The following is a 115,343-nucleotide window of genomic DNA, read 5'->3' on the forward strand; positions in this document are numbered from 1 at the left end:
ATATAATCAATAGTAAGCAGACCTTTTCGTTCATTATCAATGTATTGCAAAACCAGCAATTAGCGGAACGGAGGGGAGTACATTAATCCACCGTTTGTATACATATCATTTATTCCGCGCTCTAATCCGAAAACTGAACCTAAATTACGTTCGAAAATCTCACCGTAATTTCCTACTTCTTTAATTACTTTGTAAGCAAAATCATTGTCAAGATTTAACTGCTGTCCTAAATTATTTTCACCTGCACCTAATAGACGTTGTATTTCTGGGTTATTACTATTAAGCATTTCATCAACATTTTCAGAAGTAACACCTAATTCTTCAGCACGCATCGTTGCAAATGTGACCCACTTTACAATATCAAACCACGTATCATCACCACCGATTACAGCAGGAGCTAACGGTTCTTTTGATAAAGTCTCATCTATAATGATGTGTTCGTCAGGATTTGCCATGTTTGCTTGTCGTGCGATTAATCCGGATTTATCAGTAGTGTATGCGTCAGCAGTTCCTTCCTCGTATGCTTGGACAGCTGCATCTTGCGTATCGAAAACGATTGACTCGTATTCAATTCCATTTGCATCTAACACATCTGCTAAGTTTAGCTCAGTAGTCGTTCCTTGTTCCACGGAAATACGAGCACCTTGTAAATCTTCTAAACTTTTAATTCCACTATCTTTACGAACGATAATACCTTGACCATCGTAAAATGTTACTGGAGCAAAGTTTAATCCAACCTCTGAATCACGGTTTGTCGTCCAAGTTGTATTACGAACTAATACATCAACTTCACCTGTTTGGACAGCTGTGAAACGTTCCTCTGATGTTAATGGGCGAAATTCAATCGCGTTTGCATCCCCTAAAACTGCTACAGCAATTGCTTTAGCAAAGTCAACATCAAAGCCTGAATATTGACCATCAGTACCTACAAACCCAAATCCAGGTAACTCTCCGTTAACCCCGGCAACTAATTTTCCTCTGTCTTTTACTGTATCAAGTATTGATTTTGATTCTTCACTTGATGCATCGTCCGAGCACCCAGCAATAATTCCAACTACTAATAAAAGAAACACTGTGAAGATACCAAATCTTTTTTTCATTTTTTTCCCCCTTATGTATCTTTTTTCAACAATATTAACTAGTTCAATCGTATTAATTAACCGAAAATATTGAATAGTAATAAAGTTGATAATCTTAATATAATATAATTTTTATTATATTTCAATATTTTCAGAAACTTTTATAGTTATTAAGAGTAATGCTGTTTAATAATAGGAAGGATGTATATTTAATTAGGTAGAAAATAACAGATGGATTTTTCATTAAGAAGGTGGTGTGAAGAATTTACTTATAGAATAAGAAAAAGTTATATAGGTGACAGTGTTAAATAATACGAGTTGAAAATAATTATACTAGGAGAAGAAAATAAATACATTTCTGTATAAAGGTATCTTGAGATATTTTCTATTTATCCTTATAAAATTCCTGTAATCAAACATTTTGAATAGTATATAACAATAATTTAACGAATAAGCTAACAGTAGCTAAAGGGGCGAAAATCATAAATATCATTTGTGAAATACTCCCAATAAGTATAGTTCAATGATATAAAATATCCCCCTTAGCGACTTATACCAGCTAATTAATCTGTACCATAACTGACATCTTCTGTTGGGTGCATGAAAGGTGCACCATTTGGCTTCTTTTTTTCTTCAATTAATTCTCTATTTTCTGGTGTATTCCATCCTATATCATTAGTAGGATGTACCCAGTCATCGCCTGCCATTATGGCAGGGTCGATATCGTCAGTCCATTGATTTAATGGTGAGTTTGGAGAATTATACAGGCTATCCCCAATAACTACACCATTCTTATTAACAAATGGTTCTTGCAATTTTTCGCCAGTTCCTTTGAAGTTTGGAGCATTTATTTGATGAGGCATAGTTTCATCAAATATTGATGATGATTCCTTTTCATTTTTCTTAGTCATTTATGTTAACACCTCACTAAGTCACTAAACTTTGAATTAATGTTTTTTATGTGCTTTTGTGCTTCATATGCATTTTATTCCAATTACTTGAAATGAAGCTTCAAAATATGGTCTAGTTTTCTTGAAAGAGTATACTCCTTTAGAGCTATTATGAGCGAACAATTCAATTATCATGCATACCTTTTGGTCGTTCGAACAAGATAAAAGGTGAAGCATATCATTTAAAGAGTACAGGTAGGTGAAAATATGAAGGATGAGACTTTTGCGATTGCTCAACTTGACAGTGAAGATTTAACGAAGGTTCAGCAAGTAGAAAAAGAGCTTAGAGCTGAAAAAGGCGAAGAAATCGTTTTAATTGCATATAAAAATATCATCAACATGAAGTAATAAAAGCAGTTCAATCTTTGCGTATATGTGGAGGAATAGTTATGAAACGAAAAGTAAAATATAATGCAGCAAGAAATAATAATTTTACACCAAAGGAAAGTCTACCTGATACTGAGTTTTCAGCTGAAGCTGACTATGAGGAACCAATAAAAGGGGCCAATAGAAACTCTAAAAAAGGTTATCAGCAAAGACAAGAGGAGGAGTAAAGTTCCATGGGAAAAAGAATGCAAAAAAAACAGCACGCTGGTGATCAAAACCATAAGATGTCTAAAGATTTATTACGTGAAGAGTTTGGTGGGGAGCTAGGGGATTATAATGCAATGAAGCCCTATGAAGGGGAACTTGAGTCGAAAAACAAGAACTGTGACAAAGAGTAGCAACTTGTTATTCAAAGGTGGAGGGACATCTCCACCTTATGTTAAATTATTTGGTGTTAGTTATATTATCTATTGTTGATGTAAAGTAACTTGTCTTGTTTGTCGATGGATCAAAATATACTAATAACAATGTTTGCTCATGAACAATTTTTTCTGATAACAAATAGTGTGAAAGATTAAAACTAAGCTCTTCAATGAAGGTGTGCTTGTGTATATCTTTTTCACTAAGTTGTAAATGTGTAAATTGACGTCCGAAAACGTGAGGGTTGTTAACAATATCACGATAATATGCTGCTCTAGTTGGTTTTTCTAATGAATCATTCCACCACGGTTTACGCGGTTTATGCTTTTGCTTACGTAAGTAATCGTATTTCATTAATCCTGAAATGATGTCCAAATCTTTTACATTTGTTTCGTGCAAAAATTGATATAACCTTTTAAATAAATCTTCCAATTGATGTCCAATTCTTATCCAACCTTGTTCATCCCAATACGTACCGAATAATTGAAAGAAGTCAAATGGAGTTGGATAGCTATTAGATACAAGGAATTCAATCGTTTGATCCATTCTATGGTCATTCCAATATTTTTCTAACACGTCTTCAACTTGTTTAATACGCATAATGTCGTCGAAAGGTAAGATATCATTCTCCAGAATTTCATATGGTGAAGTGTCCATATATTTATATCCGTGGTCCTTTGCTGTTAGTCGAAGACCTGTTCCTCGTAGCATTTTCAAAAAGCCAAGTTGTAGTTCTTCAGGTCGCATAGCAAAAACATCATTAAAAGTCTTACGGAATGATCCATAGTTTTCTTCTGGTAGGCCGGCAATTAGATCAAGGTGCTGGTCAATCTTACCACCCTCCTTAACCATCGTCACAGTACGTGTCAGTTTTTCGAAATTTTGCTTGCGCATGACAAGCTCGTTTGTTGCATCATTTGTTGACTGAACACCTATTTCGAATCTGAACAATCCAGGTGGTGCTTCTTGATTCAAAAACTCAATGACTTCAGGACGCATAATGTCAGCAGTAATCTCAAATTGGAACACGGTACCTGGCTTATGCTCATCAATTAAAAACCTGAACATCTCCATCGCATAACTTCTACTTATATTAAAGGTTCGATCGACAAACTTTATTGTTCTAGCACCGTTATCCATTAAATAACGAATATCATCTTTTACCTTTTCCCGATCAAAATAACGTACCCCAACTTCTATTGATGAGAGACAAAATTGGCAACTAAAAGGGCAGCCACGGCTTGTTTCAATATAGGTTACACGCTTGGATAAACTTAGCCTGTCTTCATCGAAACGAAAAGGTGAGGGCAATAACTTTAGGTCAAGCTTTTTTTGTGGACGCTTTATAACTTTTTGTTTTTCTTGTCGGTAAGCAATCCCATCAATTTTATCGAAATTATTGTCATAATTAAGTTCGTCAAGCAATTGCTTAAACGTTTCTTCACCTTCGCCGATGACGATAAAATCAACTTCAGGAATTTTATCTAACCATTCACTTACATCATATGTCACTTCGGGACCACCTAACACGATCGTAAGCTTTGGGTTTATTTTTCTTAGCATTTTTATCACTTTAATTGTTTCTTCTATATTCCATATATAACAACTGAAACCAACTACATCTGGTTTTTTTCTGTATATATCAGTCACGATATTCATTACTGGGTCTTTAATAGTATATTCTGCAAGCTGTACATCATACTCTGGTTCAGCATATGCCTTTAAATATCTAATTGATAGGCTTGTGTGAATATATTTTGCATTTAATGTACTTAAAACTACATTCATTAGATTTTTTATCTCCTTTTACTTTCGCTATAGCAATAACACGTCGATTTATTCTATCATAATTTTAGCCGAAAATTGCATTCTAAAAACAAGCAGTTTATGTTATATATATTTTTTTCTTTTTCTAATGCACATATCGTATCAATTGTTGCAACACTAACCAATATTTAACGGTGTTATATGTTGTACTTTAAAGAGGAAAAAAAACAAACATTCAATTCACATACAGTCTTATAATTTTTCTATTATAATAGAAATAAAAGTTTAGGAGATGAGAGAATGCATAGAAAGATTAGATGGGGAATACTAAGTACTGCAAATATAGCTCAAACAGCCATTATTCCAGCGATTCACAAAGCAACTAATGCTGAAGTAGTTGCTATTGCTAGCGCAAATGAGCAAGTGAAAAGTGTTGCTGAATCATTATCCATACCTAATGTATATAAAAGCTATCAGGATTTATTATTAGATTCTAATGTTGATGCTGTTTACATACCTCTACCTAATGGTTTACATGCAGAATGGGTAAAGGAGGCTGCTACACACGGTAAACATATTTTATGTGAAAAACCAGCAGCACTGAATTCTTCGGAGATGAAGGATATCATCCAAGCATGTCTGAAGAATAATGTCATTTTTATGGAAGCATTTATGTATCAATTTCATCCACAACATAAAAGAGTAAAAGAAATTATAGCATCTGGTGAAATTGGTGACATTAAACTAATGCGTTCAAGCTTCTCATTTACATTAAATGATCTTGAAGGTAATATCCGTATGGTGCCTAAATTGGGAGGGGGGAGCTTGTATGATGTTGGTAGCTACTGCATCAATACAATTCAGTACATATTAGATTCGGAACCTATTGAAGTTTTTGCTCAGGCTCATATACACGAAGAATATCATGTAGATATGTCAACATATGCTCTATTAAAATTACAAAACGATGTGATGGTTTCTTTTGATTGTAGTTTTGAAAGGTCTTTTAGCGCATATTATGAAATGGTAGGTACGAAAGGCAAACTGGTTTTACCGAGGGCATTTACACCTAACTTATATAATAACGTAGGCAAAATAATCGTATCAAATGAGCAAGAAGAGTCTAGAGTAGAGTACTATGAAGCAGACCAATATGTTCTGCAAATAGAACATTTCTCTAATTGTATATTGAACAAATCGCAACCTATGTATACCGGTGAGCAAAGCCTAAAAAACATGAAAGTCATCGATGCATGTTTTCAATCTATAACAGCGGGTGAAAAGGTAAACATAAGCTGAATTTTATGAACTCGAGCAAATTTATAGGTCAAATTTACATGTTTATGGGTCAAATTGAAAGTTTATCAGTAAAATTTCCTGTGTTTACGGGTCAAATTATTAGTTTTATCGGTCAATTTCCTATATTTATTTGTCAAATTAAGTTCTTTCTAAAAATCTAAAAGGAAAAGCTGTCTCAAATTTGAGACAGCTTGCTTCATGTTATTTAGTTGGTTCAACCATGCGTCGAACAATTTTAGGAATAAGTTTGCGAGGTCCAAATCTAACAGATGTCGCCATAATACGGTTCATTAAACCAGGTATGATTACCGTCTTGCCCTTCTGTAAACCTTCATATCCTGCTATTGCTACTGACTTAACATCCATCACTTTGCCACCAGTGAAATTTTTCGAGTGATCCATGTCGGCAGCAGATTGAAAGCCAGTTTCAGTTGGTCCAGGGCAAAGAACACTAACTGATACGCCAGTACCTTCTACTTCATTTGCAATGGCCTCAGAAAGAGATAATACATATGCTTTTGATGCCGAATAGTTAGATAAATATGGTCCAGGCTGAAAAGATGCTGTTGATGCTACATTTAATATTTTCCCAGATTTTCTATTGACCATTTGAGGTAAGAACAGTTTAGTTAAATAAGTAAGTGCTGTGATGTTCACTTGAATTAATTCCAATTCTTTGTTGATATCCGTTTCAGCAAAGAACCCAAAACTTCCAAATCCAGCGTTGTTTACAAGGACTTCAACATCAATCTTTTCATTTTCACAATAATCGAAAATTTGCTGTGGCGATTCAGGATTTGATAAGTCTTTTGAAAGTACCTTTGCTTTAATATTGTAGGTTTTCATTAAGTCGTTTGCTAAATCATTTAACTTTTGCTCATTTCGCGCGATAAGTAGAACGTTATGATTATCTTTAGCAAATAGATGGGCTAATTCAAAGCCAATTCCACCAGAAGCTCCAGTAATTAATACAAAGTTATTAGACATATAATAGCACCTTCCTAATTTACAAGAATTTTTATTTTAATATTTTTTTTGCAAGCTTTAGTCCATTTTTTATATTTGGGTAACGTAATGGTATGTCAAATTTAGTCGTTTGTTTTAGAACACTTTTGTAATGGGAGAACGTATCAAAACTATGTTTACCATGATATGCACCTACACCACTAGTTCCAACGCCCCCGAATGGAAGGTGTGGAGAAGCTAGATGATAGAGCGTATCGTTTATACATCCACCACCGTAAGAGATGTTGTTAATGATGTGCTCTTGAGCTTGTTTATTGCTAGAAAACAAATATAGGGCTAATGGTTTCGGTCGGTCGTTTACCATGTTAATCACTTCACTCGCATCACTATATTCAATGACAGGTAGTATTGGGCCGAATATTTCATCTTGCATTATTGAATCGTCCCATGTAATATGATCTAAAATGGTAGGTTCAATCGCATGCAATTCTTCATCTATATTTCCACCAACGATAATATTACCGTCACTTAAATATTTTACTAACCGTTGAAAATGGCGTTCATTGACTATATGAGTATATTCTTCATTAGTAAGAGCATTATCAGTATAAAACTCATTGATTATTTTCCTCATATTATTAATGAGCTCGTCTTTTACACTATGGTGAACGAGCATGTAGTCTGGAGCAACACAAGTTTGCCCAGCATTAAAGAATTTACCCCATACAATTCGTTTTGCTGCAAGTTTTAAGTCAGCCGTTTCATCAACAATAACTGGACTTTTGCCACCAAGTTCTAAAGTTACTGGAGTTAAGTTTTTTGATGCAGCTTCCATCACAATTTTGCCAACTGGGACGCTACCTGTGAAGAAGATATAATCAACAGGTTCATTTAAAAGTTGTGTACTTTCTTCTACTCCGCCCTCAACTACAGCTATATACTCTTCATCAAAGGTTGAAGACAACAGTTCTTTTAAAATTGCTGAAACAGTCGGTGTTAACTCTGAAGGTTTTAAAATTACAGTATTTCCACCAGCAATTGCACCAAGGATAGGAGTGAGTGCTAGTTGGAATGGGTAATTCCACGGAGCAATAGTAAGGGTAACACCGTAAGGCTCAGCATATCGATAACTTGATGCGCCAAAGTGAGAAATAGGAGTTTTAACTCTTTTTGGTTTAACCCATGACCTCAAGCCTTTTTGAATAACTGAAATCTCAGATAATACTAAGCCGATTTCAGACATATAAGTATCAGCTTCAGATTTGTTTAAATCAGTCTTTAATGCGGTAGTTATCCCACGTTCATTTTCAAGAATTGCCTTTTTCAACTTGCTAAGGGCGTTCAATCTGAAAGTAACATCTTTCGTTTCACCTGTGAAAAAAAACTTTTTTTGTTTTTTTACTAAATCGCTAATTTCAGTCATGTAAAATTCCCCCTATACTTTTTATTTCAATTCACAGTTGTTTTCCAGTAATGAAATAAGATGCTTCATATGCTCTACAGCTTGAAGAAGGGTTAAGTAGTAATAATTACCTGTGCCGTGTTGTCTAACATCAACAAGACCAGCTTGTTTTAAATTTTTTAAATGGTGCGAAATTGCTGGTCTGGATAATGGGAGCTTTTCAGCTATTTCATTTACATTAAGCCCTGTTTCTTCATGTTCATCTAACAAAAGTATGATATCTTGTCGTGTTTTATCTGAAAGGACTTGAAAGGCAGGGATCGCTTCACGGAATACTGCTAAAATATCTTGAGGTTCTGCTTTATGTTGCTTCATGACGACACCTCGTTCTTTCGTTTAAACTTTTAAACCAAATGTATAACATTATTAACAATATGTCAATGTATTCGAATCAATTGTAGTCTATAGTTGAAAAAATATTAAACTATCATTAATATAAATAGACGTGAGCAAGATAATTCTATAATTTATGAGAACTGGATGGTGTCAACATGATTCGTACAATCGTATGGTTTATCTATTTTTGGCTACATTTACTATTTACTGTCCCCGCCTTACTAAAAGCGAGACAGCTAGATAAAAGAGAATTGCACTCAGAAAGAGACCAAATCGTTTTAAGAGAAACAAGACGGTGGTCTAGAACATTAGTCAATCTTACAGGCTCAACGATCAATGTGAAAGGTAAGGAAAACATTCCAGATCATCAGCCTGTTCTTTTCGTAAGTAATCACCAAGGGAATTTTGATATTCCTATTATATTAGGTTTTCTAGACAAAAAAATGGGGTTTATTTCTAAATTGGAAATTAAAAAATATCCTATTATTTCTCATTGGATGTTATTGATGAGATGTGTGTTTATGGATCGTAAAAATATTCGTCAATCAGTTAAGGCAATCAATTTAGGGATTAACAATTTAAAAGAAGGACATTCACTTGTTATTTTTCCTGAAGGAACTCGAAGCAAAGGAAATGCTATAGGTGAATTTAAACCAGGTAGCTTTAAGTTAGCGACTAAATCAGGCGTGCCAATTGTCCCAATTACGATCAATGGCTCATATAAAATCATGGAAGCTAACAAGAATATTCTTAAAGGAGCGAATGTTGAAGTAATTATTTCTAAACCTATTTCAAAAGAAGAGTACGATGGTATGACGATCAATGACCTTGCAACAAATGTACAAAATAGTATTGAAAAAGAATTAGTTTGAGCCCATATTGTTACCAGATGCATCATATTTACATTAAAAAATATCTAGCCATAATAGAAGAGTCTGAAGATAAGAACAGGCTCTTTTGTTACTTTAGTGAAGTTGCATTACAAATATATTTCACTCCGTAAGTATGCTGAGCATCCATCCGATCGTTGAAAGCTGCTTGAAAGAATCAGTCCGAAAGCTTGTTTTTGCATTGATGGTTGTTATTCGTTTTAAGAAATAAACACGTACACAGCTAAAGCTCGTGACACCTTTTCTACAACGATAACTAACAATGTAAACTACTTTTTTGGTACTAATTTGATAACAATAGCAACAAAGTTTGCGAAAAGAGCATTACGATATGAATTTAAAAAATATAAATTGTAAGCAAGCTTACAGAAAAAAATCGAAGGTGGATATAGAATAAAAACATAGTGTTAGGAAAATCATATTGTTAGTTCTTTAGAAAGTCCTAACCTATTGATGATACTTGTTATCATTAAAGTGAATTTATTAAAAGGAGTGAGTATATTGACAACGTTGGCAGAACAACTAAAGGCATACAACGAAAATGCAGTAAAAAAAATGCCTGAAGAGGTTTTAAATAAAATGGTTCAGGCTACTACAGACCTTGCTCAATCAGATATTGCAAAAGGATTAGAAATAGGTGATCATGCTCCAGAGTTTACTTTATCTGACCCGACAGGAAAAGAACTGAATCTTTATGAGCAACTACAAAAGGGGCCGGTTATATTAACTTTTTATAGAGGTGAGTGGTGTCCTTATTGCAATCTGGAACTTAGGGCATATCAGCAAGCATTACCGGAAATAAATGCTCTAGGTGCGCAATTGATTGCTATTAGTCCTCAAACACCAGATCATTCATTGTCAATGAAGGAAAAAAATGAACTTGCATACCCAGTTCTAAGTGATGTGGGTTCTCACGTAATTAAGGAATATAATTTATTATTTGAATTACCAACATATTTAGTTGAAGTGTACAAAGGTTTCGGTATTAACTTAGAAGAATTTAACGATAGTGACTGGTCATTACCTGTTCCAGCAACATTTATAATCGATCAGAATGGGAAAATTAGATTAGCTTCTGTTAACCCTGATTATACGAAACGAATGGAACCATCAGAAGTAATTAACGAACTAAAGTCTTTATAATTTTTTAAGGGTCTAAGCTCTATTTGAGTTAGACCCTCTTATTTTGTTGTTTTTCATTGACTGAAATTCATCTTACTAAGAATTTAATAACTTATAAATTTAGCATTCGAGGTCTTTTCTACTTTGGCTATCTTCGCATTCCTCATTGCTAATTACGTTAAGCCCAAGTGTTCATGGTATCTTTTCTCATTATAAATATGGTCAATTTCATAAGTTCATTTGTTGCTGTCCTAAATTAGTCTCAATAACAACAAGTTTGTGAAAAGAGCTTATATTAAGTTAGTTATTATTTTGTACTTCATCATGTGAATGGTTGTCTGCAGTGTTAGTCTCTATATTTGTTGTTTCAATATTTAAGTGTGCTTTTAAATCCTGTCTTATTATTTCGAATGCATCATAATCAACGATATAGTCGTATTGTTCGTTTGAATAACCAGGCACTGTGTACGTTTCTATCGTTACATCTCCCGTTGCATAATCATAGAAGGATAACATTTCATCAAATGTCAAATTTGTAATAATATTATCTCCAATTGCGTCAATTACATTGCCGTATTTTGTTATAGAACCAAGTGATGCAGCTTTTTTCACTATAGCTTCTAAAATCAACTGTTGTCGTTTCCCTCTCTCCACATCGGTATCAATTTTCCTTGTTCTTGCTAAGGCGAGAGCTTCTTCTCCGTTTAGTGTTTGTAATCCTTTTTCAAGGTGGATAGCTTTTGAACGGTCTTGACTATCCTGCTCTGTAAATGTAACAGGTACATCAACTTCTATCCCGTTGAGGGAATCTACTATATCCATGAAAGAGTTGAAGTTAACAGTAGCATAATAATCAACAGGTATATCAAATAATTCTTCTAATGTTTGCACAGCGCCATCTGCTAAACCAAAATGATATGCGCTATTAATTCGATGCTTTTCTCCATCATAAAATTGTAAAGGAACATAAGAATCTCTAGGGATGTGCACAAGTTTAACTGATTTCTTGTTCTCGTTAAACGTAGCTAGTAACAATGCATCAGTTCGTGGTCCTTCGCCTAATCTGTCTCCAATATTTCTAGTTTCACTGTCGTCAACGCCCATTAATAAGATAGAAATATTGTCTGATTTAGGATTCACCCCATCAGTACGTCTTTCTGATTGCTCGCCTCTGTCAAGCTCTTTATGTGCTTTTTCAGCAGTTGTTTGTGCTTTATTAAATAGAACGGATGCGTATACCCCACCAGCTAATATGAGGAACAACAAAGGAATTGTCACGTATATGAGTAGTTTTCGATGTTTTTTATTTTTTAGCATTAGTTTCCTCCAAATTAATTCTACTATTCGTAAATAATAACATAAGCAAAAAACATAAAAGTTACAAGTAAGTAACAAAGAGAATACAAAATGCTAGTTTTTAATACAAAATCTGCATATAAGGAGCAATTTTCTTTTTTTTTCGCAGGTAGTTCTCTGATAACTTGTTGTTTTTCCTAGCTAATAAATAACCACGTATATAACTAGACAACACAATATCATTTTCTATAAAACGTCATGTTTAAATCCTAGTTTAGGAATGGTAGCAACAAAGTTTACGAAAAGAGTCTATTCTCAAGGTTTCTTTCGTAAACTTTGTTGCTTTTTTCATTTATATTTGTGTGTATTATATAAATTTATATTGCAAAACATGCCCCGAACTTTGTTACAAGCGTGTTTAGCTCTTATTACGAAAAGAAACAATAAATGCGAAAACAGCCTTTCACAATAAATAAGTTATCAAATTATATGAGATTTGTATGAAAAAAAATAAAAATTTTAGTGAAGAAACTCCAACTGTATTATTACAGAAAATAAACTGTTACATATTATGTTAGCGTTTACAAATGTTAAAAATTCAGCAATTGCTTAAAAAGATAAAAATTGTATTACAAAAAATAAATAAATGTTTGACTTTTGTCACAGTCAAAAACCATATAAAAAACTACAATTAGATATAGGGGAATACATTAACAAAGATTAGGGGTGATGTAATGTCAATACTACCAAAGAAAAATGAACTTGGTTTTTATGAAATTAGATTAGAATCAATAGGAGGTCTTGGGGCTAATTTAGCTGGAAAAATGCTAGCAGAAGCAGGTGTGCTAGGGCTTGGATTGAACGGTTCCAACTTTTCCTCGTACGGCTCAGAAAAAAAAGGTTCGCCTGTAAAAGGATTCGTTCGTTTTTGTGATCCAGATACAGAAATTAGAGCACATAGTCCGATCGAACAGCCGCATGTCATCGGAGTTTTTCATGAAGCATTATATAAAATGGTCGATGTGGTCAGTGGATTGGCTTCGGATGGAATCGTATTAGTTAATTCAGTTCGAGAGTTTGATGCTGTTAAAGGTGATTTACAACTTAAATATGGAACATTGGCGATTGTTGATGCTCTTGGAATAGCAGTTGAAGAAAAAACAAAGGTCAATACTGCTATGCTTGGTGCATTGTTTAGAATATGCGATTTCTTAGATGCAGACGCTATGCGTGACGTTATTCGAAAGACATTTGAAAATAAATATCCACATTTAGTAGAACCGAATATTCGAACATTTAATCGTGGATATGCGCAAGTACAGTTTAAGACCTACGATGTCCCAGGCGAAGTAGTTGAAAAACAGTTTACTAGATTAGAAGCAAAACTAGGGTATGATACACAAACTTCCGGAGGAATAATTACCGCTAATGCAAATAGTATTTTTAAAGATCTAAGTGGTTCTCGACAAGGTTTCTTACCTCAATTTGACCAAGATAAATGTATAAATTGTGCTGCTTGTGATACAGTTTGTCCAGATTTTTGCTTTGTATGGGAAAAAGGTGAAGACAAACGTGGTCGAGAGCAAATGTTTCTTAAAGGAATTGATTATCAATATTGTAAGGGGTGCCTTAAATGTGTCGAAGCTTGTCCTACTTCTGCATTAGCAGATTTGAGAGAAGAGATTGGTTTCGCTGAAAAGAATCAAGTAAAGCATAAATTCCCATTAGTATCAGGAGGTGTTTTATAGTGGCAATGATTGAAGAAAAAGTAAATGAAGCTAATAGAGCTGAGCAAGTCGTCACGTTTGAATCAGGAAATGAAATGGCCGCAATGGCTGCTGCACAAATTAACTATCATATAATGGGGTATTTCCCAATAACGCCGTCAACAGAAGTTGCTCAATATTTAGATCAAATGAGATCAAGGGGAGAACATGACATCCAGCTAATACCTGCTGATGGTGAGCATGGTTCAGCAGGAATATGTTATGGGGCAGCTGTTGCTGGAGCCAGAGTTTTTAATGCAACGAGCGCCAATGGATTATTATATATGATTGAACAATTACCAGTACAATCTGGAACTCGTTTCCCTATGGTTATGAATCTCGTAACACGTTCTGTAAGTGGCCCGCTTGATATTAGAGGCGACCATTCTGACTTATATTATGCCTTAAACACAGGGTGGGTTATATTAACGGCTAGAAGTCCTCAGGCAGTGTACGACATGAATATGATCGCGCTGAAAATTGCCGAGCATGCTGATGTTAGGTTGCCTGTAATTGTTGCATATGATGGTTTCTTTACTTCTCACCAAAAAAGAAAGGTAGAGTATTTTAAAGATAGGAATGTTGTGCAAGAGTTTGTTGGAGAATGTCCTACTGATTATCCACGAGCAGTTGATTTACATAACCCAGTTACAATTGGTGCACATATGAATGGTGATGACTTAATAAATAATAACTACCAGCAATCAGAAGCGCTTTATAACTCATCAGAAGTATATAAACAAATTACTTGTGAGTATGCAAAGTTATCAGGGAGAGAATACCCTATACTAGACTTATATAAAATGGAAGATGCAGAAGTGGCATTATTTCTATTAAATTCTGCTGCTGAAACAGCAAAGGATACAGTGGATAAGCTTCGTAGTAAAGGTGTTAAAGCTGGGGTAATTAGTCCAAATATGATTCGGCCGTTTCCTACAGAAGAGGTTAAGCATGCATTGAGAGGTGTAAAAGCGCTTTTAGTAGGTGAACGAGCTGATTCTTACGGAGCTAATGGACCAAATATCACGCATGAGGTGAAATCAGCCCTCCAAGAAGATAGGGATAATGACACGATTGTACTGAGTCGTGTTTTTGGAGTTGGTGGGAAGGATTTTTTTGTTGACGATGCAGAGGCTTTCTTTAATGAGGCAATTTCTGCGGTAGAAAAAGGATATGCCGATAAAGTATTCGATTACTACGGACATATAAAAGGATATCCAGAAGACTCACTTAAGCAAGCGATAAAACCAATGCACGGTGAAACGTTTAAATCAGGACTGATTAAAGTAACTGAAGATGCAGAAACGAATAAATTAAAAGTTAAAATCCCACCATTAAGAGCATTAACAAGTAAGCCTAAACGTATAGCATCAGGGCATGGTGCATGTCCAGGTTGTGGGATTTTTTCTGGATTAGAGTTGTTCTTTAAAGGCATTGAAGGCGACATTGTTGTCTTATTTCAAACCGGTTGTGCGTATGTAGTAACTACGGCATACCCTTATAGCTCACATAAGCAAACAATGATTCATAATTTATTCCAAAATGGCCCAGCAACTCTATCAGGTACAGCAGAAGCCTTCTTCGAAATGAAAAGACGTGGAGAGATCGATGTTGCAGATGATGTAACATTCGTAATGGTTACAGGTGATGGAGGTATGGATATTGGAATGGGCTCTGCAATAGGGACCGCTCTACGTAACCATAAAATAATTATGCTGGAATATGATAATGAAGGGTATATGAATACAGGATCACAAATGTCCTATTCAACACCTTTGGGTCATATGACGAGTACTACAGGTGTAGGTAAAATACAAAGTGGTAAAGCATTTCATCATAAGGATACCGCTCAAATAATGGCTGCTACTAATATTCCATATGTCTTCACTGGTACAGAAGCATTTCCGCAAGATTTGGTAAAAAAGGCTGCAAAAGCACAATGGTATGCACAAAATGTTGGCACAGTTTATGGGAAGATTTTAATCACATGTCCTCTAAATTGGAAGTCTGAGGATCGTTTCGGTCAGAAAATTATGGAAGCAGCTGTTCACTCTTGCTTTTTCCCGCTTTATGAAATTGAACGTGGAGAAACAACAATAACATATAATCCAGATACGAAGAAAAAGCGAATTCCATTAACAGATTGGTTGAAATTTATGGGTAAAACTAAGCATCTATTAAAGGAAGAAAATAGTGAGATGCTTAGCGAGTTTGAAGATGAGGTAGAAAGAAGATGGCAACGTTTAAAAGCATTTAATGACAGTCCATATTTGTAAATAAACAGGAGACTAACTCACGAGAAGAGCATTGTTTGCTCGATATAGTCCATTGATGATATTGACTATATCGAGTGACTATACTTTAAGAGTTAGTCTTTTGTTTTGTTCTATAGTGAATAGGCAAAGAAGTGTAAGGTATAGTTAGTGATACAAAATATTTACATTAATACAAACTTTAACTATGATATAATATATTATATTAAAAATTCGACAATTTTGAATAATTCTACATTATTCAACATGATTGTTACTTGCCACATTTTGATTAAGCCCATAAACGGTGTATCCTACATAAGAAAAGCTCTATGCAATATTATGCTACTACAATCTTTTTAAAGTAGGGAAGGGGCTAAGAAGCGTTTTTTCTTATGATGAAAAAACGACTAATTGAGACAGTATTTGTTTTAAAGGGGAGGGTTAATGAACTTGAACGAAACAACTAATGATAACGAAGTTGAAAAGTTAAAAAAATACATATCACAGCTTGAAAAGAATAATAAGCAGCTTCAACAACAACTACTTGACATTCGTACATACTATAAGAAAGCAAATGAAGCTATCGTTGTATTTGATAATAAAGGTAATTTTGTGAAAGTAAATGAGATGGCATGCGAAATGTTTGAACTTCCCGAAGAACAATTACTTACTAAGAACATGAGAGATTTTTTAACTGTTGTTCCAAAAGAAACTATGATTAAGAGGTTGACCATTTTTGAATCAAATAAGCAAGTAACTAATGAATTTCCGATAAGATTGAATAATGGAACATTAAAATATATAGAATATGGAACAAACATAAATGTAATTGGAGATTATTGCGTTTCGCTATTTAGAGATGTCACAAAACGTAAAAAAATAGAACAAGAACATTCTATAAATGAACAAATGTTACTAGAATTGTTTGACCATACTGTAGATGGTATACTCATTTTCGACAAAGAAGGTCAATTTATTGACATGAATGAACCTATGAGAACATATTTAAATATAAGAGAAAGTCAAATACGTTCTTTTAATATTTTTCAATTTGTACATATGAATGATCAGCAATACATAAAAATTGTGCTAAAGAATCTTGTCATAAATCGTAGAAAGAAGGGTGTACTGCATGTTGTACTCCTTGATGGTAAAGAGATATACGTAGAATACTCAGTTGCAGCAAATGTAAATAGTGGATCTAGGATAGCTATCATACGTGATATCACTCAAAAACGAGATATGGAAATAGAGCTTGAAAAAAGTGAAGAAAGGTTCCGAGCGATTTTTGAGCACGCCCATGAAGCGATTATGTTGTATGATGACAGTTTTCAAATAAAAAAAGCAAACCATGCTGCAAGTCGTACTTTTGAATTACCTCTTGATATTCTTATTTCAAAAAAATTGTCCGATTTTGTTGACAATAAACATCCTAAAATGAAGGATTTATTGGAGAAATTCCGTGATAATATCGAGATTAGAGATGATTTAGTATTTTATATGCCTAATGGTGAGAAGAAATATCTTGAATTTACAACTAAGAAGGGAATTATAGATGGCTTAAACGTAGTTGTCTTCAGAAATATTAGTAAACGTATTGAGATTGAACATCAACTTAGAGAAAGTGATCAGAGGTTTAGAAATACATTTAATTGGGCGTTGGATGGCATAGTTTTTTGGGATCATCAATTCAATATCGTTGATGTAAATCCAGCAGCATGTGACATATACGGTTTAAGTCAAGAAGAATTAACTAACTCGAATTTATCCGATTTTATTGATAACCTAGAATGTGAAAATGGAGGTTTAGTAAACTTTAACGAAGAAGGCGAATCAAAGGGTAGATTAAAGATAAGGGATAGTAGGAAACAACTTAAGTATCTTGAATTTGCTGCAAAGCAAAATGTTGTAGAAGGGCTTAATATCACAATTGTCAGAGACGTTTCTGAACGTATCGGTATGGAGGAGCATATTAGAAAATCAGACACACTTAGTGTTGTAGGTCAACTTGCTGCAGGAATTGCTCATGAAATTAGAAATCCAGTTACCGCATTAAAAGGTTTTATACAATTACTAGAAAGTAGTATTAAAGAAAATTATCAAATGTATTTTGATGTCATTACTTCTGAAATCAATCGTATAGAAACGATCATAACTGATTTTTTGATGTTGGCAAAACCTAAGCATGAATTATTTGTACATAAGGATGTATCAACAATTGTCAAAGAAACAATTGACTTATTATCCGCACAGGCATTGCTTCATAATATAGAATTTGTCACAGTTTTTAAGGATGGTTTACCTTTTATGTATTGTGAACCAAATCGACTGAAGCAAGTATTTATTAATATTATAAAAAATGGCATTGAAGTGATGAGTAACGGTGGAACGATTACTGTTAAAACGGAAATGAGAAACCAAAGTGAACTGATGATTACAATTCGAGATGAAGGTAACGGCATGCCAAAAGAAATGTTATCAAGATTAGGTGAGCCATTTTTTACGACAAAAGAGTCTGGAACAGGTTTAGGGCTGATGGTTAGTTATCAGATTATCGAAGAACACAAGGGCAGTATACATGTTGAAAGTGAGCAAGGACAGGGTACAACTTTCTATATTACATTACCAGTCGAGAAATGATCGACTCCAATTCGCATTCATTGTTATTTTGAACTTAGCATGTAACATGTGCATAAACTTTTATCTTTTGAGGATGACTTTAGCATTTAAGCAACTGTAGATTCAATTAAAAGGATGTATAAGAGTTGTTTGTTGCTTTTTGTACTAAGAAGTAAATACGTATAAATCAAGCTTTCGAGGAATTTTTCTTATTTATAATAAAGTCAATTTTGCCTAATTTAATCACAATAGCTACATAGTTTACGAAATGAGCTTATTTTATTTAACATTTGTATATACCTTGTCATATAATTAACTAAAGTAAAAAATGTTGGTCTAGGTAAAAAGGGGGTTATATACATGAAAATCAAACAAAAGATTGGTTTTTATACACTACTTTGCTCAAAAATGAGTATCATTTCAAAAGCGGAACAAGAAGAAATCATTACAAAAATAAATAACAACAAAAAAATTTAATATTGATAGATGCTATAAAGCAAAAAAGCTAGGTGAATAATATAGGTTCACCTAGCTTTTTTGTTGTTAATATGCCATTTATTGAGCATAGAAATATAATCTTTATTAAGAGATTTTGTCTAATTTTGCGAATCTATTTACAAGAAAAGAATATTTTGTAATAATTCACAAGTACTCATTTTTTTTGTATGTTTAGAAAACGACATTTAGAGTGAAGCAGATCATTTCATACAATTTTGTGACAACTTCGTCTAAAGATCGCATTTGAGGGGAGAATGGTGGAGAAATTTATGAATAATCTTAATAGTCTTCAATTAAAGATTGATAAAAAAAGAAAAGAAATGTTAACGTTAGCTTCAGAAAGAAATTACTCAAGTGAAGAGGTTGTTAAGTGCAGTCAAGAATTGGATAAGCTAATTTATAAGTACCAACAACTAACGTTGAAGAAACAAGAGCGTCTATCTTATCAAGTATTTTTCTTTTGGGACAAGCCTATGAAGAAAGGTAAAGTGAAATCTGGAACTAAAACAGGGTGATTGCGTCTAGTTGAAGAAGATAAGATTGGATTTACTACTTTACAAACGGTAGAAAAATACTTAAAATAAGTTTATATAATATTAATTATTTTAATGTTTATAATAATTTAAATATTCACCAAACTCCAACTAATACAATAATAATTTCACCTCCTAATTTATATTTATATATGATGTATTGTGATGAACGTCACAGACTATCTTGCGAAGATTTGGTCAAATAAAGATTGAGATAACGCTTACATTATTCGACATCATATACAGCATGTTAGAGACTCTCCAAAGAAACTCATCTAGATAAAGTTAAAACCGCCGTAGAACACTCAATATTCTTATACCGATAAATAAATCTTAATGGACACCTGAATAACCCTGTCAACAAGCAGAAACTATATGCCGTTTTCCTGTTTGACTAGAATTAGGTCTTTTATTTGGTTTTTATAAGGCTCTTTTCGTAAACTTTGTTCTATATTTTCCTAGATTAGAACAGCTAATAGTGACTTTGAGGCTATGCTCATCGTATAACATAATGTCTCGAATACTATAGTACGTAAAAAAGCCTTTTTTATAGACATTATTGTGAAAATAATAACAAAATGTTTTGGAGCATTCGTTTGAGAAACGTCAGGTTGGTTAATCAGCAGCATTATTGCTAATTGTTATTCATTACACTATGTCTCAAATATTATAGCAAGATTTAGACGTACAACTGAATGATGTAATAGAGCTTATTCAAAAAGTGCAATAGCTTTTCGAATGAACTCATTTATAAATTTTTTAGAGGAGTGAGGGTAACGAATGCACATCGTAGTTTGCGTTAAACAAGTACCAGACACAAAGATTATTAAAATTAATCCTAAAACCAATACGTTAGACCGCCGGAGTGCTCCCGCTATTTTGAACCCGTATGATGCTCATGCTGTTCAAGAAGCAGTCCGCTTAAAAAAGCTAGTAGGTGGGAAAATTACTGTATTATCAATGGGTCCACCACAAGCAGATGCCGTAATTAAAAAATGTATTGAAATTGGCGCAGATCAAGGATACTTAATCTCTGATCGGGCGTTTGCTGGAGCTGATACATTAGCAACTAGCTATGCCTTGTCGAAAGCGCTAGAGAAAATTAAGAAAGAACAACCAATAGATTTGGTGTTATGTGGAAAGCATGCAATAGATGGTGATACAGGGCAAACAGGACCAGGAATAGCAAGAAGGTTAGATATACCTCCAATTACCAATGTCATTGAAGTGGTGGAAATTAATCAGCCAGAAAAAACGATGTTAGTTAAAAGGAAATTATCTAATGGATATGAACTTATTCAAACAACTATCCCATCACTCTTAACAGTTGAAAAAGAAATAAATGACATTGAATATGCACCATTACCTAACATGATAATGGCTGCGCGTTATTCTCCTATAGTTTGGACTGTTAATGATCTTGAAAATGTAGATCGAAAGCAGCTAGGGCTAAAAGGTTCTCCGACGATAGTTGGCAAAATGTTTACCCCGCCTAAGCCAGAAGGTGGGAAAATAATTGAAGGAACAGTCGATGAACAAGTCAATCAAATTATTAATCTACTCTTGGAAAAGAAAGAGTTATTTGAAGAAAAAGTTGAAGGCTGAAGAAAGCTGCTTGAACTATGAGATAACCTCTAATAACGACTACTTTTCAAAGAATGAATAGGGGGAAGCTATATGGAAGAAAACAGAGGTGTTTGGGTTTTTATAGAGCAAAATGATGGAAAAATAGAAGGAGTTTCATTGGAACTGCTAGGAGCAGGTAGAAAGCTAGCAGATAAACTAGATGTTTCTTTGGCAGGAATTTTACTCGGAGATGGTGTGAAGGAGCTGAGCTCAGATATATTTGCATTTGGTGCAGATGAGGTTTATGTCATTGATGATCCAATTTTGAAAGATTATCGTACTGAAACTTACATGGCAGGGGTTGTGAAAGTTAGTGAGAAATATAAACCAGAGATTTTTTTATATGGTGCAACTCCGAATGGGAAGGACCTTGCAAGTGCTGTAGCAACAGATTTAAGTACTGGGTTAACGGCAGACACAACGATGCTAGACGTAAATGTCGAAAAGCGATTATTAGAAGCTAGTCGTCCAGCTTTTGGTGGAAATATTATGGCAACGATTTTGTGTAAGAAGCATCGACCACAAATGGCTACTGTGCGTCCGAAGGTAATGAAAGCGCTATTACCAGATTACGGTCGTACAGGTAACATGATCGAAGAAACAATTGATTTACAGGAAGATCAATTGCGTACTAAGGTATTGCAAATAGTGAAAGATGTTGACAAGAAGGCAGCACTAGCTGAAGCGCATGTTATTGTAGCTGGTGGGAAAGGTTTGGGTGATGAGAAAGGGTTTCAACTCATTCATGAATTAGCAGATGTCATTGGGGGAACAGTTGGGGGTACTCGTGATGTAGTAGAAGCTGGATGGCTACCACACGAAAATCAAGTTGGACAGACTGGAGAAACAGTAACTCCTAAAATATATTTTGCTATAGGAATATCAGGTGCAATTCAACATGTTGTTGGAATGAAAAACTCTGAATATATCATTGCCATTAATAAGGATGAAAACGCACCTATATTTGATGTGTCAACATATGGAATTGTAGGAGATGCGCTTGAAATCGTTCCAAAACTAATCGAACAATTCAAGAAGGTACGTACTCAGAAGGACGGTGAAGTTAGCTATGTCTGAAAAATTTGATGTTATAGTCGTAGGAGCAGGACCAGCAGGTACTTCTTGTGCATATACTTGTGCAAAAAATGGTTTAAATGTACTTCTTATTGAACGTGGAGAATACCCTGGCAGTAAAAACGTCATGGGTGGCGTGTTATATAGAAAGCAAATGGAAGAGATCATTCCAGAGTTTTGGAAAGAGGCTCCTTTAGAAAGGCCGGTTATTGAACAACGCTTTTGGATGATGGATAAAGAATCCATGGTTTCCTTTGGATATAAGGGTCTTGAATGGGGAAAAGAGCCTTATAATAACTTTACGGTTTTACGCGCTAAATTTGATCAATGGTTTGCTCAAAAAGCAGTAGAAGCTGGAGCTCTATTAATTAATGAAACCGTTGTGAAAGAATGTATCGTAGAAAATGGTAAAGTTATCGGTGTAAGGACTGATCGACCGGATGGAGATGTATACGCAGATGTTGTTGTTTTAGCCGACGGAGTTAATTCTTTATTAGGAAAACAATTAGGATTTCATAAAGAATTTAAGCCTGATGAGGTAGCGTTAACCGTCATGGAGGTGATTAACCTCCCGAAGGCTAAAATTAATGAAAGATTTAATCTCGAAGATAATCAAGGCTGTACAGTTGAAATCTTTGGAGACTCAACTAAAGGAAATTTAGGTACAGCCTTTTTGTATACAAATAAAGATAGTCTAAATTTAGGGGTAGGGACTACACTATCGAGTATGATTAAAGCAAAGATGAAGCCATATGATTTACTCGATTATGTAAAGTCACATCCGATGGTCAAACCTTATGTTGATGGCGGAGAATCGGTAGAATATTTGGCGCATCTTATTCCTGAGGGCGGATATCATTCTATACCAAAAATCGTTGGTGACGGTGTTCTCGTTGCGGGTGATGCAGCACAATTCGTAAATGCAATTCATCGAGAGGGATCAAATATGGCAATGTCATCTGGACGACTTGCAGCAGAAGCGATTCTGTACGCAAAAGAAAGAGATAGCTACTCTGAAGCTACATTGAATGTGTATCGTGAGAATATTTATAACAGTTTTATTGGAAAAGATTTAAAGAAATATAAAGATGCAACTCATACATTCGAAAATAATCCACAATATTTTAAGGAATATTTACCAATGATGAATAAAGCTGCAAGTAAGTTTTTCACAGTTGATGGAACACCTAAGAAAGATAAACAAAAGGAAATTATTCGAACAATTAGAGGTGAAAAAGGTACATTTAAACTCATGTCTGATATGTATCGTGCGTGGAAGGCGGTGAAATAATGTCAAATACAATAGAAGATAAACAGTATTTAGTACGGTTTAAAGCAGATACAGAGTCCCACTTAACAGTTTTAGACCACGATGTATGTATCGAAAAGTGTCCAGATAAGTTGTGTACCGTATTCTGTCCAGCGGAAGTTTACAAATGGGAGGATATACGGATGCATGTAGGGTACGAAGGTTGTCATGAATGTGGAAGTTGCCGTATTGGTTGCCCATACCAAAATATCAAATGGGAATATCCTAAAGGTGGGCACGGTGTAGTATTTAGACTAGCATAATAAGTGAAAAATGATCGTTCGTGATTATGATAGTTACCATGTTTGTGACCATGGAAAGTATACTTCGTAACTTGCGATATGATTACAAATTAAGTCGGCTTAGTGCCGGCTTTTTACATACTCCTATAATCGTCGTTATCAATTATATTTGGGATCGATGGATTGACATTATAAACAAGGTATTAAAGGATTAGTAGGGGAAAATTCAGATCATTGATGTTATGTTAATACTGTTCGACAAAGAAGTTAACGAACCGGGAATCAATACGCTAGGTACTTCACTTGACAATGGTGGAAGGCAATTCGAATAGAGGCATTTAGACAGGTGTGTACAAGACGGCAAGTGGTTACAATTTTGATTGGACATTGGCGAATAAGAGTTAGGAGCGCGGGTGATACTACGTTAGATAGCTGTTAAACCTATTCTTTTCAAGTCCTCTGAGAAATCCCCGTTCTTTATTGGGCGGGGCAATTTCTTTTTATTCAACTTTATGTCAAGCGGTTCATTACCGAACACTTGAAAACCTACTTCCAAAGCATTGAACTCAACAATTGCAGAGCCGATTGGGTTGACATTCGTTATATTCATATTTAAATTACCACTAAAATCGGTTAATCGAGCCAAGTACCCCATTCTGTTACCTTCAGAAGATTTCTACTCCCTAGTAGTACAGACTTCCTAATGATATTTGCCGACGCTGAAAGACGTCACGATTTCAGTCGGGTAAGCATCATGGATTTTTATACCAATAGCGGACACTTGCGTTCTAAAGTAACGTCTGATTCAAGGGTTTCTACCAGACTTGATTCCACCGGGTTAACTTTCCAATAATTTCGTCAAACTCACCACTGATCTTGATAACTGCTCCTAATATAATACCGAACCAACCCATCACTTTTATAAAGTCCCTCCTCAATATCCACGCCAACTTCATACATACCGAATCAATAAATTTACGTTATCTTTTTCGGCTTGCTCTTCGACTGCTTCCACAGTTATCTCTTTTCTAGCGGTTTCAGTCGTAATCTCAACCCTAACTTCAGTAGGATTATCAGTTGCTACTTTCGCTTCATCCTTGGTTCGTAACATGGGCGAGTTTTTCCTCGGCATCATTTGCCACATCGGTAGGTAATCACTTTACTGAAACGGTAGCAATAACGGAATAGGTCTTAGTATCGATAAATAAAACCGTTCCATTAGGAGTATTGTTTACAATTTGCAAGTACCATTTAGTAACTTGACATTTTTTTCGTATAGGTCAGTGTAAGTAATTTCAGTCGAGAGGATTTAAAAGCCCCGTTGTTAAATGTCCCTGGGAAACTGTTAGTTTAAGTCAGGGGGAGTATAATTGCCGAAAATCTATATTGTATTTGTCGCCCACCTTAAAACGTATCGCAATAAATTATTAACGTGGGATGATATACTAGGACATTTAAACTAATCGAAAGTTAACTGTGAAGAATTAAGTTAATTATAAGTCAAAGGTAATAGTGAATGAAAAAGAATAATAAAATACTAAATTAAGATAGGATGAAATACTCTGAAAAACAAGATGAGAATTACGATAATTAATATAGGAGGGCATGAAAGGTATACAAAATCTGTTCAAAGAAATTGTTATGCCAGGGAAACTTTATGCAACTAGGATAAAGAGTGGAATAGTATTGAAAAAATGTTAACTAATATATTACCGTATAATTTGAATTTGTAATGTTTGGATATAAGGAAGGAGTAATCATATGAATGACGTAAATATAGATATAATGTTGCTTTGTGATGGTGATCGTCGAGCAAAAGAAGAAATACATTCTGATGTAGAGCTGACGGTTGGAGATTGTTTGGAAATTATTTCTGATTTGAGAGATTGAATAGGACATTGGTGGTAAGGTATATTTAGTAAGTTTACTACAAGTACAAACGATAGGGAATTAATACTATCTTTTCCGATCCTCCGCAAAAAAACCCCGTTCGTAAAGAGCGGGGTAAATTGTTTTATATGAGTTGTTTATCCTAATTCGATAAACAACATTCAATTCGTAAACATCCACTTGTTAAGAAGTGAATAAGGTATGTAAATCAGTTATGTGTTAGTTTTCACATAATTGAATAAAAAGAGTAAAGCATATAAATTAACCGACTTGTTTATTTGAGTAGTTAATTAAAAGGCAATCAGATTTTATATGTGTTTCTAGCTCTTTCGCTAACTCAAAAGCCTTATGCATGGAATGAATAGATTTGATAAGAACCTGAGGATTTCGGTAATAAAACATTCCATCAACGTATGCAGGGAACACTATAACTTTCCATATATATATTTCTGAATTGTTGTCTATAGGTTCACCTTCTAAAGCTATTAGCCAATGAGTAGCCATATTCGTATGATCTACTTGTTCTTTAATTTGTTCAACAAATTTATTACGATCACTCTCGCCCATACAAATACATGATTTTTGATAAAACTCTCGATAATTAGGATGTGTATTCATTTCGCCACTCCTTTCTATCTAAAAAAAATCTACATGATTAAAAGGCTGTGACTATATTATATGACAAAAAATACAATTTTCATATCATATTTTTTAAATTTTCAGAAAAAGTTCACATTTATTATTATTTTGTAACTTAAACAAGTCATTTAAAATACTTTTCTTGTATATTCTTTGCAATTCTTGAAGTTTGATTTGAGACTTGTGGAATTGAATATCCAACAAACAACGGTGATGTAGTAAACCGTGGAATGACTTTAGCGTAAATCTCATTTTCTACATAATAGAAAAAAAGATTATAACTATTACAGTTTTTGTGAAAATGATTTAATACATAATGGGTTGCAATTTGGATATAATCAGCCATCACTAAATGTTTCTCAAAAGATGGTAGCTTGATATTTAATTCAACAAAGCCCATTCGGGGAAAGGATGAAATGTTGAACAAAACACCATCTTTTGAAGCAATATGAATGCCTTCGAAATCCCTTATTGAAACATTTTGTGAGTAATCAACATAATTAAGGCCTACAATTTGCATATGTGGGTGTCTTAACGATCCGCCCGAATATGGGCCATGGTTTTTAAAAAATATAACTGACTGGTATTCATTTGTATTCATTAATTTTATCCAATGATTTAAGCTAAAGGATAAGAGTCGATACAAATGATCTTTTGAATAAGTCGAAAGTTCTGAGTGACAATCATCAGTTTCAATTATTACAGTTTGATATGCGTCTTTTAGAACTGGATATTTATTCTTTAGTAGAATGATTGCTCTGTCTTCGTCTATAATATTTTCCAAGCTATCACGATCACAGAATGGACATGATGCATTTTTATTTATTATATTTTCTGGTTTATTTGCACCTATAAGCATATTGAATTCTAGGTGTGTATTAGACACAACAATTTCACCTACTTTCTTTCTTTTGAGATTCTGCTAGGTTATAGCAAGGATAGCTATTTCTTAGATGTACATAATGGGAATAAAATCTCAACGGTTGTTCCTTTGTTTTCAATACTATGAATCTTTATATGTCCGTTATACATATTAACGATCCTTTTACATACGACAAGGCCAAGACCAGTGCCTTTATCCTTCATTGTAAAAAATGGTGTGAATACTTTCGATAATACCTCTTCCGTCATACCTTTTCCATTATCTGTAATCTCAAGTCTACAGAATTTATCTCTTGTACATAATTGTATCTTAATTCGTCCATCATTTTTTATCGATTCAAGAGCATTTTTTGTTAGATTTAATATGACTTGTTTAATATGATCTTTTGAAAGGCGAACATAAACTTTATGTGTTGGCGTAATAACATCTAACTCTACATTATATAAATTTGCTTCTGAGCGCAGAATAGGGTCAAGTTCATCTAAAATATCTACTAGGCAATACTTTTCGTTTTTTTGAATGGTAGGTTTACCAAGAACTAAAAATTCACTTGAAATTTCATTAATTCTATTAATTTCTGTTTGGATAACAGAGAAATAATATTGATCTTCTTGGTTTTTATATTTTTCACTTAACAGTTGAATGAGCCCTTTTATACCAGTTAAAGGGTTGCGAATCTCATGTGCAGTACTTGCTGCTAATGCTCCCACTAACTCAAGCTTTTGTGCATCATTCTGTAGGCGTTCAACTTTGGCTTTTCTTTTAAGTAAAACATATTCTCCAAATAAAAAAAGGATATTAGTAAAAAAGAACGTAAGCCCTATAATTAACAAACTTGTTTGAATGAGCTCTTTTTTCTCCAAAGCTAAAGGTTGAGCTTCTATTACCCAAGGTACTTCATTAAATTGTTCCTTAATTGGGAAAGGTTCGTTAATATTTTTAGCTTGCTTCGTTCCAAATAAAAATGGCTGATTGGAATCAGAAACTTTAATAATCATATTCGGGGTTAACTGATTCATGACATTTTCCATATAATTAAGGCGTAAACTCGCTAATAAATAACCTTTTATTTCATCGTTATTTTGAGTAATAGGTGTGATAACTACTATGACTTCATCACCACTAACTCTACTAAAAAGGGATTTTGAGATTGTTGTTTTTTTAGTTTTTTGTGCCTCTAGAAAATACTCTCGATCGTAGATTGGAACATTCTCAAGCATAGCAGTCGAACCTACTGTGATAACTCCACTTTTATTCACAAAATACAATCCATCAAATCGAGGATCTTTTTGTTGTGTATTTTGTAAAATTTGAGTTAAATTACTTTCGCTCTCATCTAATATGTTATAGACTAATGCGAGCGTTTCTAGACTAACTTTTGCCTCACCGATAAAACTGTCTATATGATTTTCATGAAATTTGACAATCTCTTTCGTTTCATCATACAAATCTTTTTTTAAATCATCTACAACATAGTTAATTACTACCGTAATAATTAATATTGATGGAATGATTACTAATAAAATGTAAAAAGAAATGTGTTTATATAATCCATGTTTTTTCTTCAAGATATACCTGCTCCTTGTTATAAACATACGTATAGTATTATATCAAATCTTAAAGAAAAAGCTATAAAATGGAATAATAAAGTGGGTGGAAACATTTTTGTTTCCACCCACATGTATTTTCATCCTCATCCTAGACGTTTTCCTCATTATCAGGATTACCAGCCTCGTCGTCAATAATACCCTCATCATCAGGATTACCAGCCTCGTCGTCAACAACACCCTCATCATCGGGATTGCCAGCCTCGTCGTCAACAACACCCTCATCATCGGGATTGCCAGCCTCATCGTCAACAATACCCTCATCATCAGGAATACCCTCATCATCAGGATTGCCAGTCTCATCATCGACGTTACCTTCATCATCAGGATTGCCAGTCTCGTCATCGACGTTACCTTCATCATCAGGATTGCCAGCCTCGTCATCGATATTACCTTCATCATCAGGGTTACCAGTCTCGTCGTCGACAATACCCTCATCGTCTGGATTAGCTTCACCAATCGTATCATCATCTACATCTTCATCTAATTGAAAAGTTCTGAACAAAAATAGAGCGAATTGTGAACGTTTTACTTCGGAATGTGGTGAAAATGTTGATTCAGTCGTTCCTTTGGTTATACCGTTATTGAATAAAATTCCAATCATATCATCGTGACCACTATCTGTTATATCTGTAAATGGTGTTGTTTTATCTCCTTCTAAATCAAATGCTCTAACCAAAACAGTAGCGGCTTGACCCCGTGTGAAAGTAGCAGTTGGATTAAAATTCTCCGCCTTTATGAATAATCCAGCTTCAACAGCAGCTGCAATTTCTTTGTAATACAAATCATCAGGGGTTACATCTTCAAACCCTGGGTCCTCAACATCAGTTGTGTCCAAATCCATCATTCTAACAAACATTACTGCTGCATGCTGCCTTGAAATATCTTCCCAAGGTTGGAATGTGCCATCTTCATATCCTGTGATGACACCCATATCTACTAAATCGTTAATAGCTGAAACAGTTTCTTCATCCATGTTTTCGAGAGAAACATCTGAAAAATCACTTTCAAGTGCCTCTTCAGTCTCTTCTTCTGCTTCAGCTGCTTCAGCTTGATTTCCTCCTCCAATTATACCTAAGGCTGGGCTAACTGCAAAAGATGTAACAAGCATTGAACCAACAACGACTTTAACAGTAGCTTTTTTTAGGTTTGGAAATCTCTTTTTGACATAGTTCTGTACACTTTCTTCTAAATCATTTTTATCATCATTTTGTTTAGAATCAAATTCTGTTGCAAATTCTGTTTGGTTCTCATTTACATAAACTGTAATTGTTGTGTTATTTTCATTTGTTTCAACTTCATGTCGTAAGATTTGTACCATAAAAAAATCACCTCGTATTGGAGTTAAATAACTACTAAATAGTTTGTAATACGAGGTGATTTTTATACACAATGATAATTAGTTTTTATGATTAGCTCTTTTCATAAACCTTGTTGCTATAGTTCCTAAAATAGAAGATATAAATGTCATTTTATTCAACAGTCATCGTTTTATAGAAGAGAAGACACTTCTAAGCCTAGTTGTATGTATATTTTTAGTTCGAAAAACAATAATCTATTCGAAAACAGCCTTATACTTATAGCTACATTTTTTACAACAGCTTTGCATTACTGTGATGTGATTTATATTTATGTTTATCGAGTAAAGTTTTATAGAGCTGTGTTATTTTTCTTCTAGCTTGACCAGTTCGTTTGTAATCGTTTCTTGTACTGCTGTCTTAATCTCGGCTGAAATAATGTCTTCTTTTTCAAGTCTACTAATGGCTTCATGCTCCACATATAGAATGTGTTTTTTTAAAGCTGCCATTTGGTTTTCCTTTAATTCAGGGTGTTCCTTAAATAATTGGTTAAGGTCGTTCTGTATATTTTCTATATGTGCGTCATAAGTAGCTAATAACTCCTTGTAAACTAGATGAGGGATATATAGTTTAGATTTAACATTATATAGCTCATCCTTTGATGCTTGATATCGGTATAGTTGAGCTAAATATCTTTCATAATCATCAGAACCTTTTCTAGTAGAAATAACGCCTAGTTTTTTTATAAGAGGCTTTATTGTTAAACCTTGGAATACAAGGGAAAATAGTACAACACTGAATGCTAGAATTAAGATATCTTCTCGTCCCGTAAAGTCACGCGGTAAGCTTAATACGAGTGCAATGGATAGCGACCCTTTTAACCCTCCCCAATTCAGTACATGTTTCCAATTTAATGGGAAATTTTTGACGATTGACAAGCTAGTATAGACCGCAATGCTTCGACCGATTAATACGATGAGCAACGCTAATCCAATCATGCCCCATTTGTCAGTTAGGTCTATTCTTGTTATTTCTAATCCAACCATTAAAAAGACAAGTGAATTGGCAAGTAATGCAGCGACGTCCCAAAAATTATTGATATTTAGTTTTGTAGTTGGGCTCATCCCAATTTTTGATCCATAATTACCGAAGATAAGTGAAGCTACAACTACTGCGATAACTCCTGAAGCATGTACGCTTTCGGCTAATAAAAACGATCCGTAAAATAAAATAATACTAAAAATAATTTCGAGGGGATAATCATCAAAATATTTAGTTAATAGTGAGAATGCATATCCTAATGAACCACCAATAATGAGTCCTAGTGAGATTACCTTTATAAATTCCCAAGCACCTAGGCCGGCGCCTACCCAACCTTGATCAATATAAGAGAGTAAATAAAATGCAGAAATATTAAATAGAACAACTGCTAAGCCATCATTAAAAAGAGACTCACCCTCAATTACAGTAGCAAGGCGTTTTTTAACACCAACACTTTTAAATATTGATAATACACTTACAGGGTCTGTAGCACTCATTAATGCGGCGAATACGAAGGCTGCAGGTATAGATAAATTTAACAGGTAATGGGATGAAAAACCAATGATAAGGAAAGATAAAAAGGTTCCTCCAAATGCTAATGCAATAATTGGCTTTTTATTTTCCAACAAATGTGTATATGGGAGTTTCAGTGCAGCTTCCCCTAATAAAGCAGGTAGAAACAGTGTAATGATAACAAAGTTGAACACTTCTCCTTCGGTAATAAACTCCTTCAATGGTTCAAGTACAGGGATATTTACTAACCCAATAATAGTTCCTACAATAACAAGTGCAATTGGATATGGTTGCTTAAACTTCTTTGCTATTGCAGTTATTCCTGCCGCAAGCATGATTAAAATCATGCCAAGTTCAAAAATGTGGTGCAAGTCTAATTCGTGCATTTTTTTATCCTCCTTAAAATAAACAACGTTTACAATAATTGCAACTTTCTTAATTATTCGTTCTTATCCTATCATACTTAGTTAGAAAAAATCACAAAGATTAACATTATTTTCATATGAGCTCAATTAATCGGCTTAATAAAGAAGGTTTTTATATTTTGCATCATAATCGTCATTTCCTTACTCTTTTTTGGGTATTAAATTGATATTTTTCGAATATTGTTTAGAAGGACTTTCATAAACAATGTAGAATAGTAGAAGTGGTTCAAAATAAAAATAAGGTGGGGAAAATATGAAATTTGAAACTTATACATACGAACGCCCAAATATGAAAGAAATTGAAGCCCAATATCATTTGGCTATTAACAAATTCAAAAATGCTAGTAATGTAGATGAGCAAGAACTAGCGATGAACGACATAAACATTATTCGTAATGATGTGAGTTCAATGTTTAACCTTTGTTATATCCGTCATAGCATCGATACAGAGGACGAATTTTACAAGCAAGAACAGGATTATTTAGATGAAGTTCAACCTTTGCTTCAAGGGTTAATATCGGATTATTACAAAGAACTTGTCAATTCTAAGTTTAGAGTTGAGCTAGAGGAGAAGTGGGGTAAGCAATTATTTGCATTAGCTGATGCTGAATTAAAAACATTTTCACCTGAAGTAGTAGAAGATTTACAATTAGAAAATAAATTATCCACAGAATATACAAAGTTGATAGCTTCTGCAAAAATTATGTTTGAAGGAGAAGAGCGTACACTTGCTCAGCTAGGTCCATTTGCTGAATCCACTGATCGAGAAATGAGAAAAAAGGCAAACGAAGCACGGTTTGGCTTCTACAAAGAGCATGCTGAACAACTGGATGATATATTCGATAAGCTAGTTAAAGTACGTACAGAAATTGCCGTAAAACTCGGATATAAAAATTTTGTTGAGTTAGGGTACTATCGAATGACAAGAACTGACTATAATGCAGATATGGTTAAAAATTTCCGAGACCAAGTGAAGGAATATATTGTTCCATTAGCTACTAAATTACGGGAACGTCAACAAGAGCGCATTGGGGTCGATGCTTTAAAATATTACGATGAAGGCTTTCAATATAAAACTGGTAACGCAACACCAAAAGGAAGTCCAGAATGGATTATAAATAACGGTAAGAAAATGTATGAAGAATTATCTCCTGAAACAAACGAGTTTTTCAACTATATGATTGATAATAATTTAATGGATCTCGTGGCTAAAAAGGGTAAAGCAAGTGGTGGGTATTGCTCCTATATAGAAAACCATAAGTCGCCATTTATCTTTTCAAATTTTAATGGTACTTCAGGCGATATTGATGTACTAACACATGAAGCGGGGCATGCTTTTCAGGTGTATGAGTCTAGAAATTATGAGATCCCAGAATATAATTGGCCTACTTTTGAAGCTTGTGAAATACACTCAATGAGTATGGAATTCTTCACTTGGCCATGGATGGAGCTATTTTTCGAAGGAGATACGGAAAAGTATAAATTCTCTCATTTAAGTGAATCGTTATTATTTCTTCCTTATGGAGTTGCAGTTGATGAATTCCAACATTTTATTTATGAAAATCCAGAAGCTACACCGAAAGAAAGGAAGTTGGCTTGGAGAGACTTAGAGAAAAAATATTTACCACATCGAGATTATGATGGAAATGAATATTTAGAACAGGGTGGTTTTTGGCAACGTCAAAGTCACATTTATCAAACTCCGTTTTATTATATTGATTATACGCTTGCGCAAATTTGTTCTTTCCAATTTTGGAAAAGGTCAAGAGAGGATCAGCAATCTGCTTGGAATGATTATGTTCATCTTTGCAAACAGGGAGGAAGTCAATCATTTACAAATCTTGTGAAAGTTGCGAATTTAACATCTCCTTTCGAAGAGGGCTGTGTCCAATCAGTTGTAGGTGAAATTGATGCATGGTTAAGTGGAGTAGAAGATAAAAAGTTGTAATCGTTGTAATGTGTTTAGAGGCTGTTGATCTATACAACAGCCTCTTTTACAATGGTTGATTTTGTTTATCGTACTTAGAGATAAACGAGTATACTAACTAGTGCTTGTGGCATCATTTCTTCTCTTTAACAGTTCGCATATAATCTCAACTTGTTGTTATAATTAACATTAACAAGAAACTTCCAGAAGAAAAAAATCAAGTCTTTGGTGTCATTTTTTTAAATCATAACAATATGAATATTAGTGAAGTCAACAGAAAAGGAGACATGCGATGATTCAGTTAAAAACATCTAGAGAAATAGCATTAATGGAAAAGGCAGGTGCTTTATTAGTTTCATGTCATAAAGAGATTGCAAAACTAATTAAACCAGGTATATCAACATATGAAATAGACCAATTCGTTGAAAGATATTTAAAGGAACACGGAGCTACTCCTGAACAAAAAGGATTTCGCGGTTATGAGTTTGCTACATGTGCATCCCTAAATGATGAAATTTGTCATGGATTTCCTCGCAAGAAGCCTTTGAATGATGGGGACATTGTCACGATTGATATGGTCGTTAATTTGGATGGGGGATTAGCAGATTCAGCTTGGACATATGCAGTCGGACAAATCAATGACAAAACAGAAAAATTACTATCCGTAACGAAAGAAGCTATGTACAAAGGAATTGAAAAAGCACATGTTGGGAATAGAATGGGTGATATTGGTCATGCCATTCAAACATTTGTCGAAAATGAAGGGTTTTCAGTCGTACGAGAATTTGTTGGACACGGAATTGGACCAACTATTCACGAGGAGCCTCAAGTGCCTCACTTTGGTTTACCACATAAAGGATTGAGATTAAAGGAAGGTATGGTAATCACCATAGAACCTATGGTGAATGTTGGTGCTTGGCAATCAAAAATGGATGATAATCATTGGACTGCCCGTACGATTGATGGGAGTCTATCAGCACAATATGAGCATACTATTGCAATTACAAAAGATGGACCTCAAATACTAACTGACCAACAAGAAAGAACTAATGTATAGATACATTATAACTTAAGGGTGACTACAGTGGTTTGTTACAACCTGAAAGAGCTGTTAACAAGATATATTCCAAAGAATAACAGCCTATTTGATTAAACATAATCTTTTAAGAGTCAATTGTAATGGCTGTAACTTCAATTATAAAATTCATTTGAGTAAGTTGTGAAAAAAATATTTTGCACTAATTAAAAATAGAGCAGGATACAAGCCTATAATAATATTAACGAGGTAAGACATTGTACAGTAAAATGAATTCTTCTTATAAATATGGTAAGCAATCAGTGCAAGTAACGATCCAAAGTAAGAAAGTGTACTGAAGAATAAGTGACCATTCTTTGCATCTAATAATTTTAATAGGAAATAACCGAGTGTTGAACCATTTAAGAATAGGATAATGTAGGAAGTAAATAACAAACATATATGTATGTTCTTCATGTAAACACCTCACCCATAATCTTATGAACAAGTAAAAACATCTAGAACAGAAAAAAGCACGAATTGAAAAGGTAAATCATATTTATTTTAAGTTTATTCCAAAAAATTATAACCACGTGATGAAGCGGTAAGGCTATACAACTTTTAAAGGTTGAATAAGATAAAAAGGACCTCATCTTTTATGAGGTCTTTTTTTAGTGATTTTATATTATTGAAGTATGTAATAGTTAACTAAGACAACAGATGTTAAAAGAGAAATGATTAGATGAAACTATTAATAATATTGTTCACAAACAAAAAAATACGTCTATTGTAGTGGAAGCAGGATCGCTACAGTTGTTCCTTCATTCTCTTTGCTAGTAATAGATAGTTCTCCTTTGTGGTCTTGAATAATTTTTTGGCTTATCATCATCCCAAGACCTGTCCCACTTTCTTTCGTAGTGAAGAACGGGTTGCCTATGTTCTCAATAATTGAACTTGGTATACCTTGTCCATCATCTTGTACCTCAATTAGCAGGTTATTACTTGTGCTCGTACAGAGTAAGTGAATGGTTCCACCTGTTGGCATTGCTTCAATGGAGTTTTTTAATAAATTTATAAACACTTGCTTTAACTGGTTCGCCTCACATGTAAGGAGAGTAGATTTATTTGAATTCTCGTAATGGATATTGACGTCACGTAAATTACATTCTGATTGAAACAGTAGAATGACGTCTTCAATAATTGTATTGATTTTTACTTGTTCGTATTTTACTGCTTGTGGCTTGGCTAAGATTAAAAACTCACTAATAATTAAGTTTATACGTTTGAGTTCATCTAATATTAATTTGGAATAATATTTATACGGATTATTTTTATCACTATCTATAATTTTCATGAATCCTGATATGACTGTTAATGGGTTACGGATTTCATGTGCAACTCCTGCAGCCATTTCACCCACTACTGCAAGTTTTTCAGACTGAATAAGCCTTGCTTCTGTTTCTTTTTTACTACTAATATCTCTGGCTATGACTGAAATAGCTATGATTACTTGTTGGTCATTGTAAATGGGTGATAATGTGATTTCAGCATCTACATCTTTCCCATGTTTACCTTTATCACTGAATGGTAATGCAACAATCCTTTCTCCAGATAGGACTCGTTGTAATAATTCATTTCTTTCTTCACGTTTGAAGTTGATTTTTTCAATGTGAAATCCTACAGCTTCTTCGTAGGTCCAACCGTAAATTCGTTCAAATGCATCGTTCATCATAATTATAGTCCCATTTATATCTAATAACAGAATAGCATCGTTTGAATTTTCGAAAAAAGATTGGAAGTATTCTTGAATAGATATCAATTGTTGCTTCATTATTTGTTCGCTATGTTGAGCGCTTAACCAGAGCTGTCTCGTATTAATTGCTAAAAAAATAAAAAATATCGTAGTTAATACGGTGAAGTAACCGAAATAGATATCTGTTGTTGTCGAAGGAGTTGCAAAATTTTCTTCGTAATTTGTTACAAAGAAAAATATTAGCATGCAGGTAGCAATTGCCCCAGAAAAAATGATAGGTAGAACTTGATGATAAAGGGTGGTAACTATGATCCCAAATATGATTAGAAAATAGTTCCCACTGTTAGGTGAGAAGAAGTTTAGAACAAAAAAATATGTGAACAATGAAATGATGATTACATACATCGTCAAAGTTGGATTGGCAGCTAGAAATATAAAGCTATATATTAAAAAAAGTAGGGCTATTCCAATCAGCATGATAGTGTGAAACTCATTTATATAAATGGAGATAGCTAATTCTATTGCGTAAACAATAGATAGCATTTTACTTAAAAACTTGTTCCTATTATGGATAAATTCTTGTACATTCACTCGTCATCAGTCCTATTTATATAAGTATCTTAATATTACCATAATTATGAAGTATAATGATATGAAAAATCTAAAATTTCTAATAATTAAGAAAAGAAAAATGTATGCACTAATTTATACAGCGAGTAGAAAGTGTTGTAAAGATTTTTTTACATTGACGCTTTTCGTAAGTTTTTCTTGTTAACGAAGGTGCCTTTATGATTCAATTTTGAGTCTTAAGAGAGACTCGGTAGTCATGAACGTTGATAGTTTCTCTCGTGATTTTTTAGTAGTAAAGGAATTCAAGTGATTTAGGCAAATATTAGCTGCTTGGCATAATAACTGCATATATAGTTTTAGTAAAGGTTTTTTTTACATTGATTTTTGTTTATCATACCAAGAAAAAACACGCAAACAACTAGCATTCGTTGAACCTTTTCTTATCTAAAAATGATAAAAATCATTTCATTGACTTAGTGACTTAGATGTAGGATGTAAAAATCAATAAAATTTACGAAAGGCTGTTTTACGCATTAATTATTGCTTTTCGTAATAAGAGTTGTACACAAATATAACTACCGTTAAGGGCATATTCTCTTCTCTAAATGATAAAAGTCATGTCGTACACATCAGTTTCTCAAATGTAAGTTGAAAAAATAAACTAAGCTTATGAGAAGATCCTTACGAAAAGAGCTAAAAAAAGAGGGGGAGATATGATGGATAAACTTAAAGAACTTAGGAAACTACTTCTAGAACTAAATGTAGATGGACTTCTTATCACTAGTGCTCAAAATAGGCGGTATATAACAGGCTTTACTGGTTCTGCAGGAGTTGTACTTATTTCAGCAAATGAAGCTAAGTTACATGTGGATTTTCGTTATGTAGAGCAAGCGACCAAACAGGCAATTGGGTTTGACATTGTTAAACACAAAAGCAACACGATAAATGAGATCGCCAATAGTGTGTCTGTGCAGTCGGAGCTTATCGGTATCAAGAAGCTAGGTTTCGAACAAGAGCATCTATCATTTGGTGCATTTAAAATATATGAAGAAACTCTTTCCTCTCAGCTAGTTCCAACATCAGGGATTATTGAAAAGTTAAGGATGATAAAAACAGATGAAGAAATTGATACGATTAAAACAGCAGCAAAAATTGCTGATGGGGCATTTAATCATATACTAGAATTTATACGCCCAGGTATTAGCGAGAAAGAGATAGCTAATGAATTAGAATTATTTATGAGAGAGCAAGGGGCAGACTCGTCATCATTTGATACGATAGTAGCATCGGGCTATCGGTCTGTATTTCCACACGGTGTTGCTACTCCAAAGATTATTGAGTATGGAGAGATGGTAACGCTAGATTTTGGTGCTCTTTATAAGGGATACCGATCAGATATTACTCGTACGATTGCTATAGGTGAGGCTGATGAACAATTAAAAGAAATTTATTATGTTGTTAAAGAGGCACTATCGTTAGGTGTGAAAGGAATGAAACCAGGTTTATCATGTAAAGCCGGTGATAAAATTGTTAGAGATTACATTACTGAAAGAGGTTATGGAGAATATTTTGGTCATGGGACTGGTCATGGCCTTGGTCTAGATTTACATGAACTTCCTTTTTTATCAGCTGTAGCTGACCATGTCTTACAGCCAAACATGGTTATAACAGTAGAACCTGGAATTTATATCCCTCATCTTGGCGGTGTAAGGATTGAAGATGACATTGTCATAACAGATAATGGTAGTGAGCGATTAACACATTCAACAAGAGAGCTGGTTTTCATATGATAGGAAAAAGGTTAACAAAAAAAATACCGTATAGAGAGAATTGTCTCTTCTATACGGTACAAATTTATCATTTAATCTTCGATTCTATTAAGGAAAGGCTTTAGTGAAACTTTGTTGCTAAAATTAGCAAAGCAAGCTGGTGTTATATACGACTGTCATCGTCTTATGATAGAAAAGAGGTGACACGTATAGCAGTTGTATAGATTGTTTTTTCATTGTTCGAAGCAGATTTGTCGTTGTGAGATATTTCTAAAAAGCTGATTTTAGCCTTTAGACTTATACAATTTGCTTTTCAACTACCTTAACTGTTATTTTTTCTGCTCTTATATCTGTGTGGAACTCTGTAACATCTTGGTTTTCGAGCAGTAAATCAGCGATTTGATCCTCAAGCTGTTCTTGGATGACTCTACGAAGTGGTCTAGCTCCAAATTGAGGGTGATAGCCTAATTCAGCAATTTTTTCAATCGCTTCTGATGAAACAGTTAATATTAAGTTTTGATCTTTTAATGTTTGTTCTAGTTCTGAAATTAATAGCTCTACTATTTTCTGTAACTGTGCTTTTTCCAATTGATTGAATTCGATAATGCTATCAAATCTGTTCAAAAATTCTGGTTTAAAGAATGAACCTAACGTATTTAGAATATTACTTTCTTTAATAGCATCGGTTCCGCTATGTTCAAAGCCTACTGTAATTGTTTTATGTGATGTTCCAGCATTACTGGTCATTATAATTACTGTATCTTTGAAGCTAACTGTTCTACCTTGGCTATCAGTAAGACGGCCATCTTCTAAAATTTGAAGAAACATATGTTGCACATCAGGGTGTGCTTTTTCAATTTCATCTAATAAAATGATACTATAAGGATTTCTGCGGACTTTTTCTGTTAATTGACCTGCATCTTCGTGCCCAACATATCCAGGAGGTGAACCTATTAATTTTGATACCGAATGTTTCTCCATAAATTCACTCATATCAAAACGAATCATCATATCCTTAGAGCCAAATAATTCTTCTGCTAAAGTTTTTGTTAGTTCCGTTTTTCCGACACCTGTTGGACCTACAAATAGAAATGATCCAATTGGACGATGTTTTGCTTTTAAGCCAGCTCTGCTTCGACGAATAGCTTTTGCAACCTTCTTAACAGCTTCCTCTTGTCCTATTACTTTTGATGATAAGTTTTTCTCCAAGTTTTTCATTCTATTATGTTCATCTTGTTGTAACTTCCCAACAGGGATACCTGTTTTTTCTTCAATAATTTTTTGAATAACTTCCGTATTTACCAATGCTTTCTCTATATTATTTTGATCTTTTAATTGTTTTTCTAGCTTGATTTCTTCGTGTCGTAAATTTGCAGCTTCTTCGTAATTTTCTTGATTTGCTGCAACCTCCTTTTCTTTTGTTATTTGAGATAGGCGATCTTGTATAGCTTGTTCATCGGTGTGACCAAACTCTAAATTAATTTTCGATCCAGCCTCGTCAAGTAGATCAATAGCTTTATCAGGTAAGAAGCGATCTTGGATGTAACGGTGTGATAAAGTGACACATTGTGTGATTGCTTCGTCAGTATATTTTACATGATGGTAGTTTTCATATTTTTCTTTAATACCATGTAATATTTGTTCCGCTTCATCAGTTGTTGGTTCTGCTACAGTAACCGGTTGAAAGCGTCGTTCCAAAGCAGCATCCTTCTCAATTTTGCGATATTCATTAAGCGTTGTTGCTCCAACCACTTGCAACTCGCCCCGAGCAAGTGCTGGTTTTAGGATGTTACCTGCGTCCATAGAGCCTTCGGCTGAACCAGCTCCAACTAATAAATGGATTTCATCAATGAAAAGAATAATATTTTTTCTTCTTTGAAGCTCTCCAATGATTCTTTTTATACGGTCTTCGAATTGACCACGCACACCAGTATTTGCTACTAAAGATGCAACATCAAGTAAATATACCTCTTTATTTAACAGTTTAGTCGGGACATTATTGTCAGCTATTTTTAACGCTAAACCTTCTGCTATTGCTGTCTTACCAACACCCGGTTCACCTATGAGTACGGGGTTATTTTTGTTGCGTCGATTTAGAATTTCAATTACTCTATTTATTTCTTTGTCTCTACCGATAACAGGGTCAATTAAGCCTGCTTTGGCAGCATGTGTGATGTTGCGTCCAAATTGATCTAATAATCCTCCTCTGCCTCCATGTTGAGTTTGTTTGCTATGTTCTTTGGACTCGGATGATGATTGAGAACCTTGAAACATGTGCTCAAAAGGAAATTGCGAAAACCCTTGGAAGCCAGAGGGTGTATTTAATTTATTACGTTCATTGATAAAGCATTCTTGGCATAAAGGTAATTGTTCCTGGTTACCGTTTATGTTCAGTTTAACTACAATAGCAGCTTCTTTATTTTTACAAACTTGACATTCCATAACATAAAACCTCCATATTTAAAATTTATTGTTATTAATAAACTCTGATATCAGTTGAAATACAATTTAGTTTAGACTTTGACTAACTTTGACTTTTAATATGAAAAATAGACCGATTGAATCGGTGGGTGTTTGACTAACTTTGACTTTATTATACTCTGACCTTTTTTGACATTCAACTATTTTGTCTTGATTTCTAATAATTTACTTAAGGGTCATAAATGTTATTGGAATGTCGTACTAGAAAACATGGTGAACTTCTTCCATTAGCATGAACAATGGTAAAATTGATTGTTTATATAAAGGCTCTTCTCGTAACCTTTGTTGCTTTTTTTACTAAGAATGGACAGTATGATAAGTTTTACAACTCCATTAATTTAAGAGTAGAAAAGATCACGAGCAATTGGTATTCCCGTGTCTATACCTAATTAAAAAAAACAACAATCGATGCGAAACGAATATGAAGATTCTAGCTGAAAAAATGGAAGTGTAAAGGCTATTTAAGAAGTGATAGTCATGCATTAAATGTGGATTATGGAGAGAAGTAGGAATAATTTAGGTGATTATCATCATACTAACATCAAAGGAATAAATATGTAATTATTTAATTCAAGCTCATTTATTCTTTTCAGTTTTAGTACTTCAAAAGAAAAGGTTCTTTTCGAAAACTCTGTTGCTTTTTTAACTTACATTAGGGCAACTGTTGTGTAGTATATGATTTTGGCAGTCTTTAAAGAAAAAAGTCGCCTATCGTGTTTAGTTCCAATTGGGGAGAGCAACAATGAAAGTTAAAAAACGGCCAACAAAATCAATAAGCAAATGAGGCACATGATGAAAGAGGGACTCAGTACATTTCAGGTTGCAATAATGGTCTTTATGATACAAACAGGCATTGATCAATTAAGCTTACCACGTTATACCGCAGAAGCGTTTGGGACAAATGGGTGGATTGGAATCTTAATATTTTCTGTGCTTGTCATTTTGAATTTAATACTTATAGCGTTAGTATTTCGTTTTGGAAAAGATAAAACCATATTTGAAATATTAGAAGACGTAATATCACCAATTCTTGTAAAGCCACTATATGTTTTTTTAGCTTTGTTGTGGAGTACAACTGGGGTCTTAGTTTTAAAGTATTATGACTTATTGTTACGTACTTTATATTATCCAACTATGCCTTCACTTTTATTTATTATCTTTACTTTAGTGATTACATATTGGCTAGTTAGAAGTGGAATATACCATATCGGGAAAACAACTGTTGTATTTTTTGGGCTTACTATATGGATTGTGTTGTTGTTTTTCTATTTAACACCTGAATTTAGGATTTTAAGATTTACACCCTTTATTTTTGAAGGGGAGAAAAAGATTATTGATGGCGGTTTTGGTGTGTTAGATGCTTTTTTAGGTTATGAGCTAGTTATTTTAATCATCCCATTTATGATGAAAAAGAAATCAGCTTTTAAAGCATTGATGTTCGGGAATATCATTACAACATTCATTTTTCTTGTAAATAGCTTTGTTGCTTACGGTTATTTCAGTTATGACCAATTGGTAAATGACACGTATCCATTCATTACTATGATTGAATATTTTCAATTGCCTTTTTTTCAACGCTTAGATGGATTTATTGTTAGCTTATATTTCCTAAGAGTATTGATAACTATCGTTGTTTATTACTGGTCTGCAGATTTAGTACTTAGACATGCTGTGCCATCAATTAAGCCTCGTTATACGCTCTTGTTTTTAATAATTTTAACTTTTTGTTTGTCCTTCATACCAAATCTCTCAAGAGAGTTAGATGAATGGGATATTTGGTTAGGATTAATAGAAGGGGTGGTATCGATTGCTCTGCCTGTCTTTTTATTATTGTTACTTAGTATTTCTCACGTAATAAAGAAAAGAAAAGGTGTGTCATAAAACACATGTTCAATGATCAATAGAAAAAACGAGCAGCTATTTAATTTCATAGCGCTCGTTTTCATACCGTCAACTAGATTAATTTCAAACCGTTTTCGATGAGTTGAGATAATGCCTTTTCTTCACTTTTTAAGCGGTTTAAGTCATTATGAAGTTTTTCTTGACCTTCAGGATTCAGATCATTTTCAGCTAGAAGCTCTAAAATTTCTAAGCGTAATAACCAATCATTAGGGAAGTCTTTATCTAGTTGATTTATCACTTCTAGTAAAGCTTCAGATGAATTTGAATGAAGACTAATATCTTCTCTTATTTCACGTACTTTTGTATATAAATGATCTAATGGGCTTAAGGAGTTAGTTACGTTAGAATTAACCTCTTCGTCCTCTACTATGCTTTCTGATGAAAAATAAGCTTCAGGATCTGCTGCACCAGCATAAACAGATGTAACGTGTGACCCAACAGCCATATCATACATACCCCAATCTGGTTGGAAAAGTGTTTGATCGCCATATGTGACTGAAGCTTCTTTGAAACGAATGAGAATTACTTTACTGTTCTTTCTTATCACTTCATGAACAATTCCAGCAACGATGACACCGCTTTCAAACTGTAGTGTTGCTTTGTCATCAATAATAATTCCATGCTGCTCTAATTCAACATCAGTTAGGTCTTCTAAAGGTTTATCTTCTCCTTTTAGCTTTCCAATTGGTGATCCGAAGCCATCAGCATGAACATCTTTCCCATGATTAGCAAGTTGTTTGTCATCAAATGATAAGATGGATTCGCCTGACGTATTTAAATAAACTGCTTCTTGTTTTTCATCCTTTATTAGTTTTGAAACAGTCCCAGTCAACTGTAAGCCTGAACTATACTCAACTGTTGCAGTTGCACCAGATTGCACAGCTTTTTCTAGACTCTCTGTGCCACCGACATAAAATGCCATCCGCTTTGAATATTCTTTGACAGCATCAATTAATTGATCAAAATCTTCGCAAACAAAAAGTTGAGGCTGTTTCGTTGTAATATCGAAACCAGTTGAAATAACATGATCTAGATCAAATGGAATTTTTTTAACTTCATCTGTTAAACAACTGCTACTTTCTCCAACAGATGATAATAGGCCTGCACCATATATTTTAGGATCGTTGATGCTTCCTATTAGTCCATATTCTACTGTCCACCAGTAAAGTCGTGATATTTCTTCAGCTTCAGAGATTTGTGTAACAGCTTTCTGTTTTTCTGCAAGAATTCTTTCAGCTTCAGCAATCTCTTCTTCAGTTGTGCTTCCTTTTTCTAATAAATTAGATAATGTACGAACAGCTTCAAAAACATCATGTTCTTCCTTTGTTGCGATAGCTTTTCGCCCAATTTCACCAAATGTTTTGACGTATTCAGCATATTTTTTATCACAAAGAATTGGTGCATGCCCTGCAGCTTCATGAATAATATCAGGAGCAGGTGTATATTCGATGTTTTCTAATTTCCGAATATCAGTTCCGATCGGGAGTAACCCATGAGCTTGGAAGTCAAAGAAAATTACTCCTGGAATATATCCATCTATTGCAACCGCACCCCAATTAAATGGCTGAAGGCTATTATGCATTTCTTCCACTCTAGGTATACGTTCAATGTTCATGCCTGAGGCTGTAACACCATTTGTATAAGCTTCGTGAGCGACATCTTTAAAGAAATTTACATTTTGTCTCATCACATAACGCCAAACAGCGTGGTTAATAGGAGTGTACGCATCGTACTGCTGTTCAATAACATACTCTCTTAAATGAGCTGGAATCTCGCTTTTTTTTACTATATTCATTGTTATTTCCTCCCTTACAAATAAAAAGTTGAGATAAGTTATTTGTGTCAAAATGGTGACGGTTAATATTATATCACACAAACGCTTTTAAGCTGTTGTGTGATAAAGAAATTTTAAATTTCTTTACTTATTAAATAATGTATGCACGAAAACATAAGATAAATGCTTCGTTTTAGGCTATAAATACTAGAACCTACTTAATTAATTTAATATTATATATGTGTTAGAATTCGTGTTATTTAATGATTAATATAATATTTCAATATTTAATAAAGAAATCCTGTCTTGTATTCTAATATTTTTGAATAATTAAAAATTATATAGATTCTTTTTGAATTTTGTGTGTTTTTTTGATTATACTAATTTTACCAAAGGATATATGGTATGATATGAAGAGATTCATTTATTAATTTAGCTGCTTTGTTAGTTACAAAAACGTAGGGGAATAGGTATGTTGGATACGACACATTTGGCAAAGGATAAAAAAATCATATTTGCATGGTTGTTATTTGGCATTTATTTTTTGATGCTCATTTACATGATGTTCTTTGGATTTTCTAGAAGTAGTTTTGAAGAATCTTCGTACAACCTTATTCCATTTAAAACAATAGGTAATTATGTGAACAATATTGGACACTATAGTGCACGTGTAATAATGATAAACCTAATTGGGAATATCATTGTTTTTATACCTTTCGGATTATTTTTGTCTTTATTGATCCCTAAGCTGCGAAAAAGCAGTTTATTAATTTTAGTATTCATATGGTTGATTAGCAGTCTCGAATTACTTCAATTTGTTTTTAGCTTAGGTAGTTTTGATATTGATGACATTTTGTTAAATACAGTAGGTGCTTGGCTTGGATTAAAGGTGCTTCTAACAGTTAGAATGGCATTGGAAAATTAAAGATAATAATGGAAGGAGCTTATTTCATTATGGTATCTATTACTCAATTCGCCCCCTACAGCTTAATAGAAAAAAAGGATTACTTAGCACATTTAGTTCGCGATCATGGCTTTAATTTCGAATTCAAAGAGGAGAGCAGTAAAGGTAGTAGCTCTTTAATTGATGATATAAACCATCATAAGTTGCAAACATTAACACGTGAAGAGCTTGTTGCATTACAATGGAATGAAGGGTTAATTGAAGCTGTTATCCAAAATGTCATGAGCCTAGTTTCTAAATATATTTATGTCGAAAACCTTGAAATAACAGTAGTCCCAGCCCTTGCAAAACCTCATCATATACCTCAGTCACTTTGTATTTTTGCCTATATAAACCATCATGGTAATATACTCATTTTCGTTCCACCAAACCCAGATCTCGATTACTTAAAATACGTTTTAGCACACCAGGCTTTTTACTCTTCTCCACAAAGCCCAGTTAATCAATTGAACGGCATTTTTACTTTAGCTGATTGGTTTAAACTGGAGGGGGCAGCCCAGTATTTTAGTCTATCCTTCTTTGAAGATAAGCGTTGGTGGGCTGACTACACAATAGATGAAGGGAGATACTGGGCTAGTGTGAAAGGGTTGTTACAGTCAACAGATGTACAATTAAATAGGAAATTTTATTTTGGATTTTATGACGATGATATACCTACATATACTGGACAGGCATTTGCTTATAATATTGTTATGTCTTATGTAAAGAGGTACCCTATTAACTCTTTTACAGAGTTATTCAATATTGATGTACAACATCTATTTAAAAATTGTGAGGACCGTCTTTCACCATGCAATGTATAATTGTAAGCTAACTTAAATAGTGTAGGCTCTTTTCGTAAACTTTGCTGTTTATTTATCAATAAATTGATAGTGTGAATGAGAAAACAGCTTAACGAAAAATAACGAATGGCAGATCTTAGAGAGGTCTGCCATTCGTTATTGTAACACTATAAATCAGCGTGGATCAGTCCTCAGCTAGTTGCTCACGTCATCCTGATTAAATTTACCTATGTTTCGTATTTTTACATCTGATTTAATTGTGACGTCAATTTCTGGGTATACTTTATCCCAATCAAGGCTTTTCCACTCTTCATATGTAAGACTATTTCTTATTTTTTGGCCTAAGCCTATCACGTCAACATTATTCTTTTGTAGAAACTTCATTACAGCCATAGTTTCTTTATCAACGAGCTCTTTTATTATTTTTTCTAGTTTCTTTTGTTCTTTAGGTTCTTCAATATTCAAGTCACCGGTATACTCTTCTAAAGAACCTGTAACATGGATATCAATTTCTACTGAAAAGTGATCATCTTCTTTTTTGGTAATATGTATTTTATGTTTGTTACGAACATATGAAAGGTGAATATGATCTGCAATATCTCCCTTCATTAAATCGATATCAAGTAATCCTTTACGAAAGTTTTCTCTTAAAAAAAATAAGTAGACAGCTTGTTTTCTTGAGATCGTCGTAATAAGTTTATCTTCATTAAACAAGGCAAAGCTGTCAAACTCAATATTATTTGAAGTTGCTGTAAATACTGGTAAAAAGGGGTCAATGCCATCATCAAAATAAGATCTAGAAAATTGATATAAATTAACAGATGGAAAAACAAATGTCTTTTCGAACTTATTTAACATTGTATCTAAATATAAACCTAAGTTAGGTTCTTTTTCTAATTTCTTTGTAATGATTTGATCTGCTTTTCCTTTTGTCACAGCTAGCTTTACTCTAGAGCCAATGCTAGGATCTCGTAATGCTGTATGAATAATCGGTAAGATACCTTCTTTTGCGAGTTCTTCCCCAAATAACATAATCTCAAGCTGACCATTTACGATCTCAAAGCTTGATTGCGCCATCGTATCAATCTCAATATCTTTCGTTGAATTCCCAGATGCTTGCAGTGTTTCAAAAACGTTACCAGTTTCTGTAGCGCGAGGATATAAGGCTGTAACATCAAGATAAGCATCCTCCTCTTCAGAAAGGTCATAACCTATTGCATTGATCATAGCTAAGTCATCAATTCCATAACTAGTATAACAGCCACTTAATAGGACAATGCATATTGTTACAAAGAATATGTTACGCATTTGTTTTCCTCCTCATATGTGTGATGCTTATAAGTACTATAAGGATAATTGGTAATAAAATAGCTATTCCGATTTCAATTCGTGCAAGTATTGTTAAGGCTAATTCAACCTCTCTCATCAATGTCAGGTTCAAAGAAATTATAAACGTAACGACTAACAATAATGCAAATGAGCGATTTGGCTTTATTTTTGGCAAAGCGTGCTTTATAGCTTCATTTGCAGACCAATAATACATGACAACAGTAACTAAAACGGATAAAGAAGCTAAATTATATAGAAAGCCTTCAATTCGTTCCACAAAAGGAAATCTAATGTAATCAAGCAATGTCAACGAAGGAAATGATTCATTTTTTAAGTACTCAAAGCTAAAATAACCAAAAGATACAAAGCAAACGAAGAAATAGACCGTTGTTGTAATAACATTTGCATAAAAAAATGATTTAATTGTAGATCTCTTTACAGCTAAATAAGGAAACAATAGCAAGATAATTTCATACCCTAAATAAGCAGTAAACACTCCGCTACCACCTTCAACTAATTTTTTGCTGCCTTCAAAAATAAATGGTGTAAATCGAGACAACCTAAATTCGGAAAGGTGGAAAAATAATAAAAACATAGTCCATATTGATAAAAAAAAGAAAATAACGGTTGCTTTACTAATATGGTAAATGCCACTCGTTACGAGCCAATACGTTAATAATATTGATATAAATACGTATCCTGTAAATGGCATCGTCGGATAATATAACATTCTCAACAACATTTCAAAATCCTTTGCGATAAGAACTGCCAAAGTACCCCATTGCAGAGCTAAAAGGAGGTAAAAAGGCCGCAGCAATGAAATAGGTAAAGCATCCTCAAATATGTTAAATATCGACCTTCCTTTACCGAAATGAAACACGAGACTAATGAGCACTATATTTAACATGACGATTATGGAGATTAGTAAAACTCCAATCCACCCGTTAGTTCCAAAAGCATCAGCTGCTACACGAGGTAAGCTGAATAAAATAATCCCTGATTGAACCATATGGATAAGTATAGCAGTTGGAAAAGGTTGGAGTTTTTCTTGCATTCATAAGTCCCCTTTTCTTACAAAATCTTATTTAAGCTACTCTCAACTAGCTTTTTGTCGTTATTTTAATTTTTTTCTTGTATCATTTGTAGGGCTACTTATGTTAGGACGGGTATTAAAAATACTAAGAGGCCCTCTAATGATCGTATCTTTCCAACCACTAAGATTTGTTGGTGATATAGGCCAAAAATATGGCGCTTTTAAGTTAGTTAATCCAGTGAGGTGAATAACTAAACAAGCTATGCCAAATACAATGCCTAAGTTACCTAACAAACCAGCTAATAAAATAAATCCAAACCGAATAATCCTAATAGAATTACTCATGACATAACTAGGTATGACAAAAGAAGAGATGGCAGAAATTGAAACAGCTATAATTAAAATATTACTCGTAATACCAGCGTCTACTGATGCTGACCCAATGACAATTCCTCCAACAATACCGATTGTTTGACCAATCTTCGTTGGTAGACGTGCTCCAGCCTCTCTTAACAACTCAATGGTAAATTCCATCAACAATGCTTCCATTATTGGTGGAAAGGGCACATTACTTCTTGATGTAATTAAGCTAATTAATAGTAAGTCGGGTACCATTTCATAATGATATGTAGTTATTGACACATACAGAGCTGTAAAAGAAACAGTTACAAATAAAGCAAAAAGGCGTAACAACCTTGTGGCAGATCCCACGAGCCACCGCTGGTTATAATCATCTGTTGACTGAAAGAAATCAAAAAAGCTCGTTGGAGCACTGAACGCATAAGGACTGTTCTCCATCATGCCGACAACTTTTCCTTCAGTTAGTTTAGACGAAATGACATCGGGACGTTCTGTCGTATGAAATTGTGGAAAAGGTGAGTTTGGAGATTCATCGATTAATTGAACAAGCATGTTAACATCATAAATTGCATCAATCTCTATGTTTTCGATCCTTGTCTTAGCATCTTGAACAATTTGTTGATCAGCAATGCCATCAATATATAATAAATACACGTTACTTTTTCCTATTTCACCTACCGACAATTTTAGTACTTTTAAATGAGAGCTTTTCACTCTACGCCTAATGAGAGATAGATTTGTATCTATTAGTTCATTTAATGCATCATGTGGACCTGTTATAATTGTCTCAGATTCAGCTGTTTGTATCGCGCGTGTTTCTAACTTTGTAGCTTCGAATATATACGTATTATTTTCGTGAAAAATAGCAGCATTACCATCTAAGATCGCTTTTACTACTTCTTTATTATCGTGGCTAGGCTGAAATTGGCTTTGCTGTAGAAACGAGTGTACTTCTTCACGGTCAAGACCTTCCATTTTATCAATAACATCACTGTTTAGTGTTTGTTTGTCAACCATATACTCGAAATAGATTAGCCTTACATCGACTCGTTGACAATATTTCTTAGATATGTCAGTACAATCTGTAAATTGCTGCTCAATATGTGAATAGGTAGGTTCAGGGTTACTATCATGCTTTTCTAATTCATTGTCGGATGTCTTCTTTTTAGCTGTATCATTTTTCATCCGCTTTTTAAAAAATGTAAACACTTTATCACCCCGAATTTATAGTAATTTCTAACTATGTGAATAGATTAGTCTTAATAAATGATTTGTCCTTAGTATGGACTTCTATAGATACTCTATTCCAAGATAGGATATACCAATATGTCATTTTAGAATCTTGACTAGAAGATTGGGATTAATTAAACATTTTGTTTATGACGTAAATGAGATATTCCTAATGTTAATAAGAGTAGTGTAGGAAGTAATACTGCAATGATTGCTTCAGCAAAACCGAGACCGAGTAACCATTTATCAACTTCAAGAGAGCCCTTAACAAATAGTGATAAACAAAATGAGACAATTATTAAACTTAAAATCGATTTTCTAGGGGAAATCTTTGGAATTGCTTGTCTAAGAACTTGATCAGCACCCCAATAAAAAAACACAACAGTGATAATCACTTCTAATATAAAAAAGTGAAAAACAAAGCCTTCAACCCTTTCTATGAATGGAAACTCCAAATATTCAAGCATAGTTAGGATTGGGAATTTTTCATTTAACAATTGACGATAGCTAAATAAGCCAAAAGCAACAAAACATGTACTAAGATAGACAAAAGTGACTATGGCATGTCCGAGTAATACTGATTTTACAGCTGTTTTTGGTTTCAGCATATAAGGTATAAAAAGAAGGGTTAGCTCATACCCTAAAAAAGCCGATACAACTTGTATCCCACCTTTGAATAACTCTTTGTCACCTTTAAAAACAAATGGCGTTAATCTTGTAAATCTAAACTCGGGTAGAAGAAATCCTAATAATAATGTCATTAAGATGACAGCGAAGAAAACAACAGAAGCTTTGGCGATGTGATAAATTCCTCTTCGAACGAGCCAATATGTAAAAAAAAGAGACATTAATACATATATGTATGCTGTACGTGTTGGATAGAAAAATAAATTCAATTGCAATTCGAAATTTTTTGCTATTAATACTCCAAGAGTGCTCCATAGTAACGCTAAAAAAAGATAAAATGGCCGCAATAAAAATTGTGGGAGTCCTTCATCCAAAATCTTAAAAATTGATTTTCCATTGCTATAAAAGAAGACTAAACCAATTGCTAATATGTTCACTGCTACTAGTAGAGATACAATTATTATCCCAATCCATCCATTCGTCCCAAAAGTCTCAGCACTGATACGAGGTAAAGTAATGATGGTAATTCCAATTTGTATCATATAAACAACGATAGTGACTTGATAAGGATGAAGTTTTTCTTGCATGTTGTATCTCCTTATTTTGTTACATGTTTTATGGAGCTTTGATTAGTATTAGCAATTGAGCTTTAACTATTCAAAGAACAAATACGATGTAGGATCGAAACAATATAGGTGTAACGTGTATTTAGGGAAGTAATAGAAATTATATTGAAAGTCTAGAACTATGCTGCTTATTGTTATAGGCACTTTTCGTACACTTTGTTGTTATTTTTCACTTACATTTAAGGAACTAATGTGTTTTAGATAACTTTATAACCTTTGAGAAGTAAATGAAGCTCCGAACGATAGCTATATTTGTGTTTAGCTCTTTTTACGGAAAGCAACAATGTGAAAACTTCCTATTACAAACACCTAAACATAGACTAAGAAAATTTTTGATAGGCATAGGGGGATGTCCATACCGATTATTTACTACATACATATAATAGATAGAAGCGGAAGGATGCTGTAAAATATGTTCAGACAGTTACCCTATATTAAAAAGTATCTATTTGGGTCGGTATTTAGGCTATCTTTTTAGAATGGGTAATAAACATCTAAATAAAATTACAGTAATTGAGTATTAATAAACCTTTTCTAGTATTGCTATTTATCCTTCTCGCAAGATTTAGTTAGAAAGGAGGAATAAATATGCTACACGAAGAACACATCAGTAATTTAACAAATAGATACTATTATCAACCAGTTCGAGTGATGGGAGTTGGCGGCTGGAGTTATGATGGAGTCATTGAAGGTAGGACCGGAACAGGTTTATTTGTTCGTGGTCGTGGTGGAAGAAGGTTCTTTCCTTTTCGGGCTGTCGCAACGATCTTTTTGTTAAGTGCATTATTCCGTCGTCGCCGTTTCTAATTACCACATACTAAAAGGCTGTTTTTCATTGATTGTTGTTTTTCGTTTTAAGAATTAAACACGATGGGCATCTTTTTTTTCTACAACGTTAACTAACAATGTAAAACCACTTTTTGGGTACTATTTTGATAACAATATCAACAAAGTTACGAAAAGAGCCTAATAAAATTAATATTAATGTTAGAGGGGATTAATCCCGCAGTCAAGATAACCTTTTGAATTCAATAAATATTGATTGTGGGGTCCGCCTAACATGTAAAATATTGTTAGAGGATGAATAAATAAGTTGTCCAGTTATTTGTGAATCTTACAAGTAAAAACAATCACTTGTAGCATCGATTTATTAATGCGAAAAACGGGCATGTATAACTGAGTATAGATGTTATCGTATAGGTTGTTTATTAATACTAAGGAATAACGATACATACAGCCTTTGTGGTATTTTTATTCTTATTTTGATGATAGTTGTGAAATATACAAATAAAGTCTTAACAGTGACTTCGTAATAGGGCAAAATATAAAACCTTTTATTAAGTATTATCATTTTATAGCTATAGGTATTTTCTATATAATGGATGTAATAACATTTACATAGGAGAGGGCACATGAATCAAAAAATTAGAGTGTTAGAAATTCGGCTAAATGATCGTTATAAAGACTATCCTGCACTATATCATTATAAAGATATCGATCGAGAACAAATATTTGTCAGACGTGAATGTGAGTATTATGTGAAGGACGGCATCGTATATGAACAAGTATCATCAGCATTAGAAGAGGACCGTTTCGTTTTATATGTGAACAAAATTGGAGATGATACGATCGATCCCAATGCACGTGTGAGAGAAAACTTATGTGTGGAAGTAAGGGAGTATAGGAGGATTGGAGAGCAAAAGCTTCTTAAAATATATGATTGTCGTGATCATATGGACGTTTTAGGATATATAGGTAATTCATTTATATATATAGAAGGAAAAGAGTATAAAAGGTCGTCGGTAGAGGCAGATGAGGATCGGCAAACATATATTTTATACGTAAATGATACTGGTACTGTCCTTGAATGATATATGAGTAGAAATTGAATGGGTACGTAAAATATAAAGAAGAAAAAAGAGCTTGAATATTGTTTCAAGCTCTTTTACGCAACAGATTAGTATAATAGATAAAAGATTAATGTTAAATACGAGAATAACCTAATTTTACTTATTTTGTAATAAAGGATAAAGTCGCAAATTATTATATTCTAAATCCTCTTGAATTAATTATCTACGAACCTAATTCAACAAAACAAATTGACTTTAATTTTCATCATATTGATAATAAGATTTCACAGCAGTTCGGTAAAATGTTTCACCATTCTCAGTCGTTCCAACAATTTCATAGGTGACATTGTAGGTATCAGCTTGGATTATATCAAGAATTTCATTAGAAATATTTCTAGGTTTTTTGTGCTTAGATTTATTTTTCTTCACTTTCTTATCAATCTTTAATTTTTTATCTTTTTTATCTTTATTTTTAGCTTCTTTTTCAAGCTCTCCCCAATTTAAGTTAAGCGCATTTGACCCTTGAAAGTTTGTAATTATAAAGTAGGCATCATCGTTGCTACTATTTAAATCTATTTGCCATTCTCCAGCACCAGGTTGGTCTATAGTAAATGTTTGAATATAAGTGTTTTTAAAGTAATTCTCTCCCTCAGATTGTATATATTGCTTTGATTTTTTTGTATATTCTTTTCCTTTCGGAGATATAAGTTTTACATTCACATCTTTGCTTGCTGTTAATATTTGAAATACAACTCTATTATTATCGGATTCTACTGGGATAAGTTCTTCTACTAGTTGATTAGTAGATAAACTACCGCCACGTAGTAATTGTTCAGGTACATATTGTGAGTCAGATGAAGCAGCTGTGAACCAATTTGCCGATGTGAAAGTAGATGTATCATTTAACAAAGATGCGATTCTATCAAAGGAACTGTTGCCCATCCGAATATTATCGTGATCTATGTCGTCTCCTCCACTAAAAAAGTGAGTGCCATACGGAAGCTTAGAACTCCATACAGGAACAAGACCGTCGTTATCACCGCCTATATACGCACCACCAAACCAAAGAGCAGAAAAGAAAGGCCCCCATCCAGTGCCTGAAGCAGTATAATAGTTATTTTTGTATGCGCTTTCATTTTCGTCGGTAATTAGACGGAATTTCTCCATTTCCCCTGTTTGCATTACATATGTTCCTTCATCGGTTCTGCCAATCAAGTCTGCTAACCAATTTGCCCAAGAACTATATGCCAAATCAGCTAAAGGAGAACCATAGTGTGGAGAAGATAATGTTATGACATCGTTTACGTATGGCCATGCTCCAAAATGGACGAGCGCTGTTTGTGAATCGACCCCTCCTTTACTATGAGCGATAATAGTAACTTGCTCTCCAAAATAGTTGTAAATTTCCTCTAACATCGATGCTAGCATTTGACCATTATGCCACATATCCGCAGCATCTCCACCAGTTGCATCCTCAAGTTGTACAAAAGCTGTTCGATAGCCATTTGCATATGCATAATTGTACATATCGTTTTCACCGTAATAAACTGTTTCTTCCCACCAATCCTTAGCGTTCCCGTGTAAACCTTGGACGAATACGAGAGGAGATTTGTTCATATTCACATTGTCAGGTAATGCCCCTAAGTACCAAGTTCCAGGTGTGTTAGTTACATTAATTGGTTTTGGAATTGCATCTGTTACAATTGCACCTTTTACAATACTTGATGGTAATACTAGCATCGCAGTTAATAGCGCGATTAATAGATAAGTACGGATTTTCATTTTTCCAACTCCTTTTATTCATATTTACTACTATATAGTAAATGCATATAGCTAATTGTAATATTACAAATATTCAGTATAATTATCAAGATTGATAATATTTTCACAAGTATTGTAAGTTATGGGCTAAGTAAAAAGTCTTATTTTGTATTAGCATTTGCTCTCCTAAAGGTTCACATAAGTAAGGTTCTTTTCGAAAACTATGTTGCTTTTTTCCCTAGCATTTGAGAGACTGAATGATTTTATATGACTTTCATAGTCTATAGAGAAGAAAGATGCCTCGAGCATTAGATGTATTTGTATTTAGCTATTATTACGATAATCAACAATTAATTGGCTAACAGTCTTTTGTTAAGAAAAATCACAAGCTTGTACAATCAGAAAAAAGGAATTTTGTTGTTATTAAATAAAAACAGCTATGCAATGGTTTTATCGATTTCAACTGTATTAAAGTAGTAAAGATCCCTTAAATCAAATTAAAATTTGTCATTGTTTCTAAGTACGAAACCCACAAGCTATATGAAAAATATTAAAGATCATCATAAATTGGGTGTTTTCATCATGTGCATTCGTACAGTCAGTTTGTTTTTATACACATAAACTGAACATATAACTAGAAAGGAGGAATGGTAATATGTATGGTTATGGTGGTTATGGATATGGTGGACATGGACCTTTTGGTGGATTTGCGTTTATTGTAGTATTATTCATACTGTTGATCATTGTACTTGGAGTTGTGGTACGTCCTTATTAGAGTATACAAGTTAACAGCATCTCTCATTAATGAAATTAGATGTTCAATAGCGTAAAACTTGTATAATGAATGCTTTGGATCTATAAATAGGTTGATCGCCTATATGGCTTTTAAGGTAGTACTCTTATAAAAAGAAGAGTACTCCTTTATTTTATTTTGAGGAATGAAATAGTTTTTAGCTGAAAATAAATACTATTACTGATCTTAAGCAAGTAAAGTTCATGAAGATTTATCGTGAGTATAATTAAATACTTCATTATTAATAGTGACTACGTTATAATCGTTTATTGTGGTAGTTAAAGATAAAGAAACAAATTTGAATTTAAGAAATATTGATTAGATCAACAAATATGTCTATTAATGGAGTGGAACATCTAATGAAAAAAAAGATCTTATTTATTGGTGCAGGCAGAATGGCCGAGGCCATTTTTTCTGGTTTACTAACATACAAAAAAGAGTATATTGATGAAATTATTGTTACGAATCGAACAGATGAACAAAGATTAATTAATTTGAAGGAAAAATATGGTGTCACAACATCAACAAAATGGCAGGATGAGGTCGCCCATGTAGATATCATTATTTTAGCTATGCCTCCTGAAGCGCACAAAGAGATACTAGAAGATTTGTCTTTATGGATTAAAGGACAATTAGTTGTTACTATAGCAGGTGGTATAGGCATTCAGTTACTAGAAAATATTCTACCTGAGGAGACGCCAGTTGCTTGGATTATGCCAAACACTGCTGCAAACATTTCTCAATCTATGTCTTTATACACTTTTGGCAAAGCTGTTAAGGAGAAGCATCGCCAAGAGTTAGAGCTAGTATTAACTGGAATAGGTGATGCAGAACTATGTACAGAGCAGCAAATACATGATTTAACTGCTATTACTGGAAGCGCACCAGCGTTTTTATATCGTTTTGCTGAGGCGTTAGAACAGTCGGCGTTAGAATACGGTGTTACAAAAGACCAAGCACGCAAGCTTGTAACACAGATGATATATGGATCAGCTGCTATGTTGAAGGAAGGACATGCTCCCCATGAACTACGTGATCAAGTGACATCACCTGGAGGTTCTACAGCAGCAGGAATAGAAGTGTTAGATCAAAATCAATTTACAAATATTATTGAGCAAGCGGTTATCGCAACACAAAAGAAGGCACAACAACTGGCAGGGAAATAAATAACTATTCCTCGGTACGTGACATCGTTTTACTGAGTAATATTAAAAAAAGTACAATAATGAGCCTAAAACAAAGATACCTCAACAGCCAATCATCTGACTATAATGAGGTATCTTTTACTATCTTATTAAAGCTCTTTTCGTGAATTTAGCCGTTTTTTCTTAAAGTTTTAGGGGAAAAAGATGCCATGAACGCTAGTTAAATTCGTCTTTAGTATTAGGTAAGCAACAAATAATGCGAAAAAAGCCTTTATTAATAACTAATACTATTTAAATTTAATGATAACAATATGGTTATGTCAAAATGGTTGTCGCTTAAAGTTAGGCATAACCGTGTACGATAATAGTAAAAATAATAATGAAGCTTACGAGAAGAAGATTGTCAACTTTATTTATTATTTGAAGCATTATTTTTGTAATATGTGTGCGTTTCTGTTATTTTTTAATTGAGAATTAAATTCAATTAAATATACTACAACACTTCTTATAGTTACATCATATTCATTCATATAAATGGGAGGGTAACTAACATGACAAACAGAAAACATGGCTTTCAATGGCAATCGTTTTCTGGACCAAACATGGCGTATGTTCAAGAGCAATATGAGTTATTTTGTAATAACCCGAATCAAGTGGATGATAGTATTAAACAATTATTTGTTAAGTGGGGACCGCCTACTTTTTCAACTAATAAGCATTGTGAATCTCAAAACAACCAATCAGACCAATTATCAAAAGTTGCTTCGGCAATTCAGCTTGTTACAATGATCCGAACAAAGGGACATTTGTATGCAAAAATTAATCCGCTCCATCAGCATTTTAATGTAAATGCTTCTTCACCTAACTTTCTAAACTTAGAGACGTATCATTTAACGAAAAATGATCTGAACAATATGACTGCCGATATTATATGGGAGCATGCACCTCACTCAATACGTACCGGACTTTCTGCTATCGAAAAATTAAAAGAGCTCTATACAAGTTCATTGTCATTCGAATTTAATCACGTACAAGACTTAGAAGAAAGGGCATGGCTATATAAAGTAGTTGAAACTGAGTCTTTGTATGAAGAGTTGCCACAAGAGCAAAAGGTAAGTCTTCTTGAGCGCTTAATTGAAGTTGAGAGCTTTGAAATGTTTTTACACAAAACATTCGCAGCTCAAAAACGGTTTTCAATTGAAGGGCTTGATATGTTAGTTCCAATGTTAGATGAAATTATTTATGCAAATGCAAAAACAGGGACTAAAGACATTCTGATAGGGATGGCACATAGAGGTAGGTTAAATGTGCTGGCTCATGTTTTAAGAAAACCATATGAAAAAATCTTTGCTGAGTTTCATCATGCACCGAATAAACATCTTGTCCCATCTGAAGGATCAACAGGGATAAATTACGGTTGGACGGGTGATGTTAAATACCATTTAGGTGCAGATCTTAATATTCACGAACAAGAAAGTATTCACACAAAAATACACCTCGCGAATAATCCTAGCCATTTAGAATTTGTTAATCCTGTTGTTCAAGGGTTTACCCGTGCAGCCCAAGAAAATCGACAGAAGCGAGGATTCCCGATACAAAACCAAAGTAGTGCATTAAGTATTCTCATTCATGGTGATGCTGCCTTTCCAGGTGAAGGTATCGTAGCAGAATCATTAAATTTAAGCCGATTAAGAGGATATCAAACAGGCGGTACGATACACATTATTGCAAATAATCAAATTGGATTTACTACAAGCCCTGTTGACTCTCGTTCTACATTGTATGCAAGCGATATAGTCAAAGGTTTTGAAATACCTATTATACATGTAAATGCTGATGATCCGGAAGCTTGCTTAGTAGCTGTACGCCTCGCTTCACAATATAGGGAGAAATTTAAGAAAGATTTTCTCATAGATTTGGTAGGTTATCGTCGTTATGGCCATAATGAGACAGATGATCCAATGGCAACACAGCCTTTAACGTATAACTTGATTCATAAGCACACTCGAGTAGCTGAAAAGTATGCTGAGCAACTATATGAGAAGGGACAGTTCAGTGTTGAGCGCTTCAATAATTATAGACAATTTGTGAATAACAAATTATCCGATAGTAATAAACAAATAACTGCACAAGAAAACACGAACGATAAGACCAGCTTAAATGAAAGGTTATCATCTAACTTTTCAGAGAAAAAAACTCCAATAACTGAGAAACAACTACTCGATATTAATACTTCATTAGTCGAATGGCCTGAAGACTTATATGTATACCCGAAATTAAAAAAAATACTGATGAGACGAAAGGAAACGTTGAACGAACAAGGAAAAGTTGATTGGGGGTTAGCTGAAGTGTTAGCGCTTGCATCAATTATTTCTGATGGTACACCGATAAGAATGACAGGCCAAGATATTGAAAGGGGCACATTTGCCCACCGCCATATTGTTATAAATGATTATCAAACTGATAGAAAATTTTCTGCTTTACACAACATGGACCATAGCAAAGCATCTTTTGCGGTATATAATAGTCCATTGTCTGAAGCGGCCGTACTAGGTTTTGAGTATGGATACAGCGTTTATGCTTCAGATACATTGGTTATTTGGGAGGCACAATTTGGAGATTTCGTGAATGCTGCGCAAGTAATCATTGACCAGTTTATATCAGCTGGGAGAGCTAAATGGGGACAGAAGTCAGGGTTAGTCATGCTACTTCCACATGGGTACGAGGGACAAGGGCCAGAACATTCGAGCGCTCGGTTAGAACGTTTTTTAACCTTGTCTGCGGAAAATAATTGGACAGTGGCTAATGTAACTTCCTCTGCGCAATATTTTCTCATTCTCAAAAGGCAAGCAGCTATGTTAAGTGATGAGGGGGTTCGTCCACTAATTATAATGACGCCGAAAAGTTTACTACGTGATACAAAGGCAATGTCATATATTGAGGAATTCACTAATCAGCAATTTCAAGAAGTTATTGAACACCCGCTTGTTGGAGAAGATTATGAGGCTGTGACACGGCTTATTCTTTGTACAGGAAAAATTGCCGTAGATATAGTTTCTGAGCTGGAGACGAGATCCACAATAGCATCACGTAATATTCATATATTACGTATAGAGCAATTATATCCTTTTCCAAAAGAGGAAATTATTCAAAAAATACAACGCTTTCCAAATTTAGCTGAGGTCTTTTGGGTACAGGAAGAACCTAAGAATATGGGGGCTTGGGAATTCATTTATAAGTTGTTACAACCTTCCTTACAGCGTGTGAAATTTGATTATATAGGACGACCGTATCACTCAAGTCCTGCAACAGGAGAGCATGTAATTCATAAGTTGGAACAGGAGCAAATTATACAACAAGCACTGAAAATAACAGAGGAGTGGGCATAATGAAAGAAATTAAAGTACCGGAACTCGCAGAATCTGTTACAGAAGGTACGGTTTCTGAGTGGTTCAAGCATAAGGGTGATTCCATTTCCAAAGGTGAAGCGATAGTAGAGTTAGAAACTGACAAAATTAATATAGAAATTTATGCAGAATATGATGGAGTATTAGAGGATATTTTAGCTGAGCCAGGTGAAGTTGTTTTTGTAGATCAAGTAATTGCGAAAGTAAATGATAACAGAGAAGTTCTTACTTCAAACGAGTCATTTTCTAATGTTGCTACCGAAGAAACAGTTCATGGTGATCAACCGAAAATAGATGTACGTGAGGGAGAGCAAACGAACAAAATGTCATCACAAAATGAGCGTCCGATAGCGACACCAGCCGCTAGGAAAAAAGCTAGAGAATTAGGGATTGATCTAAAAAAAGTTGATTCAAGTGATTTACTCGGTCGTATTAGACCTGAAAATGTCATAAACTATGCTACTTCAATCCAAGAAAAGCAAGATAAATCAACGATAACTGACAATGCTCAACCACCTTTCACTGACCTTACTCAACCTAAACAAATTGAACGGATTCCAATGTCACGGCGCCGTCAAACAATTGCACACCATTTAGTTCAAGCGCAACAACAAGCAGCGATGTTGACTACTTTTAATGAAGTAGATATGACAGCAATTATAAATTTGCGTAATAGGAAAAAGCAAAGGTTTGAAGAAAAATATGATGTTCGCCTTGGCTATATGTCTTTTTTTACGAAAGCAGTTGTAGGTGCATTAAAAGCCTTTCCAATGTTAAATGCTGAAATTCAAGACAACGAAATTTTACTAAAACGATATTATGATATCGGTATTGCTGTGTCAGCAGAAGAGGGCTTAGTTGTTCCAGTTCTCCGTGGTGCTAACCAATTAAGTTTTGCAGACATTGAAAAGGGAATTAGGAATTTGGCCTCTAAAGCTAGAGAAAAAAAATTATCACTTCAGGATTTACAAGGAGGTACATTTACGATTACTAATGGTGGTGTGTTCGGTTCATTGTTTTCAACTCCAATTTTAAATGCACCCCAAGTAGGGATATTAGGGATGCATAAAATTCAAAAAAAACCGATTGTTATTGATGAAGATGATACGATTGCAGTTCGACCAATGATGTATATTGCTCTTTCTTATGACCATAGAATTATTGACGGCAGAGAAGCAGTGCAATTCCTTGTCCATGTAAAAGAACTGGTAGAGGACCCTGAATCATTATTACTTGATGGATAAGTTATGATGATGGGAAAGGGTGAGATTAATATTTAATCTCACCCTAAAAATTTATAAATATGACGTTGCTAATTTGCGAGAAAGATGTTCAATGATCTCTGTCATTGCTTCATCGCTTGCAGATAGCAGTGTTTCACTTTTTATGATTTGTATTTTTTTTGCTTCGTAATAATCTAATAAAGCCTGTTTAGTCGTTAAGCCTTCTTCTAATAAATAGGTTGGTTCTAGTAATTTTCTTAATGCAACCTCATCTTGCATAAGCAGAATTTGAGGATTTAATGAATGAAAAACCCCTTCTTTCATCCCTTGTTCATAAAAATATTTAATGGTCGTTTTTCTTTTTCTTCTTGCAAAAATAATTTCTTCATATAAATTTGGAAAACCAATTTTCAATTCTTCTAAAAACAATTCAGAAATATATATAGCCGTTAGTACTTCTTGCTCAAAAACTTTTTGGAAACGTTCTATATAAGTAAATTGATTATTTTCAATGGTTTGTTCGCCTTGCTTAAAATATTCAATATAGTTAACCGTTATTTCATTTAATATTTCTTCTTTTGAAGAGAAATAATTGTAAAGTGTCGCTTTGCTAATTTGCATATGCTCAGCTATATCTTGAATTTTAAGTGAATTAAATCCTTGAACTCGAATGATACTCATTAATTTTTGTGCATATGTTTTTCTCATTTGTTCCCTTAACTTAGGATCAATCTTACGCATAGAAAATCCCCCTTAACAACTTAATTATAACATATACTAATATAGCCTTATAATAAACATTTTAGACAAAATAAGTTTTTTTAGTTTACAATGTTGAATAATGGTGTTATATTTACATATGTAATACATTTTAGGCTAAAAAAACATTATTAGTATAAAAAGTTAAAATATTAAAGGAGTTGTTTTATAATGACAAACAAAGTGGCAATCATAACAGGAGCGAGTAGTGGGATTGGTCAGGCAACAGCTTTAAAGTTAGCAGAGCAAGGATATCAAGTGATGTTAGCTGCAAGACGGGAGGAAAGATTAAAGGAATTACAAGCACAAGTTAAGGAAATTGGTGGTCAGGCTTCATATCATGTGACAGATGTAACATCGTTTGAGGAAATGGAAACTTTAGCGAAAGAAACGATCAATGTTTTTGGTAAAATAGACGTACTAGTAAACAATGCAGGGATTATGCCGTTGTCATTTTTGAACAAAAGAAAAGTGGATGAATGGGATAAAATGATTGATGTGAATATAAAAGGAGTACTTTATGGGATCGGAGCTGTTCTACCGTATATGGAAGAACAAAAATCAGGGCACATCATCAACATTTCTTCTGTAGCAGGGCATCGAGTTGGGCCTGGAAGCTCTGTTTATAGTGGTACAAAATATGCTGTAAGAGCTATTACCGAAGGGCTTCGACAAGAAATGAAATCAGGACAAAATATTCGTACAACAATTATTTGTCCTGGAGCAGTTGCAACAGAACTCACTCATACTATTACAGATGAGGATGTTATCCGTAATTTCCAAGAAAGATATGTTGATTTAAAGACATTACAAGGAAAAGACATTGCAAATGCGATTGCGTATGCAGTTCAACAGCCTGATCATGTTGATGTAAATGAAATCATCGTTCGTCCAACAGATCAAATGTTGTAATATAGTATCATTGCTAATAAATTATAGACATGAACAGAGTCTGTCGTTAAGCTTCGCAATATGTGTAAAAAGATTTTATTTATTACACAAATTGAGCTTATGCTTCAGGCTCTTTTTATTAGCTCTTTTCAATGGTTGCTATTGTCACTAAATTAGTATAGTAAAAAGGGATTTAAAACGTTTGACATATTTCAAAATAAAGATGTCACGAAAGATAGTTGTGTACTTGTTTATTACTAAATTTTAGAAAACAACAATTAATGCGAAAACAGCCTTTTCCGTGTAGCTTTTGTATTTTCCAAATAAGCTAAATGGCTCACATGTAATATTAAAGTGAGACAACCTTTCTTTCTTATAAGGTTGTAATAATTCTTGTAGAAAAGCTTATTGGCAAAATATAAATATATATGATATAAATATTAATAAATCTAAAATGGTACATAAATATTTATTTCATACGAGAGGTTGAAAAATTGTGGACAATAACTCATCTAATTTTATTAGACCAATGATAAAGAAGGATTTAGAAACTGGAAAGCGTGATCATGTTACTACTCGTTTTCCACCAGAGCCAAATGGTTACTTACATATAGGTCATGCTTTAGCTATTATTACGAATTTTGATTTAGCTGATGAATTTAATGGGAAAACAAATTTACGCTTTGATGATACAAACCCATTGAAAGAAGATATTGAATTTGTCAATTCAATAAAACAAGATATAGAATGGCTTGGTTTTGATTGGGATGGGTTATTTTTTGCTTCAGATTATTTTGAAGAAATGTATAACCGTGCTATTTTATTAATTAACAAAGGCAAGGCATATGTAGATGACCTTTCCCCAGATGAAATCCGTGAATACCGTGGTACTTTAATTGAACCAGGTAAAGATAGTCCATACCGGAACCGATCTGTGGAAGAAAATCTTGATTTGTTCAAACGCATGCGTGATGGTGAATTTGCTAATGGCGAACGCGTGTTAAGAGCCAAGATCGATATGAGTTCTCCTAATATAAATTTAAGAGATCCAGTTCTTTATCGTATTTCACATACGACACACCATAATACTGGAGATAAGTGGTGTATTTATCCTGTATATAGTTTTGCACATCCGATAGAAGACGCGATAGAAGATGTAACTCACTCACTTTGCTCATTAGAATTTGAAGATCAAAGGCCTTTATATAATTGGGTCGTTGAAGAAAGTGAAATGGACAGCAAGCCACAGCAAATTGAGTTTGGGCGTCTGAACTTAACGAATACTGTAATGAGTAAGCGAAAACTAAAACAATTAGTTGAAGAAGGATATGTTGATGGGTGGGATGACCCACGTTTACCAACTATTTCTGCATTGCGAAGAAGAGGGTATACACCTGAATCTATCCGTGCTTTTATTCGTGAATTAGGTGTAACTAAAGGAACAGGAGAAGTAGATTCTAGAATGCTTGAACATTTTATTAGAGCAGATTTAAAGTTAACTTCACCACGTACGATGGGGGTACTTCGTCCATTGAAGGTAGTCATTACCAATTATCCTGAAGGACAAGTAGAGATGTTAGATGCTGAAATTAATCCTGAAAATCCTGAGATGGGCTCAAGAAAAATTCCATTTTCACGAGAGATATACATTGAACAAGAGGATTTTATGGAGAATCCGCCAAAAAAATATTTCCGACTATTCCCTGGTAATGAAGTGCGATTGAAGCATGCTTATTTCATAAAGTGTGAAGAGGTAATCAAGGATGATGACGGTAATGTTGTTGAAATACATTGTACGTATGATCCTGAAACGAAAAGTGGCTCAGGTTTTACTGGACGTAAAGTGAAAGGTACCATTCATTGGGTTGATGCAAACGAAGCTATTCCTGCAGAATTCCGCTTGTATGAGCCTTTGATTTTAGATGAGGAAGAGCAAGAAGAAGAAATTCAGGAAGAAAAAACATTTATTGATCGTGTAAATCCTAATTCTTTGCAAATCTTAAATGGGTTTATTGAACCTAATATGAAAAATGTAAAACCACAAGATAAATTTCAGTTTTTTAGACACGGATATTTTAATGTAGATCCTAAGCATAATTCTGATGAACATACTGTTTTTAACTTAATTGTTTCATTAAAAAGCTCATTTAGATTGTAAGAGTTTTACAAAAGAGGGTCAGCCCCACTAAATTACAGTGGAGCTTGACCCTTTTGTTTCTTTCTCAAGTAATGTAAATCATCTTACCAGCTGTATAAATTACTACCCAAGTTAACATTAATATATTAATAGATTAGTTAATTTAGTTATCCATACAATTATATACGCAGATGGAATTAAAAATAATTGCGCTAATATTGTGCCAAAGAGCCTTGATATCATTAACCAGCCATATGTTTCAGCCATCTTATCAGCACCTTTAGGATGAAGCATTGATTTTTCAGTTAACAATGCAACCTGAGGATCTAAAAAGATAGTAAGTAAAATTGTGGCAAAGCCATTTATAACCCCTGTAGTCATTAACGAAGCTGTTGATGTTTCATCATTTAGTAAAGAAGCATATAACGATGCGAGAACCCCTGAAGTATAAATAGCAGTTACTATCATATTAGTAAGTAATATTCTTTTTGGTATGCCGCCAATCCGGAGTCTATGTAACATTTGAAATCTAGGGTATTTTACGTATTTGGCCGTATGTTTCAGTTTTTGAATATTCGTCGTACTAAAAAGCCTAATAACAGATCCCTCTATTTCAAATCGTTTTATGACCTTAACAGCTAATCTTGTCATAGAAGGAAATAGCAATATCGCAATAAATGTTCCAATGGTTGCGCTTAAAAGTACTAATCGTAAAATAGGTATGATATCAATACTCGTATTCACTTTAGCTTGATCAATGATTCCACCGAGTAAAACTACATGAAACATATTCGATGTCCTTGCAACTAATAAAACAACACCTGTTAACGATAATGAAACTGCAAGTTTTCTAAGTCGAACCCCTCCTAAACGTATGCTATAAGATAATGTTTCAACACTATGTATAACAATAGTAAAAAAAATAATAATAGAAATTATTGTAAACATATAATCACCTAATGCTATCATATTACAATTTTAGACAAATAGATATACATAAAAAGGAAAAGAGAGCAGATGTCCATTTCTACATGAAAAATCTATATTTGTCATGTGAAAGTGAGGTTGACTATTTTAAATCGAACCTCACTAGAAGACTAATTTTATTTAGGTCGATACATTGACCTATTTTTTGCTTTCTACATAAGGCATAATATCGTACGGAGTAAGTATGGTTCTCTTTTTTCTTTCATCAGTATACATAAAAACCTCTTTCCCATTTACTTTCCATTCCTTTGATTTTAGATGTTTTATAATGGCATAGTTTAGTGAATACATTTGTTTAAAAGAATTATAGTCGAGTAAAAGTTGGCCTTCTTTATTGAGTGTAACATTTGTTTCAATGAACATTGATTCTGCTTTTTTTACTGAAACGATAAAGTCAAAGAGTGTTTTTGAATTTTTATATTCAGGTGCATTAATATCCCCCAATTAATTCACTCCCCGTTTGCTTAATGAAATAACACATTTTCTACACTCTATAGTGAATGCAAAATTTAGCCTTAATGTTACGATTAGACGAACTTTGTTAATCAGGTTGCTAACTGCCTGTGTTAAGTTTGTATTGACTCAGCACTTACATATATGTAAACAGTTGTTATATTTACGTCAGAAAGAATAATGGATATGTTGTAGAAGGGATTAACATTCTTGTCATGCGATTGCTTAAGCAAAGGGCATCTAACTATTCGTTAACTTATATATTTTTAGTTATCACTAAAAATATATATAAATATTGTGGAAATATACAGCAATATTTATGAAGGAATAAAACATGGTGATTGCTATCATTAATATTGAGGTGATGATCATGTATAAAAAAATATTTCAAAATCGTAATTTCCTTCGCTTTTTTTTAGGAGGAGCTGTATCACAATTAGGAGATCGGTTAACTGGATGGGCATTTTTATTTTTGACAATAGAAATGACAGGTTCTGCTCTTCATACTACGGGGATGGTCATTGCAGAAACAATTCCATACGTTTTATTCGGTTTAATTGGCGGTGTGGTAGCTGACCAGGTAAATAAAAAGAAGCTGTTAATTATAATTGACATGTTAAGAGCACCGATTATTTTATCCTTGGTTATAATAGAATATATGAATTTATTAACATACCCTGTATTACTTGTTTTCGCGTTTATCATCCAAAGTTTTGGCTGTTTTTTTAATCCGTGTCATCGAGCGATGCTCCCAGCGATTACATCAATTGAGGAGAGAACAGTTGCAAACAGCTTGATTGATACAGTGTCTAGAGGGATTTCTGTATTAGGCCCGTTTATAGCTGTCTTGTTCATAAATACGGTTGGTGTAATACACTTTTTTACATTTGATGTATTTTCATATCTCATTAGTGCTTTCTTCATTTTTAAAATACAAATAAATGAAACAAAATCAATAGTTATTAAGAAAAGTTTGGTTGCAGCATATGGATCAATTAAAGAGTTTTTTATGTGGGTACAGAAAAATGTACAAGTGAGGAATTTGTTCACTATTACTTTTATCGTTGTTTTTTTTAATACGTGGGTTTGGGATGTAGGGATACTATTAATGATCGTGGAATTCAGTGATAAGAGTGAAACGATCTATTCTACACTGCAAGGGGTTTTTGGGTTAGTAGTCGTAAGTGTAAATTTACTTATTCCCCTTATCTTTAAACAAATGAATTTGAAAACGTATTTATATGGGTCACTTGTATGGGGAATAGGTATTGTAATTTTAACATGGACTACACAGTTATATACGATATTTATTGCTATCATCATTATTGGTATAGGTATGCCAATGTCTGGCCTTTCTCGAGTATTTCTCATTCAAAAATTAGTTCCAGAACACATGCACGGAAGGGGCTTTAGCTTTAATGCTGTACTATTATATTTAGCAAATGTTCTATCGTTAAGCTTATTCGGAATCTTAACGTTATTCATTAACATCCAAACAATCTTTTTGCTATCAGGATTGATAATTATATTAACTTCATTATATTCTCTATCGCGCATACTTTTTTCTAAACATAGTTGGGGTAATATTGTACATTTTCTTAAATAATTGATTATAAGTGTGAATTGATGAAAAACCACAAGTTAATGCGATTTCGATAATTGTTTTTTTTGAATGCACGAGTAAATGTTGACTTTTATATAAGCGATATAATTGAAGCCATGAATAAGGCGATATGCCGATTTTTTCTTTGAAAATATGAGACAATTGGTATTTACTTAGATGAGCGATAGATGCCATATCATCTAACGTCCATTTATGGTTATAGCTTTCCTTCATGGCCTTAATCGTCTTTTGGATTTGTTCATTCGGAGATTCAAATAGTTGACTTGGCCAATTCGGTGAGTGGCTATTAATGGAATATTTCATCAGCATTATTGCGAGCTGTGACGTACTATGATCTATAAAACTCTGTAATGAATCTAGACTATCATTTTCAAGGCTCACGAAATCTTTCACAAATTGTACCCACTTTGTCAATTGCGGATTGTAGTGCGGCATTTGTGCAAAGTAAATATCATTCCCACCATATTGTAATAGAGACTCGGATGCAGCTTGAAGTTCTTTAACATCTAATTCAATTAGCAATTTTTCTTTTTCTATAGATAATTGTTTATGATCTTCCATTGGATTAATTAATAGAAAACTATTTTCATGTAGTGTTACATCTGTTTGTTTCATTTGATAATGACTCTTTCCATTTATTGAAAAAATGAATTTGTAAACAGGATCATTCCGCCAGCTTCTTTCTCCTAACTTAGTTGTCCTATTTAACAACAGACCATTTTTATGTTCAATTATCAGATTTGTTTCCATATATGTTCTCCTCGTTAAAAAATGAATAGTATAATTATAGCATGCTTGGAATTTATGGGGATGTTGTTTTTGTGTTTTAATTCAAGGGTCTTTTCGTAAACTTTGTTGCTATTGAGACTAATTTAGAACAGCAATTAATAATGTTATGCAATTGCCCTCATTTATTTTGAGAAAAGATGAAAACTGTCTAATTGAAAAAAAGGAACCAACGAGTAAAACTACTTTAAGTTGAAATTACAAATCAGTTTACAGTAAATATATTATATATCCTTGGAGGAGATTATGAAAAAATTTGTCCTTTTAACAATGGTAGTTACCATATTTTTAACAATATCTATTGTTGTCTATCGTCGACAAACCCATCAACCAAAGACTTTATTGCAATTGTATGAGCATCAACTTAGTAAAGTATCAACAGTAACAATTGTCGATGGTAGTACAGGCTATAAGAAGACAGTCATTGATCAACAAGTGATTGAAGCTTTTTTAGAAAATATACAGTATGTGAAATTTATTCCAGATGTAAACCAAGAACAAAGAGATGGCTTTAGGTATGCGATTACTTTATATGAGATGGAAGATGTAACTTTTAAGTTTAGTTTAACAAAGGTCGACGGTGTATATTATCATACAGAGCCTGATATGTTTCCAATTGTAGACGAGTTTTATAATCGAGTGAATATTGAGGAGGATTAGTATTTTAGTACTTGATTATAACAATTGTTAAGGAGTTGATTACCGATGAAAAAAATAATGAACTTATCAATTTATTGTACCTTAGTTTTATTATTTGGTTGTACAAACCAAATTCCGAAAGGGCAGCATGATTTAAATATTAATCTTCTAACAAGGGTGGATGTACAAAGGCCAACATCGAATGGGAGCTATGAAGGTGAAGTTATGATGATTACAAAAAATGAGACAATTCAAGTAATAAGAAATGTCTTTTATAATATTAAATGGGAGAGAAATGTGGATACTAAAATATCTAGACATGAAGATGTGAAGGCTACCTTTTTCTATACTTATGATGAAAATATGCCTGAATTGTTAACCGACTATTATATTTGGTTTGATGAATTGAATCAAACAGCTATTGTTATTGAGGAGGCTGAAAGTTCTCTTGGAACAATTGACGAAGAACATACTTTACTTTTAAAAGAGTTATTGTTAAGCCAATAAAAAAGACTCCTCAACGCTTATTAAATAACGGATCTAGAACCTCTTTCTGGAAACTTTCTAACAGATTAATTTGTGAAGTATACAACACTGGTGAAAAACTTAATATTAATTGTTCGTGTTCATCCTCAACGATTGTTACATAGTTAATATCCTCATTATTTAAACGCTTTTTTAATTCTTCCTTTATAGTCTGTAATTCACCCATGCCTTCATTAACGTCGATAGCGATATTTATCCTAGCCACTTGTTCACCTCATTCTTATCCTTGCTTTTTGTTCTTATCATTATAGACCAAGCTTTTAATAGGCATACGGACGATGTATCATGTTTATCCACCTTTTAGTGTAACTTAATGAAAACAAGTAGTAGGTTGTCATAGTTTTTAAGCAGGAAAATGCTATGAAGCTGTATGTGGTTATTTTCTTAGCAATTTTTTTAAGATAGTTAAAAATAGTAAAGCTAGTGTAAAGTTTTTAAATAAAATGCCATATACAAGAAAAGATTTGATAATATAGGTGTCGGGTGAAGATAGCACCTAGGCTTAATTAAGGTCAGTGGATTTTGTAGATTGTATTATAGGGAGGATAAAAATGGAAAACAATTTAAGTAAGAGGATAGTATTGATCGGTGTATGTTGTATCATGGTTTTAACATTATTTTTGACTTCTTTTAAAAACAATGACCAAGCAAATGCAGCTTCTACATCATTTCGGTTCGTAGTGATGGGGGATAGTCGAGGCGCTAGTGATGGAATTAATGAAACAACTTTACGTTCATTGTTAACCGAGGTTCAAAATATAACTCCACAACCTGAATTCATTTTGTTCACAGGTGATCAAGTTATGGGTGGATCCGATGTCGCTCAAGAACTATCTGATTGGAATAACATTGTAGATGATTATTTTCCGTTAAACAAGTATTATCCAGCACTCGGTAATCATGAAGATGATGAAACTATTTTTAGTAATGCTTTTACCCATTTACCTTCGAATCAATTATCTGGTTATAAACGATCAGCGTATTATTTTGATTATGGGAATGTGAGATTCATAACTTTAAACTCAAATCGCAAAGATAACCGTGGAAACTATGTCGTTGACTCATATCAACGAGATTGGCTAGAAAGTGTTCTTGACAATAATGGAAAAATACATAATTTTGTGCAGTTTCATGTCCCTGCATACCCGATTGGTGCACATTATGGTAGGTCGCTTGATGCAAATGACAGAGAACGAGATGCATTATGGGACATAGTTGATAAATATAATGTAACTGCAGTTATGACAGGTCATGAACATAACTACAATCGAAGAAAAATCAATAGTTCTTTTAATGATAACGGCTATTCATTTGGCAATAGTATATATCAGCTCACGATAGGAGGAGCAGGGGCACCGTTATCATCAACGGTAAGGGATTCGAAAAATGTCGAAGTTGGTCCATTATCGAGCTATCATTATATGATTGTAGATGTGGCTGGCGAAATTGCTTCTTTTAAGCTTTATGATATCAATAGTAATTTATTAGATTCGTTTACTGTTGAACGTAATTCAGACTCTACATCTTCTACAACTACATCAGAATTTCAAAACGGGCTGTATCCAACTTCAACGTATGAAGGGGCGATAGATTCGTATCTATCAGAACAAAATCCCACAGAAAACTTCGGTTCAGTACAATCTCTATTAGTAGATGGAGATGATCCTTCTAACAGTAGTAAAAATAAATATGCATTGATAAAATGGGATATTTCAACTATTCCGAATAATAAAAACGTCGTTTCAGCTAATATTACCTTTAATATAACAGATGGTAGTTCAAGTTCTTATGAAATATATGGGCTAAAGCGTGATTGGTCAGAGTCTCAAGTAACCTGGGAGCAAAGCACAAATAATTCTAACTGGGATGTGCCAGGAGCAGGGGGGATGACTGACCGTGAATCTTCTATAATTGGAACGATAACGGCTAGTAATTCTGGAGCACATACAATTCATTTAAATGAATCAGGTATTTCAATTGTCCAATCTTGGATTGAAAACCCTTTAATGAATGCCGGAATAATTATTGCAAATTCGAATAACCGAAATGGAATTGATATTAGTTCAAGTGAAACATCAGATGAAGGTTTACGACCTAAACTTACAATCGATTATGAGTAATTGTCATTCGGTGGATTAAGGAGTTACGAGATTCTTCTACTATTAAAAAAAGAAAATAGAAAGGTTTAACTATAAATGAAGCCAGTATTTTCTGCACGGGATTTAGCGGTTACACAGGCTGGTGTAGCTGCTCTTTTATTTTTAATAATGCCTATTTTACATTTCATAGATAATAGTCATTATAAATGGTTGTCAGTTTTACATGGTGTCGGTGCAACGTTAACAATGCTGGTAAGTTGTTACATGCTCCACCTATTGTATCCATTATTAAGAAGAAGGGCTGACGCAGTCAAACGTTTGAAGTTTGTTTTAATGATAGTAAATATTCTTATTGCAGCTACAATTATTACTGCTAATTGGTTATACATTGGCTATCGAGCACCTGATGGAGCAAGACAATGGTTTATCTATCACCAGCCGTCTATTCATTTAATTTTAATGGAATATAAAGAATTCGTTGCACTATTTCCATTACCACTAGGAGTAGGCGCACTATGGATATTGCATCGCTTTGGAAAAGAAATGGAACAAACTCCAAATAATCTTATTTCTTCCACCATAGCTGTTATTATAACGCTCATGTGGATATGTCTAATAATTGGATTTGTTTTTGGAATTACTATGGTAAAAATAAAAGGGGTTTAGGTGAGATTCAATGACTGAACAGCGGAAATCTGGTGAAATCGTAGCGGTACTTATCTCCATTATTGTTGGCTTAATTGCATTAATTATTAGTCACATATGGAGCATAGCTAATCCGTTAGTAGCAAATGCATATTTATTAAAAATCGGTTCTTGGTTGCCCGGTTGGTGGGGAATTGGAGTATATGCCGGGAAAGAAATGATTGCATTACTAGTTTGGGTGTTTAGTTGGATTGCACTGCATTTTATGTTAAGGAATGTACAGCTTTCATTATTTAAGTGGATATATATTTTTTTGATTAGTATTCTTTTCTTGTTAATCATTACATGGCCACCTATTTATCATGCAATTTGGGGCTGGCTACCGACAAAACCGTAATGAAGTTGGGGGCATATTTGGTGTTATTTTATGGAAAATATAAAATGAGTTTTGCAGTGGTAATTGTGATAATGCTACTACTAGTTTCTTTTAGATTTACAACCGTTCCGACTTCAGGGTTTTTAAGTGTTGATGATCATGAATCTCCTTCCTTCAAGGTTGGTGTTATTAGATCATCTGACCAATCGCTAAATATGGATGAACATATGGAACAGCTAAAAGAAGTTTCTGTTATTGCGGGTGCAGATCGAGTAATTACGAATGCAACTAAAAAAGAACATTCAAGCTTTTTTCCAATTTATGATGAATTATCAACGGTAAAATCGTTTAATGACAAATATAGTTACCTACCTTATGATATGACAGGAAAATATGGGAGGACTGTCTATGCTATTAATTATGGAGATACGAAGATGATTTTCCTTCGTGGAGATGAACTGAGAATGGATGAATCTCAACAATTAACTTGGCTAAATTCAGAGGTGAAAGCTAGCAATCAAATGCATCATATTGTGTTTATACATAACATACCTCGTGATGTTTCTTTTTGGGATAGCATAAATGATCTCGATATTCACTTAGTCATAACAGAAAATAAACTTTTTACTAGGAAGTCTGTTGTGATGCAGGAGCCTTCTGCTTGGAACGATGCGTATGAAACGCAATGGGCTGTATGGGAATTGAATACTAATCCACGAATAATGTACTTAATGCTTGAAATGTCTAGCAGTGAAATAACTGTAAAAGCACTAAATCAACAGGGAGAAAGCGTAGATAGAATGATATATGATGTCGCATATAAACAGCTCGACCTCGTCCATAAACATACGGCCGTTCCGATTCAAGCAATGTGGAAGTATCATGAAGGTACTGATGAAATAAGTTCTTTTATTCATGATGGGTATGATATTTCAGGAGAAACTCCAATCACAAATCGTTATCAAGTTCCCGTTGAAGACTGGCGCAGTAAAATGTATGATGATTCTTCATGGAAAATTGGTTACGGTCCCTTTGGTTACATGGCTGAGCCTATACATATGAAAATCAATCAACAATTACCACCAATACAACATTCTGTTACTTACTTTTTTCGTAAGACATTTGACTTTGATGAGGACCTTGAGCAATTAAAAAAGTTATTTTTACACATAACTTTTGAGGATGGGTACGTAGCTTACTTAAATGGTGAAGAAATTAGCCGTGATGGAATGAAAACGGGCTTAGTTACACACCAAACATTGGCTCAGCCAAACGAAACACATTTATACGAAACAAAAGACATTTCTAATCATAGCAATAAGCTAATTGTGGGTGAAAATGTACTTTCTGTTGAAGTGCATAGTAGTCACCCGAAAGCTTCCAACTTTATTTTTGATTTAAGTTTTACATATGAACTAGACAACATAATTGGGGAATGAAAATATGGAGAAACTGAGATTATTTTTTCTTAGTTGGATAATTCTGATTCAAGGCTGTGGTCAGCCAAATGATCAACAATTGTTACTTGCTACAATTCAGTCTACAAACCAACACCTTATGATTGAAAACGGAGATCATTTTGTGTGGGAGAATCCTGTAATAACGTTAAACGATGAATATTATTATCATATAGATTATGTCCCTAGAGGGAAAATTAGCATTGCATATCATGCCTTTAAAAATGAAGATGGTCATACATTTGAACCAGGTTTACTAAAAGTACGTAAAGTAGAAATCCGAGTGTCTAGATTAAACGATGAAAAGGATTTAACTTATACATGGTAGTTTGTTATTGTAGCATTTAATGCTAAAGGGTGAAACAAATATCGTATTACTGCATGATTAGAATTAGGTGGAGTAGCGAGCTCCACCTGGTTCACTGGCTTAACACATATGCTTGAAAATAATACACATTTTATAGAAGGTGCATGTACATTAAGTATTTTTAAATATATGGCTCCATGTCTTATTGTAAATAAGCTTTTTGAACCTGCTTTGTTCTTTTCTAATAACTACATCAAATGGCCTCATCATTTCATAATCTTCATGCTCTAAAATGTGACAGTGCCAAACGAATCTACCCGTGTAAGGTGCAAACTTAGCAATAATGCGAGCGGTCTCACCATGGAAAACGTTAATAACGTCCTTCCACCCGTGATCATTAGCTGCTGGGGGCATTCTTTCACTAATATATTTAATTTGTTTTGTTTTCTCGTAATGCTCAACATCAAATAGTTGTTTATCTAGTATTTGAAATTTCACAAGGTGTAAGTGAATCGGATGGCCCCCAGTTGTTGGGTTACTCAAGCTCCAAATCTCAATATCGTTTAATGCTGGTTTTTCTGTGATTGGATCATCCCAAGTTTTATAATCTAATAACCGAATTCTGCGGCCATATTGGTCGTCTTGGGCGATAAGCTCTAAATGTCTTGTTCTAATTGCTTCTTGCTCTTTATAAAAATTGATGTCTGTTAATTTTGGTGGAATGGTACTAGTGTCATTGCTTAATAAAGGTAAGGTTACACGAAATTGCATTATAAACCTCGTATTTGACCGATTAATTTCGGGATCTTCTGGGAATTCATCTTTCGCATCATTTATTAAGACAATTTTGTTGTACTTTTGTGAAGAGAAATCGATAATGACATCAGCTCTTTCTGCAGGGCCGAGGATAATGCTTTTTATAGTAACAGGCTTTTCTAATAACCCTCCATCGGTACCGATTTGATAAAAAAGTTGATTAGAGTCAAGTCTTATTTTATAATAACGGGCGTTCGAGCCGTTGATAAGTCGGAAGCGATATTTTCGTGGTTCAACTTCTAAATATGGCCATACTTTTCCATTGACAAGAATATTTTCCCCCATGAATTTTGCAACAATTGAGGGGTAAATATTTGTAGGGTCATCTGCTTCTTTTTTTGGATAATATAAAGATCCGTCTTTATTAAATGTACGGTCTTGGAGCAATAATGGTATTTCATATTTATCTTTTGGCAGGTTTAATGACTGCTCATGTTTACTACGGATCAGATAGTAGCCGGCTAATCCCGCGTATATATTGAGTCTCGTTATACCGATAGCATGATCATGGTACCATAGCGTTGTGGCATCTTGTAGATTTTCATATTCATACACTTCTTGTTCAAAGAAAGGCCCCACTTGTTTAAATCCATTTGTAAACCAAGCATCTGGGTAACCATCGCTATCTGCAGGGGTTATTCCTCCATGTAGATGGACAACTGTTCGAACTTCTGGAGTATCTTTTCCTGCGCCATGTACGGTTTTATCGATAGGCAAAAAATGCTTAGATGGTAAATCATTAATCCATTTTACTCTAATTCTCTCACCTTTTGACACTTCGATCACTGGTCCAGGGTAAGTGTGTTCATATCCCCACACACGTGTTTTTGGCATTGAACTATGGAGGGACTGGTGAAATTCTGTCATTGTTACCTCATAATATTTTATCCCATCCTTCACTCGAACTGGTTGTAATACTCTCGGTAATGGTAATTTATCGATAAATTTTAACAGATTCATCGCATCTTCACCTTTTCTATAAATAATTACTATTATAGTCTATTTTAAAAATAACGTAGTCATGAATGAAAAAATGGATGCGCAGAAGTAACTATACAAGGTTAAGCATGGAGAAGTGTTTTAATTATAGCTTAGATGTTTATTGTTGCGGAGTCATGTGAGGTTAGGTAGATTAAGCTTTATAGCTCTATCAAGGTTGACCTTTTTAGACAGGTAGAGTTGAGTTTCCACCTGTCTATGATTAAGGCTCATTTCTGAATTTTTGTTGCTTTTTTCACTTACATTTGAGTAACTGATTTGTGTATTATTTGATTTTTATTGTCAGATACCACGAACCCTCATTGTGTAAGTTTTTTTTCTTCAAATGCGTAAAAGCCTTCATTAATTATTTTAATTATAACAAGTTGAACCTATTACTGATGGTTGTTTTTTCACCTTACATCTTGTTATTTTCCTAACATTTGTTTTACAACATCTTTTGTTTGAAGTAGGCCAGTTGGATCTTCTTTTGTTTTATACTGGCAAAATTTTTCAGACCAGTCTGATGTTCTTACCCTTAAAGGTAGCGGATTCGTACTTAGTTGAGATAGGATCACATTTGCAACTTCTGATGGGGTTTGATAAATATTATCTGATCGATTTGTCCTTGAGCCCATATAGTCATTAACAACTTGTTCAAAATCATCCTTAGGGAAGCCACCTCCACTAGAGACACCAGCAAGAACACTGTTAGCAAATTCAGATGAAATACCACCTGGCTCAACAATCATGAACTCGACTCCAAAATAAGGAGTTACATAAGTAGCAAGGCTCTCATAGTAGCCTTCAAGAGCAAACTTTGTCGCACAGTATATTTCATTTAGTGGTTGTCCAACTAAACCACCAACCGATGAAATTGCTACAATTCTTCCTTTTTTCTTCTCACGCATATAAGGAAGTACAGCTTTTGTACAACGAATTGCACCGAATGTATTTATATCAAATACATTGATATATTCCTCTTCAGAAGATTGTTCAGTCGTTTTGATATATCCAATTCCTGCATTATTTACTAATAAGTCAATATGTCCTTCTTGATTAATTACAGTTTGAATAGCTTGATCTACTGAATCTTGTGACTGGACATCTAACTGCAATAACTCAACTTCTAAACCTGATTGTTGTAATTCTTTAATAGGTTGACCCTTCTCTAAATTTCTCATTGTTGCGTAGACCTTCCAGCCTTCATTTGCCAACTTTTCTGTTAATGAAAGGCCAAGACCAGTCGAGGTTCCTGTTATTACTGCAATTTGTTTTTCCATTATTCATCCTTCTTTCTAATTTATTAACTAACTTGTACTGTCCTAGTAATGTAAATGAGGGATTAGCAATACATTCAGATATTGGACATCAATGCTTAGCTTATACTGACGTGGATATTTTAATTACATCCGTTTATTCTGTACATAATAAAATACTTATATAATTTATCATGGCATATTGTCCTTTCCACATTAGACATACGCATATTCTTTTGCTAAGGCTGTGTTTCTTGTTAATAAATAATCACGTTTTTAACAATAGTTTCGCGTCCTCTCTTATAAAATGATGAGAATTTCAGAAACCATTGCTTTGTCAATTTGTATTTATAACAAGATAGCTTACTAAAAGAGTCTTTTATTATAAAGAAGCATTGCTAATCAAGCTGATTATAAATATTAGAGTATACTCTAAGTCAAGAAGAATAAGCTAAAAAATCATTTTATAAAGTGTAGGTATGTTTATGGTTAAGTGGATATAAATTAATTTCGTGAAAGAAAGTAGAACTTCATAATAGGATAATAGCCTGTTTAACAAATGAAAGGATTATTTTTTTATATCTTGGATATATGAACTCTTTCCACACTCATTGGTGATATGTATTAAATAGTACTAGTCTCAGACTTCAACGGTTGATTTATTCTATTGTAATTGTTATAATTTTCTTATTATTATAGAAGGGAGTGAGAGTTAACGATGACTAATTTAATGAGGATAACCTTGGGAATTACTTGTATTACCTCTCACTCATGCGGAATAAATCATTAGCTTGTTTTTTAATATGTGGTAGAAATGAGTATGGTGTGAGTATGGATTTTTAAGAAAGCTGTTATGAGTCGATTTGGTGTTCGTACGAAGAAGATTAGTATCAAAGAGTAGTAACAGTGACTATGAGAAGAATGAGTTTTGAAGCCACAAGGTTATCTGATATAGCCCTGTGGTTTTTTTTATGCACTCATAAAACAGTAAATACTTTAGCTTCATTTCCAGTTATTCCTCAATAATATTAGTCAAACCAATTTTAAATGGAGGAAAAAAGAATGGAGTTATATTCACATGGGTGGAATCCTTATTTTGAGAAGCAGCTTAAAGATTTGAAACAAGAAGGTCATCAAGTAGCGAGAATCGTAAAGAAAAATAAAGATCATTATTTAATTGCAGTTAACGGACAACCTATTACAGCAAAAATTTCTGGTAAGTTTAGATATAATGCTAAACTTACAAAAGATTTTCCTGTTGTTGGTGATTGGGTTATGTATGAAATGAAATTTGATAATGACAACCATGCTTTCATTCATCGAGTTTTAACAAGAGAGAATGCATACGAAAGAAAACTCCCCATCTCAGGAGGAAGAAAGATAAATAATGGTTTGATTGAAGGGGGAAGAACTGAAGAACAAGTTATTGCGTCAAATATAGATACTGCATTTATTGTGATGGGGCTAGACGGAAATTTTGACATTCGCAAAGTGGAACGGTTTTTATCGCTCATTTATCAGAGTGGAATACAACCAGTAATTATCTTAAATAAAATAGATTTGTGTACAGACATTCATCAAATTAAAGAACAATTAAATGAAATAGATAACGAAGTCCCAGTTCATTATGTTAGTGCTGAAAAAGATATTAATATGGATGTTTTTTTTGAATATGTTAAGTTCGGAAAAACAGTTATTTTACTTGGATCTTCAGGAGTTGGAAAGTCGACAATAACGAACTTCTTGGTGGGGGAAGAAAAGCAACAAAAACAAGCTATAAGTTCAACATCAGGCAAAGGAAAGCATACAACAACTAGTGTAGAGCTTATCCCTCTGCCGGCATGTGGGATGATTGTTGATACTCCTGGTGTTAGAGAAGTACAGCTTTGGGGAGATGAAGATATTCTTGAACAAAGTTTTAAGGATGTAAGGGAATTAAGTACCTATTGCAAGTATAGAAATTGTCAACATAGAAAAGAACCTGGATGTGCCATTCTAACAGCGATTGAGAAGGGAAGTTTAAGTCGAAAAAGAGTGGATAGTTACGAAAAGCAACTACTAGAGTTACAAAGACTAGCTATAAAGAGAAGAAACTTTGAGAAGAAAATAAATAACAAAAGAAAATGAGGAGCCTTTTATTATGATGAAAGTTAAATATCTTTTTATTAATGTAGATTTGGCAGAGATGTTAGTGCAATACTGGAAAAATGATATAGGTTCAATAGCTGCTTTCAGAATATCCTCTAATGCTATTTACAAGTTTAAATACAAAGGTGAGACAAGGTTTTTAAGATTTTCACCAAAAACCGAAAAGTGTAGAGAGAACACTCTAGCAGAGCTTGAATTTATTAATTACTTACGTAGTAAGCGATACGATGCATTAGAGGTCGTAAATGCAAAAAATGGTGAGGATCTTATTGAGGCACAAACTCCTTGGGGTGTTTATTATGCTTCTGTATTTAAACGAGTTGCAGGTGTACCTATAAATAAAACTGATTTTAGTAATTATGTCTTATTTAGCTATGGTAAAGCATTAGGGAAGCTTCATCAGTTAGCTTGTGATTATAAGCCAATAAGGAACAGGCGCAGGTCGTATAGTGATGTGTTAAATTGGATAGATAATACGTTGAGTCATTTTCCAAACGAAACTGCAGCTAAGGTGGAAACAGCTATGCTTAAGCAATATTTTAAAACGATTCCTTTAACAAAACACAACTTTGGTTTAGTTCATTATGACTTTGAATACGATAATGTTTTCTACGATGGGCCTTCAGAATCTTGTCAAATCATCGATTTTGACGATGCTATGTATCACTGGTATGTGATGGATATAGTTCAAGCTCTTGATAGTTTAAAAGAATGTATGTCTAGTGACAACTATCAGGTGAAGAAGAAACGGTTTTTGGAAGGGTATCTTACTGAATATGAAATCTCAGAAGATATGATGTCAATCATTCCTGCATGTAAACGTTTTGCTAACTTATATGGGTATGTACGTGTCTTACGATCACTAGATGAACAGTGGAATCATGAACCACAGTGGCTAATGAAGCTGAGGAAAAATTTATGCAAATCTATGAAGATTAATTCATCATACTTTGGAACAGAAATAAAACAAGTGGGGAGCATTGGTATTGCAGATCAAAGTATCAGGCTATAACAATTTAATATTCAGAAAATTATTTACAATACTTCATGAATCAATTAGACTAAAACTTGTATAAATTAACAATTTTTTGGAGGTGGAAATATGCAAAACAAAGACCATATGAAGCCCGTACTTATTGAACATGAAGAAATAAAGCTTATAGGAATTCCGTGTATAAGCTTAAAGGACATGAAGAGTAAATATGAAAATGCAAAGGAAAGCTTGTTTGCTATATCTCAGCATTTGCCACAAGTTGTGAACGAGCGGATTCATTACGGAATTTGGCCAATAACAGAATTACAGGATCATCCTGAAACACATGCATATATTCTCTGTGTTGAAGTAAAATCTTATGATGGCATACCTGAGTGGTTTACGAAAATCGCTCTACCTAAGCAAAGCTGTGTTGTAGTAGCAAACAACGATCATGATTTTAATGCTGCGGGAGAAGCACTTTATTCTTTTGTAGAAAAAAATAACCTAGAGTTAAGCTCTAACGGTCGAGAGTATCGAATTTGTGAAAAATACGACTATGATGTAGATGGGTATGTACGATATTCGCTTCCAATTGTTTCATAATCTAAGCTACTATTTGTATAATTGTTAGAAAATAAAAGGGCTAAAAACGAGCCCTTTTATTATTTGGTTTTTTCTAGTTGAAGTTAGCTTTTAACCTCTTCTTTTTAACCCTATAGGAATGAGAAAATAGTATCGTTGTTCAATTGTTAAATAAGAATAATAGAATGTAAACGTATTTTTTTGTTTTGGAGCAGTACTCAATTATAATTTTAATATGAGATTTGATGTCTTTAGGAGAAGGAATGAGCATGCCCAATAAAACTGCTGAAACGTTCAATCTTTTAGCTAACACATACGCAGAGAATGTTGATAATGACAGTCCTTATAACGCTTTTTATGAGCGACCAGCAATGATGGAATTGTTGCCAAAACACTTACATCATAACAATGTTCTTGATGCTGGCTGTGCAGCTGGCTCGTATTCAGAGGCATTAGTTAAACGAGGAGCTAGTGTAACAGGAATAGATATAAGCCCTCGTATGGTTGAAGTAGCTAAGCAAAGGCTAAATAATAAAGCAAGTATATTGTGTCAAGATCTCGAAAAGTGCTTGCCATTTGAACATGATGAATTTGATGTTATTGTTTCTTCATTAACACTTCATTATATTAAAGACTGGGAATTCACATTTAGTGAGTTTAATAGAGTATTAAAGCCTCATGGAACTTTGTTATTTTCAGTTCTACCACTTCTTCTATGTTAAAAAATTTTACCGTATCAGCTATAATTTGCTGTAAAGGTCTACCGCGATATTTGTACCTCAATTGCAATCTTTTGTTTTCTCCATATATCAGATATCACCCGCTGCTCAAAATAGTCCTCACATTTGAAATGAGTAAATTCCATAAAAGGATGGTGTAACCTCAACCGTTGGAAATAATGAAAAAAGATTATCATGATGCATTTAAGTATTTAATGAAAAATCCTCACTTTATCATTTTTAAAGTCGTATCAAAATAGTGAGTACATTGAGAACTAGAATTGAGGAAAATATTGAATGATTTAAGATTCACCTGTTAATCAAAAGCCCTTTGTATGCTTTTTACATAAACGGATTTGTAAATCAGGGAAGTAATAGGAATAATATTATGTCGCTTTTCTTGATGGAAAAGCGTTTTTTATGCTTTGTTAAATTTTATTGATATCAAAGTTTCATTTTTCGTTTCTCCTCGTATTTTATTGTATTATATTGGGGGTTTAAATTTCAAAATGATTAATCAAGGTTTAAATATTGAAAGTAAAGCATGATAAAAAAGTCTCATAATCATAAATCAGTATTTATTAAATGAGCTTATTTGTCTAAAAAACTCGAATTTTTTTACTAGATATAGCTTCGTTATTATGTCATTATTATGAATAATAAGTTATTTACTCAAGAGTAAGTAGGATTGTTTCTAATTATTAAAAATCACCTATCTCGTTACCTACAAATATATTAACTTCAACCATTATAACATCTATTCTCCAACTTTGATTTACGCTCTTTTCGTAACCGTTGTTACTATTTTTTTAAATGGACAATATGATGAGTATTATTAGAGCTTAATAATTGTAATAGTAGAAAAGATGCCCCAAACACTAGATGTATGTGTACTTTTATCTAAGAAATCTGTAACAACAACCGATATGAAAACAGACTGGATTTAAGTAGGACTTACGCAGATGAATCTTCTAAACGCTAATGATGACTACTAATTAGTTTGTGTGGTTTTTGTCGCTTTTTAAGAAAATTTCTTATATAACTGATAATTCCGAATAACGACACGTATTGACAAGGTAATTATTTATGTAAAGGGGGAAAAAGGATGAAGATGAAAAATGATATGATTGATTTCGCACTAGAAACAAATGTGAATCCGTATTTATTAGGAAAATATGAACCTATACATGATGAAGTTTTTGTTGAAAATTTAGAAGTCATTGAAGGGGAGGTTCCTAAAGATATAAATGGAATTTATGTGAGGAATGGTCCTAATCCTAAATATGAAACGAGAGGAAGATATCATTGGTTTGACGGTGATGGAATGCTTCACTCAGTTCAACTTCGTGATGGAAAGGTAAGCTATCGAAACAGATGGATTAAAACAGCTGCTTTTGAAAGAGAAGCTGCTGTAGGAGAATCGATATGGTTTGGGCGTATGGAATCTATGGTGAAAAACCCAAAGGATATGCCACTGAAGGACACATCAAATACCGATGTTGTTTTCCATAATAAACAACTGATGACCTTGTGGTATATGTCAGGTAAACCATACAAAGTTGATCCTCAAACGCTTGAAACGTTAGGGATTGAGGATTTTGGAGGAAAATATAAAAATAATATATCAGCGCATACGAAGGTAGATGAACAAACAGGTGACTTAATGTTTTTTGATTATGGACCATTAAGGTCATCGTTGACATATGGAGTTGTATCTGCTTCAGGGATTTTAATACATTGCGTAGATGTTGATTTACCTGGTCCACGCCTTCCTCATGATATGGCAATTACAGAAAATTACTCGATATTAATGGACTTACCGTTATTTGCGGACTCAAACGCAATTAGCAAAGGCCGATACAAAGTCGAATTTCATCGAGACGTTCCTAGTAGGTTTGGTATTCTTCCTCGTTTTGGGTCAAATGAAAATATTCGATGGTTCGAAGCCGAGCCTTGCTATATATATCACACGATCAATTCTTGGGAAGAGGGAGATGAAATTGTCTTACTCGGTTGCAGGGTTGAGGAACCAATGCCTGAAGTAACAAAAAATGCTAGTCCGCTTGCAAGAATGTTAGCCTATTTACAGTTAAATGCTAGGTTATACTATTGGCGTTTTAATTTAACGACGGGCGTGGTTAAAGAAGGATTACTTGATGATATTAATACGGAATTTCCTACTGTGAATTTAAACTTCGTAGGCAGAAAATCACGCTATACGTACAATGTTCATATTTCAAACGAACAAACGTTATCGTTTGATGGCCTTGTAAAATATGATACCGAAAAACAGAACTCTGAAACGCTCATGTTTGGGAAAGGACGATACGGAAATGAAGCAGCTTTTGCTCCACGGCAGTATTCAAATTCAGAGGATGACGGTTACTTAGTTACGTTTGTTCACGACGAAGTAGAAAATCAATCTGAGTTATTAATCATTGATGCCCTTAATTTTGCTAATGGGGCAATCGCAAGGGTGAAAATTCCAGTAAACATTCCGATAGGGTTTCATGCATGCTGGGTCCCGGGTGAAAAGATTGATTAAGATACTGAATAGTTAGTTAGCAGTAAAAAGATTTGCTAGTTTGAATTTCGTTTAAATAGGGTGCTATAGATAAAACAATTTGACTAAGTCTTTTTCGTGAACTTTAATGCTAATGTTACTAATAATTACGGGCCCCACAAAGGTTAGTTGTATACACGATGACTACTGCCTAGATGAAAATATAGGAGGCAATTTATTGTATATATTAGGAGGTTACCAAACAGATTTTGCGAAAAATTGGAGTCGGCTTGATTTAGCTGTATTTGACATGCTGAAGGAAGTAGTAGAAGGAGCATTGGCGAATGCAGATATTTCCCCCCTTGAAATCGATACTGCACATATAGGAAATTTTGCGGGGGAACTATTTAATAAACAAGCACAATTAGGAGGTTTATTTGCAGCTATCCATCCAGATTTTGCTGGAATCCCAACATCACGCCATGAAGCTGCTTGTGCTTCAGGTAGTATGGCGGTACTTGCAGCTTCTGCTGAAATTGAGGCAGGACGTTACGATTTAGCTTGTATTATTGGAATAGAAGAGATGAAAAATGTTCCAGCAAGGAAGGCAGCAGAATACTTAGGGTCTGCATGTTGGCTAGGCAAAGAGGCGGTAAATGCAACATATCCATGGCCATATCTTTTTAGTGAAATTGCTGAAGAATATGATAAAAGGTACGGGTTGTCTAATGTGCACTTAGCTGAACTTGCTAAGAAAAATTTGTATAATGCGCAAAGTAACCCAAATGCACAAACAAGAAACTGGAAACTAGATAAAGAGAATTTTCTAGAAGATGAACAACAAAACCCGGTAATTGAGGGAAGGCTACGGCAAATAGACTGCGGAAGAATTACCGATGGTGCAGCATGTATTATTCTAGCTTCAGAAGCTTATGCAATTGAATATGCAAAGCGTAAAGACATTAGATTATCAACAATACCTAAAATTAAAGGGTGGGGACATCGGACTGCTACTATGCTGTTAAAGGATAAAATGCAAGAAAGTAGCGATTCACCGTATGTATTTCCTCATGTAAGAAGAACAATTTTAGATGCTTTGTTTAGATCGAATATTAAGAGCATTGATGAACTAGATGTAATAGAAACACATGATTGTTTTACGATCTCAGAATATTTGGCTATCGATCATTTTGGTTTAACAGCTCCAGGGAGAAGTTATGAAGCAATTGAATCTGGCATGATAGCAAAAGATGGAAAGCTCCCAATTAATCCAAGTGGAGGGTTGATAGGGGCAGGTCATCCGGTTGGAGCAACAGGGGTTAGAATGCTTTTAGATGCTTATAAGCAGGTGACGAACACGGCAGGAGATTATCAGATAGAGGGCTCAAAAAATGTTGCTACGCTGAACATAGGTGGTAGCACAACTACAAGTGCAAGTTTCGTAGTAGGGGTGTAGCCTACTTCCCTATGTAATACACCATCAATTATTTGTATATGAAGGTGGGGAGATAATGGAAGTATATATAATGGAAGTATATATTTTTGATGCAATTAGAACACCGAGAGGTTCAGCCCGAAAAAATGGCTCTTTACGTTCGTTCAAACCCATCAATTTAATAGGTTTGTTGTTAAAAGAAATTGTCCGACGAAACGACTTCGATGCTAAGAAAATCGATGATATAATTCTAGGCTGTGTTACCCAAACGAAGGAACAAGGTGCTAATATTGCTAGAGTAGCTGCACTTCATGCTGGGTTACATCATTCTGTTGGAGGAATGACGGTAAATCGATTTTGTACTTCTGGATTAGATGCGATCAGTATTGCAACACAAAAAATTGCAACAAAAACTGATCATTTAATCATTGCAGGAGGTGTAGAATCAGTTTCTCGCGTGCCAATGTTTTCTGATGAAGGAGCCTGGTTCACGGATAGAGAAGTAATGCAAACTACTCAGTTCGTTCATATGGGTGTTGCTGCGGATATTATGGCATCATTGTATTCAATTTCAAGAAGAGACGTTGATTTATATAGCATCGAATCGCATCGAAGAGCGAGTAGAGCTACGAGAGAAGGATATTTTATTAAATCTCTCATACCTGTGTACGCACAAGATGGTACTTTATTATTAACACAAGATGAATGTTTTTTAGAGCATGTTAACGATACAACTTTTTCTTCCATAGAACCGAGCTTTAAAGGAGGTGAAACAGACAAAACCATATTATCTTCTATACCATCGCTGACTGAGTTCACTCCTACACACCACTGGGGAAGTTCCCCTGCATTAGCTGATGGAGCTTCTGTCATTTTAATAGGTACAAAAGAAAAAGGTGAAGAACTAGGGCTACACCCGAGAGCCCGAATACGCATGACTGCAACTACGTCGGTGCATCCTCTTCTTCTTACAGGGGGACAACATGCACTTGCCAAAGCGCTTGATAATGCAAATCTAACTGCCAAAGACATAGATATTTATGAGTATAATGAAGCTTTCGGCGCTACTGTCTTACACTTCATTAATGAATATAATCTTGATCATGAGAGAGTAAACAGCAATGGCGGCGTCATATCAATGGGGCATGCATTAGGTGCTACCGGGGGAATGCTCCTTTCTACTTTATTGGACGAAATGGAGAGAGTAGATTATGAGTTTGGCGCAATAGGGATAAGCGGCGGAGCAGGTGTAGGGTCAGCAATGATTATTGAACGAGTATAACTATACACACCTTCTAGATGTGTAGAATTGTAGCCATAGAGATTAATGGAAACGATAACATGGCTAAGTGAACCATTGTTATTGTATAAGATAATTATTATAAGGGGGAATGTTAGTGAGTACTACAGTTATGCAAGATAATAAATTGTTTAACAAGGAACACCAAATATTTCGCCGTTCATTACGAAAATTTTTGGAGAAAGAAGCTTTGCCTTATTTTGAACAATGGGAAGAAGAGAAATGTATTCCTCGAACATTTTGGAAGAAGATGGGTGAACAAGGGTATTTATGCCCATGGGTTGACGAGAAATATGGTGGAATCAATGCAGACTTTGGTTACTCGGTTATCATTGGAGAAGAGCTTGACAAAATAGGGGGAGGCCTAGGAGGAATAGGCTTACATAATGATGTTGTTATGCCTTATATCGACTCCTATGGGACAGAAGAACAGAAGAAAAGGTGGTTTCCACCAGCTTTAACAGGTGATCTTATTTCAGCAGTCGCAATGACTGAGCCTGGCACTGGGTCAGATTTACAGGCTGTAAAAACAACAGCTATTCGCGATGGGGATTCTTACATTCTGAATGGTGAAAAAACATTCATAACAAATGGGATACACTCTGACCTCGTCATCGTCGTGTGTAAAACAGATCCACAAGCAGAACCCGCATATAAAGGTGTTAGTTTAATCGTTGTTGAAGATGGCACATCAGGATTCAAAAAAGGAAAGCAACTAAAGAAGGTTGGGCTACATTCCAATGATACTTCAGAGTTAATATTCGAGGATTGTCGTGTGCCAGTTACAAATTTATTAGGTGAAGAAGGAAATGGCTTTTATTATCTTATGGAAAAACTTCAGCAGGAACGACTCGTTTTAGCAATCGCAACTCAGGCTTCATGCGAAAGGATGCTCGAAATAACAATAAACTATGTGAAACAGCGTGAGGCATTTGGTAGACCTATCGGTAAATTTCAAAACACGCGTTTTAAATTGGCAGAGATGGCTACTGAAATACAGATTGGTAGAACATTTGTAAATGATTTGATTAGCAAGCATATGAATGGTGAACATGTCGTTACTGAAGTTTCAATGGCAAAATGGTGGATAACTGACCTCGCTAAAAAGGTAGCGACTGAATGTATGCAGTTACATGGTGGCTATGGTTTTATGGAAGAATATGAGATTGCTAGAAGGTTTAGAGATGTACAAGTGGGCTCAATATATGCTGGTACAAACGAGATAATGAAGCAAATTATAGCAAAAAACATGGGGCTATAATGGCCTAATTCCATAAAAACAAAATAATGTGCAAAAATAATTAATATGTAAACAGCACAAGTACCATGGACAAAATCCCTTTGAAGAAAGTAAAAAAAATGATGTGGAGAAAATTTTAATGTTAGCAGAAACGTTATTTTTACATGTATTAATTATTTTTGCACCAGTGTTATTTTATTTTGTTATTTTCGAAAACAAAAAACTAAATATCTTTAATCCTTATATATATGGTTTGATGCAAGGTACAGCAGCAGCGCTTTGTATGTTATTTTCAACATATAATTTTGGTTTGTATTGGGATTTAAGATATGTCCCTCTCGTATTATCATTTCTATACGGAGGACCAATTAGCGGGGGCATTGTAGTATTTTTTATTATTATGACTAGAACATATATGGGTGGAGAAGCTTTATTTTATGGATATATTAGCGTGCTGTTGGCAGCTTCCATTCCAATGCTCTTTTCTATGCGCTTTTGGAACTTTGAGAAGAGTAAACGTATTGTTATTGCAGTCATAGTAAGCTTTTGGCCTGCGTTTATTCAGCTTGGGATCTTAGTTAGTTGGCTTATATTTGATGGAAGTATAGATGGGGATGTTAAACAGTTACTTTTTTATATTATTATTTTTGGAATCATCCTTAACATAGGCATTGGATTTGCAGCTAAGCTGTATGAAGTAGTGATAGAAAGAGAAAGGATGAAACAAGAAATACAAAATGCTGAGAAATTAAACACAATAGGAGAGTTAGCTGCTTCCATCGCCCATGAAATTAGAAATCCATTGACAGTGGTTAAGGGGTTTCTTCAGTTAATGGAAAAACAACAAGAGAGTGAAAATCTGGAATATCTCAGAATCGTCCTTAGTGAACTTGGAAGGGCAGAATCTACTATTAGTGATTATTTGAATTTTGCGGAACCACAGTTTGAAAAAGTTGAGAGTTTCCCTTTAAATGAGGTTATTATTGATGTTTGTAAATTACTAGAGCCATTTGCTTCTAAAGAAGATATACAATTGAAAATTTCGTTGAACTCTAGTGATCATGTATTAACCGACCGAAATCAAATCAAACAAGCCTTCGTCAATATCATTAAAAACGCTATTGAGGCCTCGGAAAACGGAGGAAGTGTAAATATTACTGTAACGAGTGATGGTATGTACTTCTATATAATAATCAAGGATACTGGAAAAGGGATGACTAAAGAACAGCTTAATAGAATAGGAACATTATTTTATACAACGAAAGATAAAGGTACTGGATTAGGTACGATGGTTTCGATTAGAATAATACAATCAATGGATGGGAGAATTAGCTTTGAAAGTCAACCTGGTGTAGGCACAGAAGTAAAGATTATCATACCACAATTAAGGTAATAATAGTCCCAAACAAAGGTAAGGGACTATTATTGAATGGTTAAAAATAAAACCTTATTTTCTACTTTATACACATTGACTGTTGATTTTCATACATAGAAATAGACGATATACATTTGTAACAAGGATAATGCTATTAAATCTTAGCTAACTAAGCTACTTTAGTAAAAATAGAATCAAAGCGTTTTGATTTAATATGGAGCTTATGATAATAAATCGGGTTTGAAACGATTTGCTAGCAACCTAGTCGCTAGCTTTGTGTCAATATCATAAACTAATAATTCCTGTGCATTTTGTTGTCCAACTATTAATCGTTCTCCTGATGGAGAGATTAAAGAAGAGGTGCTTTTTTGATTTTCTAAAGCATAATTTACACTTGCAAAATAAATGTCATTTTCTAAACTTCTACACACCATTGCTTGATTAAAAAATTCGGGATTATCAACACAACCTGTATATTGTGGATGAAACACAATGCTAGCACCACGCATAGCTGCCCATCTAACAGTTTCTGGATATCTAAAACCTTCATGGCAAATGACAATGCCAAATTTCACATTATTAATTTCGAATATATAACGCCCATCTCCAGGGACATAACCGAAAAAGTCTTCGTCTGGAGCAATTTGGTTTTTAGTTTGATAACCTAGTATTTCACCATTATTATTTATTACAAATGCAACGATATGGAATCCAAGTTCATCTTGCCACTCCATGGGGATAATTACGGCAGTTTTTGTTTGCTTAGCTAATGAACAAATTTTTTCTAATGCAGAGATTTGAAAACTGTGATTATATTCATCAACTTTATAACCTACTCCTCTTAACCCAGGAATGATAGATTCAGGAAAGCAAATAAGGTCACAATGATGATGAGAGGTCTGATGTATCATTTGCTTAACTGTTTCTAACCCTTCGTTTGCTGATTTTGGAAACCTTGTTTGAGCCAATCCGATTTTCATAACCAAAACCTCCATTTATGTAAATAATAAGTAAATAACCTTTTTTCGTTAGGTTCTTTTCGTAAACATTATTGTTTTTTTCACTTCATTTGAGACCCTGTTAGGAAGGTGCATTTTCAAGGTATCTAGAAGAAATGATGTCCCGAAATTCAAGGTGTAACCCGCTTAGTTTTCTTAGTACATAAAACAACAACCAGTGAGAAGAAATGGAGTCAGGAGTGCAAGGTTGATATAAAACGATCATTATTAATTAAATTTAGTATATCATAAAGAAAAAAGTGGAAAAGACTTACTATTAACATATGAAGTGGAAAAGCCTTAATCGTTGTATAGGGCTCTTAATGATGAAAAAGCTTATTTGGATGATTATGGGTTGTAGACTAACAATTCCCAAGAATATGAATTATAATAAATATATAAACATACGATTGTAGTACGATCAAGAGGGGGAGATAGTAATGAGTAGAATAACTAGCGGCTTGTTATTGATAATTATTGGTATCTTTTTTTTGCTAGATACATTTGATGTAATCAATAATTTTTGGGTAACTCTTTGGCCTTTGACATTAGTAATTGTTGGTCTTGGATTTCATATTGGATTTTTCGCAGGGGGAGCTAAAAGGAGCTCTGCTGGGGTTCTCGTTCCTGGGGGTATCTTACTCGTTATTGGCTCAGTAATGCTCTTTCACACAACATTCGGTTGGGGTTATGCTGTAAATACTTGGCCTATATATTTGCTGGCAGTTGCTTTAGGGTTATTTGAATTATGGCTATTTGGAGGTCGGGAAAACGGTTTACTAATCCCAGTCTCTATATTATCATTTCTAGGTATCTTCTTTTTTATCGATAACTTATTACCAATATCAATTTTTGAGTTTTGGCCTGTAGTGCTGATTATAATTGGACTTGGTATGTTATTTAGTACCAAAAAGAATAAAAATATGGACATCTAATGTATTGCGTATGTTCAACAACAGAAGATTACTCCTAAGTTGAACAGTCTTTGAAAGGAATTTGGAAATGAAAACAGTCGGAAATAAAGTAATATTAAGATCAATTGAACAGCAGGATCTACCAACGTTATGGGATTTTATCTACGGTGAAGATGAACCAGAATGGAAAAAATGGGATGGACCTTATTTTCCTTTAGCAAAAGAAAGTTTAGAAGAGTTTAAAGTAAGTACGTCAAAGAAAATGCAAGAAGCGAGTTTGTTTGCAATCGAGGTGAATGGCAAGCTAGTAGGTACAACAACTTATTATTGGGAATATAAGCCAACTCGATGGCTTGAGGTTGGCATAATTATTTATGACCCAAATTATTGGAGCGATGGTTATGGAACGGATGCTTTAGTATTGTGGGTGACAGAAATGTTTAAACGTTTTCCTATCGAACGGGTTGGTTTAACAACTTGGTCAGGTAATGAACGAATGATGAAATCAGCAGAAAAGCTTGGAATGAAGCTTGAAGGGCGTTTGAGAAAATGTCGTTACCATAACGGTATTTACTATGATTCTATTAAGATGGGTGTTCTACGTGATGAATGGGAGAAGCTGTACAATGTTGATTTGAGTGATATTCATAAGGAACAGCCGCAACCGTAAAAGAGACTATTTTTTACAATAGTGAAGGAATAAGCCTTTGAATGGAAAATACATATTCTTACATGAAGTCATCATGTTTTTTTACGGAGATTTTCATATTGTTTGTTAATTGTGGATCTGAAAATTTAGACGTCCCAATCTGAAAGTTTTGGAGTTATTTCTCAGCTCTAATTACGAAAAGCAACAACTAATGCGAAGATAGTCTTTACTAAGGCTCCTTTCGTAAACAGTGTTTCTTTTTTACCTATATATATTTAACTGATGTGTGTTAAGTGGTTTTTATATCTTTCGAGAAGAAAAGATGCCCCGAAGGCAAGAGGTATATGTGCTTAAAACATTGACCAAAAAGCAACAACTAATGCGAAGATAGTCTTTACTAAGGCTCTTTTCGTAAATAGTGTTTCTTTTTTAGCTATATATATTTAACTGATGTGTGTTAAGTGGTTTTTATATCTTTCGAGAAGAAAAGATGCCCCGAAGGAAAGAGGTATATGTGCTTAAAACATTGACCGAAAAGCAACAACTAATGCGAAGATAGTCTTTACTAAGGCTCTTTTCGTAAACAGTGTTTCTTTTTTACCTATATATATTTAACTGATGTGTGTTAAGTGGTTTTTATATCTTTCGAGAAGAAAAGATGCCCCGAAGGCAAGAGGTATATGTGCTTAAAACATTGACCGAAAAGCAACAACTAATGCGAAGATAGTCTTTACTAAGGCTCTTTTCGTAAACAGTGTTTCTTTTTTACCTATATATATTTAACTGATGTGTGTTAAGTGGTTTTTATATCTTTCGAGAAGAAAAGATGCCCCGAAGGCAAGAGGTATATGTGCTTAAAACATTGACCGAAAAGCAACAACTAATGCGAAGATAGTCTTTACTAAGGCTCCTTTCGTAAACAGTGTTGCTTTTTTTACATATATATATGTTTAACTGATGTGTGTTACATGATGTTTGTAGTCTTTGGAGAAGGCAAAATGCCCTAAATGTTAGTTATATACTTGTTAGGCTCTAAATAGGAAAAGCTACAATTAATGTGAAAGCAAAAAATGAGGTCTAGCTCAATATTTTTTAACTAGACCAATAGTTGTTGTGAACATCCCTCCTAAAGTAGTTAAGATCCCAACAGATAAGCAACTAGCAAAATATAATTTAGTAGCCAATAACATTTCACTCGGCTCAGGGCTTCTTACGGATGAACGACTAAAAAATTTATTACGCATGAGATAATCTGCAAAACTATAGCTTTTAAATATAATTATGATACCAAATAATATTAAACCAGTTCCTGCAACAATAATAATAATCTTTGAAAGATCCTTTTGTGACAACACAATCCCCCCTAGAGAGTATTTTAGTGGAACAATCTCCCAACGTAAATCTTTTTTACTCATTTTTACAAAATTACGATACTAACTGTTAAAAATTTACACTAAAATAATAAAGGCGATTGATGGAGAAGTATAGTTTTTTCGTTGTTCTGACTTATAGGACAAATTGTAGAATTACATAGAGTTAAGAGTTTGAATTAATTGGTTTTGTCTGATTGATAGTGTGACAGTATAAAGGGATTGTATAACACACTTTAAACCTTTATTATTTTAGTACGTATGTTAGTAAATCAACAATAATTCCATCTTTGAAAGGATGCACATAAATGATCGAAACGATAGCATATTTAAGAAACGAGCTAAAGACTTGTGAAGACTGGGAAAAAGATCAGAGTGATTTATGGTTTTGGGATAAGCTCGGACGGCTACCTTTCAAATTGATTGACAGATTCACACCTAAATTCATCCAAAAGAAGGTTGGATTGATTCTTGATGAGCTAGGGTCATATATCCAATCAGGAGGCACGTATTTAAGCTCGATAGCTGCTTTGAAAAATTATTATCCCAAGCAAAATATTCTAACTTTAGAGGATGTAGAAAACCTGCCTATTGCGAGTATGGATGAAGCTGCTGCAAGGCTGTCAATAAATCGAAAAAGAGCAGCCACATTGCAGGGGGCAAGCACTGGAGTTGGAGGTATATTTACTCTAACTATAGATATACCTATGTTGCTCGGCATCCAATTAAAAACTCTTCAAGACATAGCGATCTGTTATGGTTTTGATCCTACTGATAAAAATGAAAGAATTTTCATCGTGAAGGTTTTGCAATTTATTTCTGCTGATATTGTTGGCAAAAAAACTATTTTACAGCAGTTGTCGATGTTCGACTCTAATCAAAATGAACAAAGCAGAGAAGTTGTTTCAGAACTTCAAGGATGGAGAGAGGTTGTATTTTCATATCGTGATCAGATTGGCTGGAAGAAGCTTTTTCAAATGATCCCGATTGCTGGACTCCTGTTTGGTGCTTTTATAAATCGCTCTGCAGTAAATGATATAGCCGAAGCAGGAACCATGATGTATCGTAAGAGGGCAATTCTTAAGCGCATAAAGTTGAAAGAAGAAGAATAACAGATAAGAGCAGGGGAGAGTATGTCTTCTTCTACATAGAAGGGAATACGAACATTTAAAGAAACAAAGTAAAAATAGTTTTACATAACAGTAAAATGAATTTATAAATAGAAGGAGTATTGAATTGGGGATAGTTCAAATAAACGTACTATGACTAATCAGTAGTATAGTAATGTTAAACATTGGGTTTAATATAAGAAAAAGGTGGCTGATTTGTCTAGCCATCATTTTTCGTGGATATCAATTGGCGTCTTTGGAATATGGTTTATCCATACAATACCTAAGATGCCGAGTGATTTTCATTGAAAGGTCACTAATTTAAAGTTATGCAATTAGATGGGAGATTTGAGCAAGTAAAACGAATGTTAATACTATCTGTTGTCATAGAACATAGGAGACAATGTCTTTACGAGCAAGAAAAGAACGTAGTTATTTAGCATCCTTTCCTTGTATTACAGCGACTTTGGCTCAAACCACCATCTAGTTGCTAAAAATCCTTTTCGAAAAAAATTTTATGAAAGTGGGAAAAGTATGACTAAAAACAAATCAAAAATTATATGAGAACTGATAAGTAAAACCATATTCCTTTTCCAAACATATAAACTACCCCATATTATACCTCCTATTAAAGATGCAAGAACTAAAACAATATTACCTGCATAAATGTGTGCAGATGCGTATAAAATAGCTCCTGCAAATATGGCTTGTTCTGGCTTAATTAAATATGAAAGACGTTGTTGAATCAAGCCACGCCAAAAAAGTTCTTCTCCAGGGATAATAACGCAAAACAAAACAATATAGTGCCACCAAAGGGTTGGATTTACTGTTTCATAAAGGGCTTGAATTTGATTAATGAATGGTAATTGTAAAATTATTATAACTACCTTTCCAACTACAAATATCAAGTACAACGCTACTCCTGAGCAGCAACCTATTATTAAACTCCTTATCCAACTACCTTCAAAGTGCATTCTTTCAATATTTATCGATATGTAAGATAATACGAACAGCGATATTGGAAGTGTGTACCAAAATAATGGTAGAAAACGAAAGGCTATAAATAATAATAAGTGTGCCAAAAGGATGATGTATAAAAATTTGCGATCTTTAATATCGGTACCCTCACTTTCAAATGAATGGTGCTTACAAAATGGTTAGAAGAACAAATTCTCCTGAATAATCAATTATCCTGATCAATCAGACAGATTTTTATAAAGAATGCTCCCATTGATTATTGTATTTCATATTAATTAATAACGATATAATTAGTTCGAATCATGATGTTTTTCTTCTTTAAGACGATGAATCTCCGATTTAAATTAGTAACAAAGAATAATAATGTACTTACATTGACATCATAACAAAGGACAAGTATTCATAGGAGGTTTTTTATGACACAGTCAAAAGGGCAACAAGAAAGACAATGGTCTGTTAGGAAGCAATCTCAAAATCCACACGGCAAAGTAAAATCGTATGATGAACTAGTGAATGAAGCTACAACAAATAAAAATAGGAATGAAAAACAGTAAGTAAAATTTCTACACGCACTCTCTTGTTAGTGCGTGTTTTTATCATTTATCGGTCAAAATGCACTCACTTCAAACTGAAACTATGTGAAGACAGTGAAGGTTAAGTAGGGAATGACCATTGTACCCCAATCTAGAAAAATAGAATATGTAACTCAGCTCTAACCCTTAAATCGTCTCCATTTCTCACAATGACTCGTATTTTGCATGCATCAAGCATTCAGCTTCGGTTTTCGTGATAATTATAGAACGGTCATTTCTATATTAAAATAGGAACAATATAAATTACAAACAATCATTTAATTTTGGGTTTTTAATATCAATTATTTTTTTTTGTGAAGAATTGAATATTTATCTCTTATTTCAACCTGTAGTTAATAATTGTGCGAGAAAAAGAGATGAGGTATGTATAGCATTGTCCTATACAACTTATGTATATGATAAATATTGATTTGATCATACTATGCACATATAAGGAGGGATAGATGATGGAGAACAACGTAGTTATTAAAGAATTAAATGCATTATTGAAAGGAAGATATATGGGTATACATGCTTATGAAAGCTATATGCAAAATGTAAAAGATGATGAATTGAGAAAGGATCTACAACAAATACAACAAAATCATAAAGAACATGCAAATCTATTAGCTGAAAGGATTCAAAACTTAGGAGGTAAGCCTGTAGATAATCCTGGTATTGTAGGTAATGTAAAAGAACTTGTAAGTGAAATCAAGGGATTTCCTGATACAAAAGAAGGAATTGTTCAAGGGCTTATTGAGGGTGAAAATACCTATTCAATTAAAATGTCAGAGGATATCGTAAGAGGAGATTTGGATGATGAAAGCTTAAAAATAGTTGAGAAAATCATTGATGAAGATAGGAGTCATGTTCAGCATTTAAAAAATATTCTTCATTAAAAAATATAAATAGTATGATCCTATGCTTAATTGTTTGAAAATTCTTGAATAGTACCTAATGATATGGTAATATTTTTTTGAACAATCGTTCAAATGTATGTAAATTTCATTATGGAGTGATTATTTGGATAAGAAAAACTTGCCAAAAGAAGATGCTAAGTCGAAAATTATCTCACATGCAACTTCAATATTTTCTCAAAAAGGCTATGCGGCTACTTCGATAAGCGATATATCCAAAGCAACTGGTTTAAGCAAAAGCCATATTTATTATTACTTTGAAAATAAGGAAATGCTATTTGTATTCTTAGCTAAAAAATCAATGACTGAATGGAGGGAGAAATGGCAGCGCACATCAATTTCATTTGAAAATACAACTGAGAAACTGTTTGGAATAGCGAGACATGTGTTATATAATTTTGAAACCCCATTGCTACAAGCAGGAAGAGAAATGGCTACTAACGATCAAGTGGATCCTAATACTGTTCAAAACTTATATACAGACCTTGCTGCTGTTCCCTTTGAAACTTATCTTGAAATATTTCAAGAAGGTCTTGAGACTGGAGAATTTTCTATAAATAACATCCTAGAGACAACAATGTTATTTAGCTCCTGGATGGGCGGTTTATGTGCATCAATTGGTATTCTTGAATTTGAAACTTTAGAAAAACTTTTTATTGAAGCCGTGACTATATTTTTAGAATCAATTAAACCTTAACAACAATGATATTTTTTTAATAGAAATTGAACGAACGTTCAAATAATATACATGTGAAATCATCATTCCTTCTTAGCCCTTTCTTGTCGTCTACTTGATGCATGAAAGAATAATTGAGTTGGGCTCCAGCTATTTCTGACGTAAACTTTAATGAGATGAACGAAACTGTGTTTTTAAAACAATTTAAAGGAGGAGCAATTAATGCGTATTGCTTTAATAGGAGATAGTTTAACTGAAGGAAAACCAGGTGTTTCTTTTTCATCAATTCTACAAAAGAGAAATAAAGATATCTTAATAGATAACTATGGAAAAGCAGGGGATACGGTAATCAGCTTAAACAAACGTTTAGCAAATACAACTTTTCCTTACGAATACGATTTAACGTTTTTATGGATAGGAATCAATGATGTATATTCACAATTATTAGGTGTCAAACCACAGCCTTTTGCAAAAAATCATCAAGAATTTAAGCAATACTATCATCAGATTCTTCGTATCTTGTCTGAATCATCAACTAAGATTGTCACTGTCACACCTTCAGTTATAGGGGAGAAATTGGACAATGATGCTAACAACACATTGAAGCAACTATCTTCTTTAATTCATACGATCTCTATACAATACGATAATGTAGCATGTTTAGATTTACATTCCCTCTTCAAAAACGAACTCGATGGCCTTAATACTTCAAATTATATATCTACTAGTGCTATTAAAATTTTATTTGATGTTCTCCTTTATAAAAAAGCTGTTCGAGTTGATCATATTTCATCAAAAAGGGGGTTATACCTAACTCTTGATGGCGTCCACTTAAATTCTGTAGGAGCTACATTTGTCGCTGAGCAATATGAGAAAATGGTCAACACGTCAATACAAAATGATATAAAAAAGGCTGATGTTATTAATTAGTACTGTTATTAATTGTTGTTCTTTTCAATGGGTGTATATGTTAGAAATCCTGTTACGAAAAACAAATTAGACTGCTGATTAGTTTTGTATGAAAGCCAATTTTCTACAAAGTTTATAGTCATAATAAAAAATGGTTTCTCATGTAGATCTGTTTTTACAGCAAGCTATAAATCTCATTAAATCGGAGGGTTTTACATGATGAGCGGTAGAAAGGTAGCGATTGTAACTGGTGGTGCATCAGGAATAGGGAAGGCAATTTGCAATGAATTAGCCTCAAGGAACGTGTTTGTAGTCATAACAGGTATTAATGAGAGAAACGGAAAGTGTACTGAAGATGAACTAAACAAAGATGGTGTAAATGCTAAATTTATATGTTTAGATGTAACAAATGAGAAAATGGTAAGGAGCTTTTATTCAGAAATATATAGTGAGTTTAACAGGATAGATTATATTTTTAATAATGCGGGTTTTGCGATGTATGGTGAACTATATGATATGTCCATTGAACATTGGGAAGACATTGTGGACGTAAATGTGTGGGGGGTTATTTATGGAACGCAATTTGGTTATCAATTAATGAAGAAACAAGGCTGGGGTTATATAGTTAACACTGCATCTGCTGCTGGACTGGGTCCTTCTCCATTAAGTGCAGCATATGCTACAACAAAACATGGAGTAATTGGTTTAACTACATCTCTTCATTATGAGGCTGAAAATCACGGAATTAACGTAAGCACACTATGTCCTGCATTCGTTCGAACATCAGCGTTTGACAATGCAAAAGCAATTAAAATGGACAAACGAATGATGACTAATCAACTTAAAAAACAAAAAATGATGTCTCCAGAGAAACTAGCAACAGTAGCTATAGACGGTGTGCACAAAAATAAACCGATAATTTGTCCACTGCCAATGAGAAGAACGATAGATATTATGTTTTTGTTGTTCCCGGTTGCACATAGATTGTTAATGAGATTAGTATGTAAAGTTGGACGAGAAGCGAAGGTCACTACGTAAATAGTCTTTGTACTTCCTCAAACATTAGCTCAATATTAATTATCAACATCTTATCCATTGACAGGCACATGCCTAGTTTTTTTTTCGTATGATACATATATGAAAATGAAGGAAGGATGATTGTATGTATTATTACACTCCACAGTACCCGAATCAACAAGCTCTTGTCCACCCTCAACAACGACATTTAAATACACAAGTAAATAATCGATCTGATCATGAAGTCAATACACAGCAAGTTGTTGAAGCTTTAAATGAAGCTGTAATAGGTGAAGCAACAGCAATTGATTTTTATGAAAGATTATTAAAGGCTGCACCGAATGAGCAACATAAGAACGACCTTGCACATGCTTTAGAAGATGAACGAGAGCACCTCAAATTATTTGCAGACTTATACACCGTTTTAACTGGTAATGAACCTAAATACAAAATTGATAAGGTCGTTTTTAGAACATATCGTGAAGGGTTAAAGCTTGCTTATGAAGATGAACTAAAAGCTTATGAATCATACCGTAATAGCTACTTGTTAACAAAAGATTTAAGAGTTCGTGATACATTCTTTCGAGCATTCACAGACGAAATCGAACATGCAATCCGCTTCGGTTTTCTGTTGTCAAAAAGCAGGGGATGACCGAATAGTCTAGATACCTAATGAAAACAGTAGATGAGGTCCTACAAGGTGCCTTGTTTGCTTTTTCTTTCTTTAGATTATGATTACAATGAACTCTTAGGAAACATGCTAGGAGAAAATCTATTAAAAATACTAATCTATTTTCTCCTAGTACTTCATTTAAGAAATAATTACTTTTTAGAAGTTTTCAAGATCATTTAATGTAATGCCTCAGAGCAATGCATTATAATTATCTGCTAACAACATAAGCAGTTGCCAAAGAAAAAATATTAAAATTCTTTCCTACGATATATAAGTGCAGCAACAAAAAATGAAAGGATATATATGATAATTCCAAATAATAAAAATATAACTGGAACGAATAAAGAGTGATCTATGTTAAGTGGTAATTGTTCTATTAAATAGCCAACTAAACTTTGTAGGCCAAGAGTAGTAACAAGCCCACCAAATGCACTTCCTATTGAAATAGCATCAGATTTTTCTAATCCAAATACATAGAGAAAAGGATAGGCAATTGCTCCGGAAATGAGCACAATGACAGTACCCAAAAAGACAATATTTAATATAGCATTGATTGGTGATTCTGAAATGAGACCATACACATACAATATGGCATATGATAATATAGTACCGATAATTACAGTTAACAAATAGAAAAAGTAGTGGCTCTTTACTATATTACTTCTAGAAACAGGTAATGTAAGTACATACTTATCATAACCAGACTTGCCTTCATATTTAATAATTTCAATTGCAGGCATCGCGACTAGTAAGGTAGTTAACAAAGCCGCAAAGCGGTACATTGAAGTATCTCCGAAAAATAACATTAATCCAGACACCAAAATTGCTAGTCCTGAGTAAGCAAATACGCTTCTATAAACTAGGTAGTAGTTAGTTAATAATAAACCACTCACTTATTTTCACTCCTCGTTAAAAAGACACTAAGCTCGTCCAATGTGATGGTTTTAGCTTCAATACCCCTTGGCAATTGTTGTTTATCTGTAACAAGTACACTACAATAGGAGCCATAATTTCTTTTCGCAACAACGATTTTTTTGTTCAGTAAAATTAATTGTTCGTTATCCATATCTACAATAGCGTACTTTTCTAGAACATTATCTTTCTCTTCATTTAATAAAATTTCACCATCTTTTATAATGACAAGGTGGCTAGCTATTTTTTCAATGTCACTTATGATATGAGTGGAAAGTAATATGGCACCATTACTTATACTGACAAAGCTTCTTAACTCATCTAGCAATTGTTCTCTTGATGAAGGATCAAGCCCACCTGTCGCTTCATCTAGGATTAATAATTGTGCATTATGGGATAACGCAACAGCTACAGACAGTTTCATTGACATCCCACGAGAGAATTTATTTACTTTTTTAGCTATAGGTAAAGAGAAAGAATGAACTAATCGATAAAAATTATCTTCATCCCATGAATTAAACAGTTTTTCAAAAACTTTATTTAGTTGTTTTATCGTAAGATGAGCCGGTAGATTCATAGCATCAAAAACGACTCCAATCTTTTCCTTAATGCTGGCATGTTTATTTATATTTTCTTTACCAAATAATTTTACGGAACCGTTATCTTTAGAAATTAATCCTAGAACTGCTTTAATTGTTGTTGATTTACCTGCTCCGTTATCACCAATGAATCCAACTATTGAACCAGTGGGTACATTAAATGTAATATCTTTTAACACATCTTTGTTATGATATGATTTCCTAAGATTTTGAATTTCTAATAGGTTTGACATCCTTACACTCCCCTATACTTAGAGCGGGGGCCTGAACCCCGCTACATTAACGTGTTAAATAGGTGTGGGTCAGGCCCCTTTTCCTAATACCCATCGATCTTTTTTAAACATAAGTGCGCCAAGTAAAAACAAGATCACGATAACGAGAACTGAGCTTCCTACTACCATTCCTATGCTTTCAATAGAATACACCCCGAAAATTAATTGTTTAATTAAGGCGAAAATATTGAAAAAAGGAATGAGGAAATGGGTTGTAGTTAATTCATTTACAGATAAGCCCATTAGTAAAAAGAATGGAATCATCGCTAACATAGACAAAGGCGAGATGTAATTTCCAGCTTCCTTAACGGTATTTGCTAATAGACTTAGCATCATCATTATGCTAGAAATTAAGGGTGCAAAAGCTAAAATTCCGATACTCATAACCCCAATGAATGGAGCCACTTTGTCGTCTGGTATAACATTCGTTAGTCCTTCGGTAAATAATTTCGTCGTAATAACGAACATCACTGTCGCAAAAATTCCACTAAACGTACTTAAGGTAGAAACGGTTAGCCATTTACCAAAAAGTATGTTTGTGCGTTTCACTGGTGTCATTAATAATGCTTCCATCGTGTTCCTTTCTTTCTCCCCTGCAAATAAATCATTACTAGTAGGAATACCACCCGTAATAATAGACATCACAATAATTAGTGGAGCAAGAATGCTTAGGAGAAAGCTTGATGTATCCTCCTCAGATTCAGAAATGCTATTAATGGAGAATTGAAATGGTTGAAATGCTCCAGCGTCTAAATTATAGTCTTCATATCTTTTTTGTTGGACGGTTTCTTTTAAAGTATTTAAATGGTTGTTTAATGTACTGGTAGCTAGCTCGCCTTTTTGACTAAATTGATCTACGTATATCTCTATAGTTGGTGATCCACCTTGTTCAATCTTGTCAAGAAATTCTTGTTCTGCATATAAGGCAATTGTTGCTTCTCCGTCTTTCACAGTTTGGATGGGATCAGTCTCCTTTGAAACAGTTATACTTTCTAAATTAGAAAACCATTCATATGTTTTATCATCTATCGAGTTTTCTACAGCAACTGTATAATTTTCAGTTGAGTCTTGAAAGAAGAATGCCTCGTAGAAAAACACCATTCCTAAGCTAAATAACATTGGAATGAGAATACTAAGCATGATTGTCTTACGATCACGAAGCGAGTCAATTAATTCTTTCTTAAAAATTGTCCAAATCACTTTAAGCACCTCTCACTAATCTTGACATGAATATATAGTTTAAATCATCACTTTCTTCTTGTTTATAAAGTTCATCAATAGCACCTTGATATACGAGCTCACCTTTATGAATCATAATAATGGACTGACATAACATTTTAACCTCTTCCATAATGTGGCTAGAGAAAATAATTGTTTTACCTTCTTTACGTAGCTGATGAACTAATTCACGAAACATATTAGCTGACGTAATATCAAGGCCTGTAGTAGGTTCATCAAATAAAATAATGTCAGGATCATGAATGAGTGTTCTAGCAATTGCTACCTTTTGGCGCATTCCTTTAGAGTATCCTCCAACTTTTCTGTCGATATAATCCTTCATACCAAAACGCACAGCTAATTGATCTATACGGACATTCGTTTCGTGCTTACTAATACCGTAAAGTGAAGCGAAATAAGCTAAATTTTCTCTTGCTGAAAGGCGATCATACAACCCAGTTTCACTGCCGAATAAAACGCCGATTTGCTGCTTTATACCCATTGTTTTCTTGGATATATCAATACCGTTAATCTTAATAGATCCATCTGTAGGCTCCATAATTGTTGATATCATTCTTAACAAAGTTGTTTTCCCAGCGCCATTTTCTCCTAATAGACCAACGATCTCACCCTTTGAAATTGAAAAAGAAACATCCTTTACAGCCGTAATCGTCTTCTTATTTTCCTTAAATAGTTTGGATACGTTTTTCACTTCGATCATCTACCGTTAGCTCCCTTCATTTGTAACTGTCTTCACTTTACAAAACCTTATGAATTTTACCAACCATTTTGTCGTGAAACATTCTTTTCCTGTCGTGAAAATTCCATTTATGGTATTTTATTTATGTTAGGATATAAAAAACAGATTAGTTTCGGAGTGAGGATATGGTGAAGGTTGGTCTAGTTGACGATCATAAGTACGATTTGGAGAAACTTGAAGCATTATTAAGAAATGAAGAGATGTTCTCGATTCATTTTTCAACAACTGATTCTGAAGAAGCTTATGAGTTTATAAAGAAGAATGAGATAGATCTCCTGATCACCGATATTGAAATGCCAAAGCTTTCAGGTTATGAATTAGCTGATTTTATTCAAACTTATGCCTTGGACATAAAAGTAATTTTTTTAACTGGTCATAGTGGATACGCTGTTCATGCATTCGAATTGGACGTTCTTGACTATATTTTAAAGCCATATTCTAGAGATAGATTAATAAAAGGTATGAATAGATATAAAAGGCATATGGCACCTACAAAAGATGAAGGGAAGTTAGTGTTAAAACAAAAATCTGAAATGAACTTTATAGATAAAAAAAGCATTCTCTTTATTGAAAGAACAGGTCGATCATCAAAGTTAGTTACTATAGATGGAGAGTTTGAAACGTACCAATCATTAAGCGATTTAGAAGATCAGTTGAATAACCGAAATTTCATTCGCTCTCACCGATCTTTTATTATTAACCTACATTATGTAAAAAATTTCTCAATATATGCTAAAAATTCTTTTTCTATCTCTTTTCAGCATACGAATCAAACAGCGATTATTACCAAAAGTAAACTTGAATACGTGCAAGAAAATTATTTTTAAAGGGGTACAATTGTGAATTTAAGGATTTTTCATACGAGTGTGATCTTTATTGTCCTTTTATTATCTTCATTAACAGTCATACATAAATTATTTCTATCTATTAACGCGATAATAACATTCTCAATTGTCTATGCTGTTGTGTGGTTGTTTCTATGGAAGAAGGTTCAAAAAATATTCTTCCAAGTAGAGGCTATTTTATTGTTAAGTAGCATACTTTGGCTCGTTCAAATTATCATAGTGTTTCTTCAGTTTTATAGTAATAAGCCTATCGTAGTTACTAGTTTATGGGTCGTTAATATGCTAGTTGAATGTTTCAGATGGTCATCATTGGGTAAAATACAGCTTTTATTATTGAATGAGTCAGTTTTGCAAGAAGAGCAGATGGGTATACAAGATGCTTTTCGAGAAATACGGAGTCAAAGGCATGACGTGATGAAGCATATGAATGTTTTTCAATACATGCTGGAAGAAGAAAGGTTAATAGAGGCGAGATCATACGTTGAATCACTGATCGGTGAATACGAAAATGTCAATTTAACCATTAAAGGTGAAAAAGGACATATCACAGCACACTTACATCATTATTATGTCGAGGCTATGAAAGAAGGGGTAGATGTAACTTATCAGTTACAAGTTCCACTAACACTATTACCAATGAGTAACTTAGATCAAAGTAAGTTAGTTAGTAATTTACTAGAAAATAGTGTCGAAGCTGCCGCCGGATATTCAAGAGTTCATAAAGAAGGTTCTGTCGTATTGAAGTCATCAATGGTAAGTGGCTTTTACATACTTGAGTCAGTAAATCACACCGAGCCTATTCCAAAACATATTATCGATTCATTATTTACATCATATGGTCAGTCTTCAAAAGGAAAACATCGAGGATTCGGTACGACAATTATAAATGATATTATTAATGAATATCACGGTAAAATAACTTACACGTATGATACACCATCATTATATATTAAAATTAAAATGCCAATCGTTAAGAACTAAATTCAATTTACTCGAAATAATCGGTGCTTTTCGGGGCGCTTTTTCTTCTCTAAAACTATAATAATACATACCAGCTCAAATGTAAGTGAAAAAGGAATAATTTAAGGAAAAGAGCCTTAGCAAAGACTACCTTCGTAATAATTGTTTCTTATCGTTCAAAGTTTTAAGCAAGAATACCTCTAGCTTTCGTGGCATCTTTTCCAATATTACTTTTATTGAGCTCTCATAAAGCTCATCATATGGCCCATTATTAGTAACAATAACATCAAAGTTTAAGAAAAAAACTTTATGAGAAGAAATCTATGAGCTGATTTAAGTTAGCCACAATGAAAGGGTTATATATAATAATCCTTTCATTGTGGTTATTTAATATGTATTATTGAGGAATTTATGAACTTTATGGGGAATGATCTACCCGATGAACACATTATAGTAAAATAAAAATATACAGTATATACAATAGATAAAATGTGAAGATGAAGCATGATTAAAACTCCAGATATACCTGTTCAGTAAAAAGTCTGAATAGTATATCATATATTATCCTAATAAAGTATAGGAGGGGTACACCATGTGTAAACTGACACGTTTGAAACTAAGTTTTATTTCTGGACTAATTTTTATGTTATTTTTTAGTTTTTCAACTACTGATGTTGTATTCGCAAGTGAAGCTAATGCAGATGAAATGTTAGGAACATGGCAAATGATAGTAGACGGAGAATCTGGAGAGGGGGCATTTTTTTATCGCTTTGAATTTAAGGATAACAATAAAGTGACTGTAATTAAGCAATATGGTGGTCATAATGTAGAAGAAGAAAAGTCATGGACATTAAACGAAACTTTTTTAAGTATGACTAGTGAAACAGGTGCACTGATTACTGAGTTTGATAATATACCACTAATAGTTAATAAGGACGGAGATTTATCATACAAAAATGGTTTTTATGAAGGTGTTGCCAAAGAGCATAATAGTCCCTTATCAATTTTTCATTGGGTAATGATTCTAATTGTTTTAATGGGCTTAAACGAATTGTTTAGAAAATCAAAATGGGCTGGAATTGTCTTTTTTTTCGTTTTACCGATAGCCTTATTGCCTATATGGACAAGTTACGGTGTTACTTATTGGTTCAAATGGGTAAAAGTATATTCTGTTGTAGGTGCAAGTGTATGGTTCATTTTAATGAGATATTCGAAGCTTGGGGGACTTACATCTGCAAAACTAGTAGCTGCATTGTTTTTAGCATTAAACATTGGAGAGGCAGTAACACAAGATTTTACTATGGGCTATTTACCTAACATTTTAAATGGTATAGCAGGTGTGTTGTCAATTGCTACGCTATTTTATGGTTTTAAAGGAATATATATTGATAATAGTAAAGAGAAGGATATGCTATGGCCCAAAATGCCTCTTTTATGGATAATCGCTTATGATATTTGGAATTGGGTATTTGTTTATTTAAATTTCCCTGGATCGGCGTCTGCTCAATTTATGGTGCTACTATCTTGTACATTACCTGCAATGTTCATTAAGAAAGGGACATGGTTACAAGCTCGTGCGTTCACATTGGCAGCTTGGTTTATGTATTATTTTACATTTCCAAGATTTACAGAATCAGTGGAATTACTCGTACCGCGCAACGATTTTTTAATGCTGTCAGTAGCTGTAATTAGTTTAGTAGCTAATGGGGCATATGCATACGTTTATGTGAAGCGAGTTGTGAAAATGAAGAAGCAAGGTGAATTTGCTCTCGTTTAAACATGAAATGAACAAAATGTATAAATAATTTAACAAAGGGTGACTGGTGATATTAAGTTATAGGTTGTTGAATGATTGTTATCTTATCCTGAGTTACCCTTTTTTAGGCTGTTTTGGATGTTTGTTGTATATCATACTCTAGAGTATATGTTAAATGCATCTTTACTTCTATAGAATAATAGCAATGAGACATAAGTTCCATCCTGTTGTTGCAAAATTTACTACAAGAGCTTTTGTTTTAGCTTCTTCGTAAACTTTGTTGTTATTTTTATTAAAAGGACAGTATGAAGGGTTTGCATGAAAACTCAATATTGTAAAAGTAGAAGAGATGCCACGAACGCAAGGTTTATGCTTATCTTTTAGAATGAAAAGGAACAGTCCTTGCAAAGACAGCCTTAATTTATATATAGTAAGCAATCAATATCGAAATATCAGTATGAGAAGAATAGTTTGTGAATACGTTATATTAGGGCTAATAAAACAATCCTGTTAGAAATATTTGACCGAATCAACTCACATGCAAATAATTTCTATGGAGTTTTTCTTGTAGTTGTGATATATTAACCTAGTAAAAATTGAAAAGAATACCGTAAGCACTCATGAAATTATCCATAATCTACGGGAGAGGTTCTAGAACACCCTCTATAAAAAACTAAGGAAATAGCTGCGTCCTTAGGGTGGAGTTTTTTTATTTGATTTTATAGCAATCAAATTTAAAAACTACATCGTGTTTGACAAATGCTTTTTTTATTTGGCTATTTTCTGCTCACTTCAGATAAATAGCATCAAAATAAACGAAAAAAGCCAGTTGTTTTACTAACTTAAAAGGAATTCAAATAGTAAATATAACATTGCTAAAAAAATCACCTAATAATGGATTGATATAAAACTCTTTGACAAATTGAATATGGACAGAATTTAACAGAAGAGAGGGGTCACGCATAATGAAGAATGAAAAAGCTGTTGTAGTTTTTAGCGGAGGACAAGATAGTACTACTTGCCTTTTCTGGGCAATGGAAAGATATAAGACTGTTGAAGCAGTTACGTTTCAATATAATCAGCGACATGACAATGAAATTGAAGTGGCAAAAAATATTGCCAATGAAGTGGGTATAAAACATACAGTTCTTGATATGAGCCTACTCAGCCAATTGGCTCCAAATGCATTAACACGTGATGATATTGCTATTGAAGAAAAGGAAGGTGAATTGCCTTCTACTTTTGTTGATGGCAGGAATTTATTATTCCTGTCTTTCGCTGCTGTGCTAGCAAAACAAACTGGAGCTAAACATATTATTACTGGTGTATGTGAAACAGATTTTAGTGGGTATCCAGATTGTCGAGATGTGTTTATAAAATCATTAAATGTTACGCTGAATCTCGCAATGGACTATCAATTCGTTATTCACACTCCACTCATGTGGCTTGATAAAGCAGAAACGTGGGAATTGGCAGACGAATTAGGTGCTTGTGATTTCGTACAAAAGAAAACTTTAACATGTTATAACGGCATTATTGCCGAAGGTTGTGGGGAGTGCCCTGCATGTAAATTACGTAAAAAAGGCCTTGATCAATACGTTTCTACGAAAAATAGGGGTGAAGACAAGTAATGATTCAACAAATCTATCCTCAAGTACAACACCCTTATCAATTTGAATTAAATAAGGATATGCAATTTGCAGCTGCGCATTTCGTTCCGCATGATGAAGCAGGGAAATGTAGGGAATTACATGGGCATACGTACTTTGTGAATATAACAATAGCGGGTGATGATCTTAATCATACTGGTTTCCTTGTTAATTTTCAGCAAGTAAAAAAACTAATTCACGGCAAATTTGATCATACTGTAATGAACGACCATAACGAAATATTTAATGATCAAAATCCAAATGATTTTCCTACTACAGAAGTTGTTGCAAAAAAGATATGGGAAATTATTCAAGAACATTTAAATACGTTATCAAATAGCCCGAAATGCCTTCAAGTATTTGTTCGTGAAACACCTACGAGCTATGTAGTATATCGTCCAAAAGCCGGTGAACGATGATGAAAAAAACAATTCCAGTATTAGAAATTTTTGGTCCCACAATCCAAGGTGAAGGCATGGTTATCGGTCAGAAAACGATGTTTGTTCGTACAGCAGGATGTGATTACGCATGTAGTTGGTGTGATTCTGCTTTTACATGGGACGGGTCTGCAAAAAATGAAATAGAGCAACTAACTTCGCAGGAAATATGGCAGAGACTTGTGGAACTTGGAGGAAATCGATTTGACCATGTTACGATTTCTGGAGGAAATCCAGCACTACTTCAGAATCTTGAACACCTACTAATCCTACTTAAAGAAAAGGGAGTTAGAGTAGGGTTAGAAACACAGGGAAGTGTTTGGCAGGATTGGTTTCTACTAATCGATGATTTAACCATATCACCGAAACCACCTAGTTCTGAAATGAAGACGAATTTTGAGAAACTAGACTTTATTATTGACGGGTTAGTAAGTAGAGGTAGACAACAGCATGTAAGTCTAAAAGTGGTAGTATTTGATGATAAGGACCTAGAATATGCAAAAATGGTACACAAGCGTTACGAGCATATTAAATTTTATTTACAGGTAGGTAATGAGGACGTTCTGTCGGAGGATCCAGCAATTATTAATAAACTACTTCACAAATATGAATGGTTAATTCAAAAAACAATAGATTCTGCTGAATTGAATAATGTAAAAGTATTGCCACAGCTACATACACTCGTATGGGGCAATAAACGGGGTGTATAAACTCATTTTACTTAACCCCATGTATGTGGGCAAATAAATGATTGTCTATGACACAATAATTTGAACGAATAATGATCAATAGGAGAGATGTAAAATGCAAGGAAGAAAAGATGAAGAACTTAAGGATATAACTCTGTTAGGGAACCAAGGAACAAACTATATATTTGAATATTCACCTGATATTTTAGAGGCTTTTGATAATAAACATACGAATAGAGATTACTTCGTAAAAATGAATTTTCCTGAATTTACGAGCTTGTGTCCAAAAACCGGTCAGCCAGACTTTGCAACGATTTACATTAGCTATATCCCAGATGTAAAAATGGTGGAAAGTAAATCTCTTAAACTATATTTGTTTAGTTTTAGAAACCACGGAGATTTCCATGAAGATTGCATGAATATTATTATGAATGATTTAATTAAACTGATGCAACCAAGATACATCGAGGTATGGGGTAAATTCACTCCAAGAGGTGGTATCAGCATTGATCCATACTGTAATTACGGCATTCCTGGCACTAAATATGAAGAAATGGCTAACTACAGATTAATGAACCATGATCTATATCCTGAGAAAATTGATAACAGATAATTCCTGTATTATCCTAAAATATCCTTTAAATAGCTATAGTTTTGTGACCAAATGTGTGACCATCAAGTAAATTGTGACCAAAAATGTGACCAATGTGACCAAAGTTGTGACCAATGTGACCAAAGTTGTGACCAATGTGACCAAAGTTGTGACCAATGTGACCAAAGTTGTGACTAAAAATATGACCACTAAAATATAGGAAATGTGACCCCAATTTGGTCACATTTCTTTATTATTTTTCGACTAAATTCTGGGGTAAATGAGGTAGCTTTTTAATTTCAGTAGCATATAAAACACAATAAAATGCTCATTTTATTCTACATGTTTAATTAATAAATATGGTTTATATTGTAATATTTTAACATGTAAATCCCTTGAATTATTTTGGTATAATTAAGTAAAAAATATGAAATAAAAGGAAGATACATCATGTCAAAGGCAGAATTGGTATATTTTAAGAATGAACAAGAGGTAAAGCAAAAGTATATTGAGTGGGGTTTGATTAGTCATAGCTCTAAGAGACCTCCAAAGCTATTCTTCTTTAAAATAAACAATGATTGGCATACTTGTTCTGTAATTGGGTATGGTGAAACTAATGGAGAAGAAATATTAGTAATTCAATTAATGAATCTTGAAAAGAAAACTATTCATAAACATCAGTTTCTTCAAATGCAAAAAGAAAAAACTCTTGTATTTGCTACAAATGAGCAAAAGGAGAAAAGAAAGTTAAAAGAAGATGCTCGAAAGAAAGCTAAGCTAGCAGATGAAATGAAAAAAATAAAGGCTGAGGAAGAGAAAAAAGTTAGTTTAGAGGTTAAGACAATAAATAAACAAGAAGCTCAAAAGGGTGTAAAGAAAGAAATTAAGAGAAAAAATGAAAAGCCAAAAGCTAAAGAAGTCGAAAAGAAAAAAGAAAAGAGTGAGAGTCCTAGTGAGGTTTACTCAAAACCAAAAAGAAAAAAACGATATACGAAACTAAGTAATAAAACAAAAAGTACTTTTTTAGTTCCAAAGGAAACCTATGAGATGTATTTTAACACTGTCAATGATTCAGCAATTTTGGAGAAATATATTTTAAATGACTACTATTTTCCTAATAAATCAATTGCTCAATTAAAGACTCATTGCTTAAAGCCTTCAGAAAACATGGATACATATTTTAATGATGCGACATATGAAAAATTAAAAAGATTTGCGATACATAAAGGTGTAACTATATCAGATATTTTTTGTGATGCCTTAGAAAACATGTTAGCTACAAAATCTAAGAGTAAATCATCAATCAACTTGGCAGCTTATAGTAGTTTGTCATATCCTTCTGTACTAGTGGATAAGGGGATTGAGTTTCCTGTTGGCATAAAAAGAAAAAAGCCATGCTATCCCACATTGGTGATAAATGGTAGCTTAGCAGAAAAGAAATTTGTCTTTAAAGATGATGGATATTGGAATAATGCAAAGAAAAGTGGTTATAATATTGAATCTTTCTTTCGATACACTAATGGAAAAGAAAGTGCAGAGAAAATGATTTATGATATGATAGATGAATGGAAAAAAGCAAATCCAGAATATTTCCTGACACCTGACTTTAAAGTAAAGAAAAGATAAGTAAATTAAGATATGAAATTCTACAACTAAAACTCATGATTCAAATAATATGAATATATCTATGTAAACTGTAGTAAATAAAAGCATATTGAAGAAAACTAGTGTATAATCTCCCTAAATAACCTCTTAAGTCAAAAGCATCCTATTTATTATTTTGGTAAAATTAAATTTATAAACCAAATTTCCCCTTTATGCACATATATAAAATATCTTTCAAAAGTAAAACGTTACGAGAAAGTAACGTTTTACTACTCTTTCAAGGCATAGGAGGGTAGGGTGTGAGATGGGAGAGGATAACTTTTGAAAGACATAAAACAGTATGAAAAATTATCAGGTGAATTATTGAAAGCGCTTGCTTATGCAGATGAAATTCTTAATAATAGAACTTACAAATCTATCCATGATATTAGAAAAGCAGAATATCTGTTGGATAGAATCCAACAGGATTTATCAAAAATGCAATTAGCTCTTAATAGAAGGAAGATGATATCTAACCAAGGTAGAATTGCCAAATGAGGTGACAAAGTTGAGTAACAATATTAAAAAACCTGTTCTAAGAGGTTGGCTTTTTTGGATCCTAGCTTTAACTTTAGTAGTTTTGATTACTGGATCATTGAAATAGGCAAGTTCTATATATACATATGGAACTCACCTGTTACTTATTTGTGTAATTTCCACATTTCTATTTTTACTTAGAAAATATGATTACATATCAGTAAATAAGAAAAGCTAGAATTCAATAGGGGAAAAATCATT

At 33.7% G+C, this 115,343-nt stretch carries 100 protein-coding genes and 1 riboswitch; of the genes, 64 read left to right on the forward strand and 36 right to left on the reverse strand.

The window, feature by feature from the left end:
- Nucleotides 1–59: 59 nt before the first annotated feature.
- Together JM172_RS09765 and JM172_RS09770 are read right to left on the reverse strand one after the other, a co-directional pair.
- A complete protein-coding gene (locus tag JM172_RS09765) occupies nucleotides 60–1,100 on the reverse strand; it encodes an amino acid ABC transporter substrate-binding protein (RefSeq protein ID WP_214482070.1) in 1,041 nt (346 codons plus the stop codon).
- A gap of 542 nt (nucleotides 1,101–1,642) precedes the next feature.
- Entirely contained in the window at nucleotides 1,643–1,990 is a 348-nt protein-coding gene (locus tag JM172_RS09770) for a DUF3905 domain-containing protein (RefSeq protein ID WP_214482072.1), read from the reverse strand.
- Nucleotides 1,991–2,236: 246 nt separating this feature from the next.
- On the opposite strand from JM172_RS09770, the gene JM172_RS09775 reads away from it, so the two are divergent.
- From JM172_RS09775 to JM172_RS09785, 3 genes are read left to right on the forward strand one after another with little or no spacing between them, the layout of a single operon-like run.
- On the forward strand, nucleotides 2,237–2,377 hold the full coding sequence (locus JM172_RS09775) for a hypothetical protein (RefSeq protein WP_214482074.1): 141 nt from the start codon (nucleotides 2,237–2,239) through the stop codon (nucleotides 2,375–2,377).
- A gap of 41 nt (nucleotides 2,378–2,418) precedes the next feature.
- A complete protein-coding gene (locus JM172_RS09780; RefSeq protein WP_214482208.1) occupies nucleotides 2,419–2,583 on the forward strand; it encodes a hypothetical protein in 165 nt (54 codons plus the stop codon).
- Between the two features lie 6 nt (nucleotides 2,584–2,589).
- Nucleotides 2,590–2,754, forward strand: a complete 165-nt coding sequence (locus tag JM172_RS09785; RefSeq protein WP_214482209.1) for a hypothetical protein — start codon at nucleotides 2,590–2,592, stop codon at nucleotides 2,752–2,754.
- A gap of 46 nt (nucleotides 2,755–2,800) precedes the next feature.
- On the opposite strand, the gene JM172_RS09790 is transcribed toward JM172_RS09785, so the two are convergent.
- Nucleotides 2,801–4,564: a B12-binding domain-containing radical SAM protein gene (locus JM172_RS09790; protein ID WP_214482075.1), complete on the reverse strand. Its 1,764-nt coding sequence runs from the start codon at nucleotides 4,562–4,564 to the stop codon at nucleotides 2,801–2,803.
- Nucleotides 4,565–4,843: 279 nt separating this feature from the next.
- Here JM172_RS09790 and JM172_RS09795 point away from each other — a divergent pair, with 279 nt between their 5' ends.
- Nucleotides 4,844–5,842: a Gfo/Idh/MocA family protein gene (locus JM172_RS09795; protein ID WP_214482078.1), complete on the forward strand. Its 999-nt coding sequence runs from the start codon at nucleotides 4,844–4,846 to the stop codon at nucleotides 5,840–5,842.
- 201 nt (nucleotides 5,843–6,043) lie between these two features.
- Here JM172_RS09795 and JM172_RS09800 read toward each other — a convergent pair whose 3' ends face one another.
- From JM172_RS09800 to JM172_RS09810, 3 genes are read right to left on the reverse strand one after another with little or no spacing between them, the layout of a single operon-like run.
- Nucleotides 6,044–6,829 (reverse strand): SDR family NAD(P)-dependent oxidoreductase, encoded by a 786-nt coding sequence (locus tag JM172_RS09800; RefSeq protein ID WP_214482080.1) that lies wholly within the window; start codon nucleotides 6,827–6,829, stop codon nucleotides 6,044–6,046.
- 31 nt (nucleotides 6,830–6,860) lie between these two features.
- Nucleotides 6,861–8,231 (reverse strand): aldehyde dehydrogenase, encoded by a 1,371-nt coding sequence (locus JM172_RS09805; RefSeq protein ID WP_214482082.1) that lies wholly within the window; start codon nucleotides 8,229–8,231, stop codon nucleotides 6,861–6,863.
- A 21-nt stretch (nucleotides 8,232–8,252) separates the two neighbouring features.
- A complete protein-coding gene (locus tag JM172_RS09810; RefSeq protein WP_214482084.1) occupies nucleotides 8,253–8,585 on the reverse strand; it encodes an ArsR/SmtB family transcription factor in 333 nt (110 codons plus the stop codon).
- Between the two features lie 176 nt (nucleotides 8,586–8,761).
- On the opposite strand from JM172_RS09810, the gene JM172_RS09815 reads away from it, so the two are divergent.
- Nucleotides 8,762–9,478 carry a lysophospholipid acyltransferase family protein gene (locus JM172_RS09815; RefSeq protein WP_214482088.1) on the forward strand — a complete coding sequence of 239 codons (717 nt, stop codon included), beginning with the start codon at nucleotides 8,762–8,764 and terminating at the stop codon, nucleotides 9,476–9,478.
- Between the two features lie 510 nt (nucleotides 9,479–9,988).
- Nucleotides 9,989–10,639 (forward strand): peroxiredoxin-like family protein, encoded by a 651-nt coding sequence (locus JM172_RS09820; RefSeq protein ID WP_352223265.1) that lies wholly within the window; start codon nucleotides 9,989–9,991, stop codon nucleotides 10,637–10,639.
- Nucleotides 10,640–10,918: 279 nt separating this feature from the next.
- Here the strand turns inward: JM172_RS09820 and JM172_RS09825 are convergent, their stop codons facing one another.
- Nucleotides 10,919–11,935: an LCP family protein gene (locus JM172_RS09825; protein WP_214482090.1), complete on the reverse strand. Its 1,017-nt coding sequence runs from the start codon at nucleotides 11,933–11,935 to the stop codon at nucleotides 10,919–10,921.
- Nucleotides 11,936–12,648: 713 nt separating this feature from the next.
- Between JM172_RS09825 and JM172_RS09830 the strand changes: the two genes are divergently transcribed.
- The 8 genes from JM172_RS09830 (at nucleotide 12,649) to JM172_RS09865 (ending at nucleotide 23,857) form a co-directional block, all read left to right on the forward strand.
- Nucleotides 12,649–13,662, forward strand: coding sequence for a 2-oxoacid:acceptor oxidoreductase family protein (locus tag JM172_RS09830; RefSeq protein ID WP_214482097.1), 1,014 nt, complete (start codon nucleotides 12,649–12,651; stop codon nucleotides 13,660–13,662).
- Nucleotides 13,663–13,667: 5 nt separating this feature from the next.
- Complete coding sequence (locus JM172_RS09835) at nucleotides 13,668–15,956, forward strand: thiamine pyrophosphate-dependent enzyme (protein ID WP_250886608.1); 2,289 nt, start codon at nucleotides 13,668–13,670, stop codon at nucleotides 15,954–15,956.
- A gap of 429 nt (nucleotides 15,957–16,385) precedes the next feature.
- The gene (locus JM172_RS09840; protein ID WP_214482100.1) at nucleotides 16,386–18,575 is read left to right on the forward strand and encodes a PAS domain-containing sensor histidine kinase; all 2,190 of its coding nucleotides are present in this window, start codon (nucleotides 16,386–16,388) and stop codon (nucleotides 18,573–18,575) included.
- Between the two features lie 746 nt (nucleotides 18,576–19,321).
- A complete protein-coding gene (locus JM172_RS09845) occupies nucleotides 19,322–19,567 on the forward strand; it encodes an aspartyl-phosphate phosphatase Spo0E family protein (RefSeq protein ID WP_214482108.1) in 246 nt (81 codons plus the stop codon).
- Between the two features lie 798 nt (nucleotides 19,568–20,365).
- Nucleotides 20,366–21,190, forward strand: coding sequence for an electron transfer flavoprotein subunit beta/FixA family protein (locus JM172_RS09850; protein ID WP_214482110.1), 825 nt, complete (start codon nucleotides 20,366–20,368; stop codon nucleotides 21,188–21,190).
- A 72-nt stretch (nucleotides 21,191–21,262) separates the two neighbouring features.
- A complete protein-coding gene (locus tag JM172_RS09855) occupies nucleotides 21,263–22,288 on the forward strand; it encodes an electron transfer flavoprotein subunit alpha/FixB family protein (RefSeq protein ID WP_214482112.1) in 1,026 nt (341 codons plus the stop codon).
- Nucleotides 22,281–23,576, forward strand: a complete 1,296-nt coding sequence (locus JM172_RS09860; RefSeq protein WP_214482114.1) for an FAD-dependent oxidoreductase — start codon at nucleotides 22,281–22,283, stop codon at nucleotides 23,574–23,576. Before JM172_RS09855 ends, JM172_RS09860 begins: the two co-directional genes overlap by 8 nt.
- Entirely contained in the window at nucleotides 23,576–23,857 is a 282-nt protein-coding gene (locus tag JM172_RS09865) for a ferredoxin family protein (RefSeq protein WP_214482118.1), read from the forward strand. Before JM172_RS09860 ends, JM172_RS09865 begins: the two co-directional genes overlap by 1 nt.
- 403 nt (nucleotides 23,858–24,260) lie before the next feature.
- Here JM172_RS09865 and JM172_RS09870 read toward each other — a convergent pair whose 3' ends face one another.
- Nucleotides 24,261–24,491, reverse strand: a complete 231-nt coding sequence (locus JM172_RS09870) for a hypothetical protein (RefSeq protein WP_214482120.1) — start codon at nucleotides 24,489–24,491, stop codon at nucleotides 24,261–24,263.
- Between the two features lie 297 nt (nucleotides 24,492–24,788).
- On the reverse strand, nucleotides 24,789–24,947 hold the full coding sequence (locus tag JM172_RS09875) for a hypothetical protein (protein ID WP_214482121.1): 159 nt from the start codon (nucleotides 24,945–24,947) through the stop codon (nucleotides 24,789–24,791).
- A 650-nt stretch (nucleotides 24,948–25,597) separates the two neighbouring features.
- On the opposite strand from JM172_RS09875, the gene JM172_RS25150 reads away from it, so the two are divergent.
- Complete coding sequence (locus JM172_RS25150; RefSeq protein WP_284730446.1) at nucleotides 25,598–25,726, forward strand: hypothetical protein; 129 nt, start codon at nucleotides 25,598–25,600, stop codon at nucleotides 25,724–25,726.
- A gap of 261 nt (nucleotides 25,727–25,987) precedes the next feature.
- Here the strand turns inward: JM172_RS25150 and JM172_RS09880 are convergent, their stop codons facing one another.
- The 5 genes from JM172_RS09880 to JM172_RS09900 all read right to left on the reverse strand — a co-directional run bounded on the left by JM172_RS09880 (nucleotide 25,988) and on the right by JM172_RS09900 (nucleotide 32,093).
- Complete coding sequence (locus tag JM172_RS09880) at nucleotides 25,988–26,344, reverse strand: hypothetical protein (RefSeq protein WP_214482122.1); 357 nt, start codon at nucleotides 26,342–26,344, stop codon at nucleotides 25,988–25,990.
- Nucleotides 26,345–26,489: 145 nt separating this feature from the next.
- On the reverse strand, nucleotides 26,490–27,251 hold the full coding sequence (locus tag JM172_RS09885) for a DUF4931 domain-containing protein (protein WP_214482123.1): 762 nt from the start codon (nucleotides 27,249–27,251) through the stop codon (nucleotides 26,490–26,492).
- 56 nt (nucleotides 27,252–27,307) lie between these two features.
- Nucleotides 27,308–28,816: a PAS domain-containing sensor histidine kinase gene (locus JM172_RS09890; protein WP_214482124.1), complete on the reverse strand. Its 1,509-nt coding sequence runs from the start codon at nucleotides 28,814–28,816 to the stop codon at nucleotides 27,308–27,310.
- A gap of 130 nt (nucleotides 28,817–28,946) precedes the next feature.
- Entirely contained in the window at nucleotides 28,947–30,176 is a 1,230-nt protein-coding gene (locus tag JM172_RS09895) for an S-layer homology domain-containing protein (RefSeq protein WP_214482125.1), read from the reverse strand.
- 342 nt (nucleotides 30,177–30,518) lie between these two features.
- Nucleotides 30,519–32,093 carry a cation:proton antiporter gene (locus JM172_RS09900; RefSeq protein ID WP_214482126.1) on the reverse strand — a complete coding sequence of 525 codons (1,575 nt, stop codon included), beginning with the start codon at nucleotides 32,091–32,093 and terminating at the stop codon, nucleotides 30,519–30,521.
- A 292-nt stretch (nucleotides 32,094–32,385) separates the two neighbouring features.
- Here JM172_RS09900 and JM172_RS09905 point away from each other — a divergent pair, with 292 nt between their 5' ends.
- Nucleotides 32,386–34,080 carry a M3 family oligoendopeptidase gene (locus JM172_RS09905; RefSeq protein ID WP_214482127.1) on the forward strand — a complete coding sequence of 565 codons (1,695 nt, stop codon included), beginning with the start codon at nucleotides 32,386–32,388 and terminating at the stop codon, nucleotides 34,078–34,080.
- Nucleotides 34,081–34,351: 271 nt separating this feature from the next.
- Nucleotides 34,352–35,116, forward strand: coding sequence for a type I methionyl aminopeptidase (gene map / locus JM172_RS09910; RefSeq protein ID WP_214482128.1), 765 nt, complete (start codon nucleotides 34,352–34,354; stop codon nucleotides 35,114–35,116).
- 742 nt (nucleotides 35,117–35,858) lie between these two features.
- Here the strand turns inward: map and JM172_RS09915 are convergent.
- Nucleotides 35,859–37,418 carry an ATP-binding protein gene (locus JM172_RS09915; protein ID WP_214482129.1) on the reverse strand — a complete coding sequence of 520 codons (1,560 nt, stop codon included), beginning with the start codon at nucleotides 37,416–37,418 and terminating at the stop codon, nucleotides 35,859–35,861.
- A 695-nt stretch (nucleotides 37,419–38,113) separates the two neighbouring features.
- On the opposite strand from JM172_RS09915, the gene JM172_RS09920 reads away from it, so the two are divergent.
- A complete protein-coding gene (locus JM172_RS09920; RefSeq protein WP_214482130.1) occupies nucleotides 38,114–39,187 on the forward strand; it encodes a M24 family metallopeptidase in 1,074 nt (357 codons plus the stop codon).
- Nucleotides 39,188–39,463: 276 nt separating this feature from the next.
- Here the strand turns inward: JM172_RS09920 and JM172_RS09925 are convergent, their stop codons facing one another.
- Nucleotides 39,464–41,608: an ATP-dependent Clp protease ATP-binding subunit gene (locus JM172_RS09925; protein ID WP_214482131.1), complete on the reverse strand. Its 2,145-nt coding sequence runs from the start codon at nucleotides 41,606–41,608 to the stop codon at nucleotides 39,464–39,466.
- 831 nt (nucleotides 41,609–42,439) lie between these two features.
- Here JM172_RS09925 and JM172_RS09930 point away from each other — a divergent pair.
- Entirely contained in the window at nucleotides 42,440–43,528 is a 1,089-nt protein-coding gene (locus tag JM172_RS09930; RefSeq protein ID WP_214482132.1) for a GerAB/ArcD/ProY family transporter, read from the forward strand.
- A 73-nt stretch (nucleotides 43,529–43,601) separates the two neighbouring features.
- Here JM172_RS09930 and JM172_RS09935 read toward each other — a convergent pair whose 3' ends face one another.
- Entirely contained in the window at nucleotides 43,602–45,338 is a 1,737-nt protein-coding gene (locus JM172_RS09935; RefSeq protein ID WP_214482202.1) for an aromatic amino acid hydroxylase, read from the reverse strand.
- Between the two features lie 457 nt (nucleotides 45,339–45,795).
- Here JM172_RS09935 and JM172_RS09940 point away from each other — a divergent pair, with 457 nt between their 5' ends.
- Complete coding sequence (locus JM172_RS09940) at nucleotides 45,796–46,248, forward strand: VanZ family protein (RefSeq protein ID WP_214482133.1); 453 nt, start codon at nucleotides 45,796–45,798, stop codon at nucleotides 46,246–46,248.
- A gap of 29 nt (nucleotides 46,249–46,277) precedes the next feature.
- Nucleotides 46,278–47,090 (forward strand): DUF2268 domain-containing putative Zn-dependent protease, encoded by an 813-nt coding sequence (locus JM172_RS09945; protein ID WP_214482134.1) that lies wholly within the window; start codon nucleotides 46,278–46,280, stop codon nucleotides 47,088–47,090.
- 174 nt (nucleotides 47,091–47,264) lie between these two features.
- On the opposite strand, the gene JM172_RS09950 is transcribed toward JM172_RS09945, so the two are convergent.
- From JM172_RS09950 to JM172_RS09965, 4 genes are all read right to left on the reverse strand, one after another.
- Nucleotides 47,265–48,377, reverse strand: a complete 1,113-nt coding sequence (locus JM172_RS09950; RefSeq protein ID WP_214482135.1) for a Ger(x)C family spore germination protein — start codon at nucleotides 48,375–48,377, stop codon at nucleotides 47,265–47,267.
- Nucleotides 48,370–49,452 (reverse strand): GerAB/ArcD/ProY family transporter, encoded by a 1,083-nt coding sequence (locus JM172_RS09955; RefSeq protein WP_214482136.1) that lies wholly within the window; start codon nucleotides 49,450–49,452, stop codon nucleotides 48,370–48,372. Before JM172_RS09955 ends, JM172_RS09950 begins: the two co-directional genes overlap by 8 nt.
- A gap of 60 nt (nucleotides 49,453–49,512) precedes the next feature.
- Entirely contained in the window at nucleotides 49,513–50,976 is a 1,464-nt protein-coding gene (locus JM172_RS09960; RefSeq protein ID WP_214482137.1) for a spore germination protein, read from the reverse strand.
- Nucleotides 50,977–51,155: 179 nt separating this feature from the next.
- On the reverse strand, nucleotides 51,156–52,235 hold the full coding sequence (locus JM172_RS09965; RefSeq protein WP_214482138.1) for a GerAB/ArcD/ProY family transporter: 1,080 nt from the start codon (nucleotides 52,233–52,235) through the stop codon (nucleotides 51,156–51,158).
- Between the two features lie 627 nt (nucleotides 52,236–52,862).
- Here JM172_RS09965 and JM172_RS09970 point away from each other — a divergent pair.
- Both JM172_RS09970 and JM172_RS09975 read left to right on the forward strand, forming a co-directional pair.
- Nucleotides 52,863–53,081, forward strand: a complete 219-nt coding sequence (locus tag JM172_RS09970) for a hypothetical protein (protein ID WP_214482139.1) — start codon at nucleotides 52,863–52,865, stop codon at nucleotides 53,079–53,081.
- A gap of 605 nt (nucleotides 53,082–53,686) precedes the next feature.
- Nucleotides 53,687–54,145, forward strand: coding sequence for a hypothetical protein (locus tag JM172_RS09975; RefSeq protein ID WP_214482140.1), 459 nt, complete (start codon nucleotides 53,687–53,689; stop codon nucleotides 54,143–54,145).
- 234 nt (nucleotides 54,146–54,379) lie between these two features.
- Here JM172_RS09975 and JM172_RS09980 read toward each other — a convergent pair whose 3' ends face one another.
- Nucleotides 54,380–55,906, reverse strand: coding sequence for an esterase/lipase family protein (locus tag JM172_RS09980; protein ID WP_214482141.1), 1,527 nt, complete (start codon nucleotides 55,904–55,906; stop codon nucleotides 54,380–54,382).
- 634 nt (nucleotides 55,907–56,540) lie between these two features.
- Between JM172_RS09980 and JM172_RS09985 the strand changes: the two genes are divergently transcribed.
- The 4 genes from JM172_RS09985 (at nucleotide 56,541) to odhB (ending at nucleotide 62,474) form a co-directional block, all read left to right on the forward strand.
- A complete protein-coding gene (locus JM172_RS09985) occupies nucleotides 56,541–56,660 on the forward strand; it encodes a sporulation protein YjcZ (protein ID WP_214482142.1) in 120 nt (39 codons plus the stop codon).
- A 377-nt stretch (nucleotides 56,661–57,037) separates the two neighbouring features.
- Nucleotides 57,038–57,844, forward strand: coding sequence for a pyrroline-5-carboxylate reductase (gene proC / locus JM172_RS09990; protein WP_250886599.1), 807 nt, complete (start codon nucleotides 57,038–57,040; stop codon nucleotides 57,842–57,844).
- Nucleotides 57,845–58,374: 530 nt separating this feature from the next.
- Nucleotides 58,375–61,212, forward strand: a complete 2,838-nt coding sequence (locus tag JM172_RS09995; protein ID WP_214482143.1) for a 2-oxoglutarate dehydrogenase E1 component — start codon at nucleotides 58,375–58,377, stop codon at nucleotides 61,210–61,212.
- On the forward strand, nucleotides 61,212–62,474 hold the full coding sequence (gene odhB, locus JM172_RS10000) for a 2-oxoglutarate dehydrogenase complex dihydrolipoyllysine-residue succinyltransferase (RefSeq protein WP_214482144.1): 1,263 nt from the start codon (nucleotides 61,212–61,214) through the stop codon (nucleotides 62,472–62,474). Before JM172_RS09995 ends, odhB begins: the two co-directional genes overlap by 1 nt.
- Before the next feature lie 51 nt (nucleotides 62,475–62,525).
- Here the strand turns inward: odhB and JM172_RS10005 are convergent, their stop codons facing one another.
- Nucleotides 62,526–63,194 (reverse strand): TetR/AcrR family transcriptional regulator, encoded by a 669-nt coding sequence (locus JM172_RS10005; RefSeq protein ID WP_214482145.1) that lies wholly within the window; start codon nucleotides 63,192–63,194, stop codon nucleotides 62,526–62,528.
- 189 nt (nucleotides 63,195–63,383) lie between these two features.
- On the opposite strand from JM172_RS10005, the gene JM172_RS10010 reads away from it, so the two are divergent.
- Both JM172_RS10010 and JM172_RS10015 read left to right on the forward strand, forming a co-directional pair.
- The gene (locus tag JM172_RS10010) at nucleotides 63,384–64,124 is read left to right on the forward strand and encodes an SDR family oxidoreductase (protein ID WP_214482146.1); all 741 of its coding nucleotides are present in this window, start codon (nucleotides 63,384–63,386) and stop codon (nucleotides 64,122–64,124) included.
- Nucleotides 64,125–64,599: 475 nt separating this feature from the next.
- Nucleotides 64,600–66,261 carry a glutamine--tRNA ligase/YqeY domain fusion protein gene (locus JM172_RS10015; protein WP_214482147.1) on the forward strand — a complete coding sequence of 554 codons (1,662 nt, stop codon included), beginning with the start codon at nucleotides 64,600–64,602 and terminating at the stop codon, nucleotides 66,259–66,261.
- A 117-nt stretch (nucleotides 66,262–66,378) separates the two neighbouring features.
- Here the strand turns inward: JM172_RS10015 and JM172_RS10020 are convergent, their stop codons facing one another.
- Both JM172_RS10020 and JM172_RS10025 read right to left on the reverse strand, forming a co-directional pair.
- Nucleotides 66,379–67,188, reverse strand: coding sequence for a lipid II flippase family protein (locus JM172_RS10020; RefSeq protein WP_214482148.1), 810 nt, complete (start codon nucleotides 67,186–67,188; stop codon nucleotides 66,379–66,381).
- A 177-nt stretch (nucleotides 67,189–67,365) separates the two neighbouring features.
- Nucleotides 67,366–67,671: a hypothetical protein gene (locus JM172_RS10025; protein WP_214482149.1), complete on the reverse strand. Its 306-nt coding sequence runs from the start codon at nucleotides 67,669–67,671 to the stop codon at nucleotides 67,366–67,368.
- Nucleotides 67,672–68,014: 343 nt separating this feature from the next.
- On the opposite strand from JM172_RS10025, the gene JM172_RS10030 reads away from it, so the two are divergent.
- Nucleotides 68,015–69,286 (forward strand): MFS transporter, encoded by a 1,272-nt coding sequence (locus JM172_RS10030; protein ID WP_250886600.1) that lies wholly within the window; start codon nucleotides 68,015–68,017, stop codon nucleotides 69,284–69,286.
- On the opposite strand, the gene JM172_RS10035 is transcribed toward JM172_RS10030, so the two are convergent.
- Entirely contained in the window at nucleotides 69,227–70,054 is an 828-nt protein-coding gene (locus JM172_RS10035) for a helix-turn-helix transcriptional regulator (RefSeq protein WP_214482150.1), read from the reverse strand. The two genes, JM172_RS10030 and JM172_RS10035, sit on opposite strands and share 60 nt — an antisense overlap.
- A 282-nt stretch (nucleotides 70,055–70,336) precedes the next feature.
- Between JM172_RS10035 and JM172_RS10040 the strand changes: the two genes are divergently transcribed.
- Entirely contained in the window at nucleotides 70,337–70,750 is a 414-nt protein-coding gene (locus JM172_RS10040) for a hypothetical protein (RefSeq protein WP_250886601.1), read from the forward strand.
- 45 nt (nucleotides 70,751–70,795) lie between these two features.
- Entirely contained in the window at nucleotides 70,796–71,236 is a 441-nt protein-coding gene (locus JM172_RS10045; protein ID WP_214482151.1) for a hypothetical protein, read from the forward strand.
- Nucleotides 71,237–71,246: 10 nt separating this feature from the next.
- On the opposite strand, the gene JM172_RS10050 is transcribed toward JM172_RS10045, so the two are convergent.
- Nucleotides 71,247–71,480: a hypothetical protein gene (locus JM172_RS10050; RefSeq protein WP_214482152.1), complete on the reverse strand. Its 234-nt coding sequence runs from the start codon at nucleotides 71,478–71,480 to the stop codon at nucleotides 71,247–71,249.
- A 346-nt stretch (nucleotides 71,481–71,826) separates the two neighbouring features.
- Between JM172_RS10050 and JM172_RS10055 the strand changes: the two genes are divergently transcribed.
- The 5 genes from JM172_RS10055 (at nucleotide 71,827) to JM172_RS10075 (ending at nucleotide 76,180) form a co-directional block, all read left to right on the forward strand.
- Entirely contained in the window at nucleotides 71,827–73,395 is a 1,569-nt protein-coding gene (locus JM172_RS10055; RefSeq protein WP_214482153.1) for a DNRLRE domain-containing protein, read from the forward strand.
- Nucleotides 73,396–73,470: 75 nt separating this feature from the next.
- A complete protein-coding gene (locus JM172_RS10060; RefSeq protein WP_214482154.1) occupies nucleotides 73,471–74,040 on the forward strand; it encodes a hypothetical protein in 570 nt (189 codons plus the stop codon).
- 10 nt (nucleotides 74,041–74,050) lie between these two features.
- Nucleotides 74,051–74,416, forward strand: a complete 366-nt coding sequence (locus JM172_RS10065; RefSeq protein WP_214482155.1) for a hypothetical protein — start codon at nucleotides 74,051–74,053, stop codon at nucleotides 74,414–74,416.
- Between the two features lie 17 nt (nucleotides 74,417–74,433).
- Nucleotides 74,434–75,834: a hypothetical protein gene (locus JM172_RS10070; protein ID WP_214482156.1), complete on the forward strand. Its 1,401-nt coding sequence runs from the start codon at nucleotides 74,434–74,436 to the stop codon at nucleotides 75,832–75,834.
- 4 nt (nucleotides 75,835–75,838) lie between these two features.
- On the forward strand, nucleotides 75,839–76,180 hold the full coding sequence (locus JM172_RS10075) for a hypothetical protein (protein ID WP_214482157.1): 342 nt from the start codon (nucleotides 75,839–75,841) through the stop codon (nucleotides 76,178–76,180).
- A 150-nt stretch (nucleotides 76,181–76,330) separates the two neighbouring features.
- On the opposite strand, the gene JM172_RS10080 is transcribed toward JM172_RS10075, so the two are convergent.
- Together JM172_RS10080 and JM172_RS10085 are read right to left on the reverse strand one after the other, a co-directional pair.
- Complete coding sequence (locus JM172_RS10080) at nucleotides 76,331–77,935, reverse strand: multicopper oxidase family protein (protein ID WP_214482158.1); 1,605 nt, start codon at nucleotides 77,933–77,935, stop codon at nucleotides 76,331–76,333.
- A gap of 446 nt (nucleotides 77,936–78,381) precedes the next feature.
- Complete coding sequence (locus JM172_RS10085; RefSeq protein ID WP_214482159.1) at nucleotides 78,382–79,236, reverse strand: SDR family oxidoreductase; 855 nt, start codon at nucleotides 79,234–79,236, stop codon at nucleotides 78,382–78,384.
- Between the two features lie 1,038 nt (nucleotides 79,237–80,274).
- Between JM172_RS10085 and rsgA the strand changes: the two genes are divergently transcribed.
- From rsgA to JM172_RS10130, 9 genes are all read left to right on the forward strand, one after another.
- A complete protein-coding gene (gene rsgA / locus JM172_RS10090; protein WP_214482160.1) occupies nucleotides 80,275–81,339 on the forward strand; it encodes a ribosome small subunit-dependent GTPase A in 1,065 nt (354 codons plus the stop codon).
- Nucleotides 81,340–81,352: 13 nt separating this feature from the next.
- On the forward strand, nucleotides 81,353–82,372 hold the full coding sequence (locus JM172_RS10095) for a phosphotransferase enzyme family protein (RefSeq protein WP_214482161.1): 1,020 nt from the start codon (nucleotides 81,353–81,355) through the stop codon (nucleotides 82,370–82,372).
- A 90-nt stretch (nucleotides 82,373–82,462) separates the two neighbouring features.
- Complete coding sequence (locus tag JM172_RS10100) at nucleotides 82,463–82,939, forward strand: GyrI-like domain-containing protein (protein WP_214482162.1); 477 nt, start codon at nucleotides 82,463–82,465, stop codon at nucleotides 82,937–82,939.
- A gap of 248 nt (nucleotides 82,940–83,187) precedes the next feature.
- Nucleotides 83,188–83,640 (forward strand): class I SAM-dependent methyltransferase, encoded by a 453-nt coding sequence (locus tag JM172_RS10105; protein WP_214482163.1) that lies wholly within the window; start codon nucleotides 83,188–83,190, stop codon nucleotides 83,638–83,640.
- Between the two features lie 1,102 nt (nucleotides 83,641–84,742).
- The gene (locus JM172_RS10110; protein WP_214482164.1) at nucleotides 84,743–86,182 is read left to right on the forward strand and encodes a carotenoid oxygenase family protein; all 1,440 of its coding nucleotides are present in this window, start codon (nucleotides 84,743–84,745) and stop codon (nucleotides 86,180–86,182) included.
- Nucleotides 86,183–86,378: 196 nt separating this feature from the next.
- Nucleotides 86,379–87,596 (forward strand): acetyl-CoA acetyltransferase, encoded by a 1,218-nt coding sequence (locus JM172_RS10115; RefSeq protein WP_214482165.1) that lies wholly within the window; start codon nucleotides 86,379–86,381, stop codon nucleotides 87,594–87,596.
- A gap of 55 nt (nucleotides 87,597–87,651) precedes the next feature.
- A complete protein-coding gene (locus tag JM172_RS10120) occupies nucleotides 87,652–88,857 on the forward strand; it encodes an acetyl-CoA C-acyltransferase (RefSeq protein ID WP_214482166.1) in 1,206 nt (401 codons plus the stop codon).
- 130 nt (nucleotides 88,858–88,987) lie between these two features.
- Nucleotides 88,988–90,136: an acyl-CoA dehydrogenase family protein gene (locus tag JM172_RS10125; RefSeq protein ID WP_214482206.1), complete on the forward strand. Its 1,149-nt coding sequence runs from the start codon at nucleotides 88,988–88,990 to the stop codon at nucleotides 90,134–90,136.
- A gap of 118 nt (nucleotides 90,137–90,254) precedes the next feature.
- Complete coding sequence (locus JM172_RS10130; protein WP_214482167.1) at nucleotides 90,255–91,508, forward strand: ATP-binding protein; 1,254 nt, start codon at nucleotides 90,255–90,257, stop codon at nucleotides 91,506–91,508.
- 203 nt (nucleotides 91,509–91,711) lie between these two features.
- Here the strand turns inward: JM172_RS10130 and JM172_RS10135 are convergent, their stop codons facing one another.
- The gene (locus JM172_RS10135) at nucleotides 91,712–92,470 is read right to left on the reverse strand and encodes a carbon-nitrogen hydrolase family protein (RefSeq protein WP_214482168.1); all 759 of its coding nucleotides are present in this window, start codon (nucleotides 92,468–92,470) and stop codon (nucleotides 91,712–91,714) included.
- A gap of 458 nt (nucleotides 92,471–92,928) precedes the next feature.
- On the opposite strand from JM172_RS10135, the gene JM172_RS10140 reads away from it, so the two are divergent.
- On the forward strand, nucleotides 92,929–93,423 hold the full coding sequence (locus JM172_RS10140; RefSeq protein ID WP_214482169.1) for a LiaI-LiaF-like domain-containing protein: 495 nt from the start codon (nucleotides 92,929–92,931) through the stop codon (nucleotides 93,421–93,423).
- Between the two features lie 67 nt (nucleotides 93,424–93,490).
- Entirely contained in the window at nucleotides 93,491–94,072 is a 582-nt protein-coding gene (locus tag JM172_RS10145; protein ID WP_214482170.1) for a GNAT family N-acetyltransferase, read from the forward strand.
- Nucleotides 94,073–95,133: 1,061 nt separating this feature from the next.
- Here the strand turns inward: JM172_RS10145 and JM172_RS10150 are convergent.
- A complete protein-coding gene (locus JM172_RS10150) occupies nucleotides 95,134–95,403 on the reverse strand; it encodes a hypothetical protein (RefSeq protein ID WP_214482171.1) in 270 nt (89 codons plus the stop codon).
- A gap of 326 nt (nucleotides 95,404–95,729) precedes the next feature.
- Between JM172_RS10150 and JM172_RS10155 the strand changes: the two genes are divergently transcribed.
- The gene (locus JM172_RS10155) at nucleotides 95,730–96,533 is read left to right on the forward strand and encodes an EcsC family protein (RefSeq protein WP_214482172.1); all 804 of its coding nucleotides are present in this window, start codon (nucleotides 95,730–95,732) and stop codon (nucleotides 96,531–96,533) included.
- 512 nt (nucleotides 96,534–97,045) lie between these two features.
- On the opposite strand, the gene JM172_RS10160 is transcribed toward JM172_RS10155, so the two are convergent.
- On the reverse strand, nucleotides 97,046–97,438 hold the full coding sequence (locus JM172_RS10160) for a CPBP family intramembrane glutamic endopeptidase (RefSeq protein WP_214482173.1): 393 nt from the start codon (nucleotides 97,436–97,438) through the stop codon (nucleotides 97,046–97,048).
- A gap of 486 nt (nucleotides 97,439–97,924) precedes the next feature.
- Here JM172_RS10160 and JM172_RS10165 point away from each other — a divergent pair, with 486 nt between their 5' ends.
- From JM172_RS10165 to JM172_RS10190, 6 genes are all read left to right on the forward strand, one after another.
- A complete protein-coding gene (locus tag JM172_RS10165) occupies nucleotides 97,925–98,062 on the forward strand; it encodes a DUF6254 family protein (protein ID WP_214482174.1) in 138 nt (45 codons plus the stop codon).
- A 485-nt stretch (nucleotides 98,063–98,547) separates the two neighbouring features.
- Nucleotides 98,548–98,979: a DUF2383 domain-containing protein gene (locus JM172_RS10170; protein WP_214482175.1), complete on the forward strand. Its 432-nt coding sequence runs from the start codon at nucleotides 98,548–98,550 to the stop codon at nucleotides 98,977–98,979.
- A 124-nt stretch (nucleotides 98,980–99,103) separates the two neighbouring features.
- Nucleotides 99,104–99,694 carry a TetR/AcrR family transcriptional regulator gene (locus tag JM172_RS10175; protein WP_214482176.1) on the forward strand — a complete coding sequence of 197 codons (591 nt, stop codon included), beginning with the start codon at nucleotides 99,104–99,106 and terminating at the stop codon, nucleotides 99,692–99,694.
- A gap of 201 nt (nucleotides 99,695–99,895) precedes the next feature.
- Nucleotides 99,896–100,603: an SGNH/GDSL hydrolase family protein gene (locus JM172_RS10180; RefSeq protein ID WP_214482177.1), complete on the forward strand. Its 708-nt coding sequence runs from the start codon at nucleotides 99,896–99,898 to the stop codon at nucleotides 100,601–100,603.
- A 198-nt stretch (nucleotides 100,604–100,801) separates the two neighbouring features.
- Nucleotides 100,802–101,620: an SDR family NAD(P)-dependent oxidoreductase gene (locus tag JM172_RS10185; RefSeq protein WP_214482178.1), complete on the forward strand. Its 819-nt coding sequence runs from the start codon at nucleotides 100,802–100,804 to the stop codon at nucleotides 101,618–101,620.
- 124 nt (nucleotides 101,621–101,744) lie between these two features.
- Nucleotides 101,745–102,251, forward strand: a complete 507-nt coding sequence (locus tag JM172_RS10190; RefSeq protein WP_214482179.1) for a ferritin family protein — start codon at nucleotides 101,745–101,747, stop codon at nucleotides 102,249–102,251.
- A gap of 269 nt (nucleotides 102,252–102,520) precedes the next feature.
- Here JM172_RS10190 and JM172_RS10195 read toward each other — a convergent pair whose 3' ends face one another.
- The 4 genes from JM172_RS10195 to JM172_RS10210 form a co-directional block, all read right to left on the reverse strand.
- Nucleotides 102,521–103,165 carry an ABC-2 transporter permease gene (locus JM172_RS10195; RefSeq protein WP_214482180.1) on the reverse strand — a complete coding sequence of 215 codons (645 nt, stop codon included), beginning with the start codon at nucleotides 103,163–103,165 and terminating at the stop codon, nucleotides 102,521–102,523.
- Entirely contained in the window at nucleotides 103,162–104,016 is an 855-nt protein-coding gene (locus tag JM172_RS10200; RefSeq protein ID WP_214482181.1) for an ABC transporter ATP-binding protein, read from the reverse strand. The genes JM172_RS10195 and JM172_RS10200 overlap by 4 nt, the downstream gene beginning before the upstream one ends.
- Before the next feature lie 69 nt (nucleotides 104,017–104,085).
- Entirely contained in the window at nucleotides 104,086–105,255 is a 1,170-nt protein-coding gene (locus tag JM172_RS10205) for an ABC transporter permease (RefSeq protein ID WP_214482182.1), read from the reverse strand.
- A 1-nt stretch (nucleotide 105,256) separates the two neighbouring features.
- Nucleotides 105,257–105,994, reverse strand: a complete 738-nt coding sequence (locus JM172_RS10210) for an ABC transporter ATP-binding protein (protein ID WP_214482183.1) — start codon at nucleotides 105,992–105,994, stop codon at nucleotides 105,257–105,259.
- A gap of 164 nt (nucleotides 105,995–106,158) precedes the next feature.
- Between JM172_RS10210 and JM172_RS10215 the strand changes: the two genes are divergently transcribed.
- From JM172_RS10215 to JM172_RS10255, 9 genes are all read left to right on the forward strand, one after another.
- Complete coding sequence (locus JM172_RS10215) at nucleotides 106,159–106,860, forward strand: LytR/AlgR family response regulator transcription factor (RefSeq protein WP_214482184.1); 702 nt, start codon at nucleotides 106,159–106,161, stop codon at nucleotides 106,858–106,860.
- 12 nt (nucleotides 106,861–106,872) lie between these two features.
- Nucleotides 106,873–107,859, forward strand: a complete 987-nt coding sequence (locus JM172_RS25425) for a sensor histidine kinase (RefSeq protein ID WP_214482185.1) — start codon at nucleotides 106,873–106,875, stop codon at nucleotides 107,857–107,859.
- 571 nt (nucleotides 107,860–108,430) lie between these two features.
- Entirely contained in the window at nucleotides 108,431–109,615 is a 1,185-nt protein-coding gene (locus JM172_RS10225; RefSeq protein WP_214482186.1) for a DUF5692 family protein, read from the forward strand.
- A 618-nt stretch (nucleotides 109,616–110,233) separates the two neighbouring features.
- Nucleotides 110,234–110,277, forward strand: a riboswitch (PreQ1 riboswitch).
- A 282-nt stretch (nucleotides 110,278–110,559) separates the two neighbouring features.
- Nucleotides 110,560–111,225, forward strand: a complete 666-nt coding sequence (queC, locus tag JM172_RS10230) for a 7-cyano-7-deazaguanine synthase QueC (protein WP_214482187.1) — start codon at nucleotides 110,560–110,562, stop codon at nucleotides 111,223–111,225.
- Complete coding sequence (gene queD / locus JM172_RS10235) at nucleotides 111,225–111,662, forward strand: 6-carboxytetrahydropterin synthase QueD (RefSeq protein ID WP_214482188.1); 438 nt, start codon at nucleotides 111,225–111,227, stop codon at nucleotides 111,660–111,662. Before queC ends, queD begins: the two co-directional genes overlap by 1 nt.
- Nucleotides 111,662–112,390, forward strand: coding sequence for a 7-carboxy-7-deazaguanine synthase QueE (queE, locus tag JM172_RS10240; protein WP_214482189.1), 729 nt, complete (start codon nucleotides 111,662–111,664; stop codon nucleotides 112,388–112,390). The genes queD and queE overlap by 1 nt, the downstream gene beginning before the upstream one ends.
- Nucleotides 112,391–112,484: 94 nt before the next feature.
- Nucleotides 112,485–112,982, forward strand: coding sequence for a preQ(1) synthase (gene queF / locus JM172_RS10245; protein ID WP_214482190.1), 498 nt, complete (start codon nucleotides 112,485–112,487; stop codon nucleotides 112,980–112,982).
- A 429-nt stretch (nucleotides 112,983–113,411) separates the two neighbouring features.
- On the forward strand, nucleotides 113,412–114,587 hold the full coding sequence (locus JM172_RS10250; protein WP_214482191.1) for a hypothetical protein: 1,176 nt from the start codon (nucleotides 113,412–113,414) through the stop codon (nucleotides 114,585–114,587).
- 300 nt (nucleotides 114,588–114,887) lie between these two features.
- A complete protein-coding gene (locus JM172_RS10255; protein WP_214482192.1) occupies nucleotides 114,888–115,103 on the forward strand; it encodes a hypothetical protein in 216 nt (71 codons plus the stop codon).
- Nucleotides 115,104–115,343: the final 240 nt, after the last annotated feature.

The organism is Bacillus sp. SM2101, from assembly GCF_018588585.1.
Taxonomy (GTDB): Bacteria; Bacillota; Bacilli; order Bacillales; family SM2101; genus Nanhaiella; species Nanhaiella sioensis.

What these genes read in the sequence shown, in the direction of transcription:
- JM172_RS09810 (WP_214482084.1), bottom strand. Translation starts at nt 8,585, where the DNA reads ATGAAGCAACATAAAGCAGAACCTCAAGATATTTTAGCAGTATTCCGT.
- JM172_RS10145 (WP_214482170.1), top strand. Translation starts at nt 93,491, where the DNA reads ATGAAAACAGTCGGAAATAAAGTAATATTAAGATCAATTGAACAGCAG.
- JM172_RS09865 (WP_214482118.1), top strand. Translation starts at nt 23,576, where the DNA reads ATGTCAAATACAATAGAAGATAAACAGTATTTAGTACGGTTTAAAGCA.
- JM172_RS09875 (WP_214482121.1), bottom strand. Translation starts at nt 24,947, where the DNA reads ATGTTACGAACCAAGGATGAAGCGAAAGTAGCAACTGATAATCCTACT.
- JM172_RS09855 (WP_214482112.1), top strand. Translation starts at nt 21,263, where the DNA reads ATGGAAGAAAACAGAGGTGTTTGGGTTTTTATAGAGCAAAATGATGGA.
- JM172_RS09995 (WP_214482143.1), top strand. Translation starts at nt 58,375, where the DNA reads ATGACAAACAGAAAACATGGCTTTCAATGGCAATCGTTTTCTGGACCA.
- JM172_RS09785 (WP_214482209.1), top strand. Translation starts at nt 2,590, where the DNA reads ATGGGAAAAAGAATGCAAAAAAAACAGCACGCTGGTGATCAAAACCAT.
- JM172_RS09940 (WP_214482133.1), top strand. Translation starts at nt 45,796, where the DNA reads ATGTTGGATACGACACATTTGGCAAAGGATAAAAAAATCATATTTGCA.
- JM172_RS10250 (WP_214482191.1), top strand. Translation starts at nt 113,412, where the DNA reads ATGTCAAAGGCAGAATTGGTATATTTTAAGAATGAACAAGAGGTAAAG.
- JM172_RS10225 (WP_214482186.1), top strand. Translation starts at nt 108,431, where the DNA reads ATGTGTAAACTGACACGTTTGAAACTAAGTTTTATTTCTGGACTAATT.
- JM172_RS09830 (WP_214482097.1), top strand. Translation starts at nt 12,649, where the DNA reads ATGTCAATACTACCAAAGAAAAATGAACTTGGTTTTTATGAAATTAGA.
- JM172_RS09950 (WP_214482135.1), bottom strand. Translation starts at nt 48,377, where the DNA reads ATGCGTAACATATTCTTTGTAACAATATGCATTGTCCTATTAAGTGGC.
- JM172_RS09930 (WP_214482132.1), top strand. Translation starts at nt 42,440, where the DNA reads ATGAAAGAGGGACTCAGTACATTTCAGGTTGCAATAATGGTCTTTATG.
- JM172_RS09805 (WP_214482082.1), bottom strand. Translation starts at nt 8,231, where the DNA reads ATGACTGAAATTAGCGATTTAGTAAAAAAACAAAAAAAGTTTTTTTTC.
- JM172_RS09780 (WP_214482208.1), top strand. Translation starts at nt 2,419, where the DNA reads ATGAAACGAAAAGTAAAATATAATGCAGCAAGAAATAATAATTTTACA.
- queD (WP_214482188.1), top strand. Translation starts at nt 111,225, where the DNA reads ATGATTCAACAAATCTATCCTCAAGTACAACACCCTTATCAATTTGAA.
- JM172_RS10095 (WP_214482161.1), top strand. Translation starts at nt 81,353, where the DNA reads ATGATGAAAGTTAAATATCTTTTTATTAATGTAGATTTGGCAGAGATG.
- JM172_RS10005 (WP_214482145.1), bottom strand. Translation starts at nt 63,194, where the DNA reads ATGCGTAAGATTGATCCTAAGTTAAGGGAACAAATGAGAAAAACATAT.
- JM172_RS10030 (WP_250886600.1), top strand. Translation starts at nt 68,015, where the DNA reads ATGGTGATTGCTATCATTAATATTGAGGTGATGATCATGTATAAAAAA.
- JM172_RS10170 (WP_214482175.1), top strand. Translation starts at nt 98,548, where the DNA reads ATGGAGAACAACGTAGTTATTAAAGAATTAAATGCATTATTGAAAGGA.
- JM172_RS09965 (WP_214482138.1), bottom strand. Translation starts at nt 52,235, where the DNA reads ATGCAAGAAAAACTTCATCCTTATCAAGTCACTATCGTTGTTTATATG.
- JM172_RS10165 (WP_214482174.1), top strand. Translation starts at nt 97,925, where the DNA reads ATGACACAGTCAAAAGGGCAACAAGAAAGACAATGGTCTGTTAGGAAG.
- JM172_RS09815 (WP_214482088.1), top strand. Translation starts at nt 8,762, where the DNA reads ATGATTCGTACAATCGTATGGTTTATCTATTTTTGGCTACATTTACTA.
- JM172_RS10110 (WP_214482164.1), top strand. Translation starts at nt 84,743, where the DNA reads ATGAAGATGAAAAATGATATGATTGATTTCGCACTAGAAACAAATGTG.
- JM172_RS09980 (WP_214482141.1), bottom strand. Translation starts at nt 55,906, where the DNA reads ATGAAAATCCGTACTTATCTATTAATCGCGCTATTAACTGCGATGCTA.
- JM172_RS09925 (WP_214482131.1), bottom strand. Translation starts at nt 41,608, where the DNA reads ATGGAATGTCAAGTTTGTAAAAATAAAGAAGCTGCTATTGTAGTTAAA.
- JM172_RS09900 (WP_214482126.1), bottom strand. Translation starts at nt 32,093, where the DNA reads ATGCACGAATTAGACTTGCACCACATTTTTGAACTTGGCATGATTTTA.
- JM172_RS10010 (WP_214482146.1), top strand. Translation starts at nt 63,384, where the DNA reads ATGACAAACAAAGTGGCAATCATAACAGGAGCGAGTAGTGGGATTGGT.
- JM172_RS10140 (WP_214482169.1), top strand. Translation starts at nt 92,929, where the DNA reads ATGAGTAGAATAACTAGCGGCTTGTTATTGATAATTATTGGTATCTTT.
- JM172_RS10105 (WP_214482163.1), top strand. Translation starts at nt 83,188, where the DNA reads ATGCCCAATAAAACTGCTGAAACGTTCAATCTTTTAGCTAACACATAC.
- JM172_RS10135 (WP_214482168.1), bottom strand. Translation starts at nt 92,470, where the DNA reads ATGAAAATCGGATTGGCTCAAACAAGGTTTCCAAAATCAGCAAACGAA.
- rsgA (WP_214482160.1), top strand. Translation starts at nt 80,275, where the DNA reads ATGGAGTTATATTCACATGGGTGGAATCCTTATTTTGAGAAGCAGCTT.
- JM172_RS10055 (WP_214482153.1), top strand. Translation starts at nt 71,827, where the DNA reads ATGGAAAACAATTTAAGTAAGAGGATAGTATTGATCGGTGTATGTTGT.
- JM172_RS10215 (WP_214482184.1), top strand. Translation starts at nt 106,159, where the DNA reads ATGGTGAAGGTTGGTCTAGTTGACGATCATAAGTACGATTTGGAGAAA.
- JM172_RS25150 (WP_284730446.1), top strand. Translation starts at nt 25,598, where the DNA reads ATGAATGACGTAAATATAGATATAATGTTGCTTTGTGATGGTGATCGT.
- JM172_RS10120 (WP_214482166.1), top strand. Translation starts at nt 87,652, where the DNA reads ATGGAAGTATATATAATGGAAGTATATATTTTTGATGCAATTAGAACA.
- queE (WP_214482189.1), top strand. Translation starts at nt 111,662, where the DNA reads ATGAAAAAAACAATTCCAGTATTAGAAATTTTTGGTCCCACAATCCAA.
- JM172_RS09795 (WP_214482078.1), top strand. Translation starts at nt 4,844, where the DNA reads ATGCATAGAAAGATTAGATGGGGAATACTAAGTACTGCAAATATAGCT.
- JM172_RS09920 (WP_214482130.1), top strand. Translation starts at nt 38,114, where the DNA reads ATGGATAAACTTAAAGAACTTAGGAAACTACTTCTAGAACTAAATGTA.
- JM172_RS09835 (WP_250886608.1), top strand. Translation starts at nt 13,668, where the DNA reads ATGATTGAAGAAAAAGTAAATGAAGCTAATAGAGCTGAGCAAGTCGTC.
- JM172_RS10210 (WP_214482183.1), bottom strand. Translation starts at nt 105,994, where the DNA reads ATGATCGAAGTGAAAAACGTATCCAAACTATTTAAGGAAAATAAGAAG.
- JM172_RS09850 (WP_214482110.1), top strand. Translation starts at nt 20,366, where the DNA reads ATGCACATCGTAGTTTGCGTTAAACAAGTACCAGACACAAAGATTATT.
- JM172_RS09955 (WP_214482136.1), bottom strand. Translation starts at nt 49,452, where the DNA reads ATGCAAGAAAAACTCCAACCTTTTCCAACTGCTATACTTATCCATATG.
- JM172_RS10125 (WP_214482206.1), top strand. Translation starts at nt 88,988, where the DNA reads ATGCAAGATAATAAATTGTTTAACAAGGAACACCAAATATTTCGCCGT.
- JM172_RS09960 (WP_214482137.1), bottom strand. Translation starts at nt 50,976, where the DNA reads ATGAAAAATGATACAGCTAAAAAGAAGACATCCGACAATGAATTAGAA.
- JM172_RS10020 (WP_214482148.1), bottom strand. Translation starts at nt 67,188, where the DNA reads ATGTTTACAATAATTTCTATTATTATTTTTTTTACTATTGTTATACAT.
- JM172_RS09880 (WP_214482122.1), bottom strand. Translation starts at nt 26,344, where the DNA reads ATGAATACACATCCTAATTATCGAGAGTTTTATCAAAAATCATGTATT.
- JM172_RS09845 (WP_214482108.1), top strand. Translation starts at nt 19,322, where the DNA reads ATGAATAATCTTAATAGTCTTCAATTAAAGATTGATAAAAAAAGAAAA.
- JM172_RS10200 (WP_214482181.1), bottom strand. Translation starts at nt 104,016, where the DNA reads ATGTCAAACCTATTAGAAATTCAAAATCTTAGGAAATCATATCATAAC.
- queC (WP_214482187.1), top strand. Translation starts at nt 110,560, where the DNA reads ATGAAGAATGAAAAAGCTGTTGTAGTTTTTAGCGGAGGACAAGATAGT.
- JM172_RS10035 (WP_214482150.1), bottom strand. Translation starts at nt 70,054, where the DNA reads ATGGAAACAAATCTGATAATTGAACATAAAAATGGTCTGTTGTTAAAT.
- JM172_RS10180 (WP_214482177.1), top strand. Translation starts at nt 99,896, where the DNA reads ATGCGTATTGCTTTAATAGGAGATAGTTTAACTGAAGGAAAACCAGGT.
- JM172_RS10065 (WP_214482155.1), top strand. Translation starts at nt 74,051, where the DNA reads ATGACTGAACAGCGGAAATCTGGTGAAATCGTAGCGGTACTTATCTCC.
- JM172_RS09905 (WP_214482127.1), top strand. Translation starts at nt 32,386, where the DNA reads ATGAAATTTGAAACTTATACATACGAACGCCCAAATATGAAAGAAATT.
- JM172_RS10100 (WP_214482162.1), top strand. Translation starts at nt 82,463, where the DNA reads ATGCAAAACAAAGACCATATGAAGCCCGTACTTATTGAACATGAAGAA.
- JM172_RS09860 (WP_214482114.1), top strand. Translation starts at nt 22,281, where the DNA reads ATGTCTGAAAAATTTGATGTTATAGTCGTAGGAGCAGGACCAGCAGGT.
- JM172_RS10130 (WP_214482167.1), top strand. Translation starts at nt 90,255, where the DNA reads ATGTTAGCAGAAACGTTATTTTTACATGTATTAATTATTTTTGCACCA.
- JM172_RS09945 (WP_214482134.1), top strand. Translation starts at nt 46,278, where the DNA reads ATGGTATCTATTACTCAATTCGCCCCCTACAGCTTAATAGAAAAAAAG.
- JM172_RS10190 (WP_214482179.1), top strand. Translation starts at nt 101,745, where the DNA reads ATGTATTATTACACTCCACAGTACCCGAATCAACAAGCTCTTGTCCAC.
- proC (WP_250886599.1), top strand. Translation starts at nt 57,038, where the DNA reads ATGAAAAAAAAGATCTTATTTATTGGTGCAGGCAGAATGGCCGAGGCC.
- JM172_RS10085 (WP_214482159.1), bottom strand. Translation starts at nt 79,236, where the DNA reads ATGGAAAAACAAATTGCAGTAATAACAGGAACCTCGACTGGTCTTGGC.
- JM172_RS10045 (WP_214482151.1), top strand. Translation starts at nt 70,796, where the DNA reads ATGAAAAAAATAATGAACTTATCAATTTATTGTACCTTAGTTTTATTA.
- JM172_RS10155 (WP_214482172.1), top strand. Translation starts at nt 95,730, where the DNA reads ATGATCGAAACGATAGCATATTTAAGAAACGAGCTAAAGACTTGTGAA.
- JM172_RS10075 (WP_214482157.1), top strand. Translation starts at nt 75,839, where the DNA reads ATGGAGAAACTGAGATTATTTTTTCTTAGTTGGATAATTCTGATTCAA.
- JM172_RS09970 (WP_214482139.1), top strand. Translation starts at nt 52,863, where the DNA reads ATGCTACACGAAGAACACATCAGTAATTTAACAAATAGATACTATTAT.
- JM172_RS09800 (WP_214482080.1), bottom strand. Translation starts at nt 6,829, where the DNA reads ATGTCTAATAACTTTGTATTAATTACTGGAGCTTCTGGTGGAATTGGC.
- JM172_RS09825 (WP_214482090.1), bottom strand. Translation starts at nt 11,935, where the DNA reads ATGCTAAAAAATAAAAAACATCGAAAACTACTCATATACGTGACAATT.
- queF (WP_214482190.1), top strand. Translation starts at nt 112,485, where the DNA reads ATGCAAGGAAGAAAAGATGAAGAACTTAAGGATATAACTCTGTTAGGG.
- JM172_RS09770 (WP_214482072.1), bottom strand. Translation starts at nt 1,990, where the DNA reads ATGACTAAGAAAAATGAAAAGGAATCATCATCAATATTTGATGAAACT.
- JM172_RS09985 (WP_214482142.1), top strand. Translation starts at nt 56,541, where the DNA reads ATGTATGGTTATGGTGGTTATGGATATGGTGGACATGGACCTTTTGGT.
- JM172_RS10185 (WP_214482178.1), top strand. Translation starts at nt 100,802, where the DNA reads ATGAGCGGTAGAAAGGTAGCGATTGTAACTGGTGGTGCATCAGGAATA.
- JM172_RS09775 (WP_214482074.1), top strand. Translation starts at nt 2,237, where the DNA reads ATGAAGGATGAGACTTTTGCGATTGCTCAACTTGACAGTGAAGATTTA.
- JM172_RS09975 (WP_214482140.1), top strand. Translation starts at nt 53,687, where the DNA reads ATGAATCAAAAAATTAGAGTGTTAGAAATTCGGCTAAATGATCGTTAT.
- JM172_RS09895 (WP_214482125.1), bottom strand. Translation starts at nt 30,176, where the DNA reads ATGGTACAAATCTTACGACATGAAGTTGAAACAAATGAAAATAACACA.
- JM172_RS10080 (WP_214482158.1), bottom strand. Translation starts at nt 77,935, where the DNA reads ATGAATCTGTTAAAATTTATCGATAAATTACCATTACCGAGAGTATTA.
- JM172_RS09790 (WP_214482075.1), bottom strand. Translation starts at nt 4,564, where the DNA reads ATGAATGTAGTTTTAAGTACATTAAATGCAAAATATATTCACACAAGC.
- JM172_RS09765 (WP_214482070.1), bottom strand. Translation starts at nt 1,100, where the DNA reads ATGAAAAAAAGATTTGGTATCTTCACAGTGTTTCTTTTATTAGTAGTT.
- JM172_RS10060 (WP_214482154.1), top strand. Translation starts at nt 73,471, where the DNA reads ATGAAGCCAGTATTTTCTGCACGGGATTTAGCGGTTACACAGGCTGGT.
- JM172_RS09870 (WP_214482120.1), bottom strand. Translation starts at nt 24,491, where the DNA reads ATGGGGTACTTGGCTCGATTAACCGATTTTAGTGGTAATTTAAATATG.
- odhB (WP_214482144.1), top strand. Translation starts at nt 61,212, where the DNA reads ATGAAAGAAATTAAAGTACCGGAACTCGCAGAATCTGTTACAGAAGGT.
- JM172_RS10040 (WP_250886601.1), top strand. Translation starts at nt 70,337, where the DNA reads ATGAAAAAATTTGTCCTTTTAACAATGGTAGTTACCATATTTTTAACA.
- map (WP_214482128.1), top strand. Translation starts at nt 34,352, where the DNA reads ATGATTCAGTTAAAAACATCTAGAGAAATAGCATTAATGGAAAAGGCA.